This is a genomic window from Nitrospira sp., from assembly GCA_030653545.1.
In the GTDB taxonomy this organism is placed as follows: domain Bacteria; phylum Nitrospirota; class Nitrospiria; order Nitrospirales; family Nitrospiraceae; genus Nitrospira_D.
The window spans coordinates 1-113,544 of record JAURZE010000038.1 but is presented as its reverse complement, the minus strand read 5'-3'; the positions used below and the strand labels follow the sequence as shown (position 1 = coordinate 113,544).

The following is a 113,544-nucleotide window of genomic DNA, read 5'->3' as shown; positions in this document are numbered from 1 at the left end:
GGCTGATGACGTGGATTTTGAATCTGCCTCACTGAATGCCGGTGCCCGGTTTCATCCGGCTCATTCCTAGATCTCCCTTTGAAACATCGAACGAAAAGCGCAGTTGCACGGCCAGGTATTTCTGGACCAGGCCGGGTTTGTCAAGCGGCTGGTCCTGCTCCCGATAGACCGCCAATTCCATATCCCTCCATCGAAGGGCCAGCCCGACGATCCAATCCATTTCCGTCGGCCTGGCCTGATTGCTCCCTTCGCGATCGGTAAAGAAGTTCACGTCCCCATAGAGCACGACTTTGTTCTTGTAGAGGTCGAGGTCGGCGTGGGCTACGTAGCGGAAGAGGGCGCGCCCGGTATTGTCGGGCCGCGCGAAGTAGTTGCTGTTGTGAAACAGCCAGCCGGCGCCCCCGTACATCGTCAGGCTCTGATTGGGAAAGAGTTTCCGCCACCAGGCCATGTCCTGGGCCGACTGGAGTTTGGCCGTGATCATGCCGTCGGCATAGGCCTGCTTGATGCCCCGGCGATCGAGCGGCGCGTCCCGTTCATACTGGAGGCGCCAGCTGAAGTGATCGACCACGCCGGTGAAGGCATAGGTGCTGTCCCACTCGCTGAGTTCAATCCAGCCGTTCGTTCGATCTGAAAAGAAGTTCTGGTCCGTATAGAAGGTCAGGTACTGTTTATAGAGGTCGGTTTCAAGATGGACCATATGGCGCAGGCCGACCAGCCCGCTGTTGTCCGGCCTGGCGGCGAATGAAGGATTTCTGACAAAGGCTCCGGTCAGGAGATAACCGGCGAAAAGACTTTCTTCGGACCCGCGGTCCGTGTCGTCGGGATCGTCCATCGAGGGCAGGGGCCGGCCATATTTTTCCAGTGCCCAGGCGCCGGCGGGCAGACCGCACGCGAGAAGCGTCAGGATGAGCACGCAGGAAATATATTTTTGCAGCGCCATGATGGGGTAGGAGTACCATTATTTTTGGCGTGCGGCTAGGCGGAAACTGAAATGTTGAGGAGCGGGTAAAGGACTTATTGCACGCAGGGGTCGAAGATGGCTTCGCAGTCGTTGGAGGCGTCCATGCTCGGGGGCGCGAACCGATAGCGTATGTCGGTGACTCGATCCTCCGTCAGCACCACCGTGGCCCAACAGCCATGCCGGATTGTCGACATGCTGCCTTTCCCCACCGGTTGGGATTCTTCGAGGACCGGCGCCTCCCGGTAATATTGGAGGAGGACCACATCGTTGCGGGTCTGTTCCTTCACCGGTTTTCCCGCGCAGGCGAGGACGTCCGCTTTTGACTTGCCGATGACTTTCTGTTGATTCGGGTATTCGCCGACGGTGGCCGCGGTTGCGCAACCGGCGATGGACAGTAGTCCCAGCAGGCTCGAGGCAATCGCCAGCAGATGGAACGTGCTGCGCTCGGTCTGGGGTGATTTCCGTTCAGGCGCCGGCGTGTGGTCAGATAGTTTTTGTGACATGGGTCTGGACCGGTAAGGATTTTTGTGCGTGAGGTCGATCAATTATCCGACGAGGTCGGGATTCAAGCGGTTAAGCGGCTTCACTGACAGCGCTTTGATTTCATTGTAGACGATCGAACGGCCGACTTGGCGCAGACGACTGAAGACGCCTTCGACGATGACTTGGTCGCCTTCATGGATTTCTGCTTGTCCGAGGCTGATCACCTTGAGCGTCCCGGCCTGGTCTTTCAGGAGAAACCCATACGCCGGTTGTCCTTGGCGGTTAGTGGCGAGCTGCACGTTGGTCACAGCCCCGCTCACCACGACGTCTTGATGATCGTATTGCTCGGGATGGGCCAGCAATTCGGCGATTTCTAGGAGACCCGCCGCCGATGTCACCGAAAGTGTGCTGACGGTGACGACAGAGAAGACTGCCGGCAGCAGGACTGCAAGCAGCACGAAGAAACCGCGACGTCTAATTGGTTGTGTTGCCATGGTTGAACCTGATTATACCTGAGCGAATGCAATTCGCAAGGTCGCCTGTCTCTACCACTTGTCTGAGGCTTTGCCGCTGACGTCTTCTCCGATAAAGTTGTGCAAGATCTGTTTCTGAAGATCGGTGATCTCGATCTTTTGTTCAGACGAATCACCCAATGCGGCGTTTTCCGCTTTCGGGCGCGGAGCCGTCCGTTTCAGCAGTTCTTCATTGAGCGCTTCAGGGCTGGTGTCGGTGTCCTGTTGAATGGACACAAGCCGCTGCAACCCGAATAACGTCCGGGTGTTTTCGCTGTGCATCGCATTGGAGCTCGCTCCGTAGACCAGCGAATTCCAAAACTTGACTTCAATCGGCTCAGGCACCGCACCGACGACATAGGCTGAAAGCTTTTCGATCAAGGCGGACTCGGTTTGTTCCAGGCCATCGTAGGCGGCGATGGAGCGTTCGATCGGAGTGCGGGAGAGGGTCGCCAATGTGTCTTTCCAGAGATCCAGGGGGGGGATGCTGTTCGGGTTGGCCGGTGTGCCGGTCAAGGCGGCCTGGAGCGCCATCAGATATTGCGACAGGAATTTTACTTTCCTGGCGGCCAAGGTGCCGGCGGGAATTCCCCAGATATGGCCGATCTCATGGTCCTGCAACGTGGTCTGATCGGAGGTCTGTCGCTCGCGCTCCGCCAGGGCGAGTCTGGTCTTAAAACGTTCGGCCATACGAATGTGCAGTTGCATTTCAATGGCCAGCTGATAGGTCTGATATTCCTCCGCCGAGATGTCGTTCTTGTCCCATCGTTCTTCCAGCACGCGCAGCGCAGGGCGCGGAACGGCCACACGCGCTTGCGCTTTGAGATTCGCGATGGCCTCAGCGGACACGCCACGGGTGGCCAGGAGTGCCGAGGTTCGGTCAACCAATTTCTCGGCGGTCGCGGCCAGCGTCGTCAGGGCGGTGCATTGCAGCCCGGTGCGTTCGCGACGGAGCCGGGCGCGGCGGCGATACTCATCCCGCCGGCTGAGCATGGCCGAGATCGATTCTTCCGTCATCGTCGTAATCGGCTTCTTTCCGGAGACGCAACGGGGATCGGGACGGTCCGAGACCATGAACAGGATTTCTTCGTGCGTCACGTCCAGGTGCTGGATCAGAAGCAGCTTGAGCATGATGCGTCCCTGGATCGGCAGATTGGCGATGACGTCTTGGATCAGCTCAGCGGTGAGGGGAGAGGCCATAGTTGAAGGCATAGCGATGGTGTGTCCTGTGTGCGTAGGTTAGGCGTTCCCGGCTGGCTGCTGGTGTGTCTCCAAATAGAGCGCAACGTATTCGCGAACCTCCTGCACGCTGCCGTTAATGAACATCTCCCGAGGAATCTCGATGCGGACCAGTTTGGACGGATCGATTCCGCGGTCTTGGGCGTAGTGCTCGTCAATATACAGGCTCACGGATCCGTCAGGGAATCTGAGTGCATAGAGGGCAGTGGTATCAGCCATGGTCCTACCTGATTGGATGATGAAAGAAGACCTAGTACAGGTACCATATGCGTGAATTGGCTGTCAAAGTTGAATCCCTGCGCCGGAGGCCGGGTTTCTTGTCCTGGCGCCACTTTGCCGGGGAATCAGGGGGGCAAAAAAAGAACGGCTCTCGATCAAAGGACCGAGAGCCGTTTGGAGTCACATGAGCGGATTGTCAGCCGCCGAGTGTATCGAGCGTCTCTTTCACGGTTTTACGGATGCAGGTGAAGATCGGCGTATCGCGTAACGTGTAGCGGGACCCTTCGGTTTCGCGCAACGCCATCACAAGGTCGAGGAAGTCTTCCGGTTTATCGCTTTCAAACGCCACCACCCATTCCTGGTCGTCGAGACCGAATGAGTAGGTCGTGTTCAGCTTGACTGAGGGGAAGCGATGGCCGACTTCAATGTGTTCGTCCATCATGCCCTGGCGGGCCGCCTTCGTCAGCAGGAACCACTCGCGGGTCTTGAGGAAGGGATACACGAAAATGTACTTGCCCTTGCCGGGGACCACGGTCAGGCGCTTGCTCTCCTGTCCTTCATGGGTATGATGATCCACGTAGATCGAACGCTTGGTCATGGCCAGGTAGGAGTAGGGGGTCATGATGTACTGGCCCAATCCCGACGCGAGAATCTTCGTGGTCATTTCCTGAAACAGTTCCAGCTCGTAGCTGATGCGCCAGAGCATGATATCGCAATCGCCGCGGATGCCCACCGCAGAGTAGGCGACGACGAGCACGCGACCGGCATATTCTTCCACGGCGCGGAGAAACTCTTGTTTCCCCTTGGTGCGTTCGGCTTCGGGAAGACGGCGCCAGGCCGGATCGACTTTATAGAATGTGAAATTGACGAATTGTCGCTTGGGTGGCTGTGCGGGTGCGGTTTGTTCGGGACTCGACATCGGAACTCCTCCGTATAACGTCTTGAAAAGGCAGGTATGTAAAGAGCGGTTTCTTTAGCACTTCGTCTTTTGATTTGTCAACGGGCGAGAACCGGCCGCGGGGTTCGTTGACAGTGAAAAACCGATCTGTTAGGGCTTCTTGTTACGGAGAGAATTCATATGAAATGCCCGGCAATCGGCTTCATGCTGTGCTCGCTCCTCTCTGCGGTTCCGGCCGGCGCCATTGAGAGCCTGCCAGGTCCCGAACAGATCGCCGCCGCCCTCGACGCAGGCCGGGCTGCGGCCAAGGAGGGGCGGGCGCCGGATTCGTTTTATGTGCGGTTCGGCGCCGAAGATGAGCTGCATCCGAGTGGATTTCTCATCACCAAGCTCGGGGCGCTTTCCGTGATGGCGACGCATATGACGCTGCGGGGGCTGCAGCCCACCGAGGCCGATGTCGCACAAGTCGTCTCGACGAAGACGATGCTGGTGAGCACCGTGATCTTCGGGGATGTGCCGGCCTTTGCTCAGGAGAGTTACATCGTGTTCGATCAAGCCGGGCGCACCATCAAGCCGGTGACGGTGCGATTCGACGGGCAGGCGAACCGGAGCGCCGCCTGGCCGGAACGGCCGCGCTTTAAAGCGAAAGTCGTGGCGTCGTTCGACTACAACGATTTTGATCTCCGGGCGAAGACGACGATCACCGTGTTCCCCGCCTCCGGCGGCGCGGACAGTTTCGTCATCGATTTTGCCGGGATTCAATAACAGGAAATGACATCATATGCATGCTACCCGGTCCGCCCATCGCTCGGTCATTGCTGAAACCATTGCCATCGGGTCTGAACTGTTGGTCGGCGGACGGTCCGATAGCAATTCGATTTTTATTACGGAGGTGCTGGGGCGACTGGGGATCGAGGTCCGTTTCAAGTCGATTGTGGGAGACGATCAGGCCGATATGGTGCGGGTGCTCAAGACCGCCGTGAGCCGGGCGGGGGTGGTCATCATGACCGGTGGGCTTGGGCCGACGGTGGACGATTGTACGAGAGAAGCCGTGGCGAAGACGACCGGGCGGCGACTGGCGCGCCGGAAAGCGGCGCTCGACGGAATGACGGCGCGGCTGGCTCAGTGGGGTCGGACGCCGAACAAAGGGCAGTTGCGGCAGGCGATGATCCCGACCAGCGCGACAGTGGTGGCGAATCCGGTCGGGTCCGCGCCGGGGTTTCTGCTCACGTGGAAGGGGGCGACGATCATCTCGCTCCCCGGTGTGCCGCGCGAGATGGAAGCGATGATGACGGAATCGGTCATTCCGTTCCTGGCGGATCAACTCGCTCGGTCCACAACAATCCCTCCGCAGCCGATCATGCGACTCATTTTTCACACCTGGGGTGTGCCGGAAGCGGATGTCGATGCCCAGTTGTTGGGGGTGATTCCCCAAGGCCTTCCGGTCGACTTGGGGTTGCTGGCTTCGCCGATGGGAGTGCTGGTATCGCTGACGACGAAGTCCGGCGGGGCCAGGCCGGTCTCGGATGCAGTGCTGTCGTCTCTGGCGCAGAACGTCCGTACCAGGTTGAGCGACTGTCTCTTTGCCGAAGGGCGCGAGACGATGGAGGAGGTTGTCGGGCGTTTGCTCCATGAGCAGCGGTTGACGGTGGCGCTGGCGGAATCCTGCACCGGCGGGTTGATCGGTCATCGCCTGACCCAGGTGCCGGGATCGTCCGCCTACGTTGACCGCGGGGCGATCTGCTATAGCAATCAGTCGAAGATCGACATGCTGGCGGTGCCGGAAGACCTGATTGCCACCCATGGCGCAGTCAGTAAAGAAGTTGCCGCCGCCATGGCGAAGGGGATTCGTGAACGGGCCGGAGTATCGGTCGGACTGAGTGTCACTGGCATTGCAGGTCCCGGCGGCGCGACCGCAACCAAGCCGGTTGGATTGGTCTATGTCGGACTCGATGGCGGGGCAAGGGGAGCCATCACAAAAGAGTTTCGCTTTCACGGTGATCGATCGGTCATCAAGCAGCGGTCGTCGCAGGCCGCGCTCAATCTTCTGCGTCTCTGGCTGATCGACCGTGGTCGGACATGATTCGCGCCTTTCTGGCCGTCGAATTGTCCGAGGACGTTCGAGCCCAGATCGAGCGAGTGCAACAGGATCTCAAGTCATCTCTCGCCCGTGAGATGCCGAGGGCCGTGCGCCTCTCGTGGGTGCAGCCAGCCTCGATCCATCTCACGATCAAATTTCTTGGCGATATCGACGAGCAGGGTATTGAGCCATTGCGCGAAGCGCTTGCTGCGGCCGTGCACGCTCAGCGAGTGCTGGCCGTTCCGCTCGAGCGGCTGGGAGCCTTTCCCGTTTTGCACGCTCCCCGCGTCCTGTGGGTCGGGGCTGCGGAACGGTGGGAGCGAGGCGATGAGGCTCAGCGGCTGGCTGAGTTGCATGCGGCAGTCGAAGCCCGGTGCGACTCATTCGGTTTCGCGCCGGACAGCCGACCCCTGAGCCCGCATCTGACGTTGGCCCGGATCAAGGCCGGGGCGCATGAGTTCGGCGACACCCTCGCGTCGAGCAAGCTGTTGGATCGCCCGCTGTCATTGGGTGCCCTGGCGGTGGAGTCGGTTGCGCTGATCAAGAGCGACTTGAGGCCGACCGGTTCGGTCTATACGAAGTTGTGGGACGTGCGGTTGAATGGTTAATGGTTCGGGGCGGTGGCTGACGATGGACGACGGATCGCATCGGAAATCTGTCGAAGGGCTACGGTCATGTTGCGAAAAGTACGATCGAGGTTGGCCATGACCTCAGGCTCATTCTCTCCCCAGGCCCAAAACGACAACATGAGTTGCTGCCCCCGTTGCCGTTCAGGCGGCCCGGGCAGGGTGGTGAATCTGACTGACGTGATCGTGGCACCGACGGCCCCCCATTCAAATCCCGGATCGATTTCTCCCACGGCGTGAGCGGTGGCGTTGGTCAGCCAGTCGATCTGCTCGGTCGATGTGTTCCACGCCAGGTTCCGGTAGAGAATCATCAGGCGTCCGGAGCACTGCAGGCGTTTGGAGCGCTCTGTACTGAAAGTGGCGGTTGCCCCGTTGAAGGCGCAGTCATTGGACTCCATGGCGGATTCTGGTCCATTGAGCCATTCAAGGAGCCGGTAAAAGGTTTCGGTCGCCGCATAGGCGCTCCACTCCTGCAGATCCTCAATCGACGACCGGATGAGTTCAGGCCTTGTGCAAAAATCATAGTACTTGTGAGCAGGATCGGACTCACCGTCGGTCCAAGGGTGGGACCGGGGGCGTAAGGAGTTTGGATCGTTGTGTTCATATATCTTCATCATCTCTCCGGGCCGTGCCTGCTCAGCGGTGGGTATGTACAGCATAGCAAGTAAACCCGCTATCATCTGGGGAATAATTCGTGAGTCGAAGTCGTGAGGATTGAGGGCAGTCGAATGGACGGATTTGCGTATGAGACCGGTCGCCGGACCGCTATTCCGCTCTAGGTTTCCTTTTCTCGCTTGGGTATAATCCCTCTTCCTGATTCCTTCTAATTCTGTAGGAGATGCTCATGTCAGAGAAAGACGACAAAAAGCGCGCGTTAGAGTTGGCCCTTTCCCAGATCGAGAAGCAATATGGGAAGGGCGCCATCATGAAACTGGGGGCAGACGAACGTCCTGCCGATGTCCCGGCCATCTCGACCGGGTCATTGGGACTCGATATCGCCCTCGGGGTCGGGGGCCTGCCTCGCGGACGGGTCATTGAAATTTTCGGCCCGGAATCGTCGGGCAAGACCACGATGACGCTTCATTGTATCGCCGAGGTCCAGAAGACCGGCGGCGTAGCGGCGTTCATCGATGCGGAACATGCCCTGGATTTGACCTATGCTAAAAAACTCGGGGTGCAGGATGACGAATTGCTCGTGTCCCAGCCGGATACCGGCGAACAGGCCCTGGAAATCGCCGAAACGCTGGTCCGGAGCGGAGCCATCGACCTGATCGTGGTGGACTCGGTGGCCGCGCTCACGCCGCGGGCTGAAATCGAAGGCGAAATGGGTGACTCCCATATGGGCTTGCAGGCCCGGCTCATGTCGCAAGCCTTGCGCAAGCTGACTGCGGCTATCTCCAAGTCTCAGACGACGCTGATTTTCATCAACCAGATCCGCATGAAGATCGGGGTGATGTTCGGCAATCCGGAAACCACGACAGGCGGTAATGCGTTGAAGTTCTATTCCTCGGTTCGCCTCGATATTCGTCGCATCGAGTCCGTGAAAGAAGGCCAGGATGTGATGGGGAACCGGGTGCGCGTGAAGGTCGTCAAGAACAAGATGGCGCCGCCGTTCCGCCAGGCGGAGTTCGACATCATGTTTGCCGAAGGTATCTCGAAGACTGGTGAATTGGTCGACATCGGTGTGGAAAAGAAAATCATCGATAAGTCCGGAGCCTGGTATTCCTATAAAGGTGAGCGGGTCGGCCAGGGCCGTGACGCAGCGCGAGATTTTCTCAAGAATAATCCCGCTGTAGCATTGGAAGTTGAAGCCAAGCTTCGCGAACTGGCCGGGGTGCCTGCCCGCAATGCGAAGCGGCCGGAGCCCAAAGAAGAGAAGCCTGCGGCAAAGACGGAGAAGAGTGAGGAGAAGCGGGCGCACAAGTAGGCGGCAGACCTGTGGGTGGGAAGAATCGGACGTCGCCATCGTCTCCCGAAGAGTGGATGCATCTTGCCGTGCGGTATCTGGCTCGCTGGGATCGGACTGCGGCTCAGGTGGAGCAGTTCTTGTTGAGTAAAGGGGCGGCGGCGGCCCAGGCGAAACAGGCGATCAGCCGGTTGTCCGATCTCCGGTATCTCGACGATCGGGCCTACGCCGAGCGGTGGCTTGAGAGCCGGTTGGCTCGACAGCCGATGGGGCGTGAGCGCCTGTTAGCCGAGTTGCAGGCCAAGGGGATTCAGGACGCCGTTGCTGAAAGGGCTGTCAAGAAGGCCCTTCCCGATGTGGATGACGATATCCTCGCTACACGGGCGCTGAAATCCTGGCAGCGTAAGGGGCGGCCAGTGACGTCCGTACAGGCCGTCCGCCTCCTACGTCAGTGGGGTTTCGAAGAAGAGACGATCGAGCGTACTATACGAGCTCGCTTTGGACATGAGGGACTTGAGTCATGAAGAATAGTGCGCGCGAGCTTCGCCAGGCATTTATCCGGTATTTCGAGCAGCAGGGGCACCAGTCGGTGCCGAGCTCGGCCTTGATTCCCCAGGCCGATCCGACCCTGCTCTTTACGAATGCCGGGATGAATCAATTCAAGCGCGTGTTTCTGGGCGAGGAGACGCGCGCCTACAAGCGCGCCGTGACGGTGCAAAAGTGTCTGCGGGCCGGCGGAAAGCACAACGATCTGGAAAATGTCGGCTACACCCGGCGGCATCATACGTTTTTCGAGATGCTGGGGAACTTTTCGTTCGGGGACTATTTCAAAGAAGACGCCATCCTCTTCGGCTGGGAGTTTCTGACCAAGACGGTCGGTCTCGACCAGAGCCGGATGTGGGTCACCATCTTCCGCGAGGATGATGAAGCGGACCAGCTCTGGAAGAAAATCGGCGTGTCTCCTTCCCGCATCGTCCGGTGCGGTGAGAAAGACAATTTCTGGCAGATGGCCGATACGGGTCCTTGCGGACCCTGTTCGGAACTTCATTTCGACCAAGGACCATCCGTGCCGGGCGACGATACGCCGAACGGCGAGGGCGACCGGGTCATCGAGATCTGGAACCTCGTCTTCATGCAGTACAACCGTGATGCCTCGGGGAAGCTCAATCCCTTGCCGAAGCCCAGCATCGATACCGGCATGGGGCTGGAGCGGCTGACGGCGGTTGCGCAGGGAGTCTTGAGCAACTACGACAGCGATCTGTTCGCACCGTTGCTGGGGGCCATCGGTACGCGGGCCGGCATGCAGTACGGCAAGAAGGAGCAAAACGATCGTTCGATGCGTGTGATCGCCGACCATTTGCGCGCGGTGAGTTTCTTGATGACCGACGGCGTGCTGCCGTCCAACGAAGGACGCGGCTATGTGCTTCGGCGGATTCTTCGTCGCGCGGCCCGCCATGGACGATTGTTGGGGATCGTGGAGCCGTTTCTGCATGAACTGACCGCGACGGTGGTCGAGCAGATGGCTGAGGCCTATTCCGAGGTGAAGGCCGCGGCCGGGACGATCGCGGAAGCCACCCGGGGTGAAGAGGAACGATTCATCGCCACTCTCGACCAGGGCTTGCCGATTCTCAACGACCTGATCGAAAAGGCCCGTTTATCCAGCAAGACGCAGTTGGCCGGAACCGATATCTTCAAGCTCTATGATACGTACGGATTCCCGATGGACCTCATTCAGGAGGCCTGCCGCGAACAGGACATGACGGTCGATGAGAAGGGGTTCGATCAGGCGATCGAGGAACAGCGGAACCGCGCGCGGAAGACCGGCGGGTTCGAGCAGGAAACGGCCAGGCCGGCGGTATCGGAGTTGGCCGGGCGTCTGGGCGCGACAAAGTTCGTCGGTTACGACCGGCTGGACACCGATGCAGTGTTGCAGGCGATTCTCAAGTCCGACCGGATGGTGAAGGAAGCGGCCGAGGGCGATGAAGTGGAAGTCGCGCTCGATGTCACGCCGTTCTATGCTGAAGGCGGCGGTCAGATGGGCGATCAGGGTCTGTTGGTCGGTCCGGAAGGCCGGTTAGAAATCAAGGAAACCACGAGACCTGCGCCGACTCTGATTCTGCATAAAGGAATCGTGAAGAAGGGACGGATCCGGGAAGGCGAGCAGCTGCGGATGTCGGTCAATGCAACGACCCGCCAGGACGCGGCCAGGAATCACACAGCCACGCACTTGGTGCATGCGGCGTTGCGTGACATGTTAGGCCCCCATGTGAAGCAGTACGGATCGTTGGTCGGGCCGAACCGGCTGCGCTTCGACTTCGCGCATTTCCGCCCGCTCTCGACCCGCGATATCGATGAAATAGAGACGGTGGTGAACAACGAGATTCGCAAGAATGAAACGGTCTCGACCGAGGTGATGAGCATCCAGGATGCAGTCGCCAAAGGCGCGCTGGCGTTCTTCGGCGATAAATACGGCGAGCAGGTGCGGGTGGTCACGGTCGAATCCTTCAGCAAGGAACTCTGCGGCGGCACGCACTGCCGGCACACCGGCGAGATCGGGCTGTTCCGCATCGTGTCGGAGACGGGCGTCGCGGCGGGCGTGCGGCGCATCGAAGCCCAGACCGGCAGCGGAGCCTTTGCATTGTTGAAGAAGGCGGAAGGCGAAATGCGGGAATTATCCGATCTCCTCAAGGTCGGGCCGTCTGAACTGGTGAGTAAGACTCGCAAGGTGCTCTCACAGCTCAAGGATAAAGAACGGGAGCTGGAAGAGCTGAAACTCAAGATGGCCAGCGGGTCGGCGGTGGCGTCGAGCGCGAAGACCGTGGCCGGCGTGCCGGTCCATGTGCAACGGACCGACGGGTTGGACGTAAACGGGATGCGGGCGTTGGCCGATCAATTGCGGGATAAGATGAAGAGCGGCGTCGTGGCGCTTGGCGCCGCGACCGATGACGGAAAAGTCGCCCTCCTCGTCGTGGTCACGAAAGATCTGATCGGCAAGCTCAAAGCCGGAGATTTGATTAAGGTCCTGGCCGCGGAGGTCGGGGGCACGGGTGGCGGTCGCCCCGAGATGGCCCAGGCCGGCGGCAAGGATGTATCCCGTCTCGATGCCGCGCTGGAAAAGGTCTTTGGTCTGGTCGAATCTGCCCTTCAGCGGTAAACTCATGCCTAGCCGTATTCTTGCACTGGATCACGGCACCAAGCGGATCGGCGTCGCCTTGAGTGATGAGCTGGGCTGGACCGCTCAGCCGTTAGAGACCTACGAGCGGCAGACGCTGGATCTGGATATTTCCCACATTCTGGATCTGGTCAAGACCCACGAAGTCGGGAAAGTATTGTTGGGCCTCCCGCTGCGGCTGAACGGCGAAGAGGGCCTGGCGGTGCAGGCAGTGCATCAGTTTCTGGAGCGGCTCGCCGACGCGTTACCGGTTCCGGTGGTGACCTGGGACGAGCGGCTGACCACGAAGGATGCGGAACAGCTGCTCATCGCGGCCGATGTCGGCTGGAAGAAACGCAAAGGGATGGTCGACCGGATTGCCGCCGCCATCCTCTTACAGAGTTATCTGGAGGCTCAGTCACCTTCTCCGGTTCAAGGTCATCCGACGGAGACCGAAGAAGGGGGAGAGCCGGACCACAGGCACCACGAAGTAGCCGGACGCCCTTATGAAGCTGCGCGTGATCCTCATCGTGCTCGTCCTCGCCGCCGGACTCGCCGGGGTGGCCGCGTATCAGATGATGAAATGGGCTGAAGCACCGGTCGTCACGGAAGCCGAGCATCCTCCCTCCAAAGTCGTCGTCATTGCCGAAGGCTCCACGTTTCAGCATGTCGCGGGTCTGCTTGAGCGCGAACGGCTCATTAAGAGCCGCTCGGCGTTTGTCTTGCTCGGCAAGGCCCTTGAAGCGGAACGCAAGATCCGTCCCGGCGAATATGAACTGAATCCGGCGATGCCTCCGGTCGACATTCTCTCCAAGCTGATGGCCGGGCGGGTGGTCCTGCATGCGGTCACGATTCCCGAGGGTTATACGATGGTGCAGATCGCCGACGTCCTGGCGCAGCATCAGATCGCGGATCGCACAGAGTTTCTGCGTCTGGTCAAAGATAAGAGCTTCATCAAGACGCTCGGGATTTCCGCCGAGACGCTGGAAGGCTATCTCTATCCCGATACCTATCGCTTTCCCAAGCCGGTGTCGGCCAAGGAGGTTATCCGGACGATGGTGGAGCAGCTCAATCAAGTGGTCACTCCGGAATGGCAGGCTCGGGCAAAGGATATTCATCTCACGCTCCATCAGGTGCTGACGCTGGCATCGGTCATAGAAAAGGAAACGGGATCGGGGGAGGAACGGCCGCAAATCTCGTCGGTGTTCCACAACCGGTTGCACAGGAAGATTCCCCTCCAGAGCGACCCCACCGTGATTTACGGATTGCCGGATTTCGACGGCAATCTCCATAAGAAGGATCTCTCGCACCCCAGCCCCTACAACACCTATCGGTGGGCCGGTCTGCCGCCGGGGCCGATCGCCAGCCCGGGAGCGCAGGCGATCAGGGCTACGCTGTTTCCAGCGGTTTCGCCGTACCTGTACTTTGTGTCGAAGAATGACGGGACGCATCAGTTTTCCGCCACGCTGACGGAACATAATAAGGCCGTCGACAAATATCAAAAGCAGTTTTTCTCCCGCGCCCATCGCGGCCGAATGTAGAAGGAGTGTCCGCTGTCATGACTCAATGGAATCTGCCCGCGTTACTCGATCATACGGTTTTGCGTCCTGAAGCAACCAAGGCCGATGTGTTGCGGCTTTGTCAGGAGGCCAAGGACCTGGGCTTCGTCGTCATCTTTGTGCCGCCTTGTTACGTCGATGAAGCAGTGGCTGCCACGGCAGGATCAGCCGTGCGGGTCGGCATTCCGATCGGCTTTCCGCTCGGGGGCCATACCACGAAGTCGAAGGTGGCGGAGGCGACGGAAGCCGTCGCTCGGGGTGCGCGGATTTTGGATATGGTGATCAACGTCAGCCGCCTGAAGTCCGGCGATCACGCCTATGTCCGGCAGGATATTGCGGAAGTGGTGAAGGCCACCCCGCCGGCCGAACATAAAGTGATTCTGGAGACCTGCCTGCTGACACAGCAGGAGAAGATTACCGCCTGTCATCTGGTGGTCGAAGCCGGGGCCGATTATGTGAAGACCTCGACGGGATTTTCGACTGCCGGGGCTACGGTAGAAGATGTCCGGTTGATGAAGCAGACGGTGGCCGGAAAGGCGAAGGTCAAAGCCTCCGGCGGGATCAGAGACTGGAAGACGACGCTGGCGATGCTCGAAGCCGGGGCCGATCGAATCGGCACGAGTGCGAGTTTGAAGATTCTAGAGGAGTGGAAGGTGCAGGGGAATCGATAGGAGGAGTACCATGCCGGAATTGCGCCGTCAGCCGAGATTCCAAGTGAATTGCCCAGTCTCCTTTGTCGTCGAGGATGAGGCTGGGGTTGGTGTCATCTACAATCTTTCTGAAGAAGGCTGTGCCATTGAAAGTGACGTGAGTGTGCCACAGGAAGGATATGCTTCGGCTTCTCTGACCATTCCGGGAGCATCTGATTCGGTCGTGGTCGATCTGGCCAGGGTCCGGTGGGTGACACGCCACGAATTCGGACTGGAGTTCCGGATCATCAGCCAGGCCGCGCGCAAACATATCCGGCGCTATCTGCTTCTCGATCAGGCTGCGTAGCGGGGCCCTCCTCACTCGTCTCCATAGCGACACATGGAATGAGCTTTGTCCTTCCGGTCCTTTTTGCTATAGTGCGCACATGATAAATCGAGTCATCCTCCTGGTCATCGACGGGTTTGGAGTCGGGGCATTGCCCGATGCGGCGGACTATGGCGATGCTGACGCCAATACGGTCGTTCATGTGGCGGAGGCGGTCGGCGGGCTGAGTCTCCCGAATCTGGAAACACTGGGGTTCGGTCATCTTGCGAAGATCCCCGGTGTGCGAGCCATGGCGCAACCGAATGGCTCGTTCGGGAAGATGGGCTTCGTTTCGCAGGGGGCCGATTCGGTTGTCGGTTACTGGGAAACCGGCGGGGTGATCCAAGCGCGCTCAGCCTCTCCCTTCCGCTCGGCCTTTCCGTTCGATGTCATTCAACAACTCGAGCAAAGCTTTGGACGGAAAGTTATCGGCAATCGTCTCGGCTATGCCCAATCGCTTATCGATGAATATGGCGCGGAGCATCTCTCCAGCGGCGCGCCCATCGTCTGGACCGACGGGGGGTGGACCTGCCATGTGGCGATGCATACCTCGGCCATGCCGGCCGCGGACTTCTACCTGTGCTGTCGGGATATTCGTAAAGCCTTCAAAGGGGTGTTGGGACCGCAGCGAATCGTTGCCCATTCCTTCTCGGGTGAAGCCGGCGCGTTTCAACTCAGTGGCGGCCGCAAAGATTATGTCGCTGAGCCGCCGGCCGTGAGCATGCTGGATGTGCTGAACCGCTCGGGCCAGATTGTCATGGGCATCGGCAAGGTGCACGACCTCTTTGCAGGACGCGGATTGACGCGGGCATTTCCCGCCGTCACCGCGATGGCGGCTCTCGAAGAAACCACTAAACTGATCGCCAAGATGCCGCGCGGGCTGCTTTACGCGAGCCTCGATTTGCTGACGGATGAGCCGGCGACGGCGGCAACGGCGCTGGAAGATTTCGACCGCCGGTTGCCGGATTTGTTTGAGAAGTTGCGCGTGGGCGATGTCGTGGTGATCACCGGCGATCATGGGCGGGATCTCACCAGGCCGGCCAAGGTGCCCACAAGGGAATATGTGCCTCTGTTGGTGACCGGCCCGAAGTTGTCTCAAGGCGTGAGTCTGGGTGTGCGAGCCTCAGCCGCCGATCTTGGCCAAACCATCGTCGAAGCGTTGCAGGCAGAGCGGTTACCTGACGGAGAGAGTTTCTTTGAAGCCCTTCGCGCAGGATAAGCAAGAGAAGGATGTCGATCATGTCATTTGATGCCAAGCTGAAAGCGCTCCATATTGAGTTGCCCATGGCTCCCAAACCCGTGGCGAACTATGTGCCGGTCGTGCGTGCCGGCGATCTCCTGTTTCTCTCCGGTGTGTTGCCGTCGCGCGATGGGCAACTCATCTGTACTGGCAAGCTCGGGCAGGGCATCACGATCGAGCAGGGGATGGAAGCGGCGAAGGTCGCGGCATTGAATGCATTGGCGATCGTGCGCAGTGAAGTAGGCTCTCTCGATAAGGTGAAACGCATCGTGAAGATGGTCGGGCACATCGCCTCAGCTCCAGGCTTTACCGATCAACCCCAGGTCCTCAACGGGGCCTCCGATCTCCTTGTGCAAATCTTCGGCGAAGCCGGCAAGCACGCCCGCGTGGCTGTCGGCGCCGCCGAACTCCCCCGCCAAGCCCCAATCGAAATCGAATTGATCGTGCAGGTGACGGCGTAGCCCATCCCTGCCTTGACACTCGAAAAAATCGCTTGCTATAGTCCTCTCGTCCCTCGCTTCACGTTGTACCCCGGTGGCTCCCTCCTGACTCCGGTGCGTGGGGTTCTCGTGCCACGTGCAGGGAGGTTCCTTCGAAACATGCCGAGTCGGCGATGACCTGATGCGCGGGCAATTATTGCGTAGGCCATGAGGAGAGCTGTCATGACATTTCGACGAGTTTGTTTTGCACTGACCATTCTTGCGGTGTCGCTTCCTATGTCTTCTTTTGCCGGGCAGGCCCCGATTGAGATTTCCCCGCGAACTGCAACCCCCGGCGCGACCGTGGTCGTGAGCGGCAAGGGGCTGGGCGCGTTCAAATCCGTCCAGTTCAATAAAGTCACGTTTGCCGGAGTGCCGGCGCTGATTCAGCGCTGGGAGTCCGACCTAGTCGAGGTGAAGGTGCCGTTCAAGGCGACGACCGGTCCGGTCGAGATGATGATCGGGAAGAAGAAACTCTCCGCCGGGACCTTCACCGTCGTAACGCCGCGCATTGCGTCCATCACCCCCACCGAGGCAGAGCGCGGGACTATGGTGACCATTACCGGTGAGCATTTCGGGGTGACTGCCGGCGGGCGTGATCCGAATACAATGTTCGGTGTGAACGAAGTGGTGATCGGTGGCGTGGTGGTGCGTCCCCGACGATGGAAGGACGATAAGATTGAAGTCGAGATTCCGGCGAATGCCGCATCCGGAGACGTCGTGGTGCGGCTGGCGTCGTCCGATCCTCAGGTGGACGGGTCTTGCTGCGCTCCGGTGGAGTATCTCACGAGCAACGCATTGCCGCTCGCTCTGGTGCCCAGTGTGAATGTTGATCCACTGGAAGGTCCGGTCGGAACTAAAGTGGTACTGTTCAGCCAAGGGTTCGGAGCCAAGGGCGCGGATGATGTGCTTATGATCGGGAACCATCCTGCGACGATCGCTCAATGGAAGGACGATGTCATTGTGGCCCATGTCCCGATCGATGCGGAGTCGGGACCAATGGTGTTGAAGCAGAAGGGCCGCCAGCGGACCCTGGGAAATTTTACGGTGCATACCCCAAAGGCAGTCGCGATTTCTCCGGCCAGTGCTCCGATCGGGACTTTGCTGAGGATCAACGGAGAGCATTTCGGCTTTTATTCGGAAAGTGGCGAGACGCCTTACAACTTTAGGGACTTCAATAAGGGCGACAACCGAGTTGAAATCGGCGGAGTGCCGGCGGTGATTTACCGGTGGAATAATGACCGGATCGACGTCTGGGTTCCGTTCAGCGCAAAGAGCGGTCTCGTGCGGATTTACCGCAGTGCCAACAAGCCGAAAGCGGACGGCACATGCTGTCTGGAACGAGGGGAACTGGTCACGGACGCGGGTATGTTTACACTGGTGACGCCGGTGGTCGAATCCTATACTCCGAAGTCAGCCGGCCTTGATGCGCTGGTGACGATCAAGGGGAGAGGGTTTGGCAACTTTCTCAAGACCGCGGAGCATACGGATCTGCGTTTGAGTCAGAAGGCCTACAAGCGCCGATTGGACATAGAAATCAATGAGGTGGAATCCGGGGACACGGTCGTGTCCAATGTGTCGCGGACGGAAGTGCTGTTCAATGGCGCGGCAGCCCTGGTCCAATCCTGGACGGATACGGAGATTGTCGTCATGGTGCCCCATCGAAATTTGTATGGAATTGGCAAACGCGGCGCCTTTTACGATGACCTTTCGACTGGACCCTTGGTCGTACGGAGAGGGTCCTGGGATCTCTTGCCTGACGGCACGTGCTGCGCTCCAAAACAATGGGTGACTGCTGAGGCAGGGCCGTTTACGATCGAGGCGAAGGGGCTGCCCGACAAAGGCTATTGGGAGAATAACCGCCCCGATGCCAGCACGAACCAATAAATGGAGAACAGGGGAATGGTTGTGGGAAGTTACCGAGGTGTGATGAGGACCGTCCTTTGTGTCTGCATGTCGGTTGTTCTGTTCATGCCGGGATTAGCCCTGAGTGCGGAGCCTTCCGTGCTTGCGACTCTCCAGAAGACCAACACGCCAATGACGCTGATGGCTGTGCAGTTCAAGGATGCCAAGCTCGGTTGGGCGGTCGGGTCCGGCGGCGCGCTGTTCAGCACGACTGACGGCGGGAAGAAATGGAAGAAGCAGGTAAGCGGGACGTCGGTGTTGCTGACGAGTCTCTACTTTATCGATCAGAAAACCGGATGGGTCACCGGAGCGGTTGGAACGCTCAGGCAGTCGGTTAACGGGGGAGAGACCTGGACTGGGCGTCCGCTGGAAACACAGCAACCGCTGTACGGGGTTCATTTTCCTACGGCGACCCACGGATGGGTGGTTGGCGGCGGGGGCACGATTCTCCATACGACCGATGGCGGCGCCCACTGGGTTGAACAGGCGAGTGGGACGAGTGCGGCGCTGTACGCCGTGCAGTTTCTCGATGCCCAACGAGGGACGGCGGTGGGTGCGCTCGGTACCGTCTTAGCGACCCGCGACGGTGGCCGTACCTGGGTGCCGCAGGTCTCGCAGGGGGCGGTGACACTCTTCGATGTCTTCTTTACCGACGAATCGACCGGGTGGGCGGTCGGCAATGCCGGCGCGCTTTTTCAAACGAACGACGGCGGCGCCAAGTGGGTGGATCGCACGTTGCCTTGCGGGAAGACCTGCACCAAGGTGATTGATCTGCTAAAGGTCCGCTTCACCAGTCCTCAAGACGGATGGATTGTCGGCGAGCGGGGCATGATGTATCGCACAACGGACGCGGGTTATTCGTGGAGTGACGGCACGCCCATTGCGCCGGTCTCGTTGTTTGGTCTGACCTTTTCCGATGCTTCCCACGGTTGGGCGAGCGGGGAGAACGGGACGGTGGTGCATCTGCAGGCCGGGTCAGTAAGGCCCGCTGCTAACCCAGGGCTCCCACGCGGCTCTGTAGAATCCCTACGGTAACAATGGCAGCGGTCTCGGCCCGCAGAATGTGTGGTCCGAGCGTCATCAGTGTGGAGCCGGCCTGTTCAGCCTGCGTCACCTCATCTTTCGACCATCCCCCTTCCGGTCCGATCAGTATCAAGACAGACTCGTTGTCGCCTTCTGGAAGGTCGACACTGTGTAAGCTCTGTCCTTCCCGCCGCTCGGTCAGGATGAGCGAGAGTGCCGGAGCAGAGTGGCTAGCCAGGCATGCCGTCAGAGTCTGGGGTTGGGCGATGACAGGCAGGTGCCACTGTTCAGATTGTTGGGCGGCTTCCAGCGCGATGCGTTGCCAGCGGGCAAGCTGCGCGTCGAGGCGCTCGGGCCTGAGTAGCACGATGGTGTGCCGGCTCTGGAGCGGGATGATTTCACTCACACCCAGCTCCGTGGCTTTCTGAATCACCCAATCCATCTTTTCACCCTTGAGCAGCGCTTGGGCAAGGCGCAGGCGGGGAGCGGTACGTACCGGTTCCTGGCTGGTGCTGAGAATGTGTCCGGTCAGCTCTTGCTTGGTGACGCGCGTGAGTTCCATCAGGTAGCGAGTGCCCTGTCCGTCGCAGACCCAGATCTGTTCGCCGAGCTCCAGCCGAAGGCTGTCCCGCAAATGCGTCTGGAGCGACGGGGGCACGGTAATAGTGGGCGTCGTGATGGCGTCGGGGGGAAGAAAAAACACAGGCATGGAGAGCTCAATCGGTCGAACGAACCGAGTGCGTCGGCGCTATTCGAAGAAGGTCTTCATCTTATCGAAGAAGCCGTCGCCGTCGGCTTCCATGACCATGCCGCTCTCTTTGGCAAACTCGGTCAGCAGTTCTTTCTGTCGAGCCGTGAGCTTCGTGGGAATTTGGACTTTGATGGCGTAGAGCTGGTCCCCGGTTTGCCCACCCTTGAGGCTGGGGATTCCGAGTCCTTTGAGGCGCATCACTTTGTCGTATTGTGTGCCGGCTGGAATCTTGATGACGGTATTGCCCTTCAGTGTCGGGACTTCGATCTTTCCACCGAGCGTGGCCGTGATGAAGTTGATCGGTACATCACAGAGAATATCGACGCCTTTGCGCTGGAAGACCGGATGGGGCTTGACGGTGACGGCGACATAGAGATCGCCAGGGGGGCCGCTGTTTGCGCCATGCTCGCCCTCATTGGTGAGGCGTAAACGCATGCCGGTTTCAATCCCGGCGGGAATGTGAACGGCGATTGTGCGTTCCCGATAGACTCGCTGGCGGCCTTGGCAGGTCCCGCAAGGCTCTGTGATAATTTGTCCGGCTCCCTCGCACTGGCCGCAGGGGCGGCTGACGCTGAAGAATCCCTGCTGGAAGCGGAGCTGGCCGGCCCCTTTGCAGCTGGGGCAGGTCTTGATGGAGGCCGCCGATTTTGCGCCGGTCCCTTTGCACTCGCCGCAGGTCTCCCAACGCGGAATCTTGAGCTTGGCTTCTTTTCCGTAGACGGCTTCCTCGAAGGTGAGCTCGAGGTTGTATTGCAGGTCGTTCCCGCGCTCAGCGCGACCGCCGCCGCGTTGGCCGCCGAAGAAGTCTTCGAAAATGTCGTTGAAGACGTCGCCGAATCCGCCGCCTGCGTTGAACCCGTCGAAGCCCTGTCCCTGCTGGCCGCCGGCATGTCCGAACATGTCGTAGCGTTTGCGCTTTTCCTGGTCGCTCAGCGTTTCGTAGGCTTCGTTGATTTCTTTAAATTTGGCTTCGGCGTCTTTCTTCTGGGCGTCGCCCGGGTGCAGGTCGGGGTGGTGCTGACGAGCCATCTTGCGATAGGCCTTCTTCAGCTCTTCGTCGGAAGAGGTTTTCTCAACACCGAGAATGTCGTAATAGTCGCGTTTTGACACAGGAGTTCGTACCGGGTGAAAAGCAGAGAAAGACCGAGTTCCCTCCGTGAGGAAACTCGGTCACTTCTGACGTTATTGTAAACTACTTCTTCTCTTTGTCTACTTCTTCGAATTCCGCATCCACGACTTTTTCATCGGTCTTGGTCTCAGCCGAGGCTGACGCATCGGCTCCCGATCCCGGTGCGGCGGTCGCTGCGGCTTTCTTATACATCTCTTCCGCCAGCTTATGCGAGGCGGTCATGAGGGTCTGGGTGGCTGATTCGATGGCGTCCGGTTCGGTCCCTTCGAGGGCCGTCTTCAGCGCCGCCACGGCATCCTGAATCTTGGTCTTTTCTTCCGCATCGACCTTGTCGCCGTACTCTGTCAGATTTTTCTCGGTCTGATAGATCAGGTTATCGGCCTGGTTCTTGGCTTCGGCCAGCTTGCGCCGCTTCTTGTCGTCTTCGGTATGGGAGGCAGCGTCCTTGACGAGCTTTTCGACTTCTTCCTTGCTGAGGCCGCTGGAAGCCGTGATCTTGATCGACTGCTCTTTCTGCGTCGCCAGATCCTTCGCCGAGACGTGCACGATGCCGTTCGCATCGATATCGAAGGTCACCTCGACTTGCGGCATTCCGCGTGGTGCGGGCGGAATACCGACCAGGTCGAACTGGCCGAGCAGTTTGTTATCGTTCGCCATTTCCCGTTCGCCTTGGAAGACGCGAATGGTGACGGCGGTCTGGTTGTCGGCCGCGGTCGAGAAGACCTGGCTCTTCTTGGTCGGGACAGTGGTGTTGCGTTCAATGAGCTTCGTGAAGACGCCGCCCAATGTTTCAATGCCCAGGGAGAGTGGGGTGACGTCCAGCAACAGGACATCCTTCACTTCACCCTTGAGCACGCCACCCTGGACGCCGGCGCCGATGGCGACGACTTCGTCAGGATTCACGCCGCGATGGGGTTCCTTTCCGAAGAACTCCTTCACAACTTGTATGACCTTCGGCATGCGGGTCATCCCGCCGACCAGCACGACTTCCTGAATATCCTTGGCGGAGACGCCGGCATCGGATAAAGCCTTGCGGCAGGGTTCGATGGTGCGCTGGATCAGGTCGTCGACCAGCTGCTCCAGTTTCGCCCGGGTCAACTTGATGACCATGTGCTTGGGGCCGCTGGCATCGGCCGTGATGAACGGCAGATTGATTTCCGTCTCCGGTGAAGACGATAGCTCGATCTTGGCGCGCTCGGCGGCTTCCTTCAGCCGCTGCAAGGCCATCCGGTCTTTCTTGAGGTCGATGCCCTGATCTTTCTTGAATTCGTCGACGAGCCAATCCATGACGCGCTGATCGAAGTCGTCGCCGCCGAGATAGGTATCGCCGTTGGTGGACTTGACTTCGAAGACGCCTTCGCCAATTTCGAGGACGGAGACGTCGAAGGTTCCGCCGCCGAGATCGTAGACGGCGATCCGCTCGTCTTTCTTTTTATCGAGGCCATAGGCCAACGATGCGGCCGTCGGTTCGTTGATGATACGCAAGACGTTCAGCCCCGCGATCTGACCCGCATCCTTGGTCGCCTGGCGCTGGCTGTCGTCGAAATAGGCCGGGACGGTTACGACCGCTTCCGTGACCTTTTCTCCAAGATAGTCTTCCGCCGTCTGCCGCATCTTCTGCAAAATCATCGCGGAGACTTCCGGCGGGCTGTAGGATTTGCCGCGGATGACGACATGCGCGTCGCCGTTATCGGCTTCCACGACTTTGTAGGGGAGCCGCTTCATCGCTTCCTGGACTTCGCGGCTCTTGAACTTGCGGCCCATGAGGCGCTTGACGGAGAAAATCGTATTTTCCGGGTTGGTGATGGCCTGGCGCTTGGCGATCTGGCCGACGAGCCGCTCCGCCTTCTCGGTGATGCCGACGATGGACGGGGTGGTACGTGCGCCTTCTGCGTTGGCGATGACGACTGGATCGCCGCCGCTCATAATCGCGACGCATGAGTTGGTGGTGCCGAGGTCGATGCCGATAACTTTGCCCATGAGTAAACTCCTTCCTTCCCGATATCTGCGTCTAAATAAACCCGATGGTTTGTTCGTTCCCGGAGGCTAACTATCGGCCTCTGCCGGACCAGATGACACACTGACCATCGCTGCGCGGAGAATTCTGTCGTGCAGACGATAGCCTTTTTGAAATTCGTCGAGGACGTGATCGCTGGGAACCTGGTCCGATGGCACTTGAGAGACGGCCTGATGGGATCCCGGGTCAAACGGCTTCCCCACGCTCTCAACGGCTTGTACGCCGAATTTGCCAAGGGCGCCGGTCAACTGTTTTAAGGTGAGATCCACACCCTGGACTAAGGCCGCACTGCTTCCCTTGTCATGGGCCGCCTTAATGGCTCGTTCCATGTTGTCGACGACCGGGAGGAGTTCTTTCAAGAGCTGTTCGTTTCCGAACTTGATCTGCTCACGCTGGTCTCGTTGGGCCAGGCGCTTATAGTTCTCGAACTCGGCCGCGAGGCGCAGGTACTTTTCGTTCAGCGCTTTACACTCGTCTTCTTTGGCGGCAAGGACGGCCTGCATCCCGCCGTCCTGACCTGGATCGGTGGTGCTTCCGTTCTCTAAGTTGTCAATTGTATTGGTGTTGTCTTGATCGTCGCTCATTATTCTTCCTCTACAGGGGTGCAGATATCCATAAGGAAGTGGAAGTCAACAGGGGAGGAAAGAAATTTCTGAGAAAAATGATGGGGATACCGTGACGGCTAGGCCCACGTTGAGGATGAGGTTCCGCGAGCCCGGCGGTAGAGGAGTTCCAGGCCTTCAAGGGTCAGCAACGGCTCGATGCGTTTAATGGAGGTCGTCTCCGGAGCGATGACCGAGGCCAGACCTCCCGTTGCGATGACCAGGCATGTCCGCCCGAGTTCCTGTTCCATACGCCGGACGAGCGCATCGACGAGTCCGGCATATCCGAAGAGCAGACCGGCCTGAATGCTGCTGGCGGTATCGGTGCCGATGACGGCTTTGGGACGGGCGAGTTCGACCTTGCTGAGCTTGGCGGCCCGGGCAAAGAGTGCCTCAGCCGAGATGCCGACACCCGGGGCGATGACCCCGCCGAGATATTCCCCGGTCTGAGTGACGGCGCAGAAGGTCGTGGCTGTGCCGAAATCTACGATGATGAGGTCGGTTTTGTACTTATGATAGGCCGCGGCGGCATTCACGATGCGGTCGCTGCCGATTTCTTTGGGGTTGGCATACTTGAGCGTGAGGCCGACATCCATCTCCGACGACACCACCAGAGGCGTGCGGTGAAAGTAGGTTTCGACCATGGCGTCAAAGGTGCCGGTGAGGGCCGGCACGACACTGGAGATGATGGCGTCTGTGACCTGTTGAGGAGTGCGTCCGCTTCGGGCCAGGAGGTTTAGGCAGAGCACCCCATACTCATCAGCCGTGGTCTTCGGATCCGTCGCCAACCGCCAATGGGCCACCAGCGTCGAGCCTTCAAAGATGCCCCACACGACGTTGGTATTGCCGATATCGATGACGAGTAACATGCTGCCTATTGTACTTCGTGTCTTGGCGGTTTCGCTAGCTTCGGACGTGAATCACATCGCCCGCCCGGACCTCGACGAGAGCCTTGTCCATACCAGCAGCGGTTGCGGAGGGTTTAACTTGCAATGTCCCGTCGGCGGTGATGGCGACGGCGGTTCCGAGGAGTTCTTCATTGGCCCCAAGGACCACACGAACCTGTCGGCCGAGGGTCGCGCAACGACGTGTGTAGGCCTGCAGTAACCGGGATGGGCCATGGTCACGCAACTCATCGAGGCTCTGTTCCAAGTCCAGGAGGAGCTGCGCAAGCAGCCTGTTCCGGTCAATGAGCCGGTGTGAGGATTCGAGCAGTGACGTCGCGATCGGGCGCAATTCGTCGGGAAACATCTCGCCCGGGACATTCACGTTCAGTCCGATTCCGATGACCACGATGGGGTTGTCTGGGATAGCCAGCGAGCTTTCACAGAGAATACCGCCGACTTTCCGTTCGTCCAAGAGGAGGTCGTTCGGCCATTTCAGCGCGACTGATGTGGCGGCGACGGTTTGCACGGCCTCGGCCACCGCCAGTGCCGTCGTCAAGGGAACCCATGAGAGCCAGTCCGCCAGGGAAAGTCCTCGGCCCAGACCGCGGACGATGATCGAACAGGAGAGGTTCAATCCCGGCGGGGAGAACCATGTTCGCGCATGACGGCCCCGTCCGGCCGATTGAGCCTCTGCAATCACGACGGTGCCGTCCTTCGCGCCATCCTGTGCGAGCGACATGGCCTCTGAATTTGTCGAGGCTAGGGTTTGGTGAATGTGCAGCTGCTGGCCCAATCGTTTGGTCGCAAGAGTGCTGCGAATGTCGTCGAGTGTGAGAGGAGAAGAGGAGGCGGACACGGCTTATTTCCGCCGCCGCCGTGGACGGCGGACCGGCGTCAGTTCCAGACTCATGTTGGCGGCAGGGGCCGAATGTGTGAGGGCGCCGATCGAAATGCGATCCGCGCCGGCCTGCGCCATGGCCCGCACGTTCTTGAGCGTAATGCCGCCGGACACTTCCACGATGGCCCGCCGCCGGATCAGGGCAACAGCTTGTTTGACCATCGCCGGGGTCATATTGTCGAGGAGAATGATGTCGGCTTTTCCGGCGACGGCTTGGCGAACCTCCGCCAACGATTCCACCTCTACGATCAGCGGGACCGTGCGGGCGGCGTCCCGTTGGGCCAGTCGGCAGGCTGTACGGACACCTTGTGTGCCTTTCTGGAGCAATGCGAGATGGTTGTCTTTAATCAGCAGGCCATCGCCGAGCGAGAAACGATGGTTGGTGCCGCCCCCTAATGCGACCGCCCATTTCTGTAATGATCTCCAGCCTGGCAGAGTTTTCCGGGTATCGAGAATTCGAGCGGGGGTGTGGCGGACGGCGTGGCAGAACGTGTTTGTGAGCGTCGCGATTCCAGACAGATGTTGGAGAAAGTTCAACGCGACCCGTTCCGCCTGGAGAATCGAACGGCCGTCCCCTTCAATGTCGAGGAGCGCCGCGCCGGTGGGGATGCGGTCGCCGTCATGGGAATGCGTCGTGAGCCGGAGCGAAGGGTCGACCATCAGGAAGGTCTGTACGGCCGCCGCGAGTCCGGCCACCACCATCGGTTGCTGGGCGATGATCGAGGCCTGAGCCGGGACCGGTTTGGAGAACAGGGCCGTGGTGGTGAGGTCGCCTTCTCCGAGGTCTTCTTCGAGTCCGGCGCGCACGGACCGGCGGATATCGGCGGCGGGAAGTTGGATCATCGATCAGGCTCCCAGCATGGCACGGAGTTGTTGTTCGCTGCTCATCAGCATGGCGCGATCACGGGTGAGGCTGCGCACCCGCTCTTGATGCTCCGTAATGACCGCGGGCGGGGCATTGGCCACGAAGTCCGCGCTCTTCAGCTTGCCCTCGATTCGCTGCCCTTCTTTCTCGGCTTCGGCGATCTGCTTGAGGAGTCGATCGAGCGCTTTCTTGAGATCGACGTCGCCCTCGACGGTAATCCCTACGGTCAGCCCTTCGGTCACGAGCCGAAGAATCTGGGTCGTCGGCCATTCGGTGTTGGGTGTCAGTGTCAACGATCCTTTTCCGAGATGGGCGAGGTCGGTCTTCAGTGTCTGCAGCTTGGAGACGGTCTCCCGGTCATCATGCATCACAAAGAAATTGATTGGCTTGCCGGGCGGATAGTTGAGCAAGACGCGTGCGGTCCGCAGCAAGCCGATGCTGCGTTCGAGGAGATGGAAGGCCTCATCGGCTGCGTCATCATGCCACTCATCCCGCGGCGTCGGGTAGGCCTGCAGCACAATCGTCTCGCCCTGGTGTGGCAATGTTTGCCAGATCTCCTCCGAGAGGAACGGCATAAAGGGATGCAAGAGTCGCAGCCAGACTTCCAGCGTTTCCGACAACGTGTGACGGGTGGAAGGGCCTTCAGGGTGCGTGGGGTCCTGGAGGACCGGCTTGATCAGCTCGAGATACCAGTCACAGTATTCGTGCCAGAAGAATTGATAGAGCGCACTGGCGGCTCGATCGAATCGATAGGCCTCCAGTTCCTGGTCAACGACACGGATGGTGTCGTTCAAACGGGTGAGAATCCATCGGTCGGGAAAGGAGCGATTTTTCGGCGGTCGGGCCTCCTTCGCTCCGTCGAGATACATGTGGGCAAAACGAGCGGCATTCCAAATCTTGTTGGCGAAGTTGCGATAGCCTTCGATGCGTTCTTCCGCCAGCTTGATGTCGCGACCGGGAGAGGCCATGGAGGCGAGGGTGAAGCGCAAGGCGTCCGTACCGAACTGCTCCATGACGTGCAATGGATCGATCACATTGCCTTTGGACTTGCTCATCTTCTGTCCTTCGGCGTCGCGGACGAGGGCATGGATGTAGACGTCGCGGAACGGGACATCGCCCATGAACTTCAAGCCCAGCATGATCATGCGCGCAACCCAAAAGAACAGAATATCCAGACCGGTCACCAGGGTGGCCGTCGGATAGTAGGCCTTGAGATCCGGAGTCTGTTCCGGCCATCCAAGCGTGGAGAACGGCCAGAGGCCGGAGGAGAACCAGGTGTCAAGAACATCGGGGTCGCGTAGAAACTCCTGTCCTGTGCATGTGGGGCAGGTGCTTGGGGCAGATTTCCCGACGATCGGTGTCGCGCCCTGCAGAATAGTCGTCCTGGTGACAGGGGTTCCGGAAGGCGAGGTATGAGTCGTCGTGACGATGTGCTTGGAGTTACAGGCCAGACAGTACCAGGCGGGGATTTGATGGCCCCACCAGATTTGCCGGGAGATACACCAATCTTTAATGTCACGCATCCAACCGAGATAGTTGTTGGTCCAGCCTTCGGGGATGATACGGATGCGTCCGTCTTCCACGGCTTTGATGGCCGGCTCTGCAAGCGGCTTAATGTCGACGAACCACTGGGGCGACAGGTAGGGCTCGACGACGGTTTTGCAGCGATAGCATTTTCCCACGGCCATCTTGTGGTCGTCGACTTTAGCAAGGATGCCGCGCTCGCGGAGGACCGCTTCCACTTTCGGCCGGGCTTTGATCACGGGAAGCCCCTGCAGCATTTCGATCACGGCAGGTTCGGCTCCGGCTTTCCGCATGCCGGCGGGATCGAGCAGCGCTTGATGATCCAGAATAGCGAGCCGTGGCAGCTGATGGCGCTCTCCGGCTTCGTAGTCGTTAAAGTCATGCGCCGGGGTAATCTTGACCGCGCCGGTTCCGAACTCGCGATCGACGAGGATCGGATCGCCGACAATAGGGATGGTGCGCGTGGTGAGCGGCAGCCGGATCTGTTTGCCGATTAAGTGGTTATAGCGCGGATCTTCCGGATGGACGGCCACGGCCGTATCGCCGAGCAACGTTTCCGGTCGCGTGGTGGCAACCGTCAGACGGATGTCGGGATTTTCAGCCAACGCATATTCGATGGAGTAGAGCTTGCCCTTGATATCCTCGTGTTCTACTTCAATGTCGGAGAGTGCCGTCAGGCAGCGGGGACACCAGTTGATCAACCGCTCGCCCCGATAGATCAGCTTGTCTTCGTACAGCCGGACGAAGACCTCCAGAACCGCCTTCGACAATCCTTCGTCCATGGTGAACCGCAGACGATCCCAGTCGCAGGATTCGCCGAGCTGCTTTTGCTGGCTGACGATCTGATTCCCGGACGTGGCTTTCCATTGCCAGACGCGTTCGACAAACCGCTCGCGACCCAGCGACTCTCGCGAGGCTCCTTCGGCCATCAGCTGTTTTTCGACGACGTTCTGTGTGGCGATACCGGCGTGATCGGTGCCGGGCAGCCAAAGGGTGTTCCGACCTTGCATCCGCCGCCAACGAATTAAGATGTCTTGTAAGGAATGGTTGAGCGCATGGCCGACGTGCAGTGAACCGGTCACGTTCGGCGGAGGAATAACAATGCAATAGGGTGCCCCGGGGTTTTGCGGCGAGGCCTGGAAGTAGCCGCGACGGATCCATTCCTGGTGCCAGCGGTCTTCGACGGCTTTGGGTTCATAGGTCTTATCGAGTTGTGAGGCCATGGCCCGTCCTTCGTGAAAAAATGAGCGCGCATCTTAGCATGTCTGCCGATGGCGGGGAACGGTCGGTCGCTTAGCTTGTGGCTGCGCCTGGCTTGTGTTATACAATCGCCCGCAGCCAACGATTCATTTTCAGCATTAGAGGGAGTCATCATGCCGCGAGGACGCGAGAAAGATCGGAAGACCCGCAAGAAGCACCGCAAGAATGTCACGCGTGTGAAAGCGCTCGTGAAAGCACGCCAAAAGGGGAAGCGGACCGGAAAGAAGAGCTAAGGCGGGGTAGGCCTGGGGCCTACTCCGCTGCCGTAAGGCGGGTGAGTTCGGCCTTAATGTGTTGTTCTGCGAGTTCAGGAACGATTCGTTGCACTGCCTGTTCGACGGTCTGCTCCGCGGTCGCTCGGACAATATCGTCGGCGATGAGCGGGGCATGTTTGAGAGTCGCCTGCCTGATTTCTTCTTTGACCAGCAGATCGATTGATCCCAGGTGTTCCCGTACTACCTCAGGGAGTTGTTTGCGTACGCTGGCTTCGGCCAGTTCGCGGACTGATTGGTCCAGCACGTCTTTGATCACGGGAGTGGCGATATCGGACACGGCCTGACGGATCAGGACTTCGCTGGCAGCCATTTCCTGCTTGATGAACGAAGGAAGCTCCTGCATCAACAGGGGGTGGACGATCGTCGTCAGCTGCTCCTGTGAGAGAATTTCCCCCAGTTGTCCGTCCAGTTCCTTTTTCACGGCCGAGTGAATACGGGCCGTGAGTTCTTTTTCAATCGCTTGCGGGAGCAAATCGGCGATCCGCTTTTCCGTCCGTTCGGTCATGGACTCCAACAGCTGTCCGAAAAGACCTTTCATGGCCTCTTCAGGGCCGGCGGCGGCTGGCGCGGCTTTCGTGGCGGTCGTAGATTCCGGCGGCTGGTCCATGGTGAGATCCTCCTGCTCATCGGTGACGTCCAATTGGTCCATCACCGCGTTGTCATCGTCTGTATCGGTTGATGTGGAGTCCGGCGGCCAGACGCGACGCTTGAGGCGATTGCCATTCTGCTGCGGTTGCGCTTTCTGCTGCAGGGTCTTGATGACGTCGAGAAGGTCTTCTGATTGAAACGGCTTATTCAAGAAGGCTTTCACGCCGAGTGTGCGAAGGAGACTTTCATCCGGGCGATCGGCTGGATTGACCAGCGAGATCAGGTAGGTCTCGCTCAAGTTGTCGAGTTTGTTCACTTCTTTGCAGAAACCGGAGAAGGTGATGTTGTCGAGGTGGTAGTCGGCAATAATCAACGCGGGACTGATGCGCCGGGCCGCTTCGAGGGCTGCGGGACCATCTTGAAATCCGACGACGTCAAATCCTTCAGGGGTCGAGATTTGCTCAACCATACGCCTGACGGCCGGACTGCTATCGACGATGAAAATAGAAGATGACACCTAACTCTCCAATTGTATTGAAGTATTACGAAGCTAGCAGGGGGGGTATTCTTTGTCAAGAAAACGGGGGATCCTGTCTCGTTTTGACTCTACGTTATCAGCGCCTTACAATCCGGCACGTTTTCTGACACATGGTGGGACTGAGAGGGGACGGTTGTGATGGCCTCGTACCAAGTCATTTTTTTCGACGCAGCCCAGACCTTATTTCGCATCAACGGATCGGTCGCCGAGATCTATTTGGAGTACGCCGTACGTCACGGGTTTCGGCAGACACCGACATCGCTCGTGTCTATCACCCAAGCCTTTAGCCGGGCGTTCAAGGACGCGTCGCCTCCTGTGTTTGCGCTGACAGAGCCGGCAGCCCTCAAGCAAAGCGAGCGGCTCTGGTGGTTTGATATCGTCCATAATGTGTTCTATCGGGTGGGGATGTTTGAGGGATTCGACGAATTCTTCGAAGAAGTCTTTCAGGTCTTCGAGGATCCGAAAACGTGGAAGCTCTACCCTGAGACGGAAGCGGTGCTGCGTCAGCTCAAGGCACAGGGATTGGAGCTGGGGATTATCTCAAACTTCGATTCGCGACTCTTTCCCGTGTTGCGGGGGCTGGGCATTGCGCAGTATTTCGACACCATCACGATTTCCAGTTTGTCCCAGGCGGCGAAGCCCGCTCCTAAAATATTCCACCTGGCGCTGGAGAAGCACGCCGTCGATCCCGAAGATGCAGTCCATGTCGGGGACAGTCTGAAGGAAGACGTGGAAGGCGCGACGAAAGCCGGGCTCACGAGCGTACTGATCGACCGGTCAGAGGCCGAAATCGCACCGGGGATTAATCGCATTCGGTCTCTTGAGCAACTTCAACCGCTACTTGCCCGCCTGTAGTAAAAGCGGGACGAGCTCCTTCGCGCGGCCGCGCAAGGAAATATCTACCAGGTCTGATTGGGGAGTCTGGTCGAGATTCACTTCAATGACCGTGGCTCCGGCGTCCTTTGCAATCGAGGCAAACCCGGCTGCCGGATAGACCACGCCGGAAGTGCCGATTACGAGCAGCACATCACAGGCCTGTAGGTGTTGTGCGCAGCGGGCAAGATCGTCCTCATGTAAGGATTCACCAAACCAGACGATGTGAGGACGCAAGAGCCCTCCGCACGGTCCACAATGGGGCAGGAGCGGTAGCGGTACCTGGTGGTTCTCTGTCGCCGCACCACATCCCGTGCAACGGACCATCCAGATGTTGCCGTGAATTTCCGAGAGCTGGGTGGATCCGGCCTGCCTGTGGAGGCCATCTACATTTTGAGTGATGAGCCAGAAATCGAGGCGGCGCGATTCCAATGATGCGATGGCGACGTGAGCGTCGTTGGGTCGTTTCGTGGCAATTAATTCCCGCCGCCAGTTGTACCATTCCCATACCAGCCTGGGGTCTCGCTCAAACGCGTCCGGTGTCGCTAGTTCTTCCGCTCGAAAATTGCGCCATAGTCCGTCGATTCCGCGAAATGTCGGCACGCCGCTGTCGGCGGAGACACCGGCCCCGGTCAAGATCGTGATGGCTTGTGCGGATGCGAGGCGGGATTGCGCCTCATGCAGCGGGGTGGAACTCATGCGCACTATTTTATCCTAGTTCGGTCGCCTGCTATAGTACGCTGTCCGTAAATAAGGGAGTGAACATGAAGAACATTCTAGTCGTCGGTGCCGGGTCAGTGGGCGGATTTTTCGGCGCGCATCTCGCCAAGAACAATCCTCACGTGTCGTTTCTCCTCAGGCCGAAGACCTTGGCAGCGGTGAAGCAGAGCGGGTTGACGATCCGCAGTGCGAGCGGGACGTTCACGGTCCATCCGCAGGCCGCGGCGGATCCCAGGGAATTGCCCCAGCCTGACTTGGTTATTCTCGGTGTGAAGGCGTTCGACCTTGATGAGGTCATGGCGCAGATCGAACCGGTGTTGACGGAGAAGACCGTCATCCTGACCTTGCAGAACGGCATCGATACCGAAGACCGGATCATCGCACGCACCTCGCGTGACTGCGTCGTCGGCGGCGTGGCCTTCATCTATTCGAAAATTGCCGAGCCCGGGGTGATCGATCACTATAAAAAGGGTGCGGTGGCGATCGGCGAATTGATGGGGCATGAGAGCGAGCGCGTGCTCAAGATCAAGGAGCTTTTCACGGCTGCCGGTATTCCCTGTCATCTCTCGAAAGATATCCGCCGGAGCAAGTGGGAGAAGATGTGCTGGAACTGCGTCTTCAATCCGATCACGGTGCTGATCGACGACAAGGTGGCCAAGGCTTTGGATCATCCGGAAATGCTGCGGGTGATCCATCAGATCGTCGATGAAGTCGCCGCGGTCTCAGCGGCGGTCAAGGTGCCGTTGCCGGCGGATATGGCGGAGCGGGTCGTCAAAGCCACGCAGGAGATCCGGGATATTCACACGTCGATGTACGACGATTGGAAAGCGGGACGGCAGACCGAGATCGCCTATTTGAACGGGTACATTGTGCAGAAAGGGCGAGAATTGGGCATTCCGACTCCCGTGAACGAGGCGATGACGGCGATGATCAAGACGATCACTGAGCAGGGCAAGAAGGGTTCTGGAGTCGTGCGAATCGACGGGGCGGTGGTGCAGCCGGTCTCACTTGATTATGCGGCCCTCCGGCAACTTCCGGCGGAGCATCATGTGGCAGACGTCAGCGCCGTCATGCCGGGTATGACGGGGAAGGCGATCAAGGTGAAGGGCTTGCTCGATGTGCCGGCACTGGCGATCGAGGCCGATCATGTGACGTTTCATTCAATTGACGGAAAGTATGCGGCTACGCTCACGCTCCAACAGGCCAAAGATTTTGGCGTCCTGCTTTACGAGCTCAACGGCGAGCCATTGCCCGATGGAAAGGGCGGGCCCTATCGTCTGATTACACCGGGGCTCGGCGATCTCTGCGCCAATGTGAAAGGCGTGGGTCGGATCGAAGTGCGAGTGGGCAGCGGAAAGGATACGAGACCTCCGGCTGAAGAGCGAACGAATTGCTAGAGCGGGGAATCTGAGAGTGTGTCAGCTCATGCTATGCGCGCTGTCTTGATGACCCGAATCGCTTTCCACCGCTCCGATCGGTAACGCCAGAGCAGTAACGCCATTCTCACGGTCCAGTCCGCGATCATCGCCAGCCAGACATAGAACACCGAGAGATGGAGCCAGAGGGCGATGATCAATGCCATCGGGACACGCACGCCCCACATGCCCACCATTGTTGCGCCCATGATGAATCGGGTGTCTCCGGCGCCGCGCAGCGACCCGGCGATGACCATCGTGAGCGCGAGGGGGATCTGTAGAAGGGCGACGATCTTCAGGAACACCGTACCGAGTTCGATGACTGCTTCGTCGGTGGTGAAGGCGCGCAGGAGCAGATAGGGAAAGAAGAAGAATACGACGCCCATGCTGGCCATGATGACGATGGCCAGGCGATTGGCTTCCCAGTTTTCCAGTTTCGCTCTGGTGTATTTCCCGGCTCCGATGCTCTGGCCGACCATGGTGGCGGCGGCGATGGCAAATCCATAGCCCGGCAAAAACGACAGCGACTCGATCGAGAGGCCCACCTGATGGGCGGCATAGGACACGGTGCCGTACAGCAGCACCAGTTTCGTATAGATGAGGATGCCCGCTTGCTGCACGATCCGTTCGCCAGAAACCGGTGCGCCGACATGCCACATGGTTCGGATGAGATCGAGTCGGAGGTGTGCGGACGATTTCAAAACAGGGCGACTGCGCCACCAGAGGAAGGCAACGCCGATGGCTTCGGCGATTCCCACGGCAATCGCGGCTCCTTTGACGCCGAGTGCGGGCAGGCCCCAGTATCCGTAGACGAGAGGGTAGGCGATACCGATGTGCAGCAGATTGACCAGGATCATGGCATACATTGGCGTGCGAGTGTCGCCGGTGCCCTGTAGGATTGAGGACAATACCTGAAGCAGCACGGTGAAGGGGATCACCAGAAAGATGATCGTGGAGTAGGGAATCGCCAGCGCAATGACGCCGGATTCAGCTCCCAGCCCCTCCATCGCGAACCGGTTCAGCGTCATCCCCAGTGCCGCCAGCGCGAGTGAGACTGCAATGGAAATCCCGAGAAAGTGGCGGGCGGCTTCTCCGGCGTCCCGATGTCGTCTGGCTCCCCACAGCTGGGCAATGATCACGTTGGAGCCTACCGAGAGGCCTGAGACCAGCGTCGTGGCGATGAACGCCAGGAGTTGCCCCAATCCGACGGCGGCAATGGGCGTCGCACCGAGTCCCCCTACCAGAAAGACCGCGACGATTCCTTCGGTTCGTTGAAGGAGACTACTGACAGTGACCGGCAGGGCCAGGGTGAGCACAGATTTGCGGATGTCGGCGATGCGGGAACCCATGGGCGCCTATCCTACAGAACTGAGGCGATGTCCAGCTAGACAAATACGTCATCGTTCGTTAGGGTCACACGATGACTGAACAAGCCACAGATCTTCCGCAAGACGGCGTGCAGAAAACGCCGCGCTTATCGAAATCCAAATATATCTCCGGCCTCCAATGTCATAAGCGCCTGTATCTCGATATCCATCGGCCCTATCTTGCAACTCCGCCTGACGCGGGGACGCAGGCGATCCTGGATATGGGGACGGAAGTCGGTGAGCTGGCGCGCCGCCGGTTCCCCGGCGGCCGTCTCGTAACAGCCGGGTATCGACAGACCGAGGCGGCGCTCACCCAAACCTCCGCGCTGATGGCGGATGAGTCTGTCCCGGCGATTTATGAAGCAGCGATCATGGCCGATGGCGTACTCGTTCGCGTGGATATTCTGGAGCGGGTACGAGGCGAAGACGAAGCTTTGGCGGGGTGGCGATTGATCGAGGTCAAGTCATCCACCAAGGTGAAGGATGTGCACCTGGACGATCTGGCGCTGCAGCGCCACGTGCTCGTGGGGGCAGGCCTCAACATCGTCAGCTGTCATCTTATGCGCATCAATACCGCCTATACCTATGCCGGCGGCGAGGTCGAGTTGAACGAGCTGTTCGCGATCGATGAACTCTCCTCAATTGTCTTGGAGCGGCAAGTGACTGTGCCGGAGCGGATAGCCGCGATGAAGACCATGTTACTGTCACCGGCCATCCCTGTGATTGAACCGGATCGCCATTGTTTTGCCCCGTATGAATGTCCCTTCTGGGCTCATTGCACGAGTCAGAAGCCTGCACGGTGGATCTTTCACCTGCCTGGCGCCAAGCAGATCACCAGTCAACTCGCCGAGCAGGGCATCGTGACCATCGATGAGATTCCGGATGGCACGAAGCTTTCGGCCGTTCAGCGCAAGGTCAAAGACAACGTGGAGTGGGTGTCCGAGAAGCTGGAAGCCGCGCTCAAGACCGTGCGGTTTCCCGTCCATCACCTGGATTTTGAGACCGTCATGCTGGCCGTGCCTCGCTTTGCCGGCACGCGCCCCTATCAAGCGCTGCCGGTGCAATGGTCGAATCATATCGAGCAGGCTTCCGGCGAACTCGTGCATCACGAATTCCTCCACGCAGAAGGGACTGATCCCCGGAAGTCATTGGCCGAATCCCTTCTGGATTCCCTGGGAGGCACGGGGAGTATTTGTGTCTATTCCCCGTATGAGAAATCTGTGATCGAGCACCTGGCGGAGTTTCTCCCTGAACTACGAACAGCGCTCAAGGCGTTGGTGAAACGGATTTGGGATCTGCACCCGATTGTCAAAGAGCATTACTACCATCCGGAGTTCGGCGGATCGTACTCGCTGAAGGAGGTGCTGCCGACACTGGTGCCTTCGTTGCGCTATGACGATCTCAACATTCGTGAAGGCGGGCAGGCGGCATCGGAGTACTACAAGATGGTGTTTGTCGAGAGCGACTGGATCGAGCGGGCCAGGATTCAGGAAGCACTGTTAGCCTACTGCAAGCGCGACACGCTCGCGATGGTCGAATTGCGGAGGGTCTTGGGAGAGAAGGTGAAGAAAATATGAAGGTGTTTATCCGCCCGCGTCAATAGCGCTAAGACGATATCGAGCGGGCGGGTCGCACGAAGTGCGGTTTGGCGGAGAGGGTGGGATTTGAACCCACGGTCCCCTTGCGAGGACGCCCGCTTTCGAGGCGAGTCCATTCGGCCACTCTGGCACCTCTCCTGGCAACGTGCTGAATTGGGAGGCACCGAAAGACGCGCGCCCCTGACCGATCAAGCTATGGGGGGAGCTTACAGTGAGAGGCATGATATTTCAATGAGTTTTCTCTCATCGTGGACGATCTAACCACGAAATCATTGGGGTAAGAATCACGGTGCCTTGGGAATCTCCAAGTAGGATGAATTGTTCCACTGAATCATGACGTTGCGTGAAGTCTCCTGGGCCTGTTTTGTGCGCAGAACAGGAAATCTCTTCTGGAATGCAGCGGTCCGTATTATCCTTCCGTAGCGGTAGAAAATTCTTCTGATCCGGCATAGGATCTGTCCATTATTGAGTCATTCGGATTCATTGTTTCCTGCTGTTCTATTTGCCTGCATGAGCGAATCAGTACCTAGTTCAATCCGCACCCTGGTCGAATTATTTGCCTACCGCTGTGAGCAGGCCGGCGGCGGGTTGGCCTATGCCTATCTCAAAGATACTGTTGCGATAGACCGTCAACTTACCTGGGCTGAACTTGCAGGTGAAGTGAACGTGCTTGCAATGGCTCTGGGGGCGCGCGCTGAGCCGGGTACTCGCGCGCTCCTCATTTATCCCCCTGGGCTCGAAGTGGTCGTGGCCTTCTGGGCTTGTATCCAAGCCGGCCTCGTTCCCGTTCCAGCTCCCGCGCCGGATCCCATCAGGCGCAAGCACAGCCTCTCGCGCCTACAGGCCATCCTGGATGATGCGCAAGCCGCGCTCGTTCTGACGACGGCTGGCATCCAGACCCTGTGTGCGGAGCAATCCCTCGTGGCACCGGATCGCCAGGTCCAATGGCTCGCCACTGATCAACCGACGGGTGAGGGGTGGCCGAGCCTGGAACACCGTTCGCCGATCTCGGATCTCGCCTATTTGCAATATACGTCAGGTTCAACGGCGACACCACGTGGTGTGATGGTCAGTCACCGCAACGTCCTGGCTCAATGTGAAGCTATTCATCAGACAGCAGGAGTCAATGCGGAGAGCCGCTCGTTGTGCTGGCTCCCGTATTTTCACGACTATGGATTGGTGCACGGGATTCTTGCACCCTTATATGGGGGCATTCCGGCGTTCCTCTTATCACCGCTTACATTTCTTCGGCGGCCACTCCGCTGGCTTGAAGCCATCGACCGGTGGGATATCACGCATAGCGGCGCTCCGAGCTTTGCCTACGATGCTTGTGTGAAGGCTTTTCAAAAACAACCGGGCTGGTCCGGTGATCTTGCGCGCTGGGCGGTGGCCAGTTGTGGAGCCGAGCCTATTCATCACCGGACCATCAATACGTTCACCCAAGTGTTTGCCCCCCACGGATTCAAGGGGAATGCATTCATGCCGGCGTATGGGTTGGCTGAGGCCACCCTGGTGGTGTCCAGCACCGCGCGGGCTGAAGCACCCCATATGATCACGGTGGATTCGGCTGCGCTTGAATCACATCGGGTCGAAGTCCGAAGGCCGGATGATGTGGGTGTACGCGAGCTTGTGGGGTGTGGTCGTCCGCTTCCAGGTTCGCAGGTCATCATCGTCGAACCGGGTAGTGGCCTCGAATGTGCCGCCGGCCAAGTCGGAGAGATCTGGGTGTCCAGTCCTAGCGTGGCCTTAGGGTATTGGCGGAGGGCTGAGGCGACCATCGAGGTATTCAACGCTCAGGTTTCCGGTCGGCCCGAGGAACATTTTCTCCGTACGGGAGACTTGGGGTTCTTCAGTGAAGGACAGGTCGTCATTACCGGTCGTCTCAAAGATCTGATCATTCTGAACGGGAGGAATATCTATCCTCAAGACTTGGAAGCAGCCGTTGAAGTCTGCCACCCCATGGCACGGAGCGGTGGATGCGTGGCTTTCTCAGTCGAAGTGGACGAGGTCGAGCGTTTGATTATTGTGCTTGAAGTCGATCGCCAACAGGAGCTGCGGGCTGAAGAGGTGGCGACGGCCGTTCGCGTCACTCTGGCAGAACGGTTTGAAGTGCCGGTGTGGGGGGTTGTCCTGGCGCGGCATGGGGTGATTCCCAAGACTTCAAGCGGAAAAGTGCAACGACAAGCCTGTCGAAAAGCATATCTGGAACAGTCGCTGGCCGTGCTTTCCACACTGATGCTCCCGGCTGAAGCGGCCGTGACTAGTTCGGGGTCGATCGCTGAAGGCTCTCGAAAGGTTCACGACCTGTTGAAGCGCGGCGAAGGGCTTGAAAGTTATGTGCAGCGTGTATTCGCAGAACAGTCAGGGCTCCCCGTCTCCAAAATTGAAGCGGGAATGCCCTTGGTCAATATTGGGTTAGACTCCCTCGGTACCAGCCTGGTCAAGAATCGACTTGAACAGGAGTGCGGGGTTGAACTTTCATTCGGCCAGTTATTTGGCCAGGGGACGGTGCGGGATCTCGCGGCCTATCTTCAGACGGCGCTCTCGGAGCCAGCTTTCGGACCAGAGCGGAGCTTGCGTGGCCAGGCCGGCGGGCCGGAATCTGAGGGGAGAGGCCTGCAGGCAGAGGACGGGGAAGTGGGTCGGTCTCCGCTTTCCTGCAGTCAAGAGCGGTTATGGTTTTTGGAGCAAGTACAGCCTGGCAGCGCGTTGAATCATATTTCCATCGGGATGAGGCTGTCCGGACCGTTAGATCTTCCGGCCTTCGATGCCAGCATCCAGGAGCTTGTACAGCGGCATGACATATTGAGGATGGGGTTTGCCTCAGTTGGGGAGCTTCCCTATCAGGCGACTTCGACCAAAGCCGCCGCGAAGGTCACCCGGGCCTCCTTGCGCGATCTCTCTCCTTCAAACCGTGACGCAGAAATCCGCCGGAGGATTCGGGAAGAAGTCCTTGTTCCATTTGATTTGGGGTGCCCACCCTTGCTCAGGACATTTCTTCTTGAGATAGAAGATGGGGAGCACCTCTGCATCCTAACCGTTCATCGCCTTGTCTCGGATGGGTGGTCCTTGCGGTTGCTGTGCCGGGAACTTACGCAACAGTACAGGTCGCGACCGAAAGATCCGGCGATGATTCCCGCGCGTTCGCCGCGATCGTATCTTGAATTCAGCCAATGGCAGAGGAACCAGTTGGAGAGTGAACGATACGTCGCTCAGCTGGGATACTGGCAGCGCCAGTTGGACCGCATGCCATCGGTACTGGACCTGCCTGCTGACCGCCCGCGCCCGCGTGTGCCGTTGTTCCAGGGAGGATCAAGAATCCGCGCGCTTCCCGAATCGATGGTGGCTGACCTGGGAGCGTTCTGCAGCCGGCAGGGCACGACCAAATTCATGGCGGTCTATTCCGCGTTGTGCGCCTGGCTCCAACGCGCCACCCGGACAACCGATATCGTCGTTGGGACGGTATTGGCGAATCGTCGTCAATCGCACTGGCAGGATGTGGTGGGGTATTTCGCCAATACCGTGGCCTTGCGCATGGACCTCTCCGATGTCGAGACCGGCGAGCAGCTCCTCCGTCGCGCTCGCCAGACCGTAGGCGATGCCTATGACCATCAAGATGTTCCGTTCGAACGAGTGATCGGTGCGCTCAAGGGACGAAGAGCCGCAGACTCGCCGCATGTGTTCAATGTCATGATCGTATGGGAGGACGATCCTCTCAGCGAGTTGCATCTCGAGGGATTGTCGGTCAGACATGTCCCGCTTGATGATGTGGCCGTCGAGCTTGATCTCACGCTATTGGTCGTCAATGGGATCGAGGGGCTTGAGCTGGTGATGCTCTATGACCGAGCATTGTTCGACGGTGGAACGGTCGACCGCATGCTTGCCCAAATCGAAATGATTCTCTCCGGCCTGATTGCAAACCCCGCTTCGCGGCTGCTCGATCTCCCGCTGCTGACGCAAGACGAACGACGGCAGCTCTTGGTCGAGTGGAACCGGACTACGGTCGACGTGCAGCAGGCCACTTCCATCCTGCCGATGATCGAGGCTCGCATCAAGCAAGATCCCGAAAGGACGGCGGTGGTGTGCGGAGAAGACCGGCTGTCCTATCGCGAGCTCGTTGTGCGTGTAGATCAGCTTGCCAGTGCGGTGTATGCAGTCACGGGAGGAAGAAACGTCCGGGTAGGGTTGTGCGTCGATCGATCGGTCTCAAGTCTCATCGGGATTCTTGGCATTCTGAAGGCCGGCGCTGCGTATGTGCCCTTGGATGCCAGTGCGCCGGAGCAACGGCAGAGATTGATTCTCGAGGATGCCGGTGTCGCGCTCCTGGTGACGCAGCAGCATCTGCGGGCGACGCTTCCATACGGTGGTGGGCCGGTTATTGAATTGGAGTCGCTCGCAGGAGAAGCTCAGCGTCACGAGGCACACGTGGCATGGCCGCAATTGGGGATCGACCATGCCGCCTATGTGATCTACACCTCCGGGTCGACGGGGCGACCCAAGGGCGTCGAGATTACGCACGGGGCGCTCCTGCATTCCCTTCTGGCACGCCTACAGTATTATAAAGATCCGGTCGAGTGTTGCCTCCTGACCTTTCCGATTGCGTTTGACGGGTCCGTGACGAGCATGTTCTGGACGCTGCTCCACGCTGGGACTCTCGTCATTCCAACGGAAGACAATTATCGGGATCCGGTTCAAATCGGTGCGCTGATCTCCCGGCATCAGGTGTCTCACATTGTACTCGTGCCGTCGTTATACGAGGCGATGCTGCGTGACGTGGCAGCAGCCGCACTGCAGTCACTTCGGGTGGTGGTGTCCGCCGGAGAAAGTCTCCCGGTATTGCTGGTGCGGCGGCACTATGAACGGCTTCAGGAGGCGGCGCTGTATAACGAGTATGGGCCGACGGAAGCGACGGTGTGGTCGACTGTGTATAAGACGACTGGAACTGAGTTGGGAGGGCGCATTCCAATAGGAACGCCCATCGCCGGGGCCGCCATCTATTTGCTTGATGAAGGGTTGTCCCCGATTCCTGTCGGGGTGGTGGGAGAGATTGTGATCGGCGGGGCTAGTTTGGCACGAGGGTATCTGAATCTTCCGGAACTGACGAGTGCCAAGTTTCTTTCGAATCCGTTTGTGCCGGGAACCCGTTTCTACAAGACGGGTGATCTTGGGCTGATGCGTCAAGACGGGAATCTCGAATATGTCGGGCGTGCGGACAGCCAGGTGAAAGTGCGGGGGTATCGGATTGAGCTTGGGGACATCGAATCTGCCTTGAGCGGGTTACCGGGTGTCCGCGCCGCTGCCGTGGTGGTACGAGAGGACATGACGACAGGGCCAAGCCTCATTGCCTTTGTAATGTCCGATCAGGTGCCGGGATCAACGAGTCCCTATTTGCATGAGCTTCTCAAGCGGACACTTCCCTCCTACATGGTTCCTGCCGCCGTGTGTGTGGTCGATGCCATTCCGTACCTACCCAATGGCAAAGTTGATCGTCTGGCTCTTCAACAACATACGCTGGGCGAGAACCGGAGCGACACAGCCTCCGTTCGGGCCCGCGATCCGATTGAACAGGGCCTGCTTGAGATTTGGCGGGAGGTGCTGGGAGAGCAGACGATCGACATCCATCGAAACTTCTTTGCCATGGGCGGCCATTCTCTCTTGGCCACACAGGTCATCTCGCGCATTCGCGAAGTGTTCCGCGTGGAGCTTCCGTTGCGCTCGATGTTCGAGTCACCAACGATTGCCGGTGTCGCTGAGTTGATTCGAGTGGAACAGCATCGAGGGAATGCTCCGTCACCATTGCCGCCGATCGTGCCGGTCTCGCGTGACGGGTCGTTGCCGCTGTCATTCTCCCAGCAGCGCATGTGGTTTGTTCAACAATTGGCGCCGGAGGCGACTGCGTATAATCTCCTCTTCGTCTCTCGACATAAGGGAGGAATGAGCGTACCGGTGATCCGGCAGGTCGTGAATTTGCTCTCCCAACGCCACGAAGCGTTTCGAACAACCTTTGCGATGACCGGGGCCGGGTTGGAGCAACGAATTGCGTCCTGGGAGTCTCCTCACCTGGTTGAAATCGACCTCCGCAGAATTCCAGCGGATCAACGCGAGGGAGAAGCCCGACGAATTGCCGAACAGGAAGGGGCTCGTCCGTTTGATCTCGAGAAAGGGCCGCTCGCGAGAATCTCGCTGATCACTCTCGATCAAGAAGACCATCTGATTGTCCTCAATCTTCATCATATTGTCGGGGATCAATGGTCCTTTGGAATCCTCGGACGCGATTTCGCCGCATACTATAATGCGTTATGTCAGGGGCAACCGTTGCCCGAAATGACCTTGCCCATCCAATACGCGGACTACGCGGTGTGGCAGCGTCGGTGTATGACGGAAGCAGTGTTAGCGGCTCAAGAACAGTACTGGACAAAAACGCTGGAGCATCTACCTATCCTGCACCTTCCGACAGATTTTCCTCGTCCGGCCGTCCAAACCTTCGAGGGAGGGTTGTGCGCGGTAGATATTCCGGATTCCGTGATCCAGCGACTCAAACAGTTCAGTGCCGAACAACACGTGACCCCTTTTATGACGATGTTAGCCTGCTTCCAGCTGCTCTTGAGCCGCTATACGGGGCAGGTGGATCTGGCCGTCGGCTGTCCGATTGCGAACCGGACGCATATGCTGATGGAGCAGTTGATTGGAACGTTCGTCAATACCTTGGCGTTACGAGTCGATGTCAGCGGCAATCCTTCGTTTGAAGGTTTTCTGGAGCGTGTCAAGAATGCTGCGTTGGGTGCCTTTGCCAACCAGGACTATCCCTTCGACAAACTGGTGGAAAGTCTTCAGATCGAACGTGATGCGAGTATGGCCCCGTTGGTCCAGGTGTTATTCAACATGGCCAATGCTCCGATTGGAGATATCCAACTCTATGGGTTGGAGTGGGAGCCATTCGAGGTCGAGCCTGGCTCTGCCCAGTTCGATCTGAGTCTGTCCATCGAATTGGAAGTCGCGAAGAAGGCGTACTTCACCTTCAATTCAGCGCTATTCGTGCGCGAGACTATTGAGCGCTTTGCCGGACATTATCTGGCGTTGATCGAGAGTGCGATGTCGAACCCGCAGGCTCGAGTGTCCGAGCTGAAAATGCTTGGGGAAACAGAGCGGTCACGCATCCTGTATGAGTGGAATCGGACGACGGCTGAGTATCCACACACGGACTGTCTGCCGGAGCATATTGAAATACAGGCTGAGGACCATCCTGAAGCCGTAGCTGTTTCGATGGATAAGCGCGTTCTCACGTATCGTCAGCTCAACGGGAAGGCGAACCAGTTGGCGCGAGCCTTGCGGGCAATCGGCGTCTCTTCGGGGGTGGCTGTCGGCGTGTGTCTGGAGCGGTCAGTGGATATGGTTCCGGTGTTGCTTGCGGTGATGAAGGCGGGAGGGTGTTATGTCCCGCTGGATCCGGATTATCCGCGCGATCGCGTCAGGTTTATGGTGGAAGACTCCGGAGCCCCGCTCGTCATCACGACTAGCCCGTTAGCCGATCGTTTCAGTGGTCAATCGTGTCGTACCTGGTGCCTTGATCGCGAGGGGCACGTCTTTTCTCCAGACGACGAGCATAACCTCCCGTCCTCGGCCTCAGCCGATGATCTTGCGTACATACTCTATACCTCAGGATCGACCGGGCAACCGAAGGGTGTGGAAATCCGGCATCGTTCCCTGATGAATTTCCTGTGGTCCATGAAGCGCCAGCCGGGCTGTACTCGGGGAGACATCATTCTCTCCGTCACGACTCTGTCGTTCGACATCGCGGGGTTGGAACTCTATCTGCCACTCCTTGTCGGAGGGCGGGTTGAGATTGTCAGTCGAGCGGTTGCAACTGACGGACATAAGCTTCGTGACACCCTCGAACGAGTGCAGCCGACCATCATGCAGGCGACTCCCGCAACCTGGCGGCTTCTCCTTGAGGCGGGATGGACCGGGAGTCCGTCGTTGACCGCTCTCTGTGGAGGCGAGGCGCTCCCGCAGGATCTTGCGATCGCGTTGCGTGATCGAACCAAAGCGCTCTGGAACATGTATGGTCCGACGGAAACGACGATCTGGTCGACCGTCGAGCGAATCAGCTCGGATATTCCGGAAATCACGATTGGTCGTCCGATCGCGAATACGGATGTGTATGTGCTCGATCCCTATTTACAGCCGGTCCCGGTCGGTGTAGCCGGAGAGATCTATATCGGAGGGGATGGGGTGGCGCGGGGATATCATGGCCGCACGGACCTCACGGCAGACAGATTTATCCCTCATCCGTTCTCACTTCATCCCGCTGCCAGGCTCTATCGGACCGGTGATCTCGGACGCTATCGAACCGATGGGAAAATTGTCCATCTGGGCCGGATTGATCATCAGGTGAAAATCCGGGGATTCCGTATCGAGCTTGGCGAAATCGAGGCCATCCTCAGTCGCCACACCAAGATCAAACAAGCGGTTGTAACGGCACGGGACGATCAGCACGGCCTGAAGCAGCTGGCGGCATATCTGGTTTTGCAGGACGGACAGGATGCGGGAGCGGAAGAACTGCGTTCCTTTCTACGAGCGGTGCTGCCGGAGTATATGGTGCCTTCCTTCTTTGTGTTCCTTGACGCATTCCCCTTAACGGCCAATAAGAAAATTGATGTGCGTGCCTTGCCTCCGCCGGAGATGACGAGCCATACGGCCGGCCAGCCCTATGTCGGGCCTCGAAATGGAATGGAGGTCCAGCTGACGGCGTTGTGGCAACAGGTACTTGGGATGCAGGACATCGGAATTCACGACAATTTCTTTGATCTCGGCGGACATTCACTTAAGGCCGCGCAGCTGTTTTATCAGCTGGAACTCGTGTTTGGGAAACAGCTTCCCTTGGCCACGTTGTTTCAAGCTCCCACGATAGCCGAGCTTGCGTCTGTGTTGACCAAAGCGAGTTGGGTTCCCCCGTGGCAGTCTCTGGTCGCGATACAGCCCAGCGGAACCGGAGTGCCGTTGTTTATGGTGCCGGGTGTCGGAGGAAACGTGCTGGTCTTTGCCAAGCTGGCACGTCTTCTCGGGACGGACCAGCCGCTCTACGGACTGCAGGCGAGAGGGCTCGATGGTAAGGAAACGCCGTTCATCTCCGTGTCGGAGATGGCCGCTCACTATGTGCAGGAAGTGCGGCGCATGCATCCTGATGGACCATATCTGATCGGGGGAGTCTGTACCGGAGGGCTGATTGGCTATGAAATGGCCAGGCAGCTCACAGCGCTGGGTTGCCAGGTCACTCTCTTCATGATGGACACGTGGCATCCTGATTCTTACAGCAGGTATAAGCATCGTCTGGTCGCGAAAGCCTTCATGTCCATGATCGTGCTGGGCAAGGTTGTCGGAGATATCCGAGGCATCTCGCGGTTACCGATGAACGAGTGGTGGGTGACTCTTACACGCAAGACTCAGGTCGCACTGTCTTTATTTTCACAGTCCCTCACGGATCATATCCAGGACAGGGATTTCCAAGTGCAGCGCTTGACGGAAGCCACGCTCCTTGCAGTGGCCCGGTATCATGTGGTGCCGACTTCTGCAGAGGTCGTGAATGTGGTGGCTTCTAATCGGCATGTCGAGGATGTCATTCCGGACACTCGGCATCGCTGGCAGGAGCTAGGAGCGGGGTCGAGTTGCACCGTGCATATTCCAGCCGAGGATTCGGGACGTCTATTCGTGTCGCCGTTTGTTGAAGAACTGGCCGGCCATTTGCAGAATTACCTCCAGACGAGTCCGGAGCGTGCCGCAGGAATTGGAACTCCGGCTCGCAACAATCAGTCCGCATGAACATCCGCCTCCCAGGGTTCGTCTCGTTTCTGTTCCAGCGCTCACGTTCCGTGATGGCCGCCATGGTCAGTGTGGGTGTGGTGTCCGGACTCTGTAGCGCGGGCGTGCTGGCCTTGATCAATCGAGTCCTGCAACAGCGGCATGATCAGGAAGCTCTCCTGGCGTTCGGGTTTGTCGCAGTCGTTGCAGGGAAGCTCGCCACTCAGATTGTGTCGCAATTGACCCTGGCGCGCTTTGCTCAAGACACGACCCTCGACCTCTCCCTGACGCTCTGTGAGAAGATTCTCAAATCTCCGTATCGACGCACTGAGGCGTACGGTCATGCGAATATTCTGGTCACCCTGACTGACGACGTGAGCATGCTTGCGTGGTCGATCCAATGTTTGCCGCAATTGGCGATGAATGTGGCTATTGTCCTCGGGTGCGGGGTCTATCTTCTCTGGTTGTCTTGGCCGACGTTTCTGCTCGTCGTGACGGCCACATTGCTGGGGGCGTGGGGATATCATTGGTTGCATACCAGGGCCTTTTCGACCATCTACTCATCCCGTGAGGCCAGAGCTCAGCTATTCAGACATTTCCGGTCTTTGACGGAAGGGATCAAGGAGTTGACCCTTCACAGGCAAAGGCGCAAAGAGTTTATTGATCAGGAGCTCCACGGAGCGGCCGATCTGTACCGGCGAACCAGTATCGATGCCTCCAGACAATATGCGATTGCCGAGGCCTGGTCCCATTTCGCCTTTTATTCCATGATTGGCATTATCCTGTTTGTATTTCCCTTGATGTTTCCGCTTTCGACGGAGTCATTGATCGGGTATGTCGTGGTATTGCTGTATATGATGTCTCCCATTTGGGGGATTATCGGCACCCTGCCGACGGTTGAACGCGGACAGGTCGCGTTTGAGAATATTCAAAGATTGGGCGTGTCCTTGGACACACCCGCTGAGAGCCGCCACAACGTCGTTCCACTGGTGACGGCAGGAAAGATGGAGTCCCTGACATTAGAGTCAGTCACGTTTCAATATGCGACAGACAGTCGGGGCAACGACCCATTTTCACTCGGTCCCATCAGCCTGAAGCTGTGTCCCGGGGAATTGTCGTTTGTGATCGGGGGAAATGGCAGCGGGAAGTCGACGTTCGTCAAACTGCTTGCCGGCTTGTATGTTCCGCACTCGGGCGAGGTGTCCTTAAATAGGATCTTGATCTCGGATGCCAACCGCGACTGGTACCGCGAGCATTTCTCGGTGGTGTTTTCTGATTTTCACTTATTTGAGAAACTGTTAGGCATTGAAGAAGAGCGAATTCGGACATCGGCGGCCGCGTATCTCTCCAGCTTGCAGCTTGACCACAAGGTGGAGGTGAGAGAGCGCAAATTCTCGACAATCGATTTATCCCAGGGCCAGCGAAAACGCCTGGCTCTGCTGACGGCCTATCTGGAAGACCGGCCGGTGTATGTGTTCGATGAGTGGGCGGCCGATCAGGATCCGCAGTACAAGGACGTCTTTTATATGAAGCTATTGCCGGAACTTCGTGCGAGAGGGAAGAGTGTGGTGGTCATTACGCATGATGACCGGTATTTCCATCTCGGCGATCGGGTCATTAAGCTGGAGAACGGGAAAGTCGTCTCCTCCTGATAGCTGCGGATAGGGTAGGACTCTGGAACGCACGATGAACCCACGATCGGTCAGGATGCAGGCGAGTGTCAGTGTGGAATTCTCCCCGATTCGAGACCTGTTTACGGCGCCTGTCGCACGCTGTCGGTCGCTTCCTGCCGCGACGATCGATCTCTGGCCACTGACTCTAGCCGGTGAGGGTATCGAGTACGATCGGTGTCTGGATTGGCTTGACCAACAGGAACGTGCAAGGGCTGCCAGATTTCTTCGACGGCAGGACCGCGAGCGGTATGTGCTGTCTCACGGAGGGTTGCGGTTCATCTTAGGGCTCTATCTCAGCCTCGACCCGGCCCGCATCGAGTTCGGTTCGACTCCCACTGGAAAGCCGACATTAGGAGGTCTCCGGCGGGAGAGTGCGATATTGAACTTCAATCTCTCGCATGCGCATGGGAACGCCATGGTCGCGGTCGCGCAGGGTCGAGATGTTGGGGTAGATCTGGAAATGATCAGGGAGGACGTAGAAGTGCTCAAGCTGGCTGAGCGATTCTTCTCCGACCGCGAGCACCTGCTCTTGCAATCCACTGTATCCGAATCACGCAATTCGGAGTTCTTTCACTACTGGGTTGCGAAAGAAGCAGTTCTGAAAGCCGAAGGGGTAGGATTAGCCTCGCTGCAGGCTTGTGAAATCGACTGGTCAAACGGATCGGATCGCGACGGAGTGCCCGTGCGACTCGCAGGACAGTCACAAGTACCCTGGGTCGTGAAGACCCTGGATTGCGGACCCGGATGGGTCGGTGCGGTTGCAGCGCAAGGATTCGATTGGGCGATCAATCCCTGCGCAACACGCAACGGATGAACCTCAGGAAACAGCCGGGCAGCCGGACAAAATGAGTTAGGGCGTCTCGCGGCGTCGTTGCCGAAAAAACTCTCGCAGTAAGGCCTGACTTTCAATTTCGCACAGCCCTCCCGTCACAGTGACCCGGTGGTTCAGCCGGGGTTCCGCCGGAATATCCATCAGCGAGCCGCAGGCGCCGGCCTTGGGGTCCCAGGCGCCGAACACAGTCCTGGCGATGCGTGACTGGACAATGGCGCCCGCGCACATCGGACAGGGTTCCAGGGTGACATAGAGTGTGCAGTCGATCAGCCGCCAGGTCCCCAGTTTTTCCGCCGCTTCTTGAATGACCAGGATCTCCGCATGCGCCGTCGGGTCCTGCCTTGTTTCACGGAGATTATGGGCCAACGCCAGCACCTGTCCGGCATGGACCAGCAGCGCGGCAATTGGCACTTCTCCTAGTGCAGGAGCCTGCGCCGCCTGATCCAGCGCCATGCGCATGAATGTTTCGTCCTGTGTGGGGTCGATCGTCATGAGTGTATGGCTTCCATCTGCGCAGTCGTTTGTCGACGCTCAAGGCCTGGGTGGTGCAGTTGGTCGGGCGGTGTGACGGGCGTCTTTACGACTGGCTGACCAGATAGATCGGACCGGTCGGCGTGGGACGGCCCCCTGAAGGCTCAAGGCTGACGGCAAACTTTTTGGTCTTGGAGAATTCCGGGACCCGGCTGACCAGGAGATGCGCAGTTTCACCGCTGTCCATATGGAAGGTTCCCACGCTGACCGGCTTGTCATTGATGGCCCAGAGTTGATACGTGGTGCCGTTGGGGCATTCCGGAAGATTCATGGCGTAGAGCCAGGCCTTCTTGGTCCGGGCATCGTAGACGAGCATGCCGGACGCTTGCTTGGCCATGTCTGATCCATTGAGTGAGACGGCTTTTGCGTTCGGAACGCGGAGTAGGGCGGCGAGCTCATCTTCCGGTTCACGGTTGGCAGGCGGCACTCCCCCGCGCGCAGCAAATTGGAACTTCAGATCTTCGAGCTCCGCCTCGCGTTGAATGAGCTGATCCTTCAGTTCTGTTGAGTCGGTTGTGCGTTGCTGCAACTCTTCCTTCATTTGAACGATCGTGCGTTCCCGCTCGTCCAGTTGCTGCTGGAGCGCGGCGACCTTCTTCGTCTGGTCATCCGAAGCCGCTTGGAGCTGCTGGACAACGGCGGTGCCGGTGACGTTTTGCGTGTAGGAGGTCCACGCGAGGTAGCCTCCGATGGAGAGAATGGCCAATGCGGCGAAGCTTAAGGCCCACCCAAACGATCTCGGCGCGGTTGCGGATTCCGGAGGGAAGAGATGGTTCATCCATTCGCCCGGTTCCAGGCTTGGCTTCACGTCGACTTTGTCTTGAGCATCTTCGGCGATAGCGGTCGGCGTCCGCGCGGCCATGATTTTCGCTTTCAGGGCCCGCGGAGCCGGCGCCGAACTCAATCCGAACGGCAGAATGGCCGCTACCGACTGGAACTCCTTGAGCGCCGTATGGCACGAGACGCAACCCGAGAGCAGATGGGCTTCGAGCGCCTGCCGCTCGGAGCGTTCGAGCGCGCCGGCAGCATACAGCGGGACGGCTTCTTCGAGTTCTTCGTGGGTCATACGTGTTCACCCTGTTCCCAACAGCGCCGGAGCGACTCCCGAAGCTTGGACATGCCCAGCTTGATTCTGGTCTTCACGGTTCCGAGCGGCTGATTCAGCCGGGCTGCGATTTCTGCGTGGGACAGCCCTTCGTAGTAGGCCAATTCCAGCGCATGTTGTTGGGCTTGCGGGAGCGCCGCCAGCGCGCCTCCCACCAAAGTTCGAATTTCCTGATCGGCTTGGGCGTCAAAAGGGTTGGGACCTCGATCGGCGATCTGGGAGGCCGATGAGCTGTCCAGGGATTCCGTCGACTTATTCAGGCCCCGGGAGGCCCGGGCCCGGAGTCGATCGATGGCCCGGCTCCGCGTCAGCGTGACCAGCCAGGCTACAGGGGTTCCCCGTCCGACATCGTAGCGTGAGACTTTGCGCCAGACCTCCAGGTAGACATCCTGGAGGAGTTCAGCCGCTTCATCGCGATTGCCGAGAATGCGCAGTGCCATCGTATACAAGAGCGTACTGGATTGATCGTAGAGCTGACTGAATGCCTGGTGGTCTCCCTTGACCACCCGGGCCAGCAGCTTTGGGTCAATGTTTGAGGCGGCGTGTTGCGACGAGGGGTCCATAGTGGATCAGTTGGCTAACAACATTCTGACGTCGGTCTGAAACACGCCCCAACTATAACACTCTACGGAGCGATCGGGCAAAAGGATGTGTGATTCAACTCTGCAAAATTGAAAGTGATTACCGGGAGGATGGTTGCCGTCAGGAGCCTGACTGATGCCGCAGCGCCTCTCGGAGGGTGAACTCCAGCCTGGTGCCGGCCAGGATGGCCCGAATGTCCAGTCTTTCAGCGGTTTGGTGAAAGGTTCCCAGCCGGATCGGGCCAAGGCGAATTCTGAGAATCATCCTTGGATCGGGCCGACCGTCCTGAAGTGATGGGGGTTCCGTTGGATCGGGTCCAAGGGCCTCGTGGAGCGACTGTACCGGGCTTGCCGTCATGCGTTCAACGGAGGCCCATCGGACCGTCTGGCTGGCCAAGAACTCTCCGAGCCAGGAGTGCTGTAACCCCAGCCGCATCAGGCGGTGGGCTCCTCGTCGACTGCGATCCAGAATGGTTACGCCCAGGTGGTCGATGATGCGGCGCCACGGTGGCGGAGGGGGCAGTGTTGCCAGATCTGCCGTGACGACGTGGGTCGACCCACGCACCACCGCGACGACGATGCCGAGCACATCTCTGAGCATCACCGGTTCCGGAGCCCCGGAATTGGCATCGCCTTTTGTGAGCAGGATCTGCTCTTGCCGTGCAATGAGTCTGTGGCAGACCAGTCCGAACGGTGTCCGGAAGACCACTAAGTCACCCACATGGAGTGGCTCAGCCGGAGCCAGTTCAAGGCGATCGCCTTTGCAGAGTGTGGGATACATGCTCCAAGACGCCACACGAGGGATCAGTAGATGTTGCAACGCCGGTCCCTGGCAGCTCTCAGGGAGTGCGCTGCCGGCAAAGCGGGTTGCAGTGAGCGGCGTGAGGGTGACGATCATACGGGGCTCCGCATGGGCGATTGGAGTAGACGCCGAACAATTGTGGTTGCCAGGGTGAGTAGGGCCCAGGTCAGGCTGATCAGGCGGCGGCAGCGGGTGATGAGGGGGCTGCGCATCGCGGCGGCTCCATAGCGGTATCCGAGAAACGTCTTGGGCGGAAAGAAGGTCTGGCGCAGGTCGTGCCATTTGCTTCCCGCCGGCCTGGTCAGCCAGATCAGGAAATGACCGAGTTCGGGGATGGGCTGTGTGGTAACCAGACGCTGGAGTAGCCAATAGAGGACTCTGTCAGAGCCTCCGCCTGGGGCCAGGGATTGGAGAAAAGAATCCAGAATGGGAAGCGTCGGCATGCGGTGACGAAGGTACGTGAGCCCATAGAGCAAAGGGATCGAGAGCGAGTACTGTCTGGCCTTACGGGTGACGGCCGCCCAATCGATTGATTCGCGTGAGAGCAGCAAGCGCATGTCCTGGTCCCATGCCGGGGTGAACGCACCGCGATGAATGACCGCATAGGCGATCAGATGAATCAGGAGATCATCGGCGGCGAGGAGAGAGACTCTTCGCCGGTGGAGGGTATGCGGTCTGGCGGTGGCCCACAACTCGCCCAAGCTCTGGTCGTCGAGGTACCAGAGCGTGGTGACGATATCGAAGGCGAGTCCATTCCCTGGAGACGCATAGCAGGGATTTCCATCGATCTGTTTGCTATAGCCTGCCGCTGTCAGGATCTTATCAATCGACGCAAGATCCGTCTCATGGACGAGCAGATCGACGTCTGACAGTGGCCGCGTCCCACGGATTCCGTAACACCTGACCAGGACATCCAGCCCTTTGAGGACCAGAAAGGGAATGTGGGCTTGTTCCAGGAGCGTGGCGAAGGCATGGAACTGTTCGAGCAGAGCGGCATTGCCGGCGCTCACGCGGGAGTAGGCGTCAGCGAGATCGTCGAGGGTCGAGGAGGGCATGGGTATGATGCTCCAGTGTGGCCCACTCCTTGAAGTGCGGAAGACAGGCACTCATATCGCCGGTCTCCAGCCAGGCATCGCTGCGGCCTTGGCGGCAGAATCGGTTGACGTCGCACGTCGGACATGCGTACCGGGTATTGGGCTGCGCCCGGTCGACGGTCTCTTTGAGGATGGCCCATCCTTCGCGCAGGGTGCCGGTTCGCAAATTATATTGGGGTGTCGGAAAGGCCACGCAGAGATTCATCTCGCCGTAGGGCGTCACGGCAAAGCGACTGCGGCCGCAGGCGCAGGAAATGAAGGGTTCATTGGCGGCGCAGGCGTCAGGAACTACATCCGGAGACGCTTTCCCCAGTTTCCGAAGGTCGAGTTCAGTTTTCCGATCAGGAGACAGCCGATAGGACAGCGGCGCGGCGTCGCCATCGGTTCGGGGGTGGATGTCGAGGCTGTATTGAAACTTGAATCCTCGGGATTCCACGAGAGCCTGGCAGGCATCGACTTCCGTCCAATTGACCGTGGTCACGGGCATCCGGACGGTTACCGGGAACGGACAGGCTTTCAGCGTATCGAGCCCGTGAAGAAAATGGGCGAAAGAGCCGCCCACTCCGGTCATTGATTCATAGGTGGTCATCGTTGCGCCGTAGATGGATACGAACGCATGGGCGATGGGCACCTCTGTGAGGAGCGACGCAAACGCCGGAGTCATGCGGGTGGCGTTCGTCAACAACCAGATCAGCAGACCGGCCTGGCGCGCGTGGCGAAGGATCGGTTCGATGTCGGGCCGTAGCGACGGTTCGCCTCCGCTAAGGCTGACGGTGAGCACGCCAAGCTCGGCCATCTGAGTGAGGATGGTGCAGACCTCGGCGGTCGTCAGTTCCTGAGGCAAGGCGCGATGGGTGGGATTGTAACAATGGACACAGCGAAGATTGCAGCCATAGGTCAGCTCGAAAGTGGCGCTGTCCGGACGGCGGTCTTGCCCGGAGCGGGCTGAGATGGAGTCGAGAAACATCTGGGCGTCGAGGTGTCGCATTATACGGTCGTGAGCGGGGTCGTCCGCTGATGATCCATGATCGCATCGACGACGTCCGGGTTCTTTAAACATGCGAGGCCGATGCAGGGAATCTGTCGTGTCAGAGCGATCAGGCTGTCGACGGTTGCGTCCATGGCGGTGCGATCCCAAGAGGGGAGAAACGTTTGTTGCAGGAGAAAGGCCACGATGCGCGAAGCCGCGAGTGGCTCGAAGCGATGCCGGCCCTGTCCATGGCGGATACAGAAGAGCCGGGATAGCGGGGCTGAGGCATTGGCGGCAAACTCTCCCGAGCCGATCCAGGGTGTGCCATACAGCATGACCGAGGAATGGGTCCGGCGCACAATCATGCGCTCATCGCTGAGGATATGGGCGCCCTGTTCGGCGAACCATCCGGCTAAGGTGGACTTCCCGGTTCCTGATGCGCCGGTAAAGACGAAGCCCGTCTTCTGGTAGGTCAGTCCTGAGGCGTGGAGCAGGATTCCTCCATTCCTCGCCAGGAGAGACAGCAGGCAGACCTCGAGAATCGGATTGAAGAGATGCACGGGGGACCAGCCCACTTGCCCGTTCTGGAAATCCGGCAGCACCCAGGCCTCCACATGCCGGTAATCCGGCGACAACCGCGCGCGCGCCCGTGAGGCGCCGGTTTTCGGACTGAGGCTATCGAGGACGAGATGGTCGCCAGACTCAAAGAGTTTCCAGTGTCCGTGATCTGAATCGAATCGCAAGCGGTCCGTCGGAAGGTCAGGGAGAGTTGAGGCTACCGCGACCTCAACCGTGATATCGGCTGGACTGTGCTCGTCCACCAGAAATGCATCGAAGGGGCGAAGCGGCCACAGGAGAACGGGGTGGTCTTGGGGTTCATTAACCGCGATGCGATATCCGCCGATCTCAAGGGTAAAGCGCATGCTGGTTCCTACGAAGCGCGGGGGCCGCTGTCATGACAGGTTCGTCCCATGTAGGTCAGCGGAATGACCGAACGTTTGCAACCAACCAGACTGGCGTTGGGATAATTGCTACATCCGGTAGGTGGACGGCAGCCGTTAGTGCCGCCCGCTGATGTGGCGATGGTGGCGGTACTGCAGGAGGTCAAGATGGCTTGCTCCTGATCGAGCGGGACTTCAAACAGCTGCGGCGTTGTATAAGGCTTCTTCTGGTTCATGACGAGACTCCTGTTGTGGCTGTCGCAGGACGGGGGTGCCCATGCAGGGGATGAATCAATGGCTGTTGGTGGGTCGACTCGGCGCGGGCGAAGGCGACGTCACAGTCATAGGGAATCGGGGATTCCGGATGGCCGGTTTCCCATCGGGCTTGCGTCGGCTGCTTGTCGCAGAACGTATGCAGGGTACAGGTCCGGCAGGCGGAATCCGTCTGGTAGGTCAGACCGGGTATTGCCGCAAAGGTCTGTTCGATCGCTTCGCGCACGGTGTGAGTGCGCAACGACAGGCGTGTTTCATATTGGAACGTGCAGGTGCTGAGCTCGCCCCAGGCGTTGATGTGAATTGTGTCGGTGCCGCAACCGCAGCGAAACAGGCGCTCGTGTGCGGGAGGAGAGAGGGGATCGTGTGTAGGGCAATTCTCAGTCTCGTGGGTCACATCCCGATTCGAGCGGAGTCGGTGGATGGCATCGGGAGCGATGCGATAGTCGAGAGATGAGCCGTCTCCGTTCAGGCGGGGGGAGAGGGACGTGGTATAGCCGAAGGTCTGACCATTCGATTCGGTGAACCGGCGCAGTTGGTCCATCTCGCCTGCATTCCAGTTCATCAATTTGGTTTTGAGGGAAAAGGGCAGGCCGCTGGCCTGCAGTAGAGCGATTCCACGGAGAAAGGCGCGATACGAGCCCGGCACCTGTGTGAACCAGTCGAACTGCGATTCGTCGACCGAGTGGCAGGAAATGTCGATGGAAAAGGGCGGGTGCGCCTGCAAGCGTTCGATGATCGCGCGGGTGAAGAGCGTGCCGTTCGTGTAGAGCTGCAGTAGGAAGCCGTGACCGATTGCAGCTTCGTAAATGTCGAAAAAGTCCGGCCGCATGAAAATATCGCCGCCGGTCAGGTTCAGCCAGATGATTCCGGTGTTTCGCATCTCACCGAGGAGCCGTTGAATCTCGGTCAACGTGAGCTCGCGCGGAAAGTAGGCACTGTCGTTATACGGATCGGTGTAGCAATGCCGGCAGTGGAGATTGCAGCGATAGGTGAGTTCGAGTTGCGCTTTGATGACCCGGTGACGGGTGGCGGCTTGGTCGTGAACATGCTGGCTAAACGTCCCGTAGGGGATTATGGGCAACGGGCGGGTATCAGACATGATGCGCTTCCGGTTGAATGAGGCGCGTCGAGGCCGGCGTCTTCCATTCGCAGGCAAACGTCGGAAGCACCTCATAAAACCCTTCTCGGAATGAACCTTGTCGTAGATCGTAGGACTGCCGCCGGTTGCCCGAACAGAGATGCAAGCCGCCGTAGGCATCAATGTGAAAGCGCTGCATGCCGCTGTTGCAAGGCGGGAGATCGGTTCGGGATTTCCGGCAGGCTTCGCTCCAGAGATCCGGGTCCTGCCTGTTCAATGTCTCCAGCTCATGCGCCGAGAGGGCATAGCGAAACGGTCCGGCCCCGCCGTCAAGTTCTGGGCGCAGGTCCTCCCCTAGGCGGAAGGCCCCCGGTCCCAGCGAGGCAGCCCATGATTTGACGGCAAGTACTTCGTCACGGTTGATGGTCATCGCGGTGGTCTTGACGACAAGCGGAAGTCGTCGGGCGGCCAACATGCGAATCGCCTCCAGGCAACGCGCATGGGAGCCGGTTCCTTGCGTGACGCGCTCGAAGGTTTCGGTCGTCGTGCCATGAAGGCTGATTTCAACACGATGGGGCGGGAGAGCCGCGAGCCGATCGGCGACGGATTCAGTGATGAGTGTGCCGTTGGTAAAGAGGGTCACCAGGAGTCCGCGCGAGACGGCATAATCGTAGATCTGAAAGAAGTCGGGCCGCGAGAGCGGCTCGCCGCCGGTCAGGCAGAGCTCAAGGAGCCCGGCCTCCAGCAGCTGATCCATGATGCGGAAGATCTCGTCGGTAGAGAGTTCGCGGCGAACGGATTCCGGTGTGTTCCGACAATCCGTATAACACATGACGCATCGGAGATTGCAGCGGCAGGTGATCTCCCACTGGCAGGCGAGGGGGTAACGATCCGGCAGATGGCTGAGTTTAACCTGTGGGACCATGGGCGACCGCCACCTCTTGGATTGCCTGGATCGAGAGAAGGTCTGCCAGTAATGTGTCGAAGTCTTGATTCAATTGGTCCGGAGCGACATCGTAGTCCTCGATAAATGCGGCGCAGATGTCCTGCACGGTACAGGTGCCGTCGAGGCGCTGCCACAGGGCTGCACCGGTTTCATTTAAGACGTAGATGCTGTTGGAGTCTTTGAGCGAGCGCCGCACCGGGACGAGGATACATTCTCCGGCCACGTCGCGCTGGACATAGTCCGGATGTTTCGAAAAGACGGCCGTAGGATTCATGGGTGGGAGGATAGCAAATCCTCTAAGGGGCTTCCAGCGGTATTTCTTGGAAAAGGGCGCGGGCGGCGGCGGAGCGCTGGCTCAGGAGAGGACGGCATAGCCATCGGGCCAGTTCAGCTCGACCAGGGTCGCGCCGGCCTCAGCGATCTCTGTCCGCAGTTCTTCTTTATCGCGGAACACGTGCATGAAATGGCCGTTGGTACAGGTATCGCCGTCTTGATAGGTCTGGTTGGTTCCCGGCCAGGAGAGGATCGTGGCGGCGCATCGCCGAATCATGCGAGTGAGCGCCGTGTCCGGTTCTCTGGCGATCACGAAGTTCAGGACCAGCTTCCCACCAGGCTTGAGGCATTGCATGAGACGTCGCAGCCACTCCTGTCGTCGTGTACGCCCTGGGACGGCGCTGTACATGACGCCGGAGAGGATGATGTATGCGACGGACGCGGCTCGAACCGGGGGGGTGAGAAAGTCCGCTTGTACGAATGTGACGGGAAGATTTAGCGACGCGGCCCGTCGGGCGCCGATGAGTAATCCTCCGCGAGCAATGTCCAGCGCCAATGCGTCATAGCCCCGTTGGGCCAGCACGAGCGACTCACGCCCGAGCCCAGCCCCGAGGATGAGGATGGTATCGGGCCGCGACAGATGTTGCGCCAGCATCTGCTCCTCCCAGGCCTCCAACGACCAGGAATAGCCGGTGAGGGGAATACGGGTACCGGCCTCCGCGTAGCTGCGGTCATAGTAACGACGGATCAGTGCGCTGAGTTGATCGGGTGGCAAGAGCGCCGGGAGGATGCCATACAGAAACATGTGGATCTGTGCGAGCCATCCGACGAGCGTGCCCACGAGCTTCGCGCATCCCGTGACGATGATGGCCAGAAAACGCATGGCTATCTTCCTGATGGCTGCAGAAACGGCAGGAGCTGCATGGCCGCATCAGCCGCGCCGGTACAGGCCGGCGGCGGGAACGCTGGTGGCGGCAATGTCAGCGCTTGTCGAATGGCCGGTTCCCAGCGGGCTTCCAGGAAGTCCTTACGGGAGAGCTCCACGCCGCGACCATAGCGATGCAGATAGGCGACGAGGGAGTCCTCGTCGGCAAAATTGTAACGGCGGACGTAGACAATGGGAGTCTGGACCTCTACGGCTTCAATCGTGGTCCCATAGCCTGGTTTCGTCATGATGACATCGACGGAAGACAGGAGGGTGCTGAACCGCTCTGAGATTGTCGCGAGGGAATGGACCCGACGATGATGGGGAGGAACTGGACCGTCGATTAAGAATTGAAGGCCCTGCATCGATTCCATGCGATCAAATGGGAGCGCTTCGAAACGGATCCCGCCAAAGGCCACGAGCACGAGCGAATCCTCATTCGGGATATTCAATTGTGCACGTAGCTGAGCTCGTGCTGGAGGCAACGGATGGGCTATCGGGCCGATGTCGATGGCGCGGCGAAAAGCCGGCATCGGCAGGCCCGGTGTGAGGCGCAGCAGCAGATTGGCTTGCCCATACGCGCGGCGGATGTCCGCAAGAATGGCCGCGTGCCAAGGCTGCGCCGGATCGACATGGTCTCGCAGGATCTCATCCCAGCTTAGACTGGCGATCGCCACTGTTGGTATGCCGGCGTCGGCCCCGGCCGCCATGGTCAGGTAGGGCGTATTGCCGATGACGAGATCCGGGCGAGCCTCCTGGATGGCGAGGGTTTCTTCCTTGAGTCGGGCTTCCCAGTGTGCGTGAAAGGTCCGATGGGCCTGCCAGGTCGCGTCCCAATCCATGGTGAGGGGACCATGCTGCAGGCACCCGATATCCATCTGGGCCGGGCGCAGTTCCCAGGGCACGGTCATGCGCGATTCGAAAAAGTGCCGGGGGACGTTCGTGCGGAGAATGACGCGGAGCGAGGGAATACGCGTACCCAGTTCGTTCAGCACGGGGACGGCCTGGGCGGCGTGTCCGTAGCCGTGGGCGGAAATGGCGGACCAGATCAGTGGCACAGAAGGGTCGCTCGTGACGGGTTAGCTGTTGGAGTAATCGGACTCCAGCGGCGCAATGTTGTATTCCAACTCCAGATCAAACTCGTCGACCAGTTCGTTGAAGGCTGTCGCGCCCATATCGGAACGGACTTCATTCATCACCAGATCGATCATCGGTGCCGCGCGCGGTCCGAACTGTGCGATGGCCGATTCGATGCGCTGTTTGGCTGTATCCAACGTCATAGGAGGTCTCCGTGGTTAGCGTAGCCCTTGGAGGATCATCTGCATTTCAGGGACGAGGTCGCGCCCGCCATTGGCTCGTCCGGAGGCGGAGGCGTCGATACCGGCTTGCAGCACAGGTTTGGCTTCTTCCGGCCGTCCCACACCGATCAGGGCGCGTCCGAGAGCCAGGTGGGACGCCACATGCACCGGGTCCAGTTGGACGGCGACGCGCAGGTGTTCAACGGCTTCTTCCAGATTGCCGCCTTCCTGCAGAATTTTATTGCCCAGGCCGTAGCGCCCGAGGAACCCCTTGGGGTTTTTGACGACCATTTGACGAAAGGCTTCAATGTCCATGTGTGCTCCCGCTGTGAGGGGCGCATCATAGCATTAGGAGCCGGCGGGAGACCAGACCATCGTGTGGAACGGACTCGCCTGACAGGGTCGGGCGAGGGGGAGCGTGCCCGTCAGGCGTTAGCGCGATTTGACCGGGGGAGAGGTGGAGACGGAGACGGCGGCAGTCCCCCGACGTTTCGACTTGACGCTGACGCTATGGATGGTCTGTGTGTGACAGGGCTTGCCTGGTAGGTTTGGGTGAGAGGGAACGTGCTCCCCTGGCGCTAGCGCAATTTGGCTGGGGCAGAGGTGGAGACGGAGACGGCGGCAGTCCCCCGACGCTTCGCCTTGACACTGACGCTATGGATAGTCCGTTCGGTCACGGGGGCGCTGCTGGCATTGTAGAAGGTGGCATCTTTGACGAGTTGGTGCATGAGGTCGGTGATGCCGGCTTCCATCACGTGGCCCTTCAGTTCCGCAATCATCGACGGACTGGCGCTGAAGAGATTGTACCGCGCCGTGCCGGATGACTCGGCCTGATACGTCTTGACGGTCCCGTCCCAGCGCTCGAGTTCTAAGGTGAGGTGGGTTCCGTAGTCGTAGTGGAAGTCCATCACAGGCGCCAGGAGAAACATGGAAGTGCCGATCGCAAACCCTTTCCAGGCGGCTTCGCCGGGATGGGAGTCGATGGCGTCGTCGATGGTCAGATGAGCGGTGATCGCTTTCTCGTTATCAGCCAGCGATCCCTGCTCGGCAAGGGAGAGATGGGAGAACAGCTTGAGGCTTTGTAAGGAGCCGAGCAGGCGGCGATCCAGTTCAGTGGATGGATTTTGAGGCGCTCCATTCTGACTGACTTTCACCTGGTCGAGAATGAGCGGTACGCGCTCAGTGCTCGCAATGGAGGTCGGGGCGGTGTCGTTACTCATGGCGGCGGATGGCATGACCTCGATCGACCTGGTACAGCCGCCGGAGAGGATACTGCCGAGCACGAGAGCTGCCATGATGCGTGAGGATGTTGTCTGCTTCATGATGTCCATCCCTTCCCCTTCGTCAGAAGTAAAACGAGAATCCGCCGAACGGCAAGCTGGAGTTGAGTCCCAAGTTGGGATATCGCGTGCCGGCGTTGGAAATATGGTGGAACCGATAACCGAGGTTGAATGACGTCTGAGGCGTCAGAAAGAACGAACAGCCGAATCCCGCGGTCAGAATGAAATTGAACCGCGAGGATTCTTCGGGAATCTTGCCGGCGAGGTCGGTCCAGAACGGGCCGCCCGCAAATTCGGCGTAGGGGCGAATGCGATCGTGCGCGACCATGGAGTATTTGATCTTGGGCGTAAAGCCCATGCCGTGCGTGAGAAAGGGTTCTTGAAACTGGATGTAGACCACCTCGGCGCCCAGTGAAATCTGTCCGCGGTACCAGCTGTCGCCCATGGGATCGGTCACGGTCATCATCCAGGACGGCATCAAGGCAACGCCCTGCTGCTTGGTCGTGTGATCTTGCGTGAGGCGGTGCGGGAGGAGGTAGCCCGCGGAGAGGCCGACTTCCTGGGTGCCGACCGTGATCTGAGGAGCCACGGATTCCGTCGCCTGTGCCGGAGTGGCGATGGCGCCGACTATGAGGAGCAACCAAAGGGCACGCAGCAGCACGATCTCACCTTCTTCTACATGTGTACGTCAGTATCTTGTCGGTTGTGCGAGGGGGAAACTTGATGCAATCGCTGTGACCATCCTACGGTAGCAGAGGATTTGTATCTGTCCAGAAAGATGTGAGAAATGTCAGTGCAGGCGGGGCGGAGGGCGTGGCTACGGATGGGAAATAGATTGACGAAGCTCGGTGAGCAACGTGCGGTCCCTGACGAGTTCCGGGAGCTGGTAGTGCTGATCGAGGGACAGGACGCGTTCGAGGCAGCGAATCGCCGAGGTGGAATTGCGTTCGCGTACATAGAGTGCGGCCAGCAGCCGGAGGACGGCTGCTTCCTCAGGTGGGTTGCCCAGTTTGATGAAATGCTCCGAGGCATTGTTCAGGCATTTCTCTGCCTGACGCAAGGCGCCGGAATCGAGGAAGGTGTTGCCGAGTTGGCTGTAGGTCAGCGCCAGGCCCTCTTCGTTGCCGATGCGGCGATGGCATTCCAGCGCTTCAGTGAAGTGGGCGATGGCTTGATCCCAGTGGGTTTGCCGCGCCTCTTCCATGCCGAGGTTGTGATACAGAATCCCGAGCGCACGGTCATCGCGAAGCGGTTTCAGTAGATCGAGGGCTTCAAGGTAGTAGGGGCGGGCTTTCTCAGGGCGGCCGGCGCCGATGTGGAGATTGCCCAGATTCACCAGCGTGTGAGCGATGGCCTGTTGGTCGCGCTCAGTCCGTTGGATCGTCAATACTTCGCGGTAGCAGGCCTCGGCCTTTTCAAAATCTCCCGACAGGGCGCAGACATTCCCGAGATTCCCGAGCGAAGCCGAGAGCTCACGCGGATTGTCGCCGAGGCGATCGTCCGTGACGGCTTGCTCGTAGGCCGCTTTGGCTTGCGCCAGCTGCCCGCGGTGGAGAAAAATCCTGGCCCGGTGTTTATCGTCGTCTGACATGATTGCCCGGTGAGGTGTTAGCGGTAAGGCGTGGGCTGAGGTTAGTCGCCGCCTTTCGGCGTGTCTTTTCTGAACTCGACGACAATGTCGTCTTCCTCATCCAGGCCCAGTCCTGCGCGAAACGATTCCAGGAGTTCGGTGACGTAACCGAGGTGTTGCTGATCTTTCCCGTCGCGCGAAGCCAGGTAGGATTCGGAGAGCCGCATGCCTATCTCGAAATGGTGCGCGATCGTTTGTTCCGTCACCTGTTGCCAGGTGATGTAGATGCAGAAGGCTTGAAAGGCATGGGCCTGCGGATAGCGGGTCGCCAGCGAGAGCAATCCCTCATAAGCTTCGCGCGCGGTCGATCCGGCGTTGGATGAAAAGGTTTCTTCGAGTTCAGTGGCCGTCTCCCAGTCGGACCCGAGTTCAGGTTCTGCTTCTTCAAACGCCGCCTGCGCGGCAAGAGCTGCATCGAATTGCATGGGTAGACCTCACATTGTATTGGGCCAGGATACGTGGGGAGAGAACGGGAGGTCAACGATCACCGGCGAGGGAGGTGGTCCTGGCCGGACAGCCGGTCGATCCCAATCAGAAGCCCGGCATCGGGTGCAGTATCAAATAGAAGCCCGGTCGCGCATCATCGTAGGAGCTGTGGTGGGAAGTCGTCAAGAGAGCGGGAACCCCGTTGTGATTATCCGCAATGGGCTATGCCGCCTTTCTTGCAGCGATTTGTTCGTAGAGAGGGTAGAGGAGTTCTTCTTCCCGGCGGATCCGGCTGAGGAGTTTGGCCTGCAGCAGGCCGAACTCCTTCGAGAGATCATGGTCTGTTCCGCCCTGGTCCCATTTCTTGAAGAAGCCGATTGCCACTTTCGACGTTTCAGCCATGTCTCTGGCAAACGTGTCCAGAGTTTCTTGGATGGCGGGATTCTTCTTTGCGGCCGTGTGCAAGACGGGATAGAGTTCAACGTCTTCCTTACGCAGGTGATCCAGCAGCGTCGTTCGTGCGGAGCGCAAGAGCTCCCGCGTTTCGAGCGTGGAAACCCCGTTGATTTTCGCCAACTGTAAAATCGAGAGCAGGTGGATGTGATGTTCTTTCAATTCCTGAATGAGTCCGGCCATGATAAGGCTCCCATGCAATGAGAATAGACGAGAATAGAATGAGACAGGTCCTTATCGGAAGGGGAAGACGAAGTCTTTAGGGGTTTCGACTTGATAGACCGGAGATGTCGGGTGCGTTTACTTTCTTCCCCGCCGCTCTGTAGACTGCTCGTACTTTTGCAATGAGTACTGATAAGCCAGCTTTCTCTCCAGCGGCAGAACCTCTCTCAACTGATCCGGTCGATCAGGTCATCCGCTATCACATCCAGACGAAGCATCACTTCAATCGCTATGCCCGATCGACGGGGTATCTGGATTGGGCGAATCAGCCTGATCCCTTTCGGCGCTTCGCCGGGGCGGAGCTGATTCCGTTACCCTTATTGAAGCCGGATGAGGAGCCCATCTCGCCGGCCTATGACGCGGTCTATCAGCAGGGGGCGGTTCCCTCTCAGCTGGTCACCCTGCGTTCGCTTTCCCGGTTTTTTGAATTTGCCCTGGCCCTGTCTGCCTGGAAGAAAGGCGGAGAGACGGAATGGGCGCTGCGGAGTAATCCCTCATCCGGCAATCTCCATCCGACGGAAGGCTATGTAATCCTGCCGCAGATCGGCGGACTCGACATACAGCCGGGGCTTTACCACTATGCGCCGAAAGAACATGGGCTGGAGCGGCGGGCAGCATTTCCGGCTGAGCTGATCGCGCAGTTGCTCGCTCCGTTCCCGCCGGGAGCGTTTCTCTTCGGTCTCTCGTCGGTACATTGGCGGGAAGCCTGGAAGTACGGGGAGCGCGCGTTTCGCTACTGCAATCATGATATTGGACATGCCCTTGGTTCTGCGCGGGTCGCAGCGGCGACGTTGGGGTGGAACATGGCGCTGCTGGACGGGGTGGAGCAGAACTCTGTGGCCTTGTTGTTAGGCACGAATCGCCCGGATGATTTCGCCGATGTCGAACCGGAGCATCCGGATTGTCTCTGTGTGCTGTGGCCACGCGAGACCGAGGAGCCCTGGTCTTCAGACATCCCCCTCTCTCTCGATGCGGCCCTGGTCAAGGATTTCTCAAATGTGTCCTGGCAGGGGAAAGCAAATCGACTGAGCGGGGAGCACGGAGTTCATTGGGAGGCGATCGACGCGGTCGCCGATGCTTCGTGGAAGTTGTCGCAGGAGCAGCCGGTGTTGTCGCGTCCTCTTCCTGGGACGATCGACGCTTCAGGAGTGACGGGCGCCGCCGGGCCTCCGGCGGGCCAAATCATCCGTCAGCGTCGAAGCGCCGTGTCGTTTGATGGACGGACATCGATTTCGTCGGCGGTCTTCTTTCGCATGCTGCAACGGGTAATGCCGCGCGCCGAACGTCCTCAGTTGGAGCGGCCGATGCCCTGGGATCTGTGGCCTCATGATCCGGCGATTCATTTGATGATCTTTGTGCATCGCGTCGAGGGGCTGGCGCCCGGTCTCTATGTCCTGGTGCGGGATCGGGCGAAGCTGCCGCTGGTCCAGCAGTCGCTCAATCCGGAGCTGGTCTGGACGCAGCCGCCGGGATGCCCTGATGACTTAGCGCTCTATTGGTTGCTCGAGGGTGATGCAAAGCGTGCGGCGGCGCAGGTGAGTTGCCATCAAGAGATTGCCGCGGACAGCGCCTTCTCGCTGGGCATGTTGGCTGAGTTTGAAGGACGCTTGCGTCAGGCGGGGGCCTGGTTTTATCCTCGGTTGTTCTGGGAGGCCGGATTGCTTGGCCAGGTATTGTATTTGGAGGCGGAGGCGGCCGGGGTGCGAGGGACGGGGATCGGCTGTTTCTTCGATGACCCGGTTCATGAGATGCTGGGCGTGCAGGGTTTGTCCTTTCAATCGCTGTATCACTTTACGATTGGCGGACCGGTGGAGGATCGCAGAATGATGACATTGGCTGCCTACCACCATCTGAGTCGATAGCGGCACGCATTCAGTAAAACCAATAGCTTGAATGGACGTCTTGGATGTTTAAGATTAAGAAGAAAAGCGAGAAGCCGAAACTGCCGGTCCTCTATAACGTCATCGAGGACTATTCGGAATTCGATGCCCCTGGAAACGTTACGGCTTGTGCGACGACGCTTCCTGAAGATCTTCCCGGCCATGCCAAGATTCTGTCCGAAAGCTATGGAGTGCCGCTGGCGACGATGACGGAGTTGCTGACTCAGGGCGGGGTCTATGTCTATCCTGCGGAGGGTGGACTCTTGACGCGCGGGCTCTTTGCCTGCGTGATCGATCCGACGGGTCTGTTGCCGAAGCGAACGTTTGTCCTGGATTTGATGCAGTTTGCCGAGACGGAGCATTTGGCTCGTGCCCGGTCGCTCCCGATGGCCGAGGCGGCCTATGAGATCTTCCATCGCACGTTGCCGGATGAGCTGAAGGAAAAGCTGGAGCAGAAGAATCTGGGGTTAGACTACCGCATGATCGATCGGGCTGTGGCGAAGGGCGGCGATATCAAGTACATCGATTTCCGCAAGGACTGGTCGCCGCACTTCAAACGGCTCTGCATCATGCCGGACGGACGGCTGGTCGAGACGGGCGGACTGGAGGAGTTTGCGCAGTTGCACGGGATTGCGGTGGCGCAAGCCAAGCAGCTGATCGAAGAGGGCGGCACGTTGGAAGTCGGTGCGGATGTGCTGGCCTGCCAGATAGTGAACGGCCAGTCGTCGGTGGCGCGGTTCGGTGCGAAGAATTACCTGAAGGCGAAGGACCTGGCCGCATCCAAGGGGATTCACATCCTGGATGCGCTGAGCGAGGTTGCCTACAACGATCCCGTCATGATGCGGGGGCTTGTACGGAAAGAACTATCGGGCGGACGTTAGCAGGCTGTTCGTTGAAGCTCCTGAGATGAAATCACCGTCCCACCAGTTGTTATTGCTGTTCTCCTGCCTCTTTCTGATTTCCGGATGCGCGGCGCCTAAGCCGATTCTCTACCCCAATGCCCACTTTCGCCAGGTCGGGGAGTCTACTGCGGAGCAGGATATCGAGGACTGTTCAGCCATGGCCAAAGAGGCTGGAGCGACCCCGGGCCAGGGAAAGAGCGGCCAAGTGGCCGGGAGTACGACGGCGGGTGGTGCGATTGGATCAGCGGCCGGCGCTGTAGGCGGGGCGGTCGTCGGACATCCCGGGCGCGGGGCGATGGTCGGGGCGGCGAGCGGAGCAACCGGTGGACTGCTCCGCGGCCTGTTTCGGAAGTCGCAGCCCAGTCAGGCGTTCAAGCAGTTTGTGAATCGTTGTCTGCAGGAGCGCGGCTATGAGCCTATGGGATGGGAATAGCCGGCGCTTTGGGTTGAGCGGGTTGCCCGAGAGATTTTCGCCAAACCTGCCAGAGTAGTGCGCCGAGGATGGTGCCGCTGAGGTTGCAGACAATATCCAAGGGCGAAGGGCGACGATTGTGGGAGTAGACCTGATAGAGTTCGACCGTGCAGGAAAGGAGTAAGCCCACAATCACGGCCGTGAGGAGGGCTGAGCGGTTGTTCGAATTCCGATGTTGGAGGAACAGGACGGCCAAGGGGGCGTAGAGGGCGACGTTCACAATAATGTCCAGCCAGAATTGGAGGGATTGCATCTCGTCGAACGGTGGAAGCCAAATGACATATTCCCAATGGGAATGGCCGACGAAGACGGACCCATAGACACCACTGGCGAGGATGAGGAGGCTGTACAGAATCCAGAACGTCAGCCACATAAGCGTCGAGCATTTCCCTAAAAGGTCGCGCGTCACATCACCGCCGGCTTCCGTGATCCTCTCAGATCCTCTAGAAAGACTTCCAGTAAATACTGCTTCTGCCGTGGCATGTCCTGGGGGGAGTTGTTCGCTATCAGCCAGACCAGAGGCCTCAATGTCTCCGGGAAACCGACCAGGCGTCACGCGAAAAGGGCTATGTCGATGTAGAGAATGTGGCGGTTGGCGGAACAGGGCTTGGAGCTGGAGTGGAGAGAAGGGCGTTGATGGTGTCGACGAAGGTGGTCTTCTCGAAGGGTTTTTTAAGGAACCCGGCCGCTCCTTTAGCTTTTGATTTTTCTTCGAGGCCGATCTTAGCTTGTCCCGTCACGACGACGACGGGAATGTGTTTGGTTAAGGTATTGGCTTTGATGCGATCGAGTAGCATCCAGCCGTCTCCGCCCGGCAGCCCGATATCGACAACAATGAGTGCGGGTTTTTCGCGGAGGGCCGATCCGGTGGCTTGGAGAGTATCGCCTGCGGAGAGGACGAGATAGCTTTCCTCAGAGAGGAACGCTTTCACAAGCAATTGGAAGTCCGGGCTATCGTCGACAATCAGTATTTTGGTCCTGGTTCGCATGTCAATGTGCGGGACGTTGCATGACCACCAGCGGCCCCTGATCGAGGTCAAAAAGCAGCTGCTGAAGCCGGGCGGCGTCCGGATCCGAGAGTGTTTGAAACTCCAGACCAAAGGTATTGCCTCGCACCCACCGGACAACCGCCTGATCAATCTCCAGTGGCCACTGGGAGTCCGGGAGTTGGATCTGCAGTCCGACCATGCTCTGGGCCGGTAGCGGTATCTTCGATTCGATACTGCAGCCGCCTACGGACAGATTGGTAATAGTGCCCTGGCCTGCGAGCGTTTCGCCGGCGAAAGTGCTCCCGAAGTTGACGTCGAATCGCGGGCTTTTTCGATGATATGCCATGCTGACAAACCTACCGGAGTTGAGTTCAATGTGCTACGCATACCGATTCGCGAGAAGGGGCTTCTGTCCTTCTTCATCGGCACAACAGACTGTCAACTTGAGGTGGAATGGATCGGGTGCGATCGGGAAACGATGTCGGCGGAGGCAGGGCCGGGATTGTTCGTGGGTGGGGAAGGAGGGCTACTTGGCTGCCAGTTCTTCCTGTACGGCCTGAAGGAGTTTGTTGAGATCGAAGGGTTTCTGGAACGTTCGTCTGGCACCAAAAAGATTGGCCACGTCTAAGAAGTTGCGATCGCCTTGTGCGCCGGTGATCGCGATGACCTTGGCGTCCACATATTCACGAGTCAGCTGGAGCGTGGTTTCCAAGCCGTCGGTATCCGGCATCAGCAGATCCATGATGACCAGGTCGGCTGGATGCTTCTGATAGATCTCAATTCCTTCGCGTCCATTGGACGCTTCAAGCACCTGATGTCCGGCTTTTTCCAACACTTCGCGGAGGAGATGGCGGATGGACTCTTCGTCGTCGATGATCAAAATCGTAGCCATGGTTTTTCCTTAATCTATGAGTGCGATCTTACCCGTCTGTCGGCTGTGTGTCTAGGAAGAAAATGGTTGGCGATCGGCCTGAATGGGGACGGTCTCGCCTGGGCCTATCACGCGAAGCAGCGTATCGGATTGGAACGGAGATGAGCGAAGAACTCATCGAACGAATATTCATTGACCGATCCGATCCTTTTTGATAAAACTCGATTCATCTGCTGCCGGTTCTCTGCAACGCACCTTCTTCGGAGAGTATTTCGTGACAACTGGATCGCATTGGGCCTGGACCCGACGTACGTTTCTGCAAACTTCCGTGATGGCTTTGGCCCTCGCCCTGTTGCCGGGGTTAAGGCCCCAGCGTGTGGCGGCGCAGGCGCTTCCAGAAGGCCGGTTGACCTTCTTGAATGTCTGGACCGATGAGCGGCTGGATGTGACGTATCGGAATGAAGCCGGTGAGTATGATTTGGACGCATTGGATGACGTCAATCATATCCTGCGTTGCCATGCGACCGGCGAAGTCTCAGCGATTGATGTGCGAGTGTTGGAACATGTCAATTTAGTGCAAAAGAAATTGGGTGGCGATCGGGAGATTCATATCGTCTCCGGCTATCGTTCTCCGGAGTATAACGCGCGACTCGTTCGTGCCGGCCGACGAGCGGCGAAGAATAGCCTGCATATGCAGGGTCAGGCGATCGATATACAGATTCCTGGCATTCATCCCAAAGTCATTCGACAGGCCGCCCTTGAATTGGGCTATGGCGGCATCGGCTATTATCCCCGTTCGAAATTCGTGCATCTGGATTCCGGGGCGTTCCGGTCCTGGTAAGAGCCAGTAGTTTTTGGTACCTCCAACGCGGTATCCTCGTGTCCTGTTCCCACCTGTCGCGACTCTTTATTCTTGAGGAGGATTGTATGATCGTTCGTCTCTCTACGCTGAGATGTGTGTGCCTGGTGGCACTCCTGGGTACGATGGTCGATGCGCCGGTGATCCAGGCTGAGACGACGAACGGGGCTGCGAAGGTCGTGGTCTCGAAGGGGAAGCATGTGTCGCTGGAATATACGCTGAAGCTGAACGAGAAAGATGTCGTGGAATCGAATGTCGGCGGTGAACCGATGACCTATCTGCACGGCGCGGAAGAAATTGTTCCTGGACTGGAGAAAGCGCTGGAGGGGATGGCGGTCGGGGAGAAGAAGCACATCGCCGTCAAACCCACGGATGCCTACGGAGAGGTGGATCAGAAAGCTATTCAGGAAGTGAAGAAGAGCCTGGTGCCGGAGCATGCGTGGAAGGTCGGAGCCGAATTGGAAGCGCGGGGGCCCGAAGGGCAATCGCTGTTTCCCCATGTAACGGAAGTGAAAGAAGATTCGGTGGTGTTGGACTTCAACCACCCGCTGGCCGGGAAGACCCTGTACTTCGACGTCAAAATTCTGGAGATCCGCGCAGAGGCCAAGACCAAGTAGGCGAGAGCCGCTACTCCGGCTGCAGTTTGAAGAAAAGCATGGAGAGGGGCGGAAGCGTCAGGTTGAGCGAATAGGGGAGGCCGTGGCAGGGGCTGGCCTCGGCGCGCACGCCGCCGGAGTTCCCCATGTTGCTGCCCCCGTACAGTTCGGCGTCGCTGTTGAGCAGCTCTCGATAGTGCCCCGCTGTCGGGACGCCGACGCGGTAGTGATGCCGCGGAACCGGGGTAAAGTTTCCTATGCAGAGAATGGATTCCGAGCCATCCTCGCCCTTTCGCAGAAAGACGATGACCGAATTCTCCGCGTCGTTGAAGTCGATCCACTGAAATCCATTCCACTCGTAGTCGACCCTGTGCAGCGCCGGTTCCTGCCGGTAGAGATGATTCAGATCCCGTACAAAACGCTGTAACCCGTGATGGGGCGGGTATTCACAGAGATGCCAGTCCAGACTGGTGTCATGGTTCCATTCCCTCCACTGTCCGAACTCATTCCCCATGAACAGCATTTTTTTCCCCGGATGGCCGTACATATAGCCATAGAGGGCGCGGAGATTGGCGAATTGTTGCCAGGGATCGCCGGGCATTTTCCCGATCAATGATCGCTTGCCGTGAACGACTTCGTCGTGGGAGAGAACCAGGACGAAGTTTTCCGTGAAGGCGTAGAGCAAGCCGAACGTCATTTGGTTTTGATGGAACTTCCGATGCACCGGTTCGTGGGCGAAATAGTTGAGCGTGTCGTGCATCCAGCCCATGTTCCACTTGAAGGTAAAGCCCAGGCCGCCGGTATAGGTGGGGCGTGAGACACCCGGCCAGGAAGTGGATTCTTCTGCGATGGTCATGGCACCGGGGAAGTCCCGATGAACGAGGACGTTCAGTTCCTTGAGCAGCGTCACCGCGCCGAGGTTTTCATTGCCGCCGAACTGATTGGGAATCCATTCGCCGGCTTTGCGTCCGTAGTCGAGGTAGAGCATCGAGGCGACGGCGTCCACGCGTATGCCGTCGATGTGATACTTGTCGAGCCAGAACAGCGCACTGTTCAGGAGAAAATTGCGCACTTCCGGACGGTCATAATTGAAGATCCGGCTGTGCCAATCCGGGTGATAGCCGAGGCGAGGATCGGCATGGTCATAGAGATGAGTGCCGTCGAAAAACGCGAGGCCATGCGGATCGTCAGGGAAATGCGCGGGGGCCCAATCCATGATCACCCCGATTCCGGCTGCATGGGCGGCATCGACGAACGCCATGAAGTCTTCCGGCGTCCCGTAGCGGCTGGTCGCAGAAAAATAGCCGGTAGCTTGATAGCCCCAGGATCCGTCGAAGGGATGCTCGGTGACGGGGAGGAGTTCGAGATGGGTGTAGCCGAGGTCCTTCACATAGGGGATGAGTCGAGAGGCCAGCTCATGATAGGTGAGCCAACGATTTCCTTCCTCCGGTACCCGCATCCATGATCCGAGATGAACTTCATAAATGGCGATGGGGGCGCGCAAGGGATTGAGCTGCGCGCGCGCGTTCATCCAGGCTTCATCGTGCCAGGTGAAATCAGAGAGATCACGTACGATCGAGGCGGTGCGAGGACGAAGTTCACTGGCGCACGCGTAGGGGTCCGCCTTCACCAAGACGGCATCCTGGCCGCGCGGCCGAATCTCATATTTGTAGAGGCTTCCATCGGGCAGGTCGGGGAGGAAGAGTTCCCAAAGTCCCGTCGATCCTCGATTAGTCATCGGGTGGCAACGGCCATCCCAGCGATTGAATTCACCGACCACACTGACGCGAGCGGCATTCGGCGCCCAGACGACGAAATGCACGCCGGTGATGCCTTCTGTCGTGCGAACGTGTGCGCCCAGCGATTCGTAGGCTCGATAAAACGTGCCTTCTGAAAAGAGATGCAGCTCGAAATCGGTCAGCAGCGGCGGTAACGCGTAGGGATCATGGCTTTCCGTGATGGTGCCGTCGGCAGCCTGCGCGCGGATCGTATAGTCGTGTGCATGTTTCTGTTGGGGGAGAATGGCTTCAAAGAGGCCGGCCTCGTGGATGCGCTTGGCCTGGATCGGAGCGGTTTGACCGGTAGGCACAATCCCGACGGATTCGGCGAACGGAAGCCATATGCGGATGGCCATACCCTGAGGAGTCGGATGCGGGCCAAGGATCGCACGCGGATTCCAATGGGTGCCGGTAATAAGTCGTTCGAGATCGTCCAGCTTGAGTGCGGTAGGGGTTGCCATAGGTCTATCCTAAGGCATCACTCGATCAGAAGAAAGCATGAAGCGTGAATAGGGAATGAGGAAGATCACCGCCGTGGTCGGCTATTGGGATGGTTTTGGGGAAGGGGCCGCGAAGAGTGAGTGGTGCGCCCGACAGGACTTGAACCTGTAACCTTCTGATCCGTAGTCAGATGCTCTATCCATTGAGCTACGGGCGCATGGTCTCTTGGGTAAGAAGGGACGAGGCCCCCAGACAGCAAGAGGTAGGGCGTGGTTATACATGGCCAAGCTCACATGGGTCAAGTCGGCGCGGGGCGATGACGCTGAAGGAGATCCTGGATCGACCACATCGGGTGCTCTATCGGCTGATCGCGACCTCAACCGAACGAGCGCTTTCATTACCGCTTGTGTCAACGGCTGTCAGGGTAAAGTAGTAGATCGTGCCGGATGTTAGATTGCTGATCGTGGTAGATGTCGTATTGCCTACTCCGACCGAATTCGAATAGTTTCTCGAACTGGTGCCATAGTACACGCGGTAATACGACAGGTCCGATTCGGTATTCCGGTTCCACGAGAGTGTGACTGCCGCGGTTCCTGTCGTGGGCGGTGGAGTGGTGGTGGACGTTGTTGTGGTGGAGGAGAAGGTGATGGTGGGATCGAAGGCGGTCGAGTCGTACGAGTTATTGCCGTCGGCGCCCCGGTTGATTACAAAGTCCAGCGCCTCACCGGCGGCGAGCGTGGCGGTCAGATTGAAGGTGATGCCGGTGGTGTTGCCGTTGGCGAGGGCCTGTTGCCAGAGGACGGTGGTGCCTTTGCGAATCGAGACGGTGACGCCGCCTCCGCCCCCTACATTAAGGTCCCGTGCGGTGCCGGTGATCTGCGCGGTGCCGGTTCCCGGGGCGACCCAACGGCGCACCGCGTCGCTGCTGTTTCCTGGATGTCCCTCGTTGGCTGCCAGAAAGAGATAGGTTTCTGCGCCCTGCCAATAGTTGGCCGCGGTATTAAAGGTCAAGCGGGTGCCCGCAGAGTTGAGATAAAACCAGCTCCGGTGCCCCTGCACGGCGGAAAAATCCGTTGAGGCCCGGTAGGTGCCGGTTGCAGTGGGTGCAGGGGTGGTGGTCGAGGTTGCAGTCGGGGAGAACGTGATCAATGGATCGAAGGCGGTCGCGTCGTACGAGTTATTGCCGTCGCTGCCGCGGTTGATTACAAAGTCCAGGGCCTCACCGGCCGCCAACTGGGTGGTCACGTTGAAGGTAATGCCGGTGGTATTGCCGTTGGCGAGGGCCTGTTGCCAGAGGACGGTGGTGCCTTTGCGAATCGAGACGGTGACGCCGCCTCCACCCCTGGTATCCAGGTCCCGGACCGTTCCAGTGATCTGCGCGGCGCCGGATCCCGGGGCGACCCAGCGGCGCACCGTGTCACGCGTGGCGCCCGGATGCCCGTTAGCGGCGGTAAGCTGGAGGTAGGGCTCCGTTCCTTGCCAGAGGTTGGCGGTGGTATTAAAGGTCAAGCGGGTGCCTGCGGAATCGAGATAGAACCAGCCCCGCTGCCCCTGCACGGCGGAAAAATCCGTTGATGCTCGGTAGGTGATACCAGCCGCCGAAGAGGGAGTGGTTGCTAATGATGCAGTAGCTATGGGCGTAGTGGCAGGAGACAAGGTACTCGAGGTAAGACTGGATGCTGCTGTCAGAAGAGCTGCGCTTGTGGGTGTTGCTGGCGAATTTCCGTTCACTATTCCTGTAATCTCGGCGGGGCTTAGGGCCTGACTGAGGATCTCCACATCGTCGAGTACGCCATTGAAGTGGTGACCGGAGTCTCCCCGCCTCCCCAAAATCAGTGGTGCCTGGTTGGTGGTCCGAATTCGATTGATCGGCAGCTGTCCGGCCGGGATTCCGTCGACATATAGCCGTAAGGTCGAATTGTCGTACGTCATGGCGAGATGGTGCCATTGGCCGAGACTGATCGAAGGTCCCTCGAGATAAAACATGTTCTCGGATCCATTGCCAATGTTGAGGCAGCCGAGAAGCTTTCCTGTGGTGCTGAGGGCCAACGCGTAGTATCCATCTACCCAATCATGGAGCCCTACGTTTGCCAGCGTGGAGTTCCAATAGCTGTTTGCAAATGTTGAGGGCTTCACCCACAGAGCAACGGTTAGTTTCTGTGGAGAAAGCATTCCGAGATTGGGAATTTGTACATAGTCGTCGGCTCCGTCAAAGCTCAGTCCGCCACCTATCTTTCCAGTGGTCCATCCGGGACCATTCATCAGCGTGCCACGGAGTCCATTCCCCGATATATCGGCTGTCGTCGATCCAGTTCCTTCTTCGAAGGTCCAGCGGCCGGCTGTGGTGGCATGAGCAGCTGATGTGGGGGGGAAGGAGGGGTTCGAATTGAGATACAGGACGGCCGGGCCGCTGAACGGCGGGGTGAAGGTTTGCGGGCCTCCGGGGGCGCCGACGGTGCCCGTGGCGGCGACCGCACCGGTTGTCGGGTTGAACCATTCGTAGGTGTAGGTGCCTGACGTGAGATCGACGGAGAAGCTTCCGGATCCCGGTTGGTAGGCCAAATACTCGCGGCCCTGATTTGCCAAGCAGTAGCCGGTTGTCGAGAGCGCGCTTCGAGGCGCCATGGAGGCTAGGTCCATTCGTGTGGCGTAGGAACGTGTGTGACCCATGGCGGATCGTCCCGCTACGAATCCTGCAGAGCTGAGCAAGTCCTCCATCAAGATCGGGTTATGTCCACGCAGGAAGCTTTTCCACACCCACATGGTTGTCGCCGACGGATTGTTTTGAAAGAGCGCGTAGCCGAGATGCTCTGTGTCGAGGATGCTGATTTTGGTTCCGTCGGTGGCCGGGGGGCTGCTGATGAATGGATCGCTGGGGTTATCGAGCGATCCCGCTACGAAGGACAGCCAATCTGCCGGACTATTGAGGAGGGCGGTGTTGCCGGTGCCTTGTGCCCCGGTCATTCCGACCGCATGTTGGGAGGCCTTCCCTGCCTCGTAGGTTCTAATCAGTGTCGTCACATGTGATTGCCACGCCGGGTCACCGGGCGTATCGGCATTGGAGATTTCGAATATGACGTTATTCAGATCGTTGACCGTGTCGACGACCTTTCTGACGTAGGCGTCTTGCAGCTGTGTGACGGCGGTAAGCTGCAGGGTATGCGTTTCTTCGCCGTTGCCGTTTCCGTTTGGATCTCCGTTGATACCGTTGACGTTGTTGCTCGGATTGTAGGGGTGGTAGCGCCACACGTTCCGGCCGGGAGTGAGCGCATTTGCATTCCAGGCATCCCGGAAATTAAACAACATGATGCTGACATAGATGCCCCGGTCGCGGGCCGCAATGACCCGTGTGCGTAATCGATCGAAGTACGCTTGATCGAATTGCGCCAGGTTGAATTTGGGGGATCCGTCTGCGGCGGTGCCAGGACCCGTTCGTGCGTAGGGCAGGGGGGTGGCTTTCTGGTACCAGGGGGCGGCTCCCGTGAATCCCGGGGCCGGCATGAGGGCGACGTCGGCCTGGGGAGACTCGGCAGTCCACAGGCGGATGAAGTTATGGTTGTTGGCTCGTAGCTGGTCGAGGTAAGCGGAATAGTTGAATGCCGTCGCATTTCCGTCTTGAAGACTGTGCCAGATGTGCGATCCGGTCAAGTAGACGGGGTGTCCCGTCGCGTCGGCGAAGTATCGCGGGTTTGTCGGATGGATGCGCAGAGGACCGGACGTCGGGCCGGTTTGAGCGTGGAGGGTCGTCGCGAAACATGTTGCGAAGAGGACGGCACCCAGCACACGAAGAATATTTCCAGGCATTCGTTACACCATGATCCAGAGTGAGTTGTTACAACGACGATGTCGATTAAATGGGCAGTCCGCGATGTGGAGTCAGCAGGTCCAGTGATCAGAGGGCAGGTGATCCACTTTTCAAAGCCGACAAGCAACCGATAGAGAACCCTTGGTGGGGAAGCCTGAGCAATGACCGTGCCGTCGTCTCTATGGAGGAATGTTCTTCGAAAAACCCTTTAAATGCCTGAAAAACGGTTCGTGACAATGTGGTGCGACTCGCGGCGGCACGGAGAGCCGATTGGCCGGCTGTAGGATTGTACTCGGTGGCCTTCACCGGCGAATTGAGAGGTGAAAATCATGGAGAGCCTTTGCGACAGGCCTAGGATTGCAGTCAGTCTGGGTATTTGATCGAAGACTGGCGAGAGCAGCGTTGGCCATCTGTAAGCGCTGGGCATGATCTCGGGAACCGATTGTCAGCGTATGGGGCACTGGCGCGGATGAGCAAAAGGCTATTCAGCGGCAAGGTGCTCGGGTATGATTCGAAAGATTCTCCGTTGTGAAGAAATCGGACGGAGAAAGGCCAACTATGCAAATACATCAAACTGAACCACACGGCCATGGTGACGGAAGCATCTGCTTGTCTCGCGGGAATTCCTGGAGACTGTGGGGCGTGTTCCTTGTCGGCACGATCCTGGTTGCGGCCATCGGTACCTGGCTGGTGTGGTTTTCTTTCGTGATCCAACGGCAGCACAATGAGGCGGATATCCGGGCGGCTTGTCAGCGGGTTATGCCGGAAACGGTCGAGCGGTGCGTCGATACGGTGGTCATTCAGCGGGGAGGGATGAGACGGTGAGTCAATCTACGATGCGCAAGGGTGCCATCTTGGGAATTGTGATTGGGATGAGCCTCCTGTCTGTTCCGGTATTGTCCTCGGCTGAAGAGGTTGAGCCAGCGTCCCGGCAGCGGGTCGAGCTGTCGCTCAGATCTTGGATGTTCACGAATGGCGAAACGAAGTGGAGTCACGATGCTTCGGGGCTCGATTCGCGATTGGGCAATCCCACCTCGAAGCTGACCTACAAAGATAACAATACGCAGATCATGGAGCTGGGGGCCAAGATTAATTTGTCGAGGCGCTGGTTTATGCGCGGTGAAGTGGGGTTTTCGGTCGATTTCGATCGCGGGAAGATGACCGATGATGACTATCTTTCGACGGGCGGTCAGCGTCTATTTTCGCGAACCACCAGTGACACGACCGGCCACGGGACCTGGTATCTCAATCTTGATGGAGGCCAGCGGGTCGTAGAGTTTTCGGGTAACCGAGGATCTGTGGATGTGTTTGGTGGATTCCAATACTGGAGAACGAAGTACGAGGCGCGAAGCGTTCGCCAGGAAGTCTGCAATCCGTCGGGCGTCTTTACTTGCAGTGCTGCCGGGACGGTGAGCAATCAAGGGGCCCTGGCGATCGTCAATACCACACATTGGATTACCCCCTTCCGTGTGGGCGCTCAATCGGAGTATCGACTTACCCGGTGGTTTAGCCTTGAGGGAAAACTCGCGGCGAGCCCGATCAGCATTGTCTATAACGAAGATCGACATGAACTGCGTTCTGACCTACAACGTCCTAGTTTTACGATGTGGGGACTAGGGATGAGCGCCAATGCTGATGCGGGGATGAAATTCATGCTGGCGAGAAATGTCGCGCTGACCATGGGCTATCGCCTCTGGTGGAACCGGACTTTTACGGGGACATGGGAAAATCATCCGGTGGGATCGACGTCAGAAACAGCCCCGCTTCGGGAGTTTCAGACGATCCGCCACGGGGCCACGATTGGACTCACTGCAGCCTTCTAGCCGTATACAAAACAGAAAGCACTGTCGTCAACGTCGCGGGCGTCCGGACGGCAGCGTGTCCTCTTCATATTGCAGGAACAGCCGTTTCGCCTCCGGGTGGAGTTGTCCCGGCTGGCCGTACGGAATCCCGGCGGTGCGGAAGAGCGGGGTGAGCTTGCCGTTGGGGTGGAGAAAGCCCGCCCGCAGCGGCACGGTGCGTTTGCTATGGCGGACCAGGCGGCAGGGAGAGGGCCGGATGGATGTGAGCCAGTCGGCGATATCCTGGGGATTGCCGATCGAGGCGGAGAGTAACAGCAGCTTCGCTTGCGAGGGACAGAAGATGATGGTCTCTTCCCACACGACACCCCGTTCCGGATCTGCCAGATATTGCGATTCGTCTAAGATCACCAGCCCGAGCGTATCCAACCGCACATCGATTTCGCCGCTGGCTGCGTCGTAGAGCAGGTTGCGGAGAATTTCCGTGGTCATGATGAGGATGGGGGCCTGACTGTTGTCCTGCCGGTCCCCTGTCAGAATGCCGACGCGGTCGCTGCCGAAGATCTTGGAGAATTCGGTGAACTTCGTATTCGAGAGCGCTTTCAGCGGGGATGTGTAGATGACCGTCCGGTTCTCGTCCATCGCGCGCCGCGCGGCTTCCACAGCCACAAAGGTTTTTCCGCTCCCGGTCGGTACACTCACCACCACGTCTGTCTCTGCTAGTCCTGCCAGCGCGTCTTCCTGCCAGGGATCCGGGACAAAGGGTTGCGGACTCGGCACGCCGAGCCCTTCCAGCCAGGCTGCCAGTGAAACCCCCGGATCGGTGGATTCCGGTTCATGCGCGCGATGCGGCCTTCTGCTTGGAGGAGGAGCGGTGTGTCGCGGCGCCGTCGGTCGGGTCGGCGCCGGGGCGACTTGTGCGTGTGTTTGCCGTTCGCCGATGAGCGCTTGTAAGTCGGACTCGAGGCCAGCGAGGTTTTGTGACGAGTGTTGCAGCAGCAGTTCGATAAGACGGCGTTTGCCTGCCCGAAAGTGTCGGTGTACGCGTCCGCGCGATAGTTTATGGAGGACGGCGATCGGTTGCTGGACTAAGAGTTGTGTCAGTTCGTCAGTGGTCATTGCAACAATATCCTTGTGCGGGACTTGCGAGAAAGGCGTGAAGGGTATGTCTCGCTGATCGTCATGGCAATTCCTCCAGCACGCCGCGGCGTATCAGTGTGATGGCCTGGGACGCTGAGTCTGCCAGCCCGGGATGGGTAGAACGCAGGGTGTGCAACTGCGAGAGGAATTCGAGTGTTCGGGCAAGCAGGCGATAGATGTCACCCTCCGCCATGGTGGTCGAGCGGCAGAGGCCGATCCAGGTCAGACTCGGGTCAGACACCCAGCGCTCGGCGACTGCGGCGATGTCCGCGCGCAGCAACGGGGGATCTTCGTAGGGCGAGAGGCTTTCTGCCAGTTTGCGGACTTGCCCAAGCAGCGAGCTGAGTCCGGTGCTGACCCGCGGGAAGGCTCCGGGCCGGTCGTCGTCGTGGGCGATGCTGGCCATCACGCCGGTGAGCACGGCCGGGTCCGCGCCGGCAAAGGCCTCGGCCCGGATCAATTCAGTGATGAGCAGGGAATGATCGATGCGGATGAGTCGCGCCCATTCGCCGTCGTCCGTCAAGTGCGAGGTGGGGCTCAGGTAGCCGAATTTCTGCAGCACTTCGATCCGCTCTTGGAACCGGTGCCACAAACTGGTGCGCAGCGCCTGGATCGATTTGATGTGGCGCTGTTGTTCCTGCCGCAGGCGGGAGGCCACCAGGTAGTCTTTTTGGCATGCCGGGCGCGAGGAACAAGTCGGGCAGGGGAAGTCGCCCAGGGTTTGCACGATCGCGTCGGGAATCAGTTCCGATTCTTTTGAGACCAGAATCGGCAGCAGCGGCAGCCTGGTCGGCAATTCCGTCAACTGGTAGAGCAATTCATCGAACGATTCGGGGGTGCACCAGGGATAGCCTTGCTGCTCCGTGCATTCGAAGAGGCGATCGAACACATCGGTGACGATGCCGGCAGGGGATTCGGTGACGGCTCCACCGGCCCGCAACACGGTGACCATCGGGCTTTTTTGTCCCTTGCTCCGGTATTGGCGCAAGACGATGCCCCGTCCTTTATTGAGCCCGACCACACGGCCTGTCGTCATGAAGTGAAATCGAGCCGTGACTTCGGGAGATTCGTGGCGAGCGATCTGGTGTCGATGGGGTTTTTGCCGCCGGGCTTGATCGAACGTGTGCCACTGGGTAATCCAGTCCGTGCAGACACGCGGGCCGAAGGGCTCCATTTGCGTGTGCAGGACGTCCAGTTTTCCTTCGAGCACATTCGCACGCTGGTTGAGCTGGAACTGGGCAAAGCTCTTGGCCAGAATCGCCTGAATCTGCTCGTGGGGGTGCGCTTTCAAGAGATTGAGGACCATCGGATAACTGATGGTGAATTGGCTGTCGATGGCTTCCGGATTTCCGGTAAACCCCTTGGTCAGCACTTCCAGATCGATATAGGGAGACGGGGTCACGACGGCGAATCCGACGTAATCTTTGCCGCGGCGGCCGGCCCGTCCGGCAATCTGCTGCACTTCCCCGATGGTCAGATCCATGAAGTCCCGGGCCTTCCGGATGCTGGATTGCGTGATCACGACAGTGCGCGCCGGAAAGTCGACACCGGCGGCCAATGTCGTGGTCGCAAAGACCGCGTCGAGGCAGCCCTGCCGCATCAACTCTTCGATCGCAATCTTCCAGGACGGGAGATGGCCGGCGTGATGGGCCGCCACGCCGATCCGCTGGACGGTCGGAATCAAGGGGTGTTCAGCGATGCTGGGATATTGGGCGATGACCCGCTCAAGCGCGGCGGCGATGGCTTGCTGGCGCACCGGCGGGAGCACGGTGTGGGCGTGATCGAACGCCTCCATGGCTTCGTCGCAGGCACGGCGTGAGGTGAGAAAGACGATCGCCGGCGTCAGCGATTTCTCGCGAAGCGCGGCGATGAGATCAACCGGATGAATCGAGGGAGGCATGCAACTTCATTCCCTTTGAGATGACGACCAGGCCTGATTCCGTGACGGTGAATCGCCGGGCGTCGGCCTCCCGATCGTACCCGATTTCCGTATGGGGCGGGATGATCACGTCTTTGTCGATAATCGCCCGGCGGATGCGGCTGTGTTCACCGATCACCACATTCTCCATCACGATCGATTCGCGCACCTCGGCGTGATCCAGGACTCGCACGTTCGGGGAGAGCACGGAATTCTGGACGCGCCCGCCGGAGACGATACAGCCTCCGCAGACCACGGAGTCCAGGGCAACGCCCATGCGGCCGCCCTGATAATCCTGCGCGAACACAAACTTCGCCGGAGGGAACTGGCCTTGATAGGTGCGGATTGGCCATTTGGGATCGTAGAGATTAAACAGGGGGTCGACGGCGACCAGATCCATGTTCGCTTCCCAGTAGGCGTCGAGGGTTCCGATGTCCCGCCAGTACTTCACGGCCTTCTTGTTCTCGTCCTGAAACTTGAAGGCATAGACCCGGCCTTCCTGAATCATGCGCGGGATGATGTTCTTGCCGAAGTCGTGGGCCGTGCCTTCCTGGGAATCGGCGATCAAATGCTTTTTGAGCGCCTCGGTCTTGAAGAGGTAGATGCCCATGGAGGCAAAGGCGTGTGTCGGATCTCCGGGGATCGGTGTAGGGTGCTTCGGCTTTTCATCGAAGCGATTGATGCGCAGATCAGGATCCACGCTGATGACGCCGAAGCGCGTGGCGTCCTCAACGGGAATATCGAGGGCGCCCACGACGACGTCGGCCCCTTTGGCCAGCAGCCAGTGGAACATCTCGGCATAGTTCATCTTGTAAATGTGGTCGCCCGCCAGAATCAGAAGATAGTCGGCCTGCTCGGTATCGAGAAGGAACAGGTTCTGGTATACGGCATCGGCAGTGCCCCGGTACCACTCTTCGCTGATGCGCTGCTGCGGAGGGACCGACGCGATGTACTCGCCGAGCTCCGCGTTCAAAATATTCCATCCGCTCCGGATGTGCTTGTCCAGCGAGTGTGATTTGTATTGAATCAGAACGGCGATCCGACGCAGGCCGGAGTTCAGGCAGTTGCTCAGCGCAAAGTCGATGATACGGTACTTCCCGCCGAAGGGGACCGCTGGCTTGGCGCGTTGTTCCGTGAGCGGAGAGAGCCGCTCGCCCTTGCCCCCGGCGAGGATCATCGTGAAGATATTATTCATGGCGCCGGATTGTAGCAGGACGGCACTAAAATGGAAAGAAAGGGGAATGATTGACTTCGGGAACCGCAGAGACAATACTACCCCCGATACGCGGTGGGTCTGAGGACTAAAGGAGTTCCTATGAAACGTGATTTGATTGTTGCCGCGCTTCCCCGCAAGAACGGCAAGGCCGTGAGCAAACAGGTCGTGGAAACCGAAAGCGTTTCCTGGCGGGTGGAGCGGTTGGAAGCCCAGCTGCAAAAGCTCACCGAATTGGTCCGCGACCATGCCGAAGATGTGGACCGGTTGGTGCGGATTGTCGCGGAAGACCGGAATGTCATCCGGCAGCAGCTCTTGCGAAAGCATCACGAAAAAGTGCGCGTCCGGAAGCATCTCCGTGACGGGAGTGCCAAGGTCGGACTGGATAGTTGAGCCTGCGGGGCGTTCCTCGCCCCTGTGTCCCTCGGTGCTGTTCCCCGACATAGGATTCCGGAGCCGTGGCTGACCTGAGCATCGACATTCGAGCCCTGGTCAAGCGTCACGGGGCGACGCTTGCCGTCGACCATGTGTCCCTGCAGATCAGCCGCGGGGAATTCTTTTCACTCCTCGGCCCCAGCGGGGCCGGGAAGACGTCACTCCTCAGAACGCTGGCCGGCTTTGAAACGCCCGATGCCGGTGACATTCTCATCGACGGCCGATCGATGGCGGGGGTTCCGCCGAATCGCCGGCCGGTGAATCTTGTCTTTCAATCCTACGCACTCTTTCCCCATATGTCGGTTGCAGAGAATGTGGCCTTCGGCCTCGAGATGAAGCGCGTGCCGCACGGCGAGATCGTCGAGCGGGTTGGAGCCACGCTGGAACTGGTCCGGTTGAGCGAGAAGCGGGACCGTCTGCCGGGTCAGCTCTCAGGGGGCGAACAGCAACGGGTGGCGCTCGCTCGGGCACTCGTCAATCGGCCTGCGGTCGTTCTGCTGGATGAGCCCCTGGCCGCGCTGGATCAGCAGCTCCGACAGCAAATGCAAACCGAGCTCAAAACCATCCAGGCGCACGTGGGGCTGACCTTTGTGTGTGTCACGCATCACCAGGAGGAGGCGTTGGCGTTGTCCGACCGGCTGGCGGTCATGCAGCAGGGACGGGTGATGCAAGTCGGGCGGCCGGAGGACCTCTATGAGCGCCCCGAGAATCTGTTCGTGGCGCGATTCGTCGGAGTGAGCAATGAGGTGTCCGGTACGTTGTCCGATGTTCAAGCCGGGGAAGGGACCCTCATGCCGGGTGACATCCCCCCGCCGCGGGGGATTCGCGTGTCGGTTCCTACAGGCCTCAAGCCGGGCATACAGGTCGTGCTGACGGTCAGGCCTGAGCGCATTCGCATCATGCCGGGTCATGTTGCGGTTGCCGGGGCGAATTGTCTCTATGGCGTGGTCGAAACGATGCGTTACATCGGCAGTGAATGGCAGGGGGTTGTGCGGATCGGACCGTCAGTGCGCTGGACCATTCAGGCCTTGAATGCCGGGTCAGGGAGTCGCCCGTTTGCGGTCGGGGCGCCTGTCTCGCTGCAGTGGAATTCAACTGATGGAGTGGTGATCCCCCTGACATGAATCCAAGGTCATCTTCAACAGAGACTGCGGCCGGTCTTGGTTCCCGCTTTCGGGCTTGGCGACTGCTCGGTCCCGGCCTGCTGTGGACCATCGTCTTCTGTCTGCTCCCGATGGTCGTCGTTCTGGCGGTGAGTCTTGCCACGCGCGGCACCTACGGGGGAGTCCTGTGGGAGTTCAGTCTGGACAACTATCGCGACCTGCTGCATCCCCTCTATGGGCGGATCTTCGGACAGTCGCTGTTCCTCGCCGGGGTGACCACGGGGCTATGCCTCGCGCTTGGATTTCCCCTGGCGTACTACATCGCCCGGCTGCCGCCGCGGCGACAGGCCTTGTGGCTGGTGCTCATCATGATTCCTTTTTGGACCAACTTCCTGGTGCGGACGTATGCCTGGATCTTTATTCTGCGGACCGAAGGGCTGCTGAATACCGTGCTCATGCAATGGCATCTGATCTCGACGCCGCTCGACCTGCTCTATTCCAATCAGGCGGTCCTTCTTGGCCTGGTCTATGGGTATCTGCCGTTTATGGTCTTGCCGCTCTACGCGGCCATTGAACGGATTGACCCGGCCTTGATCGAAGCGGCCTGGGATCTCTATGCGGACCGGTGGTCGCTGTTTCGTCGGGTGCTGATTCCGCTGGCGAAGCCCGGAATCATTGCCGGCTGTGTGCTGGTGTTTATCCCCTCGCTGGGCGCGTACTTGACGCCGGATCTGCTCGGGGGCGCGCGCAGCATGATGGTGGGGAATCTGATTCAGCATGAGTATTTGGTGGCGCGGGACTGGCCGCTGGGCTCGGCGTTGTCCATCGTGCTCATGCTCATTGTGATGGGCAACCTGCTGTGGTACTTCAACGCACAATTGCCGCAGGCCGGCCGGCGAGGCGAGCAATGAGAGGGCAGGGGTTCTGGCTGCGTGGCATCAGCGGACTCGGCATGGCGTTCCTCTATCTGCCGATCATCGTGCTGGTGGTGTTCTCATTTAATGCGTCACGTTTGTCGGCGGTGTGGCAGGGGTTCTCGTGGCACTGGTACGGGGTGCTGTGGCATGACGAAGCCTTATTGGACGCTGCGGTGAATTCGCTCTGGGTTGCGGTGCTGTCTACAAGTCTTGTGGTGCTCCTTGGCGTGCCGGCCGCGATGGGATTAGAGCGCCTGAGGGGGCGTGGCAGGCAGGCGTTGGACACGATCTTTTTGCTGCCACTCGTGCTTCCTGAAGTGATGATGGGTGTGGCGCTGTTACTATTCTTTGTGATGATTCGATGGCCGCTGGGTCTGGCTACGGTCGTCATGGGGCATGCCGCATTCAATCTGCCGGTGGTTATTGTAATGGTGCGGGCCAGGTTGCAGAAGCTCGATCCGCGATTGGAAGAGGCGGCGAGCGATCTCGGCGCGTCGGCATGGCAGACGTTTTACCGGGTGACCTGGCCGTTGGTGCGTCCGGCTGTGCTGGGGGCTGCGCTCCTGGCGTTTACGATTTCGCTCGACGACTTCATTGTGACGTTCTTCGTCGCCGGCCCCGGCGCCACCACCTTGCCGCTCAAGGTGTATTCGATGATTAAGTCGGGCCTCTCTCCGGAGATCAATGCTCTGTCTTCCGTGTTGGTCTTGTCGTCTATGGGACTGGTCGGTTTGTCCCTTCTCTACCAACGGCGGTAGCGTGGCCATGTCTGTCTCCAGGCATCTCGTCAAACTTCTAGGGTGGGCAGCAATTTGTCTCTTCATATGCAGCGGGTGCGACCGGGGGCGGGAGACCAATCAGCAGGGCGGCACCGGTGCGATGGCGACGCTGCACTATTTCACCTGGTCGGACTACGTCAGCCCTGAGTTGATTCATGAGTTTGAGCAGGCGCATGGCGTCAAGGTCGTTGTGGATACGTTCAGCAGCAATGAGGAGTTGCTGGCCAAGCTCCAGGGCGGGGCTTCCGGATACGATGTGACCGTTCCCTCGGACTTCATGGTCTCGATCATGGCTGCGCAAGGGATGCTGGCCGAGCTGGACTTACCCGCCCTGCCGAATCTGAAGGCGCTTGAGCCGCATCTCCAGCATCCGGCCTTCGACCCGACGCATCGCTATGCCGTGCCGTATCTCTGGGGTACGGTGGGAATCGGCTACGATTCGGCCGTGGTGACACCCCCGCCGGACAGCTGGGACATTCTGTGGGATAGCCGCTATCGAGGTCGGATTAGCATGTTGAACGATCAGCGGGAGGTCTTCGGAGCCGTCCTGCGTTCGATGGGACAATCGATGAATACCACCGATTCCACGCTGATCGAAGCGGCCAAGCAAAAGCTGATCGCTCAGAAACCGCTGGTGAAAACCTATGCGAGTGAACACTACGATCAGCTCTTAGCATCCGGCGACGTGGTGCTGGCGCAAGGATGGGGCGGCCCGGTCGCGCGGGCGATGCGCGATCGGCCGTCGATTCGCTATGTGGTCCCCAAGGAGGGTGGGACCATTTGGGCCGATTGCCTCGTGGTTCTTCGTGCGTCACCGAACAAGGCGTTGGCCATGCAGTTCATCAATTTTCTGATCGATGCGCGCGCGGCGGCACGGACAGCTGAACGATTGCTCTTTGCCGCATCGAACCGTGAGGCCCGGGCATGGATCAACAAAGATATTCTTGAAAATCCAGCCGTGTATCCTCCGGCCGAGCTGATTCCGAGGATGGAATGGATGGGGGATGTGGGGAAGGCGATGCGCACGTATGATCGGGCTTGGACAGAGCTCAAAATGCGGTAGCCGGGTAGCAGGATCACGTTGCAAGTGCTGAAGAAATCAGTATAATGTGGTTGTCTTTCTTCAGAATTCATCCTCTCGCTGCAACTCACCGGACATGTGTGGGGACGTGGGCAGATACGAATCGATGCAATTGAATAAGCGTGGGTTGATGGGGGCGCCGCTTGGCAGAATCCTCCTCATGTGTTTCTGTGCGTTCGTACTTCCTGTATCGGCAGATTCGCTTGTGGATGCTGCCGATAGCCCGACAAAGTCTCTGAGTTCAATCCCGCCGGTGCCGGCTCTTCGTCTGAGTCTTGATGAAACGGTGGCGCTTTTCCTCCGCCAGAATCTCGATCTGCTCATGGCCAAATTCGGGATCGAATCAGCGAAGGGCCAGCAGATCACCGCCAGGCTGTTTCCAAACCCAGTCGCGTCGATCGGGACGTTGAGCGCCTTTACCCAAGGGAGAACAATCGGCAACAGCGGAGCCATTATCAGCCAGATTCAGCAGTTGTTCGAGCTGGCCGGCAAGCGCGGGTATCGGATTGAAAGCGCGGCATTCGGCACCCAGTCTGTTGAGGCCGCTTTCGAAGATGCCGTGCGTCAGCTCACGTTTACGGTGAAAGATGTCTATAACCGTACGCAGTTGGCACAGCGGCGCTTGGCGTTGGCTGAGGAAAATCGAGACCGGTTTTCGCGCATTCTTGATGTGAATACGATCCGTTTCAAAAAAGGCTACATCGCGGAAGTCGACTTGATCAGGATTCGCCTGCAATTCATCGATTTTCAATCGCAAGTCATTCAATCGGTTCAGGAAGGGGAGACAGCGCGGGCAGATCTTCGCCAGTTGCTTCGGGTTTCGCCGGCGACTGTCCTTGAGCTGACCTCGGAGTTCGACTACAAGCGCGTTGATCCGGACATCGGTCGACTCCGGACCGTGGCGCTGGATGCGCGACCGGATGTGCGTTCTAAACGGTTCATTATGTCCCAGCGCGAAGCGGATCTTCGTCTGGCCAAGGCCTACCGGATTCCGGACGTCACGGTCGGCGCTGGCTATTCCTTTCAGGGGCCGAAGGGGCCAGACAATCCCGGACAGGTGGCGCTCAGCCTGGGGGTTCCGCTGCCATTGTTCAATCGCAATCAGGGCGGTATCATTCAAGCAGAGGTGGCGGTGCAGACGGCCGAGGCCGACCTGAGTAAGACGCTGAACCAGGTTGAAAATGAGGTGGATGTGGCCTACAAGAATCTCCTCCAAAGCCGGCGACTGGTGGAGGCCTTTCTTGGAGGTGTCTTGGAGGATGCCCGCTCAACCTTCACGATTGTGGAGCGGGCTTATGAGCGGGGCGGGGCGACGATCCTGGATCTGCTCGATGCGGCTCGGACATCCAGAACGATTCAACAGAACTATTTCGAGGCTCTCTTCAATTATCAGCGCAACGTGATTCAACTGGAGAGTGCGGTGGGGCAGGAGATATCGTTATGAGTGCTCAATTGGCGCCGCTGGCCATCGCGCTGGCGCTCCTTATCCTCTCGGGCTGTGGGAAATCCGACCAACCCTCGCCATCTGATTCGGTCACGGCCCCGCTCGCGAAGACCGCTCCGGCTCCTGCAGCATCGCAACCGCGGGTCGAAACGGCGGTAGTGGAATTCAGTCCGTCGCACCAGGCGCTGACACTGTCGGGGAAGGTAGCCTACGGAGAAGATCGATATTCCAAGATTTCCTCCCCGTTACAGGGCCGCGTCGTTGAAGTGCGGGCGCATCTTGGGGATCGGGTGAAGGCGGGTGATGTGTTGCTCATCGTCGATAGCCCGGATATCGCACAGGCCTATTCGGAGTATGTGAAGGAAGATTCCGAACTCCAGTACGCCACGCGCGCGCAAGATCTGGCCAAGGATCTGTACGAGAACAAGGCGATGCCCCTCAAAGATTTGAAGCAGGCCGAGAATGAACTGGTCAAAGCCCGGGCGGAATTCCGCCGGGCGAAAGAGCGGCTGCTCTCTCTGCGTGTCCCGGCCGATGAGCTGACGAAGCCGCTGGATAAACAGAAAATTACCTCCCGCTTCGAGATGAAGAGCCCGTTGACTGGAATTGTGGTCGAGCGAGCGGTGACGCCGGGCCAGTCGGTCGGGGGCGATCCGTCGCAAGTGCTGTTTACCGTGGCGGACCTAGACATGCTTCAAGTACTCGCCGACTTATATGAGCGCGATCTGGCGCTTGTGAAGGAAGGGCAGTTTGCCAAGGTGACGGTGGAAGCCTATCCCGGTGTCGACTTCCCTGCCACTCTGGCCGCTATCGGTGACGTGGTCGATCCGGCCACACGCACAATTAAAGTCCGGGCCTGGGTGAATAACGATCCGCACAAGCTGAAACCGGAGATGTTTGCCCGGCTCCATCTCGATGTCGGCGATGCCACGCCGTTTATTGTGGTTCCCCGCGAGGCCGTGCTCGAAGCTGACGGGAAGCAATTCGTCTATGTGGTGGAAGAGCCGAATCGTTATGTGAAACGCGAAGTCAAGATCTCGAATATTTCCATGGATCAGGTTCGTGTGTTGGAAGGGCTGACCCGGGGCCAACGAATCGTGATTAAGGGGGCCGTCCTGATCAAGGGGCAAGAAGTCAAAGGGACATAACCGCGTGAGCGCGCACCTTTCCGCATCGCATCAGAGTTCCATTGCTCCATGATTGCACGGCTGGTTGAAATTTCGCTGGTGCAGCGATTCCTGTTGTGCGCGCTGGGGTTCATGCTGCTGTTCGGCGGGCTCTACGCCTTCCACCTCCTCGACATCGTCGCCTATCCCGATCCGTCCCCGCCCATGGTGGAACTGATCACCCAGAATCCTGGTTGGTCGGCGGAGGAAATGGAGCGACAAATCACCATCCCAATTGAAGTGGCACTGACCGGCATGCCTGGTCTGACCGATATTCGCTCGCTGTCGATCTTCGGCCTCAGTGATATCAAGATCTACTTCGACTTCAATACCGACTTCTTTAGAGATCGGCAGGAAGTGCTCAACCGGCTTGGATCGGTAGACTTGCCGCAAAATGTGAAGCCGGAACTATCGCCTTGGTGGGCGATCGCCGAAATCTACCGATATGAACTGACCAGCGACAAGGGCACAAGTCTCACCGATCTCAAAACGATTCAAGACTGGCAGGTCCGGCGCGAGTTCAAGCGGGTGCCTGGCGTCATTGATGTGACGACCTTCGGCGGGACGACGAAGGAATATCACGTCGACATCGATCCGGGAAAATTAATTAGTTACGGGGTCAGCCTCTCTCAGGTCATGACGGCCTTGACCAACAGCAATGCCAACGTCGGCGGGAACTATCTGACGATCGGAGCGCAGAGCTACAACATCCGTGGCTTGGGCCTGATCAATGATATTCAGGATATCGAGAACGTGATGGTGGCGGAGAAGGATGGCACTCCGATTTTTGTGAATACGCTTGGCAAGGTCTCGGTGGGCCATCAAGTGCGCCTGGGGAAAGTCGGGATCGATGATCGGGACGATGTTGTCGAGGGTGTTGTCCTCCTCCAACGCGGGTATAAAGCACTTTCCGTGCTGGATCAGGTTCGTGCAAAGGTGGACGACCTCAATGGCTGGAAACTGCCGGAAGGGATCAAGATCAAGACCTTCTATGACCGGACGAACCTGATCCATACGACCGTGGAAACGGTGTTGGACATTCTGATCAGCGGGATGGTGCTCGTTTTTGTCATTCTCGTGGTCTTTCTCGGACACTTCCGCGCCGCGCTGATCGTCGCGCTCACGATCCCGATGTCTCTGCTGTTCACGTTCACGATGATGATTCTGATCGGCCAGTCAGCGAACCTCATCTCCCTCGGTTCCATTGATTTCGGCATTATTGTCGATGCGACATTGATTATGGTCGAGAGCATCTTCTTCCACTTAGCCCACTCGAAGACGCCGGGGCTGACGGTGCATCAGCAGATCGTGCGGGCCGCCCGGCAGGTCGGACAGCCTATTTTCTATTCCACGACGATTATCGTGGTGGCGTTTATTCCGCTCTTCACGATGACGGGGGTGCCGGGGAAGATCTTCGCGCCCATGTCGATCACCTATGGGTTTGCCCTTGTCGGCGCCCTGTTGATGGCCTTCACGCTCGCGCCTGTGCTGTGTTCGTTCCTGCTGAAAGGGAAGATCAGCGAAGACGATACGATCGTGGTGCGCGGCATTCGGCGCACCTATTCCGCGACGCTGGAGTGGGCGTTGAATCATCGCGCCACAGTCCTCGGGTTTGCTGGCGGATCATTGCTGGTCACGATGGTGGCATTGCGGTTTCTGGGTGGAGAATTCATGCCGGCGCTGGAGGAAGGGAATCTCTGGGTGCGGGCGACCATGCCGGTCGATATCTCGTTCGATCAGGCGGCGCGGTTGACCAGCGACATACGCCGCATGTTCCGGGATTCTCCGGAAGTGTCGACGATTGTGTCTCAACTCGGGCGCCCGGACGACGGAACCGATCCAACGAGTTTCTTCAACGCGGAGTTTCTGGCGAATCTGAAGCCCCAGGAAGAGTGGCGGCAGGGGCTCAGCAAGGATCAGCTGATTGAGGAAATTGAAGGACGATTGAAAGATATTCCCGGCGTGATTTTCAATTTCTCGCAGGTCATTCAGGATAACGTCGAAGAGGCGATGTCCGGTGTCAAAGGCGAAAACTCCATCAAACTGTTCGGGACGGATCTCAAAACAATGGAGGCCAAGGCCGGGGAGATCGAGCGGGTGATGCAAGGGGTGCAAGGTGTCAAAGACCTTGGCATCTTTCGTCTGGTGGGCCAGCCGAATCTGCTGATTCAAGTGGATCGTGAAGCCAGTGCCCGCTACGGTTTGCAGGTGGCGGATGTAAACGCGGTGGTGCAGGCAGCCGTCGGGGGACAGGCTGTCACGCAGGTGTATGAAGGAGAGCGGCTGTTCGACCTTGTTGTTCGATTCCTGCCTGAGTTCCGCCAGGATATCGAGGCCATCGGAAACATTCTGGTAAGTACGCCGGGCGGTGCCAGAGTGCCGCTGAAGCAAGTGGCGAGCATCACGACGCAAACCGGAGCCTTTATTATTTATCGGGAGAACAATGAGCGCTATATCCCGATCAAGTTCAGTGTGCGGGATCGGGATCTCCAAAGCACGGTGGAAGAGGCGCAGGCGTTGATGACCAAGCAGATCGTCCTGCCTGAGCGCTATCGCATGGAGTGGGCCGGCCAATACGATCAATTAAAGGATGAGCAGCATCGTCTCGCGAAGGTGGTGCCGATCAGCTTGGTGATTATATTGTTCCTCCTCTACACCACGTTCGATTCACTCAAGAACGCATTGTTGGTTCTGGCGACGGTTCCGTTTGCCTTGGTCGGAGGGGTCCTGTCACTGGTGTTGACCGATACGCATTTTAGTATTTCGGCGGCCGTCGGCGTGATCTCGACATTGGGTGTCGCGATTCTTGGCGGGGTTCTGCTGATATCGCGAATCGAAGAATTCCGCCAAGCGGGGCTGAGTCTTCGTGAGGCTGTCCGGAAGGGCGCTGACGTGCAGATGCGGCCGATCCTGATGGCGACGTTGGGGGCGGCCATTGGATTGTTGCCCGCGGCGCTGGCGACCGGGATTGGGTCGCAAGCGCAAAAGCCGCTGGCTCGTGTGGTGGTCGGCGGCATGTTGACGGCGGCCTTTTTGATTTTGGTCGTGTTGCCGGTATTATATGAGCTCGCCCATCGCCGTGAGGGCATCATCGAGCAAGAACCACAGTAACGACTCGGGGAGGAGACTTGTGACAATGAGCAGACGTCTTGTGATCGTAGTTGGTGTGTGTGCGCTGGCCATTGGCGCCGGGTTGCCGGTAGACCTCTGGGCAGGCGCCAAGAATCCTATCGTGCTTGTCCAAATTCCCTATGAGGCGCCGCCGAAGCAACAGGATGTGCCTGATGTGTCTGTGCCGCCGAATACGAATCCTCTGACCCCCGAGGAAATGACCCGGGCTGAAGCGTTGCTTCCCTTGTTGGAAGGAAAGCAGGAGTTTTGGGCCATGGGGGAGTTCGTGCATTTAGGAGAGCCGTCGGTTCCGGCGTTGGTCAAAGGGCTGACGATGCCGAGCCCGAGAATTCGCTACAACACGATCGAGACGCTGTCGATGATGAAAGGGGTGTCCGGCGTGCCGGCATTGCTTCAGGCAGCCAAAGATCCGAACGAACTCCCGCGCGTCCGCGAGCATGCCCTGCGTGTGGCGATTCGACTCGATGCGGCGAAAACGCCTGAGGCGATCGAGGTGATGTCGAAGGATCAGAATCCCTCAGTGCGGAAGGCGGCGGCGTTTGAATCGCGTTACGTCAGGCTTAAAGCGGTGATTCCCACGCTGATCCCCATGATCACCGACGATGAACGTTTCGTGGCGATGTCGGCGTTGCATTCCCTCTGGATTGTGACCCGTCATGAAACCGAGTTTCATGATTGGGATACGTCGACGAAGCAGGATCGGCAGGCCTGGGTGAGTGAGTGGGTGGAGTGGTGGGCTTCGAATAAGGATGCGTTTGAGATTCCTGAGCCACGTCGAGCCGGGAAAAGTTCCTGATCGCGACGTGCCGAGGCCGGTGGGTTGCAGGCCAAAACCGGCCTGTGGTACCTATACGCGATGTAAATTTGTAGACAGTGAGTGTCATTCGTATGGCGATTTTGAAAATAGCGAAGCTTGGCAATCCCATTCTGCGTCGGCAGGCTGATCCCATCGGTCCGCGTCAGATCAAGTCGCTCGATATTCAACGCTTGATCGACGACATGCTGGAGACGATGTACGACGAGCCGGGCATTGGGCTGGCCGCTCCGCAAGTGTCCCGATCTGTGCAGTTAGTGGTAATGGCCTGCGAGGGCGACTTTCCCGAAACCGTGCTGGTCAATCCGTCGATCGCGTTCTACGGACCCCAGCAAGTGGAAAATTGGGAAGGCTGCCTGAGCGTGGATGGCTTGCGGGGAAAGGTCACTCGTCCTTCCTTGATTCGCGTCAAGGCTCTTGATCGACAGGGCAAGGCGCTGGATTTCGAGGCCACCGGCCTGTTTGCCGTGTGTATTCAGCATGAGATGGATCATTTGATCGGGAAGTTGTTCATCGATCGGATGACGGACATGTCGACGCTGACGCAACTGGCCGAATTCGACCAGTATTGGAAGAAAGATCCCGCCGCCGTCATCTGACGAGTCGGGATGTAACCTGCCCCTGTGAAAACCCTGCTTCGCGTGCTTCAATATCTCCGGCCCTATCGCCTTATGGTGCTGGGGACCTTCCTGTTTGCCGGCCTGACGACGGCATTTGAACTCGTTCCCCCGTGGCTCATCAAGATTCTGATCGACGATGTCATTCAGGCGAACCGGGTCGAGCTCCTGACATGGGTCTTCGTGGGTTTGGCCGGATCCTACCTCATGCGCAACCTCTGCAGCTCGATGCGCATCCGCCTCAATAATTCCTTGGAACAGCAGGTCGTGCACGATCTGCACGTGCAGGTCTTTGCCGCCTTGCAGCGCCTCTCCATCAGCTTTTTTGAAAATCGTCCAACCGGCGAGATCATGTCGCGGGTGTTGAATGATACTGAGCATATGCAGCGGATCTTCGTCGACGGACTGGAAGAAATCATTACCGCCGGGCTGACCCTGATCGGAATCATGGTGGTCTTGTTCTGGCTGAACTGGAAGTTAGCCCTGTTGGCGCTGTTGCCCATCCCGATTTTGATCGTCGGGGCGGCACTCTTCACGAAGCGCGTCCACGGGTATTACCGTGAGATTCGGAAGGGCGCGGCAGAGTTGAATGCGCTGTTGCAAGATTCGCTGGCCGGTATTCGGGAGACCATGGGATTCAACCGCCAACCCTTTGAGCAGGATCGATTCGGCCGCAAGAGCGATCAATGCCGGAAGGACACCTTGAAGGCCATGTATCTCTGGTCCTATTACTCACCCGGGATGATGTTGATCGGGAGCCTTGGCGGCGCACTGGTCTTGTGGTTCGGGACGGCCGAGGTGTTGGCCAAGCATCTGTCGGTCGGTGAGCTCGTCATGTTCACGTCGTATCTGGCCCTGTTTTATGTGCCGATCAACCAGATTCATTCCGTCAACCACATGCTGCAGCACGCGCTGGCGGCGAGCGAACGGGTGTTCGATGTCCTCGATATCGTGCCGGATGTGCGTGACGAGCCAGGCGTTCAAGCGCCGGTGGCCCGCTGTACCGGGGCCGTGATCTTCGATCATGTGCAATTTCACTATCGCAGCGACGCGCCTATTCTGAAGGATGTCAGCATTGCCGTGCGAGCCGGCGAACGGGTGGCGCTGGTGGGGCCCAGCGGAGCAGGAAAGAGCACCACGCTGAAGTTGCTGAATCGATTCTACGATGTTACCGGCGGGTCGATTACGATCGATGATGTGGATATCCGGCGTATGCCGCTGGCGTTTCTACGGAATCAGATCGGTCTCGTGCAGCAAGAGCCGTTCCTCTTCAACGGAACGGTCAAGGAAAATATTCTCTATGGCGATCTCTCGGCAGGACAGGAAGCCATTGAAGCGGCTGCCAAAGCAGCCCGCGCCCATGAGTTCATCGTGAAGCTTCCTGAAGGGTACGACACCTGGATCGGGGAGCGTGGTGTGAAACTATCGGTCGGGCAGCGGCAGCGGGTGTCGATTGCGCGTGTCCTGCTTAAAGATCCTCCGATCGTGATGTTCGATGAGGCGACCTCCAATATCGACACGGAGACCGAAGTCAAGATCCGTGAGGCCTTGAATGAACTTACCAAAGGCCGGACCACGATCATCATTGCGCACCGGCTATCGACCATCAATGAGGTCGATCGTATTATTGTGGTCGAGCACGGGCGGGTGGTCGAAGAAGGTACGCATGAGGTCTTGATCACTCGCGGAGGCGTCTACTCACGCCTGTACGAGGCGCAATTTCAGGTGTAATAGGGATGGGCTTCTGAATGGTTGCGGCCATCGATCGCAGGTCAGTATACTTCCCCTCACGAATCACAAGGACGTCATACAACTATGGTGCTGATATACGAAAGTGATCCGCTGGATGATGAGGACGCCAGAGGGCGTTTCTATCATGTGTGTCGAGGCCGCATTATTCGCACGGAAATCCAACTGCCGGAAGGGCAGTCGGTGTATGAGTGCGCGACCTGCGGCATCGACCTGGAACCGGAAGACTTTTGGATCGCACGACAGAAGGGATCGGTGTAGTTATGGCGGGAAGCGCAGGCCGGAAAACCGTCTCCGTCTCGCGGGGGCTCATGATGCTCTGTGAGACCTGTTACGATCAGGTGTATGCCGAGAAGCTGCCGGACGCGAGGAATTTTGTCGCAGATCACGAGTCCCTGTTCGATACCATCTGCCTGGGCTGCACCGACATCAATCGCCCCCTGATTGACGATATGCTGGGCAGTTCGGAGTAGGCAGAACGTAAGCGGGTACTCGTTACTTGCACTCTTTCCCGTTGAAGAACATGCAGGTGGATTCGCCTGATTTCACCTTCCAGGTTTTGATCACGGGCATCTCTCCTTCGCCGCGCATTTCCACGACGAAATCGACCAGGCCGGAAACCGGCAGCTTCTCCATATGGGGCCGCGCAACCTCCGGGACGTCGATATAGAATACCCCACCAAGCTTTGAAATCAGCACACGATGGTTTTCAGTATCGATAGTAATGACGGGGCTGTAGTAGCTCTTGTCTTCAGCCAGGCTCTGACCGGTCACGATGATGAGGAGGGCGGCAGCGAGAAGTATCGTACGGATGAATGCCATGACGATTGCTCCTTCTAATGAGGTCGATGATGGCGACATTATCGCATTGAAAATGGAAGAAGGGAAATATGAAATTCAGAGTGGGATTGAGCGGCGAGTGAACTACTCTACGGCGATCTGAGCCGGAGACACCACGCCGCCCTTGATCCAGTAGGCGCGGATGTCGGGCGTCTGGTGCATTAGGGAGACGAGAAGATAGGCAGGGACGGGGAGATTGATCTTGCCCCAGTAATCTTCGTAGTCGGTGGCGATCTTGATGTCGGTGACCGAAGGGCGAGCCGGATCGTGCGGATGCGAATGGTAGACGACTTGGAGGGTGTGGCCGCTGCGTCGCATATCTTTTTGCGCGAGGGCCAGGTCCTGAGCATCCATCACAAAGGCGATCTCGGCCCGTTCAGCTGGGCTGAGGCGTGCCAGATGTGCGACTTTTGCCGGATCGAATGAGGCAAGTTGTTGGGCACCCTCCAGGGCGACGACATTCTTGATGCGATAGATCTTGGTGACGGTGTTTCCTGTCCCTGCGAGCAATCCGCAGCACTCGTAGGGCGCGAGCTCCTTCGCATGGGCGACCATGTCATCGAGAATGGGCTGGGGAATGATCAGATCAGCCACGATAGTTACTAGATGGTGCAGCTGACAGCATAATCCATCCCGAGATCCTTGATCTTCGGATTGGGTCCACAGAGAGGGCAGGCCGGATCTTTCGGACGGCTGACCTTACGGAACTTCATGTCGAGCGCATCGTAGATCACGAGTTTGTCGGCGATAGTGTCGCCGATACCCAGGACTTCCTTGATGGCTTCGGATGCCTGCAGAATCCCCATTGTGCCGGCGAGCACACCGAGTACTCCGGCTTCCTGGCAGTTGGGAACCAGCCCGGCCGGGGGTGGCTCAGGATAGAGGCAGCGATAGCAGGGGTAGCCTGCGTGCGGCTTGATGGTCGTAAGTTGGCCTTCAAATCGGAACATGCTGGCCGAGATCAACGTCTTCTTGGCGAAGAAGCAGGCGTCGTTCACCAGGAACCGGGTCGAGAAATTATCCGAGCCATCCAGGACGATATCGTATTGCGAGATGAGCGGAAGAATATTGTCGGCGTCGACCAACTGGTGATAGGCGTTGACCGTGATCTCAGGGTTGATCGCCGTCAGCGTCTTTTTGCCGGACTCGACCTTGGGCATCCCGACCGTGGCAGTCGAGTGCATAATCTGTCGCTGGAGATTGGAGAGGTCGACGACATCGCCATCGACCAATCCGATCGTCCCGATGCCCGCAGCAGCCAGGTACAGTCCGGCTGGTGAGCCGAGGCCTCCTGCCCCGATCAGCAAGACTTTCGCTTGTGAGAGCTTCTTTTGCCCTTTGCCACCCACTTCATTCAAGATGATGTGGCGGCTATAACGTTGGATCTGAAGTTCTGTAAGTTCCATGATGTAATGCCGATTGCCGGAAGCTGCTTTCCTTATTCCACCACGTTTAGTTCGATGGGATCGACGACACAGCCTTTTTTTCGAAGGCCGTCGAGCGCCCGTTCGATCTCGGCAATTTCGCCTGAGAGCTCGACATCGACCCAGCCGGTGGTTTCACGCACATCGGCGCGGCGCACGTTGGTGACGATATTGTACTCGCGGCCGATCTGATAAATGATCGGCTCTTTGACCTTGTCTTCGGGAAATCGCACGTGAAAGCGTAAATGTGACATGGTTAGCCTCCCGCGATCGCCGGAACGATGGAGACTTCGTCGCCATCCTTCAGCATGGTCTCTTTGCCCTTGAGGAATCGAATGTCTTCCTCGTTCACATAGATATTCACGAAGCGGCGCAATTCACCAGACTCATCGCAGAGGCGATCCTTAATGCCGGGGTGCGCGCTGTTCAGCGACTCGATCATGTTCGTGATGCTGCCGGCTGTCGTTTCAACTTCCCCCTGGTTCTTCGTCAGCGGCCGGAGGGGAGTAGGGATGCGGACTTTAATCATGCGTCACCACCACCGTTCTTTCCCAACTTAAAGGTTTTTTCAAAGGCCACCAGGCTCGGCTGAATGCGGGTCGGCCGTCCGACGGCATCGATGACCGCTTCCTGCGTCTTCAATCCGTTCCCCGTGATGTAGGCGACCGTCACTTCGTTCTTCTTGATCACGCCCTGCTTGACCAGTTTCTTTAGCACGCCGATGGTCACTCCGCCGGCGGTCTCGGCGAAAATGCCTTCGGTCTGCGCCAGCAGCTTGATGCCGTCGACGACTTCTTCGTCGGTCACCATGTCCATGGCGCCTTGGCTCTCGGCCGTCGCCTTTAACGCGTAATAGCCGTCGGCCGGATTGCCGATGGCCAGCGATTTGGCGATCGTCTTCGGCTTGACTGGCTTGAAGAAGTCGCGTCCCGCTTTGAAGGCGGTGGAGATCGGGGAGCAGCCTTCCGCTTGGGCGCCGTTGAGCTTTGTGTGGACGTCGTCGATGAGCCCCACGTACTTCATTTCGTGCAACCCCTTCCAGATCTTGGTCAGGAGCGAGCCAGAGGCCATGGGAATGACGACCTGGTCCGGCGTCTTCCATCCCAATTGCTCGACTGTTTCGTACGCGAGCGTTTTCGAGCCCTCGGCATAGTAGGGGCGGATGTTGATGTTCACGAAACCCCAGCCGTGTTCGCCGGCGATTTCGCTGCAGAGCCGGTTCACATCGTCGTAGTTGCCTTCGACCTCGACCACATGCGGTTTATAGATGAGATTGCCTAATACCTTCGCGGCTTCCAAATCTCCCGGGATGAAGACGTAGCAATGGAGGTTGGCGGCTGCCGCATGGGCGGACACGGAATTTGCCAGGTTGCCGGTCGAAGCGCAGGCCACCGTCTCAAATCCAAGTTCCCGGGCGCGTGTCAGCGCGACAGCGACGACACGATCCTTGAAGGAGAGTGTCGGGTGATTGACCGTATCGTTCTTAATGTAGAGCTCATCGAGGCCGAGATAGGCGCCGAGATTTTTGGCGCGGACCAGCGGCGTCAATCCGGCATGCGGGCCGACGAAGTTCGTGCCCTCGACCGGAAGCAGATCGATATAGCGCCACATGCTGTGGGGACCCTCTTGGATCTTCTTGCGCGAAATCGATTTCTTGATTTCCTCGTAGTTGTATTTCACTTCGAGGGGGCCGAAACACATCTCGCAGACGTGGATCGCTTTTGTGGGATATTCTTTCCCGCATTCCCGGCACACGAGGGCTTTCATCTTGGTCATTGCGACACCATCATACGTAAAAAGTTAAACGCTAGGGACGAACGGCACAGCCGGCAAACGGATCTCCATCGTCAAACAGCTCGGTGATCGTCGGATGGTCACCGCAGAGTGCGCAGTGAGGGTTGCGCTTCACCTTGATCTCACGGAAGAGTGTCTTTTTGGCATCGAAGTCCAACAGTCGATCCGTCAATGGCCGTCCGATGCCGAGAATGAGTTTCAACGCTTCGGTTGCCTGGATCGTTCCGATGATCCCTGCCAATACGCCGATCACACCCGCTTCTTGGCAGGACGCGACCAGACCGGCCGGTGGTGGGGTCTTGAACACACAACGGTAGCAGGCCGACTTCTTCGGCACAATCGTCGTCACACGGCCATCGAAGCGAAGGATTCCGCCATGGATCAGTGGCTTGTCGGCAAAGAAGCAGGCATCGTTGATGAGGAACTTGGCCGTAAAGTTATCGACGCCATCGATGATGACATCGTATTCGCTGAAAATCTTGAGCGCATTCCCCGCAGTCAGGCGCTCTTCGTAGGTCTTTACGATGACGTCGGGATTCAGCGCCGCGATCTTTTCCTTCCCGGAGACGACTTTGGGGCGCCCGATGTCGGATGTGTGGTGAAGGATCTGTCGTTGCAAGTTCGTCAGGTCCACCACGTCGCTGTCGATGAGACCGATGGTGCCGACGCCGGCCGCGGCCAGATAGAGTGCAGCCGGTGAGCCCAGACCTCCGGCGCCGACGAGAAGAATCTTCGCCTTGGCGATCTTCTTCTGGCCTTTGCCGCCGACTTCAGGCAGGAGAATGTGCCGGCTGTATCGGTTTATTTGCTCTTCAGTGAATTCCATATTCCACGGGATGCTGAAAATAGCCCCCAACTTCGTTCTCGGCTCGAAAAATCCTCAACGTACCCCAGAGGGTACGCGTCCGGTTTTTCTCGTCTGCGGCCTTGTTGGATGTCTATTTTGGGCATCCCTCCTTGATCAACCGTCAGATATTAAAATACTTCTCGATGCTGATGTAGCGCTCGCCGGTGTCGCACAGGATGGTCACGACATTCTTCCCTGGGCCGAGTTCTTCGGCGATTTTCTGAGCGGCGAAGACATTGGCACCGGCTGAAATGCCGACCAGCAAGCCTTCTTTTTTTGACAGCTGTTTGGCTGTTTGATAGGCCTCATCGTCCGTGACGGTAATCACGCGGTCGATAATCTTCCGGTTCAAGACTTTGGGAATGAACCCGGCTCCGATGCCTTGAATCTTGTGGGGTCCCGGATCACCGCCGGACAAGACCGGTGAGCCCGCCGGTTCCACTGCGATCACTTGCACGTTCGGGTTCTTTTCCTTGAACAGCTCTCCGCAGCCCGTAATGGTTCCGCCGGTGCCGACCGCCGCCACAAACGCGTCGATCTTCCCGTCCAGGGCATCCAGAATCTCTGGAGCCGTGGTCATTCGGTGCATCGCCGGATTCGCCGGGTTCGAAAACTGATCCGGCATGAAATAGCTGGGGTTCTGAGCCAGGATGCTCTCCGCTTCCTTAATGGACCCTTTCATCCCTTCCCACGCGGGAGTGAGGACTAGCTGTGCCCCATAAGAGGACAGTAGGCTCGCCCGCTCCATGCTCATGCTCTCCGGCATGACCAGGATCAGCTTGTAACCGCGTACGGCTGAAACCAGGGCCAGGCCGATACCGGTATTACCACTGGTCGGCTCGACGATGGTGCCGCCCGGCTTCAGTTTGCCCTGCCGTTCCGCCTCATTGATCATGTTGAGGCAGATGCGATCTTTGACGCTGCCACCCGGATTAAAAAACTCTACTTTGCCATAGATTGTCGCGGAGCCTGGTTTGGACAGCCGGTTCAACCGGACGAGCGGAGTCTTGCCGATCAATTCGGTAATTTCTTTGTGCATAATCATCGTCACCGGCCTCCTCCCATGTAAAAGAGGAATTCGACCAGATCGCCCTCCTTGAGGGTAGTGGTGGCGAGATGTTCCCGATCGATCATTTTGTCATTGACCTCGACCGCAACCATCTGAGGATCGATCTTCTTGAGCGTGAGCAAATCGAGGACGCTGCCGCTTTGGATGTCCTCGGATTTCCCGTTGACCTTGACCTGCATGGATTCTCCCAAGTTGGCCTAGAGATTAAGGAATTTCAGGACGTTAACAAAGAGTCTCCGCCCTTGTCAAGGCAACGCGGGCCTGGCACATTGCTTGACTTTCATTTGGCTCCCCATACACTATGCGACCCTCTCGGAGGAGTCGTCGATGTGGAAACAAAATTTTATGTTTCGGGCTCTTGAGGCAACCCCTCTCAAGGAGTCCGAGCAAGAGCTGTTTCATGAAACTGACCCGGCCATGGATAGTGCTGGACTACAGTTAGAGAAGTTTTTATCCGTTTGGATTCAAGGCGAGGGGGAGGATGACAAGCCGTCGATGTATACCGGCGTCTATGTTCGCACCGCCACGCTGGATTTTCAGAAACGGGTGGGATTTCTTCAGCCTCTTCAAGGGCGATCGCACCAGATCAAGCAACAGCTGACGCCTGGCCAGAAAGCATTCCTGCGCGGCTGGCTCGGTACCCATTCCACTCAGGCGTGGGACGCGTCCGACGATCACTTTCGAGATCTCTTCGAAGTCGAATGACGAGGCGGTGCTGGCCAGCCTTCAGCCAATCTCTTCTTCGATGTGGGCTTGCAATTGTCTGTCTCGTGGGAGGCGTGAGTAATGCGGCCCAGGCTACCAGTATTGAAGTATATTACGCCCCCGAGGACGAGCCGCTCACGAAACTGTCGAAGATCTACGATCATGCTTCACGATATATTTACGTAGCTGTGTATGGGCTGACTTCGCCGTTGGCCGTGAAAGGCCTAGTCGAGGCGAAGAAGCGCGGTCTGGATGTGCGCGTCATTACCGATCGGGAGAGACTCGACGATCACAAGCAAAAGACCGCCGTCGAGACCTTGCACCTGGCCGGTATTCCCATCCTCGTTAATCAGCACGACGGGCTAATGCATCTCAAGCAAGTGGTGATCGATGACGAGATCAACGCGTCCGGATCGATGAACCATACCGGCAGCGGGAATCGGTACAATGATGAGCGGCTTGATGTGATTCACGATCACGCCATTACGGCTCAGGCGAAACAGAAGTTCTTGACGATGTGGAACGATCCGCAGCGCTACCATCTCTGGAAACCATAAACGGGACGCACGTGGCAGGGACCATCGTCGAAACAGATATTGCTGTCGTCGGGGCCGGAGGCGGAGGGGCCGTATTGGCGCTTGCGTTGGCTCAGCAGGGGATCAAGACGATCGTGCTCGAGCAGGCCTCAGGTCCGCCGCAGGGGCTACGTGGAGAAATTCTTCAGCCGAATGGTCAACGAGTATTAGATCGGTTGGGATTGCTCAAGAAGTTGCCGGTGGATTCGACCAGGCCGATCCGCAAGTTTCATTTCTGCCGGGTGGGTGGAGAGCGGTTGTGCACCGTCGACTACGGGGAGTTGCCCGCGCCATACAATCACGCCGTCGTGACGTTGCCGAATGTGGCGCACCACGCCATTCTCGATGCGATCCAGGCTGAACCGTCGGTCGCGCTTTGGTATGGCGCCAGCTTTGTCAGTCTGGTGAAGGAGGGGACGCAGGTGAGCGGTCTGACCGCAACGCGCGGCGGGGAAGAGGTGACGATTCGTGCGAAGGTGGTTGTCGGGGCCGATGGCGCGTTTTCCAAGGTTCGGCAGGCCCTGCAGATTCCGGCGGAGGTGCATCTCTATCCGCAGGGGTATCTGATCGCGATTCTCGATTCTCCGTTGCCGATCACTGAAGCCAAGTATTACGTTGGAAAGAAAACGATTCTCGGACTCTTTCCTGCCGCGGGCGGCAAGGTTTATTGTTTCTATATGATCCCAACCGGCACCTATGATCGTATTAAGGCGCAGGGCCTTCCGGCCGTGCAGGAGGCTTGGACGGCCATTGATCCCGCGCTCAAGCCGTTGTTTCAGCAATTGACGGATTGGAGTCAGACCGCGTTCATGCCGACCGGGCGTGTGCGGACGCCGACCTGGGTGGCGGACGGCGCAGTGCTGATCGGCGACGCGGCTCATGCCATGAATCCGCACGCGTCGCAAGGCCGTATGCAAGCGATGGTCGATGCGATGACGCTCGCGGACTTGTTGCCGGACTGTCTGGCGGAGCGAAATTTCTCCGCGGCAAAACTGAAAACCTACGAGGATGCCCGGCGTCCCCAGGTCACCATGTTGCAACGATTGGCGGATGAGCAGGTCTTGTTCTGGAACACGGCGAATCCTGTGATTGGCTTTCTCCGTAACCGGGTGTTTCGCACGCTGGATCGGAATCCCCGGCTGCGGTATCGCGTCTTGTCTACGACTGCGGGGCTGCGGCAATCGCCGCCGTTTTCATTGATCGATCGAGTCATGGCAGCAGGATTCCTGCCGGATCCGTTTGCCCGGAGTACGGCAGCAGGAATGGCGAGGTTACACGATGGCAGGTAACGAATGGGTGATCGACGGATTGCCGGATGAGTATCAGCAGCACTTGCGGGCCTATGTAAAAGATGTGCAACGAGTGTATGGCGACTCGCTCGATGGGGTGTTGCTCTATGGCAGCGCCGTGCGCGGCGAGTTTCTGCCGGGCCGTTCGAATCTGAATATTGTCCTGGTGGTGACATCCACCAAGGCGGACCAACTTAAGAAGTATGGTCCGCTCCATCGCCGGTGGGCCAAGGAACAGATTGTCGTGCCGTTGTTTGTGACGCAAGCCGACTTGCCGGCGATGGCGCGGGTGTTTCCTCTCGAGTATCTGGAAATGCAGGAACAGCATCGGCTCCTCGCCGGTCAGGACCCATTCGTCGGGTTCAAGGTCGATCAGCGCCACCTCCGTGCCGAAGTGCTGCAAAGCTTGCGGGGGAATTTGTTGCGCGTGCGTCAGCGCTTCATTGAAGGAGGGGGAACGGAAGAAGCCATTACGATTCTCCTGCCTCTGTCGTTGACGGCGATGCTGCCTTGTTTACGTGGGGTGCAGCGATTGCTGGAGCGGCCGGTGCTGTCCCAGGGTGAGCCGCTCCTGAAGGATTTCGAAACATTCCTGTCCGTCGATCTGTCGGGTCTGCGCGACGCCTGGTTGCTCAAGCGCGGGCAGATCTCGCCGGGGCAGAAGGAAGTGCCCCGTCTCATGGAACGGTATCTTGAGAGTTTTGAACGGCTGGTGCAATCCGTGGAAGCTCGATTGATGGAGGAGCCGGCATGATCGGCCTACCGAGGCAATTCATTTCCGCGATGGCGTCGGTGAGCCTGCTGTGGCTCGTTGTGATCGGAGCTGCGCACGGGGCTCTCTATGATCGTCCGAAGGAACGCGCGCCGTTGCCCGGTCCGATGGGGTATGTCAGCGATCACGCCGGCGTGCTGGATGCGGAGTGGAAAGAACGGATTCGTTCCGTCTGTCAGGATCTCGAACGAAAAACCGGGGTGGAGATGGTCGTGGTCACCGTGCCATCGATCAAGCCGTTTCTCTCGGCCAACGAATATGCAGCGGCCCTCTATGGGAAATGGGGGATCGGATCGGCGCAGCAAGAACATGGAGTGATGGTGCTGGTCTCCGTCGAAGAGCGGCAGGCGGCGATGACGTTGGGGCGCCAGATGCTCCCCATTATCACCCCGACCATCATGACCGACGTCGGCGGCGGCACGTTGCTTCCCGCGATTCAGCTCGGGCATTTCGGTGAAGGCCTGTACCGGACAGTGGTGGCGCTCGCGACTCCGGCTCAAGAGGTGCGGGTCGGGACGTTACCGAAGCATCATTTCAAAGGCGTCGGCTTCTGGATCACTCTCTTCACGAGTCTTGGTGCGATGTCTTTCTTTTGGTGGATCAGCCGCCCGGACCTGCGACATCCGTATCGCCGCATTCAACGTGGCGAGTATTGGGGCACGGGGCAGGGTGGATTCGGCGGCAACTGGGGCGGATTTGGCGGCGGGACGAGCGGGGAAGGTTACAAGTAGGCAGGGCATTTAAACCAAGAAGGAGCAGCATCATGGGCAAAGGGCAGGACAAGAAAAAAGAGACGAAGAAGAAGCCGGCTAAGTCGATGGCAGAGAAAAAGGCGGCGAAACGAGAGAAGGGCAAGTAACGCAGAGGGCGGGCGTTCCGATCGAGCCGCTCTTGAAATTGCCGGGCATTCGAGGCTCTGAAGAATGCCACGAGACCAACCGTTTCGAGGGAGTCCTACGGCGTGGTCGAGGCCGACAACGATTCTTTCCCTGCCCAATTGGTTGCGGTGACGCACAAGCCTATCTCGGATGCGGTCACGGGAATATCGCTGATGGTCACCTGCGCTCCGCCGTGTGGGTCGTTGGTCCACACGCGAATGGCAGTTGTTGGAACGCCCTTGGCGTTCAGGTAGATCGTGGTGTAGGCGAGATCCGTGAGCAGGACGCCATTCTGACTCTTCGTTGGCTCGATGTAGGAGACCGTCAGGCTGGTTTGGGTGGCGGGAAGAGATTTAATGAGCGTCGGGCAACCAGCGGGCAGCGATACACCTCTGGTGGTTTCCTTTCGCAGCTCAGTGGTCAAGGCGCTCTTTTTGAGCAAGAGCTGCTCGGTTTCGCAGCCGGCGCTGGTCAATCCGAGCAACAGGCAGGCACAGGTTGCGGTCGTCATGTTCATGTCGCGGTGTCCTCTGGCTCGGCGTCGGTTAGGCAATCACTATTCGTCGCGGTACGTCTCGCCCTTCTTCCAAATCTTGCAGATCGGACCAGGCGGTCAGATCGGTCCGTGAAGGATCCACGGCGTCCCGGTATTTCTTGAACTTCTCCAGGCTCTCCGGAGAGCTGGGGCCGCGCGCCAACAGCTTCATATTCCATTCATCTAACTCAGCTGTCGGATGCGATGTGGCAGTCTGCTGGAACCAGGCCGCTACGCCTGCATCGGTTGGATTCGTGTTCACTGCCGAGGTGAATTGATCGCTGGTGATTCCGACGAACTCCAAAAGCCGTTCATCCATCGGGCAGGGATAGAGGTACTCACCTTGCGTTCCGGCGAGGACCGCGCGGCATTTGTCGATCATGCGTGCGAGATGAACGTAGCCCGCGAGTGTAACTCGCATGCTTCGTGGGAATGAGGTTCTCAGATCCATAGTAGTATGCCCGTCGATTTCCCGCCCGTTCCCCAAGCGGGGAGCGGGCGGGAATAGGGGGCTAGAGCAACTTGTGGTTCGTGAAGGTCAAGTTCTTGACGATGACCTGGCCGTTTTCAAATGCAATGATGCGGCGGGTGGCGGGAAGATCCGCCGCTCCTACCCGCACATGCGTGTCGGTGAAGCTCTCGACGTTGTTTAACTTCCCGTCAGTGGGGGAGTAGTAATAGACGGTATATTTGGTGGTCAGGTTCTTCTGATCCTGCGTGACGGAACTTTCTTCGACGTTGATTGAGAAGGCAAAGGGAGTCATGCCCGGGTGGGCCATCTTCCGGTTAATTTGGGTGATGCGGTTATCTTTGATCCGGTAGAAGGAGTTCGATCCGTGGATATCGAGCTTGGTGCCGAAGGGGTGGCCATCCTCTTCCATCGTGAGAGAGTACTTGCCGTCTGATTCTTCGAAGCTTCGGGGGCCGCGGTGGACGGCGATCATTCCGAGCTGCTCCTGAGCCCATTTTTGTACGTCGGCATCTCCAAGTTGCACCGACACCTCACGGGGGCCCTTCACCATGACGGGACCGGTGGTCACCTTCCCGTTGATATTCACGGTCAGATCAGCAGTGAAGCCGTTAAAATCTTTCGGCCAGCGGGCAGTCTTTTCGAATGCTTGCCGCATGACCTCGCGGGCTTTGGGGTCATCGGCGACAGTCGATTGAGGGGGTGTATGCATGGACATGGTGGATTCTCCTGTGAATGTAGTGGAGCGATTATACCTACCGGGTTTGACGGGGCTCAATGGGGAAGAGTCTCTTCCTGTCCCGAGGGAGACAAGGGCGTCTGGCGTGCCTCTGGAGCCTGAATTGTATGGTGCGTGCAGCCTGTTTCAACATTCATGTGATTTCTGATATAGTTCCGCGAGTTTTTAGCTGTTCGGCAGGCCTGTTGTCTGTTTGAAGGGATGCTAGAAGAGGATGGAGTAGAATGGAACGACGCGCTGCCTCCCATACTGAAGAAGAAGAAATGAACCAACGCCGCAAGCTGTTAAATGCGGCGAAACGGGGCGATCAGAAAGCCATCGGGAAACTGTTTGAGCTGTATCAAGTAAGGGTGATGAACCCGGATCAGCTGACGAAGATCAATAAAGTGTATGCCGCCATGCCGATACCGGTGAAATCAGGATCATCGAGATCCAGCCGGCAGTCAGCCAAGTCGGGCAAGCAGCCTCCCACAAAACCCGGTGCACCGGCGAAACCCGCTTTGGCGGCGAAGCCGGTGAAAGCAGCCAAGCCGGAAAAGCCCGCGAAGGCAGCCAAACCCACCAAGCCGGTGAAAGCAGCAAAGGCTGCGATATCTGTTGCCAAGAAAGTCGCGAAGCAACCGGCGAAACGGAAAGCCAAGTAGCGCAGCTCCGTCCCGCACGGGTACGTGACCTACTGCACCGCCACTCGAAGTCCTCCGCTTGCGAGCCCTGACGCAATCTGTTCGGCTTGCTGTGTCTCCCCCTCAAAGACCATCGCTTCTCCTTCATGATCGATTTGATACGCGAGTTCAAAGGCGTGTGAAGAGGTCATGCCCGGCACATACTTGCACAGGAGGCTAATCACCTGCTGGTAGGTATGGCAGTCGCAATTGTAGACGATCACCCGGGATTCGAGGTCGTCGCCGGTGCCTGTCCCGGTCTCTTCGGTGACGTCAGGGGTCGTCAACGGAAAGGATGGTTTCGCCATGGCCGAAAAGTGTAGCAGAGTCGTGGGAGGAGGTTAATACCCGGTCCTGATTATCAAATGGTTCGGAAGCTGCTTGTGTTCTCGTTCGAGCGTCCGGCTGAACAGCTGAAAATGTGCGGGCGAATCGGTCGCCGTTGTCACCTGGAGGGTCTGGGCGAGGTGCATCGTATAGCCCTGGGCCGCGGCGGTCTTGACCAATGCCAGACCATACTCGAAACGAAAGGCGTCATCTCCGCTCAGCCGTTCGCAGCTTAACTGTTGTACGGCCTTGACGGTGAACGGTTGGTGGGAAAAGTGCTTATCCATGAGCCGGAGCAGCGCGGCAGGGCCTGGCCAGACATCCCGGCCGATCGTAACGGCATGGGTGGGATCAAAGAGGCCCCGCTGAAAGCGCCGGTTCTCCCGAATCGCTTCATGGAAAATAGTTCGCCACCGAGTATCGGCCAAGTCATGGTCAATGGAGATCCGGCTGGCCTCGCTCAGAGGGCCGCTGACATTATGACCTTGAACCAGCCTTCCGGTGGTTACCAATTCTGGAAATGTTCCTCCCATGCGATCGGCATAGGCGGTGGTCCCTGAGAAGGGACTGAGCTGGATCGCCATATAATCGCGAAAGTGGACCCGGTGAAACCGCGCGAGGAGGCATCGCAACGTCTGCTCATGGCAGAGATGAAAGGGGTAGAACAAGGCATCGGTTAATGGGGTGCCGTTCATCGACATTCACAGAGACTCATGTTAGGTTTCGCCCATGAAAAAAATCTTTACGTCGTGGCTCGATATATTGCTTGTGTTCATTCCGACGGCGATTGCCCTTGAGGTCGTCAAGGCTGATCCGCTCTATGTCTTTGCCGCGTCCGCTTTCGCGATTGTTCCGCTCGCCGGGATGTTGGGCCGCGCGACCGAGCATCTCACGTCGCATGTCGGTGCCGGGATCGGCAGCCTGTTAAATGCCTCACTGGGAAACGCCGCGGAGCTGATCATAGCACTTGCCGCACTTCGTGAGGGGCTCCATGATGTGGTCAAAGCGTCACTCACTGGTTCCATTCTCGGTAACGTTCTGCTGGTTCTCGGGGCGTCTATGGTTGCTGGCGGATTGAAGTTTGAACGGCAGAAGTTCAACCAAACGGCGGCAGGGATGGGCTCCAGCCTGCTCTTGTTGGCGGCGGTCGGTTTGATCATACCCGCGCTGTTCCATTTCACCGCCGCGGATCGGGGCGTGACGATCGAACGGGAGTTGAGTCTGGAGATCGCCATCGTGCTCTTCGTGATGTATGGGCTCAGCCTCATGTTCTCCCTGAAGACCCATCGCCATCTGTATGCAGGGGAATCACATGACGCGGAAGATCTGGGCGAGAAGCCTTGGAGCTTCCGTATGTCGGTGGCGGTCTTGACTGTGGTGACGACCTTGATCGCCGTGATGAGCGAACTATTGGTCGGTGCCATTGAGCCGACTGCGCACAAACTGGGTCTGACGCAGGTCTTCGTCGGCGTGATTCTGGTGGCGCTGGTCGGCAATGCGGCGGAACATTCGACGGCGGTGCTCATGGCGATGAAGAATAAAATGGATTTGGCCTATGGGATTGCCGTGGGGTCAAGTCTGCAAATTGCTCTCTTGGTCGCGCCGGTGCTGGTCTTTGCGAGCTATCTCTTCGGTACCCCGCTGGACTTGATCTTTACGCCGTTCGAAGTCGCGGCGGTGACGATCTCGGTGTTTGTTGTGGGTTTCGTCGCGATCGACGGGGAGTCGAACTGGATGGAAGGCGCCATGCTGGTCGGGGTCTACGCGATGCTGGCCATTGCCTTCTATTTTCTTCCGGCTTGATCGGCGCCGGTCACACCTTATCCATATCGATCACTTCAGTGGCATCCCACAAATTCTTCCACTCGGCATCGGCCAGATCCTTCTCTCGATCAGCATGGGTTTCGGTTCCAAACGCGAGCGGTGCTGCCTCTGTGGGTTCGAGGACCGGCTGTGAGGTTACGGTCGGTTCCGCTTGGCCGGACTTGCGCTTCTTTGTTGGATCCATGTTGACGGGCATTGGTCACCTCGCGTGTAGACCGATAGTGTCTCTTTCCGTCTGGTTCCTTGTCAATGGCTGGGTGCGGGGGAGTAGGTCAGAACAGGTCTGATGCCACGCTGTCGGCAAAGCGGCGGCCCAACGGGGTCAGCCTGGTTCGGCTGCCCTCTTCGACGATCAGGCCCTTCGCCCTGAGTTGGGCGAAGAGTTCCCGGTCGGCTTGCCCATCAGCAAGAAGTGAGCTGGGGACCCCGTTCAAGAGACGTAGGCCGAAGATCAGGGCATCGCGTTGTTGGTCCTCGACGCTGAGCTGTTGGCGATCTGTTACTGGAAGTTGATTCCGCTCCAGCTGGCTTGTGTAGGTGTCGAGATGTGCAATGTTGCCAAATCGGCATCCGGCCACGTAGGACTGCGCGCTGGGACCGAGGCCAAGGTAGTCGCCGTCGGTCCAATAGAGCAAATTGTGGCGGCAGGCATAACCGGGCTTGGCGTAGTTGGAAATTTCGTAGCGAGTAAAGCCGGCTTGTGTCAGCACCGTTTCGGCTGCCGCTTCCATCTCAACTTGAAGTAGTTCATCAGGTGCAGGGACCAGTCCCTTGGCGATATCGTGCGCCAGCTTGGTGTTGTCTTCAATGGTGAGGGCATAACAAGAGATATGAGTTGGATTGAGTTGAAGAAGAGATTGTACGGTGGTTGTCCAGGACACAAGACTTTGTCCAGGCAGGCCATACATGAGGTCGAGATTGATATTGGAAAATCCTGCAGTTCGAGCATGTTCAACTGCCTGCTCGGTTTCGGATACCGTGCCAGGGCGGCCAATCGGAATGAAGTCTTGGGGAGCCATGGATTCAGCTCCCAGACTGATCCGATTGAAGCCGGCTGTGGCAAGGGCCCTCAAATCAGCAAGTGTGACTGTTGAGGGATGAGCTTCAACGGTCACTTCGGCATCCGGCGTGACGGAAGAGGTGTTTCGAATATGGTTTAGAAGGGCAGCCAGCCGAAGCGATGGAAGCACCGTGGGCGTCCCCCCTCCGAAGTAGATGCTCTGAAATGCTCGTCCAGCAAGGAGATTCTGCTGGCGATAGAGGATCAGTTCACGTTCGAGCGCTGAAAGGTAGGCGTCGATGCGAGCCGGCGTGGCAATCTCCAAGTAGAAGGCGCAGAAGTGGCAGCGCTGGCGGCAGAGCGGAACGTGGAGATAGAGCCCGATGTCTCTTTCTTGCTGCATGCGCTAGATCTTGAATGGTTGAGGTTTGCCGAAGTCTTTTTCAACGACAACTTCAATCTCGTCCTGGGCGGATTTCCCCCGATTGCGAATGTGCGCTGCCCAGCCAGGTTGACGGCGTAGTGATTCGAAGACCATCTTGAGAATGTCCGGTTTGATCCGCGCTTCCCATTCGCCGGTCCAAGCGCGCTGATCCTCGTCCCCTTCGTAATCATCAGGGAAGCTGGCCTCCACGCTGAACCGGAGGTTAAAGGACTGTTCCTCACGATGCATAGGTGCCTCTCATTGCGATCTGGACGGGGGAATTTTATAATGGCCCCTAACAAGGAGCGTGTAACATGCCTATCTTCGAATATGTCTGCAGCGAATGTAAACATCGGTTTGAACTGTTGGTCCGCCGGTCGGATGAAGCTGCGTGCCCGAAATGTCAGGCAACGAGGCTGGAACAGCAGATCTCTTCGTTCGGGGTTGGCGCGACTGGAGGATGGGCATCTCCCGGTGCCGGATCCGGTGGGTCCTGCGGGAGCTGCGGCGATCCTCGTGGACCTGGCTCCTGTTCATCGAACTAGGCAACCGTCATGGATGTGGAAGAACTGTTTCAGCGAGCGATGAATACCATCGCGCAATCTGATCCGATCATCAAGCTGCTTCAGCAAGTGAGGATGGGCAAGATGAAGCCGGGGGATGCCGGATTGCGCGTGGTAGTTGAGGCGTGGTTCGGGACCTATGAGAAGGCGTTGAAGACGGAGGGGCTGACCCAAGCGGCCCTTCGTCGACTCGACCCGGCTCCACGTGTGGCAGTGCTACTGGACGCCGGAGTCTTACAGGCCGATCACCCTTCCGTGCAAGGACTTGAAAGGGCATTTTCGCAGGCCTTTTCCCAGGCCCCTGTCGGATAGCAGTAGTGGCCATGCCCACGTTGTTCGTTCTGCTCATCCTCTCCATCCTCTATCCAGCTTCCTCGGCGGGCGCACAGGAGGATCTGGGGATCAGCCCCATTCAATTCGTGGCGTTTTCTGAATTCGCTGCCGCTCTCCCCGGTGATATTCAGCTACTTGACGATGCGATCGCTATCGAAGGGTTTCTTGAAGCCTTGGAGGGCTATCCACCTGACTGGCCCGCGATTTATGGAGAAGGGCACCACGATCCTGGACATGACGACCGCCTCTTTCAGGTGAATCGAGCGCGCGATGACCGTCGTGCGGGGAACCGTGCGCTCGGTCGGCGAATCGCGTTTCGGTGGTCGGGGGAGTTATCTCATTTTGATCCGGAGCGGAAGGGGTTTTCTGTGGCCCTCGGCCCTGTATTGACCTCTACTCGATGGGGGCAGGTTCGCTTCAAGTCTGAGGATTTCCCTGGAGAGCTCAAAGCCGTCCCATCGGCGGACTCTTTGGATCGATTGCTGCGCGAGATTGCCGCTGGGAAGACTGTAGAACTTGCCGTCATCATCATCGGCCGACTTATTCCGGATGAATCGATTGTGTATGACTTCTCTCACGATCAAAAAGGGCTCGGTCTCATCATGCCTGTAGTCAGGGTTGAGGCGGTGCACTACGTACTTTCTCCTTAGTTGCAAGCCATTCTTTCCTCATCCTTCCCTCGCCCCATCGAATGCTGGACTTCCCAGGCTTTAACGGACACCTTAGGGTGGTCGTTAGAACAGGGGGAGGATTCATGGGGAATCGATGGAGATCGCAGCACGTCCGATTGAAGTACACCTTCATCAAAGCCCATCGCCGAGAGTTTGATACGGCGG

General features: G+C 58.4%; 114 protein-coding genes, 2 tRNA genes and 1 pseudogene (1 of these 117 only partly in view). 50 read left to right on the top strand and 67 right to left on the bottom strand.

What is annotated here, in order from left to right; all coding sequences use genetic code 11:
• Positions 1-35, top strand: partial view of an SDR family oxidoreductase gene (locus Q7U39_18675; protein ID MDO9119986.1) — the final stretch only. The gene continues 829 nt to the left of window position 1, outside the view; 35 of the gene's 864 nt are visible here — the last part of the coding sequence; its start codon lies off the left edge, out of view; it ends in the stop codon at positions 33-35.
• Here Q7U39_18675 and Q7U39_18670 read toward each other — a convergent pair.
• From Q7U39_18670 to Q7U39_18645, 6 genes are all read right to left on the bottom strand, one after another.
• Positions 29-943 (bottom strand): hypothetical protein, encoded by a 915-nt coding sequence (locus Q7U39_18670; protein ID MDO9119985.1) that lies wholly within the window; start codon positions 941-943, stop codon positions 29-31. The two genes, Q7U39_18675 and Q7U39_18670, sit on opposite strands and share 7 nt — an antisense overlap.
• Before the next feature lie 74 nt (positions 944-1,017).
• A complete protein-coding gene (locus Q7U39_18665; GenBank protein ID MDO9119984.1) occupies positions 1,018-1,467 on the bottom strand; it encodes a hypothetical protein in 450 nt (149 codons plus the stop codon).
• A 42-nt stretch (positions 1,468-1,509) separates the two neighbouring features.
• On the bottom strand, positions 1,510-1,941 hold the full coding sequence (locus tag Q7U39_18660; GenBank protein ID MDO9119983.1) for a cytochrome c maturation protein CcmE: 432 nt from the start codon (positions 1,939-1,941) through the stop codon (positions 1,510-1,512).
• Positions 1,942-1,992: 51 nt separating this feature from the next.
• Positions 1,993-3,171, bottom strand: coding sequence for a hypothetical protein (locus Q7U39_18655; GenBank protein MDO9119982.1), 1,179 nt, complete (start codon positions 3,169-3,171; stop codon positions 1,993-1,995).
• 27 nt (positions 3,172-3,198) lie between these two features.
• Positions 3,199-3,417, bottom strand: a complete 219-nt coding sequence (locus Q7U39_18650) for a hypothetical protein (GenBank protein MDO9119981.1) — start codon at positions 3,415-3,417, stop codon at positions 3,199-3,201.
• Positions 3,418-3,613: 196 nt separating this feature from the next.
• A complete protein-coding gene (locus Q7U39_18645) occupies positions 3,614-4,336 on the bottom strand; it encodes a chlorite dismutase family protein (GenBank protein ID MDO9119980.1) in 723 nt (240 codons plus the stop codon).
• Positions 4,337-4,495: 159 nt separating this feature from the next.
• On the opposite strand from Q7U39_18645, the gene Q7U39_18640 reads away from it, so the two are divergent.
• From Q7U39_18640 to thpR, 3 genes are read left to right on the top strand one after another with little or no spacing between them, the layout of a single operon-like run.
• Complete coding sequence (locus tag Q7U39_18640) at positions 4,496-5,080, top strand: hypothetical protein (GenBank protein MDO9119979.1); 585 nt, start codon at positions 4,496-4,498, stop codon at positions 5,078-5,080.
• A gap of 16 nt (positions 5,081-5,096) precedes the next feature.
• A complete protein-coding gene (locus tag Q7U39_18635) occupies positions 5,097-6,398 on the top strand; it encodes a competence/damage-inducible protein A (GenBank protein ID MDO9119978.1) in 1,302 nt (433 codons plus the stop codon).
• A complete protein-coding gene (gene thpR / locus Q7U39_18630) occupies positions 6,395-7,003 on the top strand; it encodes an RNA 2',3'-cyclic phosphodiesterase (GenBank protein MDO9119977.1) in 609 nt (202 codons plus the stop codon). The genes Q7U39_18635 and thpR overlap by 4 nt, the downstream gene beginning before the upstream one ends.
• Here thpR and Q7U39_18625 read toward each other — a convergent pair.
• Positions 7,000-7,638, bottom strand: coding sequence for a hypothetical protein (locus Q7U39_18625; GenBank protein ID MDO9119976.1), 639 nt, complete (start codon positions 7,636-7,638; stop codon positions 7,000-7,002). The genes thpR and Q7U39_18625 overlap by 4 nt on opposite strands.
• 227 nt (positions 7,639-7,865) lie before the next feature.
• On the opposite strand from Q7U39_18625, the gene recA reads away from it, so the two are divergent.
• The 11 genes from recA (at position 7,866) to Q7U39_18570 (ending at position 19,310) form a co-directional block, all read left to right on the top strand.
• The gene (gene recA / locus Q7U39_18620) at positions 7,866-8,948 is read left to right on the top strand and encodes a recombinase RecA (protein MDO9119975.1); all 1,083 of its coding nucleotides are present in this window, start codon (positions 7,866-7,868) and stop codon (positions 8,946-8,948) included.
• 11 nt (positions 8,949-8,959) lie between these two features.
• Positions 8,960-9,451, top strand: a complete 492-nt coding sequence (locus Q7U39_18615; GenBank protein MDO9119974.1) for a regulatory protein RecX — start codon at positions 8,960-8,962, stop codon at positions 9,449-9,451.
• A complete protein-coding gene (gene alaS, locus Q7U39_18610; protein ID MDO9119973.1) occupies positions 9,448-12,081 on the top strand; it encodes an alanine--tRNA ligase in 2,634 nt (877 codons plus the stop codon). Before Q7U39_18615 ends, alaS begins: the two co-directional genes overlap by 4 nt.
• A complete protein-coding gene (gene ruvX, locus Q7U39_18605) occupies positions 12,029-12,670 on the top strand; it encodes a Holliday junction resolvase RuvX (GenBank protein ID MDO9119972.1) in 642 nt (213 codons plus the stop codon). The genes alaS and ruvX overlap by 53 nt, the downstream gene beginning before the upstream one ends.
• Positions 12,585-13,619, top strand: coding sequence for an endolytic transglycosylase MltG (gene mltG / locus Q7U39_18600; GenBank protein MDO9119971.1), 1,035 nt, complete (start codon positions 12,585-12,587; stop codon positions 13,617-13,619). The genes ruvX and mltG overlap by 86 nt, the downstream gene beginning before the upstream one ends.
• 17 nt (positions 13,620-13,636) lie before the next feature.
• The gene (gene deoC, locus Q7U39_18595; GenBank protein MDO9119970.1) at positions 13,637-14,308 is read left to right on the top strand and encodes a deoxyribose-phosphate aldolase; all 672 of its coding nucleotides are present in this window, start codon (positions 13,637-13,639) and stop codon (positions 14,306-14,308) included.
• 10 nt (positions 14,309-14,318) lie between these two features.
• Positions 14,319-14,633, top strand: coding sequence for a PilZ domain-containing protein (locus Q7U39_18590; protein MDO9119969.1), 315 nt, complete (start codon positions 14,319-14,321; stop codon positions 14,631-14,633).
• A 79-nt stretch (positions 14,634-14,712) separates the two neighbouring features.
• Positions 14,713-15,870, top strand: coding sequence for a phosphopentomutase (locus Q7U39_18585; protein MDO9119968.1), 1,158 nt, complete (start codon positions 14,713-14,715; stop codon positions 15,868-15,870).
• A gap of 20 nt (positions 15,871-15,890) precedes the next feature.
• Positions 15,891-16,352, top strand: a complete 462-nt coding sequence (locus tag Q7U39_18580; GenBank protein ID MDO9119967.1) for a RidA family protein — start codon at positions 15,891-15,893, stop codon at positions 16,350-16,352.
• A 201-nt stretch (positions 16,353-16,553) separates the two neighbouring features.
• Positions 16,554-18,257 carry an IPT/TIG domain-containing protein gene (locus Q7U39_18575; GenBank protein ID MDO9119966.1) on the top strand — a complete coding sequence of 568 codons (1,704 nt, stop codon included), beginning with the start codon at positions 16,554-16,556 and terminating at the stop codon, positions 18,255-18,257.
• A gap of 66 nt (positions 18,258-18,323) precedes the next feature.
• Positions 18,324-19,310 (top strand): YCF48-related protein, encoded by a 987-nt coding sequence (locus Q7U39_18570; protein ID MDO9119965.1) that lies wholly within the window; start codon positions 18,324-18,326, stop codon positions 19,308-19,310.
• Here the strand turns inward: Q7U39_18570 and Q7U39_18565 are convergent.
• The 9 genes from Q7U39_18565 to Q7U39_18525 all read right to left on the bottom strand — a co-directional run bounded on the left by Q7U39_18565 (position 19,267) and on the right by Q7U39_18525 (position 30,611).
• Entirely contained in the window at positions 19,267-20,007 is a 741-nt protein-coding gene (locus Q7U39_18565; protein MDO9119964.1) for a 16S rRNA (uracil(1498)-N(3))-methyltransferase, read from the bottom strand. The genes Q7U39_18570 and Q7U39_18565 overlap by 44 nt on opposite strands.
• 39 nt (positions 20,008-20,046) lie before the next feature.
• Entirely contained in the window at positions 20,047-21,159 is a 1,113-nt protein-coding gene (gene dnaJ, locus Q7U39_18560) for a molecular chaperone DnaJ (protein MDO9119963.1), read from the bottom strand.
• An 82-nt stretch (positions 21,160-21,241) separates the two neighbouring features.
• Complete coding sequence (dnaK, locus tag Q7U39_18555) at positions 21,242-23,158, bottom strand: molecular chaperone DnaK (protein MDO9119962.1); 1,917 nt, start codon at positions 23,156-23,158, stop codon at positions 21,242-21,244.
• Between the two features lie 66 nt (positions 23,159-23,224).
• The gene (gene grpE, locus Q7U39_18550) at positions 23,225-23,779 is read right to left on the bottom strand and encodes a nucleotide exchange factor GrpE (GenBank protein MDO9119961.1); all 555 of its coding nucleotides are present in this window, start codon (positions 23,777-23,779) and stop codon (positions 23,225-23,227) included.
• Between the two features lie 98 nt (positions 23,780-23,877).
• The gene (locus tag Q7U39_18545) at positions 23,878-24,666 is read right to left on the bottom strand and encodes a type III pantothenate kinase (protein MDO9119960.1); all 789 of its coding nucleotides are present in this window, start codon (positions 24,664-24,666) and stop codon (positions 23,878-23,880) included.
• A 34-nt stretch (positions 24,667-24,700) separates the two neighbouring features.
• Positions 24,701-25,540, bottom strand: coding sequence for a biotin--[acetyl-CoA-carboxylase] ligase (locus Q7U39_18540; GenBank protein ID MDO9119959.1), 840 nt, complete (start codon positions 25,538-25,540; stop codon positions 24,701-24,703).
• A 3-nt stretch (positions 25,541-25,543) separates the two neighbouring features.
• Positions 25,544-26,425: a carboxylating nicotinate-nucleotide diphosphorylase gene (nadC, locus tag Q7U39_18535; protein ID MDO9119958.1), complete on the bottom strand. Its 882-nt coding sequence runs from the start codon at positions 26,423-26,425 to the stop codon at positions 25,544-25,546.
• A 3-nt stretch (positions 26,426-26,428) separates the two neighbouring features.
• Positions 26,429-29,194 carry a valine--tRNA ligase gene (locus tag Q7U39_18530; protein ID MDO9119957.1) on the bottom strand — a complete coding sequence of 922 codons (2,766 nt, stop codon included), beginning with the start codon at positions 29,192-29,194 and terminating at the stop codon, positions 26,429-26,431.
• 289 nt (positions 29,195-29,483) lie between these two features.
• Positions 29,484-30,611, bottom strand: coding sequence for a response regulator (locus Q7U39_18525; GenBank protein MDO9119956.1), 1,128 nt, complete (start codon positions 30,609-30,611; stop codon positions 29,484-29,486).
• Between the two features lie 159 nt (positions 30,612-30,770).
• Between Q7U39_18525 and Q7U39_18520 the strand changes: the two genes are divergently transcribed.
• Positions 30,771-31,487, top strand: coding sequence for an HAD-IA family hydrolase (locus Q7U39_18520; GenBank protein MDO9119955.1), 717 nt, complete (start codon positions 30,771-30,773; stop codon positions 31,485-31,487).
• On the opposite strand, the gene Q7U39_18515 is transcribed toward Q7U39_18520, so the two are convergent.
• On the bottom strand, positions 31,470-32,204 hold the full coding sequence (locus Q7U39_18515; protein ID MDO9119954.1) for an NAD-dependent deacylase: 735 nt from the start codon (positions 32,202-32,204) through the stop codon (positions 31,470-31,472). The two genes, Q7U39_18520 and Q7U39_18515, sit on opposite strands and share 18 nt — an antisense overlap.
• A gap of 65 nt (positions 32,205-32,269) precedes the next feature.
• Here Q7U39_18515 and Q7U39_18510 point away from each other — a divergent pair, with 65 nt between their 5' ends.
• Positions 32,270-33,622, top strand: a complete 1,353-nt coding sequence (locus Q7U39_18510; GenBank protein ID MDO9119953.1) for a 2-dehydropantoate 2-reductase — start codon at positions 32,270-32,272, stop codon at positions 33,620-33,622.
• 26 nt (positions 33,623-33,648) lie between these two features.
• On the opposite strand, the gene Q7U39_18505 is transcribed toward Q7U39_18510, so the two are convergent.
• The gene (locus Q7U39_18505; GenBank protein ID MDO9119952.1) at positions 33,649-34,989 is read right to left on the bottom strand and encodes an MATE family efflux transporter; all 1,341 of its coding nucleotides are present in this window, start codon (positions 34,987-34,989) and stop codon (positions 33,649-33,651) included.
• 71 nt (positions 34,990-35,060) lie between these two features.
• Here Q7U39_18505 and Q7U39_18500 point away from each other — a divergent pair, with 71 nt between their 5' ends.
• On the top strand, positions 35,061-36,584 hold the full coding sequence (locus tag Q7U39_18500; GenBank protein MDO9119951.1) for a DUF2779 domain-containing protein: 1,524 nt from the start codon (positions 35,061-35,063) through the stop codon (positions 36,582-36,584).
• 69 nt (positions 36,585-36,653) lie between these two features.
• Here the strand turns inward: Q7U39_18500 and Q7U39_18495 are convergent.
• A tRNA-Ser gene (locus Q7U39_18495) sits at positions 36,654-36,743 on the bottom strand.
• A gap of 372 nt (positions 36,744-37,115) precedes the next feature.
• Between Q7U39_18495 and Q7U39_18490 the strand changes: the two genes are divergently transcribed.
• The 3 genes from Q7U39_18490 to Q7U39_18480 are packed head-to-tail and all read left to right on the top strand — an operon-like array spanning position 37,116 to position 48,890.
• Positions 37,116-46,424 carry an amino acid adenylation domain-containing protein gene (locus tag Q7U39_18490; protein MDO9119950.1) on the top strand — a complete coding sequence of 3,103 codons (9,309 nt, stop codon included), beginning with the start codon at positions 37,116-37,118 and terminating at the stop codon, positions 46,422-46,424.
• Positions 46,421-48,055, top strand: coding sequence for a cyclic peptide export ABC transporter (locus tag Q7U39_18485; protein ID MDO9119949.1), 1,635 nt, complete (start codon positions 46,421-46,423; stop codon positions 48,053-48,055). The genes Q7U39_18490 and Q7U39_18485 overlap by 4 nt, the downstream gene beginning before the upstream one ends.
• A 34-nt stretch (positions 48,056-48,089) precedes the next feature.
• Positions 48,090-48,890: a 4'-phosphopantetheinyl transferase superfamily protein gene (locus Q7U39_18480; GenBank protein MDO9119948.1), complete on the top strand. Its 801-nt coding sequence runs from the start codon at positions 48,090-48,092 to the stop codon at positions 48,888-48,890.
• 36 nt (positions 48,891-48,926) lie between these two features.
• Here Q7U39_18480 and tadA read toward each other — a convergent pair whose 3' ends face one another.
• The 20 genes and pseudogenes from tadA to Q7U39_18380 form a co-directional block, all read right to left on the bottom strand.
• Entirely contained in the window at positions 48,927-49,400 is a 474-nt protein-coding gene (tadA, locus tag Q7U39_18475) for a tRNA adenosine(34) deaminase TadA (protein ID MDO9119947.1), read from the bottom strand.
• A gap of 85 nt (positions 49,401-49,485) precedes the next feature.
• Positions 49,486-50,505, bottom strand: a complete 1,020-nt coding sequence (locus tag Q7U39_18470; protein MDO9119946.1) for an anti-sigma factor — start codon at positions 50,503-50,505, stop codon at positions 49,486-49,488.
• Entirely contained in the window at positions 50,502-51,107 is a 606-nt protein-coding gene (locus tag Q7U39_18465) for a sigma-70 family RNA polymerase sigma factor (GenBank protein MDO9119945.1), read from the bottom strand. The genes Q7U39_18470 and Q7U39_18465 overlap by 4 nt, the downstream gene beginning before the upstream one ends.
• A gap of 139 nt (positions 51,108-51,246) precedes the next feature.
• A complete protein-coding gene (locus Q7U39_18460; protein ID MDO9119944.1) occupies positions 51,247-52,023 on the bottom strand; it encodes a S26 family signal peptidase in 777 nt (258 codons plus the stop codon).
• Positions 52,020-52,982 (bottom strand): nucleotidyltransferase family protein, encoded by a 963-nt coding sequence (locus Q7U39_18455; protein ID MDO9119943.1) that lies wholly within the window; start codon positions 52,980-52,982, stop codon positions 52,020-52,022. The genes Q7U39_18460 and Q7U39_18455 overlap by 4 nt, the downstream gene beginning before the upstream one ends.
• Entirely contained in the window at positions 52,951-54,009 is a 1,059-nt protein-coding gene (locus Q7U39_18450) for a radical SAM protein (protein MDO9119942.1), read from the bottom strand. Before Q7U39_18450 ends, Q7U39_18455 begins: the two co-directional genes overlap by 32 nt.
• Complete coding sequence (locus tag Q7U39_18445; protein MDO9119941.1) at positions 54,009-54,914, bottom strand: hypothetical protein; 906 nt, start codon at positions 54,912-54,914, stop codon at positions 54,009-54,011. The genes Q7U39_18450 and Q7U39_18445 overlap by 1 nt, the downstream gene beginning before the upstream one ends.
• Positions 54,915-54,922: 8 nt before the next feature.
• Positions 54,923-55,168: a hypothetical protein gene (locus tag Q7U39_18440; protein ID MDO9119940.1), complete on the bottom strand. Its 246-nt coding sequence runs from the start codon at positions 55,166-55,168 to the stop codon at positions 54,923-54,925.
• On the bottom strand, positions 55,165-56,307 hold the full coding sequence (locus Q7U39_18435; protein ID MDO9119939.1) for a radical SAM protein: 1,143 nt from the start codon (positions 56,305-56,307) through the stop codon (positions 55,165-55,167). Before Q7U39_18435 ends, Q7U39_18440 begins: the two co-directional genes overlap by 4 nt.
• Positions 56,300-57,211 carry a radical SAM protein gene (locus Q7U39_18430; GenBank protein ID MDO9119938.1) on the bottom strand — a complete coding sequence of 304 codons (912 nt, stop codon included), beginning with the start codon at positions 57,209-57,211 and terminating at the stop codon, positions 56,300-56,302. Before Q7U39_18430 ends, Q7U39_18435 begins: the two co-directional genes overlap by 8 nt.
• Complete coding sequence (locus Q7U39_18425; protein MDO9119937.1) at positions 57,195-57,506, bottom strand: PqqD family protein; 312 nt, start codon at positions 57,504-57,506, stop codon at positions 57,195-57,197. Before Q7U39_18425 ends, Q7U39_18430 begins: the two co-directional genes overlap by 17 nt.
• An 81-nt stretch (positions 57,507-57,587) precedes the next feature.
• Complete coding sequence (locus Q7U39_18420; protein ID MDO9119936.1) at positions 57,588-58,388, bottom strand: class I SAM-dependent methyltransferase; 801 nt, start codon at positions 58,386-58,388, stop codon at positions 57,588-57,590.
• 2 nt (positions 58,389-58,390) lie between these two features.
• On the bottom strand, positions 58,391-59,488 hold the full coding sequence (locus Q7U39_18415; GenBank protein ID MDO9119935.1) for a hypothetical protein: 1,098 nt from the start codon (positions 59,486-59,488) through the stop codon (positions 58,391-58,393).
• Between the two features lie 21 nt (positions 59,489-59,509).
• Positions 59,510-59,710 carry a hypothetical protein gene (locus Q7U39_18410; protein MDO9119934.1) on the bottom strand — a complete coding sequence of 67 codons (201 nt, stop codon included), beginning with the start codon at positions 59,708-59,710 and terminating at the stop codon, positions 59,510-59,512.
• A 15-nt stretch (positions 59,711-59,725) separates the two neighbouring features.
• On the bottom strand, positions 59,726-60,043 hold the full coding sequence (locus tag Q7U39_18405) for a tetratricopeptide repeat protein (GenBank protein ID MDO9119933.1): 318 nt from the start codon (positions 60,041-60,043) through the stop codon (positions 59,726-59,728).
• A gap of 263 nt (positions 60,044-60,306) precedes the next feature.
• Positions 60,307-61,050 carry a hypothetical protein gene (locus tag Q7U39_18400; protein MDO9119932.1) on the bottom strand — a complete coding sequence of 248 codons (744 nt, stop codon included), beginning with the start codon at positions 61,048-61,050 and terminating at the stop codon, positions 60,307-60,309.
• 22 nt (positions 61,051-61,072) lie between these two features.
• Complete coding sequence (locus tag Q7U39_18395) at positions 61,073-61,669, bottom strand: acyloxyacyl hydrolase (protein MDO9119931.1); 597 nt, start codon at positions 61,667-61,669, stop codon at positions 61,073-61,075.
• Between the two features lie 156 nt (positions 61,670-61,825).
• Positions 61,826-62,611 (bottom strand): annotated as a pseudogene (locus Q7U39_18390) (tetratricopeptide repeat protein).
• A gap of 29 nt (positions 62,612-62,640) precedes the next feature.
• Complete coding sequence (locus Q7U39_18385; GenBank protein ID MDO9119930.1) at positions 62,641-63,063, bottom strand: hypothetical protein; 423 nt, start codon at positions 63,061-63,063, stop codon at positions 62,641-62,643.
• A gap of 223 nt (positions 63,064-63,286) precedes the next feature.
• Positions 63,287-63,700 carry a hemerythrin domain-containing protein gene (locus tag Q7U39_18380; protein ID MDO9119929.1) on the bottom strand — a complete coding sequence of 138 codons (414 nt, stop codon included), beginning with the start codon at positions 63,698-63,700 and terminating at the stop codon, positions 63,287-63,289.
• 161 nt (positions 63,701-63,861) lie between these two features.
• On the opposite strand from Q7U39_18380, the gene Q7U39_18375 reads away from it, so the two are divergent.
• Genes Q7U39_18375 through Q7U39_18365 form a run of 3 tightly spaced genes read left to right on the top strand, consistent with a single transcriptional unit; the run spans position 63,862 to position 66,954 of the window.
• The gene (locus tag Q7U39_18375; protein MDO9119928.1) at positions 63,862-65,601 is read left to right on the top strand and encodes a SagB/ThcOx family dehydrogenase; all 1,740 of its coding nucleotides are present in this window, start codon (positions 63,862-63,864) and stop codon (positions 65,599-65,601) included.
• Between the two features lie 44 nt (positions 65,602-65,645).
• Positions 65,646-66,500, top strand: coding sequence for a hypothetical protein (locus tag Q7U39_18370; protein ID MDO9119927.1), 855 nt, complete (start codon positions 65,646-65,648; stop codon positions 66,498-66,500).
• A gap of 25 nt (positions 66,501-66,525) precedes the next feature.
• A complete protein-coding gene (locus tag Q7U39_18365) occupies positions 66,526-66,954 on the top strand; it encodes a glycine zipper family protein (GenBank protein MDO9119926.1) in 429 nt (142 codons plus the stop codon).
• Here the strand turns inward: Q7U39_18365 and Q7U39_18360 are convergent.
• The 4 genes from Q7U39_18360 to Q7U39_18345 form a co-directional block, all read right to left on the bottom strand.
• Positions 66,938-67,366: a VanZ family protein gene (locus Q7U39_18360; protein MDO9119925.1), complete on the bottom strand. Its 429-nt coding sequence runs from the start codon at positions 67,364-67,366 to the stop codon at positions 66,938-66,940. The two genes, Q7U39_18365 and Q7U39_18360, sit on opposite strands and share 17 nt — an antisense overlap.
• A gap of 193 nt (positions 67,367-67,559) precedes the next feature.
• Positions 67,560-67,982, bottom strand: coding sequence for a response regulator (locus Q7U39_18355; protein ID MDO9119924.1), 423 nt, complete (start codon positions 67,980-67,982; stop codon positions 67,560-67,562).
• 1 nt (position 67,983) lies between these two features.
• Positions 67,984-68,328 (bottom strand): PilZ domain-containing protein, encoded by a 345-nt coding sequence (locus tag Q7U39_18350; protein ID MDO9119923.1) that lies wholly within the window; start codon positions 68,326-68,328, stop codon positions 67,984-67,986.
• Between the two features lie 180 nt (positions 68,329-68,508).
• Complete coding sequence (locus Q7U39_18345) at positions 68,509-68,874, bottom strand: response regulator (protein ID MDO9119922.1); 366 nt, start codon at positions 68,872-68,874, stop codon at positions 68,509-68,511.
• Positions 68,875-69,127: 253 nt separating this feature from the next.
• On the opposite strand from Q7U39_18345, the gene Q7U39_18340 reads away from it, so the two are divergent.
• Together Q7U39_18340 and Q7U39_18335 are read left to right on the top strand one after the other, a co-directional pair.
• On the top strand, positions 69,128-69,694 hold the full coding sequence (locus tag Q7U39_18340) for a DUF882 domain-containing protein (protein MDO9119921.1): 567 nt from the start codon (positions 69,128-69,130) through the stop codon (positions 69,692-69,694).
• Positions 69,695-69,780: 86 nt separating this feature from the next.
• A complete protein-coding gene (locus Q7U39_18335) occupies positions 69,781-70,329 on the top strand; it encodes a peptidylprolyl isomerase (protein MDO9119920.1) in 549 nt (182 codons plus the stop codon).
• Positions 70,330-70,339: 10 nt separating this feature from the next.
• Here Q7U39_18335 and glgB read toward each other — a convergent pair whose 3' ends face one another.
• The 3 genes from glgB to Q7U39_18320 all read right to left on the bottom strand — a co-directional run bounded on the left by glgB (position 70,340) and on the right by Q7U39_18320 (position 76,331).
• Entirely contained in the window at positions 70,340-72,547 is a 2,208-nt protein-coding gene (glgB, locus tag Q7U39_18330) for a 1,4-alpha-glucan branching protein GlgB (protein ID MDO9119919.1), read from the bottom strand.
• 121 nt (positions 72,548-72,668) lie between these two features.
• A tRNA-Arg gene (locus Q7U39_18325) sits at positions 72,669-72,744 on the bottom strand.
• Positions 72,745-72,884: 140 nt separating this feature from the next.
• Positions 72,885-76,331, bottom strand: a complete 3,447-nt coding sequence (locus tag Q7U39_18320) for a LamG-like jellyroll fold domain-containing protein (GenBank protein MDO9119918.1) — start codon at positions 76,329-76,331, stop codon at positions 72,885-72,887.
• 559 nt (positions 76,332-76,890) lie between these two features.
• On the opposite strand from Q7U39_18320, the gene Q7U39_18315 reads away from it, so the two are divergent.
• Positions 76,891-77,157, top strand: coding sequence for a hypothetical protein (locus tag Q7U39_18315; GenBank protein ID MDO9119917.1), 267 nt, complete (start codon positions 76,891-76,893; stop codon positions 77,155-77,157).
• Positions 77,154-78,155 carry a hypothetical protein gene (locus tag Q7U39_18310; protein ID MDO9119916.1) on the top strand — a complete coding sequence of 334 codons (1,002 nt, stop codon included), beginning with the start codon at positions 77,154-77,156 and terminating at the stop codon, positions 78,153-78,155. Before Q7U39_18315 ends, Q7U39_18310 begins: the two co-directional genes overlap by 4 nt.
• A 27-nt stretch (positions 78,156-78,182) precedes the next feature.
• On the opposite strand, the gene Q7U39_18305 is transcribed toward Q7U39_18310, so the two are convergent.
• The 3 genes from Q7U39_18305 to glgC form a co-directional block, all read right to left on the bottom strand.
• Positions 78,183-79,250, bottom strand: a complete 1,068-nt coding sequence (locus tag Q7U39_18305; protein ID MDO9119915.1) for a DEAD/DEAH box helicase — start codon at positions 79,248-79,250, stop codon at positions 78,183-78,185.
• A gap of 61 nt (positions 79,251-79,311) precedes the next feature.
• On the bottom strand, positions 79,312-81,171 hold the full coding sequence (locus Q7U39_18300; GenBank protein MDO9119914.1) for a helicase-related protein: 1,860 nt from the start codon (positions 81,169-81,171) through the stop codon (positions 79,312-79,314).
• Positions 81,146-82,384 carry a glucose-1-phosphate adenylyltransferase gene (gene glgC, locus Q7U39_18295; GenBank protein ID MDO9119913.1) on the bottom strand — a complete coding sequence of 413 codons (1,239 nt, stop codon included), beginning with the start codon at positions 82,382-82,384 and terminating at the stop codon, positions 81,146-81,148. Before glgC ends, Q7U39_18300 begins: the two co-directional genes overlap by 26 nt.
• A 120-nt stretch (positions 82,385-82,504) precedes the next feature.
• Between glgC and Q7U39_18290 the strand changes: the two genes are divergently transcribed.
• The 13 genes from Q7U39_18290 to Q7U39_18230 all read left to right on the top strand — a co-directional run bounded on the left by Q7U39_18290 (position 82,505) and on the right by Q7U39_18230 (position 96,112).
• A complete protein-coding gene (locus tag Q7U39_18290; protein ID MDO9119912.1) occupies positions 82,505-82,795 on the top strand; it encodes a hypothetical protein in 291 nt (96 codons plus the stop codon).
• A 65-nt stretch (positions 82,796-82,860) separates the two neighbouring features.
• Positions 82,861-83,961, top strand: a complete 1,101-nt coding sequence (locus Q7U39_18285) for an ABC transporter ATP-binding protein (protein MDO9119911.1) — start codon at positions 82,861-82,863, stop codon at positions 83,959-83,961.
• Positions 83,958-84,851 (top strand): ABC transporter permease, encoded by an 894-nt coding sequence (locus tag Q7U39_18280; protein MDO9119910.1) that lies wholly within the window; start codon positions 83,958-83,960, stop codon positions 84,849-84,851. The genes Q7U39_18285 and Q7U39_18280 overlap by 4 nt, the downstream gene beginning before the upstream one ends.
• Positions 84,848-85,615, top strand: coding sequence for an ABC transporter permease (locus Q7U39_18275; protein MDO9119909.1), 768 nt, complete (start codon positions 84,848-84,850; stop codon positions 85,613-85,615). The genes Q7U39_18280 and Q7U39_18275 overlap by 4 nt, the downstream gene beginning before the upstream one ends.
• Before the next feature lie 7 nt (positions 85,616-85,622).
• Entirely contained in the window at positions 85,623-86,699 is a 1,077-nt protein-coding gene (locus tag Q7U39_18270; GenBank protein ID MDO9119908.1) for a spermidine/putrescine ABC transporter substrate-binding protein, read from the top strand.
• Positions 86,700-86,970: 271 nt separating this feature from the next.
• On the top strand, positions 86,971-88,161 hold the full coding sequence (locus tag Q7U39_18265; protein MDO9119907.1) for a TolC family protein: 1,191 nt from the start codon (positions 86,971-86,973) through the stop codon (positions 88,159-88,161).
• Positions 88,158-89,309 (top strand): efflux RND transporter periplasmic adaptor subunit, encoded by a 1,152-nt coding sequence (locus tag Q7U39_18260; GenBank protein ID MDO9119906.1) that lies wholly within the window; start codon positions 88,158-88,160, stop codon positions 89,307-89,309. The genes Q7U39_18265 and Q7U39_18260 overlap by 4 nt, the downstream gene beginning before the upstream one ends.
• Positions 89,310-89,357: 48 nt before the next feature.
• Positions 89,358-92,438: a CusA/CzcA family heavy metal efflux RND transporter gene (locus Q7U39_18255; protein MDO9119905.1), complete on the top strand. Its 3,081-nt coding sequence runs from the start codon at positions 89,358-89,360 to the stop codon at positions 92,436-92,438.
• Positions 92,439-92,463: 25 nt separating this feature from the next.
• Positions 92,464-93,255 carry a HEAT repeat domain-containing protein gene (locus tag Q7U39_18250; protein ID MDO9119904.1) on the top strand — a complete coding sequence of 264 codons (792 nt, stop codon included), beginning with the start codon at positions 92,464-92,466 and terminating at the stop codon, positions 93,253-93,255.
• A gap of 92 nt (positions 93,256-93,347) precedes the next feature.
• Positions 93,348-93,872 (top strand): peptide deformylase, encoded by a 525-nt coding sequence (def, locus tag Q7U39_18245; GenBank protein ID MDO9119903.1) that lies wholly within the window; start codon positions 93,348-93,350, stop codon positions 93,870-93,872.
• 24 nt (positions 93,873-93,896) lie between these two features.
• Positions 93,897-95,621 (top strand): ABC transporter ATP-binding protein, encoded by a 1,725-nt coding sequence (locus tag Q7U39_18240; GenBank protein MDO9119902.1) that lies wholly within the window; start codon positions 93,897-93,899, stop codon positions 95,619-95,621.
• Positions 95,622-95,705: 84 nt separating this feature from the next.
• On the top strand, positions 95,706-95,900 hold the full coding sequence (locus Q7U39_18235) for a hypothetical protein (GenBank protein ID MDO9119901.1): 195 nt from the start codon (positions 95,706-95,708) through the stop codon (positions 95,898-95,900).
• A gap of 2 nt (positions 95,901-95,902) precedes the next feature.
• Positions 95,903-96,112, top strand: coding sequence for a hypothetical protein (locus Q7U39_18230; GenBank protein MDO9119900.1), 210 nt, complete (start codon positions 95,903-95,905; stop codon positions 96,110-96,112).
• Between the two features lie 22 nt (positions 96,113-96,134).
• On the opposite strand, the gene Q7U39_18225 is transcribed toward Q7U39_18230, so the two are convergent.
• The 9 genes from Q7U39_18225 to thiS form a co-directional block, all read right to left on the bottom strand.
• Positions 96,135-96,461, bottom strand: a complete 327-nt coding sequence (locus Q7U39_18225; protein MDO9119899.1) for a hypothetical protein — start codon at positions 96,459-96,461, stop codon at positions 96,135-96,137.
• Between the two features lie 102 nt (positions 96,462-96,563).
• Positions 96,564-97,073 carry a M67 family metallopeptidase gene (locus tag Q7U39_18220; GenBank protein MDO9119898.1) on the bottom strand — a complete coding sequence of 170 codons (510 nt, stop codon included), beginning with the start codon at positions 97,071-97,073 and terminating at the stop codon, positions 96,564-96,566.
• An 8-nt stretch (positions 97,074-97,081) separates the two neighbouring features.
• Positions 97,082-97,885 carry a molybdopterin-synthase adenylyltransferase MoeB gene (moeB, locus tag Q7U39_18215; protein ID MDO9119897.1) on the bottom strand — a complete coding sequence of 268 codons (804 nt, stop codon included), beginning with the start codon at positions 97,883-97,885 and terminating at the stop codon, positions 97,082-97,084.
• A 32-nt stretch (positions 97,886-97,917) separates the two neighbouring features.
• Positions 97,918-98,157, bottom strand: coding sequence for an NIL domain-containing protein (locus tag Q7U39_18210; GenBank protein MDO9119896.1), 240 nt, complete (start codon positions 98,155-98,157; stop codon positions 97,918-97,920).
• A 2-nt stretch (positions 98,158-98,159) separates the two neighbouring features.
• The gene (locus tag Q7U39_18205; GenBank protein ID MDO9119895.1) at positions 98,160-98,432 is read right to left on the bottom strand and encodes a MoaD/ThiS family protein; all 273 of its coding nucleotides are present in this window, start codon (positions 98,430-98,432) and stop codon (positions 98,160-98,162) included.
• Positions 98,429-99,679, bottom strand: coding sequence for a threonine synthase (thrC, locus tag Q7U39_18200; GenBank protein ID MDO9119894.1), 1,251 nt, complete (start codon positions 99,677-99,679; stop codon positions 98,429-98,431). Before thrC ends, Q7U39_18205 begins: the two co-directional genes overlap by 4 nt.
• A 31-nt stretch (positions 99,680-99,710) precedes the next feature.
• Positions 99,711-100,523: a molybdopterin-synthase adenylyltransferase MoeB gene (gene moeB, locus Q7U39_18195; GenBank protein ID MDO9119893.1), complete on the bottom strand. Its 813-nt coding sequence runs from the start codon at positions 100,521-100,523 to the stop codon at positions 99,711-99,713.
• A 142-nt stretch (positions 100,524-100,665) separates the two neighbouring features.
• On the bottom strand, positions 100,666-101,589 hold the full coding sequence (gene cysK / locus Q7U39_18190; protein ID MDO9119892.1) for a cysteine synthase A: 924 nt from the start codon (positions 101,587-101,589) through the stop codon (positions 100,666-100,668).
• A gap of 2 nt (positions 101,590-101,591) precedes the next feature.
• Entirely contained in the window at positions 101,592-101,792 is a 201-nt protein-coding gene (gene thiS / locus Q7U39_18185) for a sulfur carrier protein ThiS (protein ID MDO9119891.1), read from the bottom strand.
• A 148-nt stretch (positions 101,793-101,940) separates the two neighbouring features.
• Between thiS and Q7U39_18180 the strand changes: the two genes are divergently transcribed.
• From Q7U39_18180 to Q7U39_18160, 5 genes are all read left to right on the top strand, one after another.
• Complete coding sequence (locus tag Q7U39_18180) at positions 101,941-102,318, top strand: hypothetical protein (GenBank protein MDO9119890.1); 378 nt, start codon at positions 101,941-101,943, stop codon at positions 102,316-102,318.
• A gap of 74 nt (positions 102,319-102,392) precedes the next feature.
• On the top strand, positions 102,393-102,875 hold the full coding sequence (locus Q7U39_18175; protein MDO9119889.1) for a phospholipase D-like domain-containing protein: 483 nt from the start codon (positions 102,393-102,395) through the stop codon (positions 102,873-102,875).
• Positions 102,876-102,886: 11 nt separating this feature from the next.
• Positions 102,887-104,182 (top strand): FAD-dependent monooxygenase, encoded by a 1,296-nt coding sequence (locus Q7U39_18170; protein ID MDO9119888.1) that lies wholly within the window; start codon positions 102,887-102,889, stop codon positions 104,180-104,182.
• Positions 104,172-104,936 carry a hypothetical protein gene (locus tag Q7U39_18165; GenBank protein ID MDO9119887.1) on the top strand — a complete coding sequence of 255 codons (765 nt, stop codon included), beginning with the start codon at positions 104,172-104,174 and terminating at the stop codon, positions 104,934-104,936. The genes Q7U39_18170 and Q7U39_18165 overlap by 11 nt, the downstream gene beginning before the upstream one ends.
• Positions 104,933-105,685: a TPM domain-containing protein gene (locus Q7U39_18160; GenBank protein MDO9119886.1), complete on the top strand. Its 753-nt coding sequence runs from the start codon at positions 104,933-104,935 to the stop codon at positions 105,683-105,685. The genes Q7U39_18165 and Q7U39_18160 overlap by 4 nt, the downstream gene beginning before the upstream one ends.
• Before the next feature lie 223 nt (positions 105,686-105,908).
• Here Q7U39_18160 and Q7U39_18155 read toward each other — a convergent pair whose 3' ends face one another.
• The 3 genes from Q7U39_18155 to Q7U39_18145 form a co-directional block, all read right to left on the bottom strand.
• Entirely contained in the window at positions 105,909-106,349 is a 441-nt protein-coding gene (locus Q7U39_18155; protein ID MDO9119885.1) for a hypothetical protein, read from the bottom strand.
• Between the two features lie 28 nt (positions 106,350-106,377).
• Positions 106,378-106,818, bottom strand: coding sequence for a DUF5069 domain-containing protein (locus Q7U39_18150; GenBank protein MDO9119884.1), 441 nt, complete (start codon positions 106,816-106,818; stop codon positions 106,378-106,380).
• Between the two features lie 61 nt (positions 106,819-106,879).
• Complete coding sequence (locus Q7U39_18145; GenBank protein MDO9119883.1) at positions 106,880-107,554, bottom strand: DUF3386 family protein; 675 nt, start codon at positions 107,552-107,554, stop codon at positions 106,880-106,882.
• Between the two features lie 245 nt (positions 107,555-107,799).
• Between Q7U39_18145 and Q7U39_18140 the strand changes: the two genes are divergently transcribed.
• On the top strand, positions 107,800-108,219 hold the full coding sequence (locus tag Q7U39_18140; protein MDO9119882.1) for a hypothetical protein: 420 nt from the start codon (positions 107,800-107,802) through the stop codon (positions 108,217-108,219).
• Positions 108,220-108,248: 29 nt separating this feature from the next.
• Here the strand turns inward: Q7U39_18140 and Q7U39_18135 are convergent, their stop codons facing one another.
• Together Q7U39_18135 and Q7U39_18130 are read right to left on the bottom strand one after the other, a co-directional pair.
• Positions 108,249-108,545, bottom strand: a complete 297-nt coding sequence (locus tag Q7U39_18135; GenBank protein MDO9119881.1) for an ATP-dependent Clp protease adaptor ClpS — start codon at positions 108,543-108,545, stop codon at positions 108,249-108,251.
• Positions 108,546-108,578: 33 nt separating this feature from the next.
• Positions 108,579-109,265: a hypothetical protein gene (locus tag Q7U39_18130; GenBank protein MDO9119880.1), complete on the bottom strand. Its 687-nt coding sequence runs from the start codon at positions 109,263-109,265 to the stop codon at positions 108,579-108,581.
• Positions 109,266-109,293: 28 nt separating this feature from the next.
• Between Q7U39_18130 and cax the strand changes: the two genes are divergently transcribed.
• Positions 109,294-110,367: a calcium/proton exchanger gene (cax, locus tag Q7U39_18125; GenBank protein ID MDO9119879.1), complete on the top strand. Its 1,074-nt coding sequence runs from the start codon at positions 109,294-109,296 to the stop codon at positions 110,365-110,367.
• A gap of 10 nt (positions 110,368-110,377) precedes the next feature.
• Here cax and Q7U39_18120 read toward each other — a convergent pair whose 3' ends face one another.
• From Q7U39_18120 to Q7U39_18110, 3 genes are all read right to left on the bottom strand, one after another.
• A complete protein-coding gene (locus Q7U39_18120) occupies positions 110,378-110,584 on the bottom strand; it encodes a hypothetical protein (GenBank protein ID MDO9119878.1) in 207 nt (68 codons plus the stop codon).
• Between the two features lie 76 nt (positions 110,585-110,660).
• Positions 110,661-111,791 carry a radical SAM family heme chaperone HemW gene (gene hemW, locus Q7U39_18115; GenBank protein ID MDO9119877.1) on the bottom strand — a complete coding sequence of 377 codons (1,131 nt, stop codon included), beginning with the start codon at positions 111,789-111,791 and terminating at the stop codon, positions 110,661-110,663.
• Between the two features lie 3 nt (positions 111,792-111,794).
• Positions 111,795-112,061 (bottom strand): hypothetical protein, encoded by a 267-nt coding sequence (locus tag Q7U39_18110; GenBank protein MDO9119876.1) that lies wholly within the window; start codon positions 112,059-112,061, stop codon positions 111,795-111,797.
• Positions 112,062-112,366: 305 nt separating this feature from the next.
• Between Q7U39_18110 and Q7U39_18105 the strand changes: the two genes are divergently transcribed.
• Both Q7U39_18105 and Q7U39_18100 read left to right on the top strand, forming a co-directional pair.
• Positions 112,367-112,687, top strand: a complete 321-nt coding sequence (locus tag Q7U39_18105; GenBank protein ID MDO9119875.1) for a hypothetical protein — start codon at positions 112,367-112,369, stop codon at positions 112,685-112,687.
• 11 nt (positions 112,688-112,698) lie between these two features.
• Positions 112,699-113,358, top strand: a complete 660-nt coding sequence (locus Q7U39_18100) for a hypothetical protein (protein MDO9119874.1) — start codon at positions 112,699-112,701, stop codon at positions 113,356-113,358.
• Here Q7U39_18100 and Q7U39_18095 read toward each other — a convergent pair.
• Positions 113,355-113,544 (bottom strand): hypothetical protein (locus tag Q7U39_18095; GenBank protein MDO9119873.1); only part of this gene is annotated, 190 nt, incomplete at its 5' end. The genes Q7U39_18100 and Q7U39_18095 overlap by 4 nt on opposite strands.

Bases quoted from the DNA above. Each gene is read 5' to 3' on its own strand.
- Q7U39_18670 (MDO9119985.1), bottom strand. From the start codon at position 943: ATGGCGCTGCAAAAATATATTTCCTGCGTGCTCATCCTGACGCTTCTC.
- Q7U39_18665 (MDO9119984.1), bottom strand. From the start codon at position 1,467: ATGTCACAAAAACTATCTGACCACACGCCGGCGCCTGAACGGAAATCA.
- Q7U39_18660 (MDO9119983.1), bottom strand. From the start codon at position 1,941: ATGGCAACACAACCAATTAGACGTCGCGGTTTCTTCGTGCTGCTTGCA.
- Q7U39_18655 (MDO9119982.1), bottom strand. From the start codon at position 3,171: ATGCCTTCAACTATGGCCTCTCCCCTCACCGCTGAGCTGATCCAAGAC.
- Q7U39_18650 (MDO9119981.1), bottom strand. From the start codon at position 3,417: ATGGCTGATACCACTGCCCTCTATGCACTCAGATTCCCTGACGGATCC.
- Q7U39_18645 (MDO9119980.1), bottom strand. From the start codon at position 4,336: ATGTCGAGTCCCGAACAAACCGCACCCGCACAGCCACCCAAGCGACAA.
- Q7U39_18640 (MDO9119979.1), top strand. From the start codon at position 4,496: ATGAAATGCCCGGCAATCGGCTTCATGCTGTGCTCGCTCCTCTCTGCG.
- Q7U39_18635 (MDO9119978.1), top strand. From the start codon at position 5,097: ATGCATGCTACCCGGTCCGCCCATCGCTCGGTCATTGCTGAAACCATT.
- thpR (MDO9119977.1), top strand. From the start codon at position 6,395: ATGATTCGCGCCTTTCTGGCCGTCGAATTGTCCGAGGACGTTCGAGCC.
- Q7U39_18625 (MDO9119976.1), bottom strand. From the start codon at position 7,638: ATGATGAAGATATATGAACACAACGATCCAAACTCCTTACGCCCCCGG.
- recA (MDO9119975.1), top strand. From the start codon at position 7,866: ATGTCAGAGAAAGACGACAAAAAGCGCGCGTTAGAGTTGGCCCTTTCC.
- alaS (MDO9119973.1), top strand. From the start codon at position 9,448: ATGAAGAATAGTGCGCGCGAGCTTCGCCAGGCATTTATCCGGTATTTC.
- ruvX (MDO9119972.1), top strand. From the start codon at position 12,029: ATGCCGCGCTGGAAAAGGTCTTTGGTCTGGTCGAATCTGCCCTTCAGC.
- mltG (MDO9119971.1), top strand. From the start codon at position 12,585: ATGAAGCTGCGCGTGATCCTCATCGTGCTCGTCCTCGCCGCCGGACTC.
- deoC (MDO9119970.1), top strand. From the start codon at position 13,637: ATGACTCAATGGAATCTGCCCGCGTTACTCGATCATACGGTTTTGCGT.
- Q7U39_18590 (MDO9119969.1), top strand. From the start codon at position 14,319: ATGCCGGAATTGCGCCGTCAGCCGAGATTCCAAGTGAATTGCCCAGTC.
- Q7U39_18585 (MDO9119968.1), top strand. From the start codon at position 14,713: ATGATAAATCGAGTCATCCTCCTGGTCATCGACGGGTTTGGAGTCGGG.
- Q7U39_18580 (MDO9119967.1), top strand. From the start codon at position 15,891: ATGTCATTTGATGCCAAGCTGAAAGCGCTCCATATTGAGTTGCCCATG.
- Q7U39_18575 (MDO9119966.1), top strand. From the start codon at position 16,554: ATGACATTTCGACGAGTTTGTTTTGCACTGACCATTCTTGCGGTGTCG.
- Q7U39_18570 (MDO9119965.1), top strand. From the start codon at position 18,324: ATGTCGGTTGTTCTGTTCATGCCGGGATTAGCCCTGAGTGCGGAGCCT.
- Q7U39_18565 (MDO9119964.1), bottom strand. From the start codon at position 20,007: ATGCCTGTGTTTTTTCTTCCCCCCGACGCCATCACGACGCCCACTATT.
- dnaK (MDO9119962.1), bottom strand. From the start codon at position 23,158: ATGGGCAAAGTTATCGGCATCGACCTCGGCACCACCAACTCATGCGTC.
- grpE (MDO9119961.1), bottom strand. From the start codon at position 23,779: ATGAGCGACGATCAAGACAACACCAATACAATTGACAACTTAGAGAAC.
- Q7U39_18545 (MDO9119960.1), bottom strand. From the start codon at position 24,666: ATGTTACTCGTCATCGATATCGGCAATACCAACGTCGTGTGGGGCATC.
- nadC (MDO9119958.1), bottom strand. From the start codon at position 26,425: ATGATCCAACTTCCCGCCGCCGATATCCGCCGGTCCGTGCGCGCCGGA.
- Q7U39_18530 (MDO9119957.1), bottom strand. From the start codon at position 29,194: ATGGCCTCACAACTCGATAAGACCTATGAACCCAAAGCCGTCGAAGAC.
- Q7U39_18520 (MDO9119955.1), top strand. From the start codon at position 30,771: ATGGCCTCGTACCAAGTCATTTTTTTCGACGCAGCCCAGACCTTATTT.
- Q7U39_18515 (MDO9119954.1), bottom strand. From the start codon at position 32,204: ATGAGTTCCACCCCGCTGCATGAGGCGCAATCCCGCCTCGCATCCGCA.
- Q7U39_18510 (MDO9119953.1), top strand. From the start codon at position 32,270: ATGAAGAACATTCTAGTCGTCGGTGCCGGGTCAGTGGGCGGATTTTTC.
- Q7U39_18505 (MDO9119952.1), bottom strand. From the start codon at position 34,989: ATGGGTTCCCGCATCGCCGACATCCGCAAATCTGTGCTCACCCTGGCC.
- Q7U39_18500 (MDO9119951.1), top strand. From the start codon at position 35,061: ATGACTGAACAAGCCACAGATCTTCCGCAAGACGGCGTGCAGAAAACG.
- Q7U39_18490 (MDO9119950.1), top strand. From the start codon at position 37,116: ATGAGCGAATCAGTACCTAGTTCAATCCGCACCCTGGTCGAATTATTT.
- Q7U39_18485 (MDO9119949.1), top strand. From the start codon at position 46,421: ATGAACATCCGCCTCCCAGGGTTCGTCTCGTTTCTGTTCCAGCGCTCA.
- Q7U39_18480 (MDO9119948.1), top strand. From the start codon at position 48,090: ATGAACCCACGATCGGTCAGGATGCAGGCGAGTGTCAGTGTGGAATTC.
- tadA (MDO9119947.1), bottom strand. From the start codon at position 49,400: ATGACGATCGACCCCACACAGGACGAAACATTCATGCGCATGGCGCTG.
- Q7U39_18470 (MDO9119946.1), bottom strand. From the start codon at position 50,505: ATGACCCACGAAGAACTCGAAGAAGCCGTCCCGCTGTATGCTGCCGGC.
- Q7U39_18465 (MDO9119945.1), bottom strand. From the start codon at position 51,107: ATGGACCCCTCGTCGCAACACGCCGCCTCAAACATTGACCCAAAGCTG.
- Q7U39_18460 (MDO9119944.1), bottom strand. From the start codon at position 52,023: ATGATCGTCACCCTCACGCCGCTCACTGCAACCCGCTTTGCCGGCAGC.
- Q7U39_18455 (MDO9119943.1), bottom strand. From the start codon at position 52,982: ATGCCCTCCTCGACCCTCGACGATCTCGCTGACGCCTACTCCCGCGTG.
- Q7U39_18450 (MDO9119942.1), bottom strand. From the start codon at position 54,009: ATGCGACACCTCGACGCCCAGATGTTTCTCGACTCCATCTCAGCCCGC.
- Q7U39_18445 (MDO9119941.1), bottom strand. From the start codon at position 54,914: ATGCGCTTTACCCTTGAGATCGGCGGATATCGCATCGCGGTTAATGAA.
- Q7U39_18440 (MDO9119940.1), bottom strand. From the start codon at position 55,168: ATGAACCAGAAGAAGCCTTATACAACGCCGCAGCTGTTTGAAGTCCCG.
- Q7U39_18435 (MDO9119939.1), bottom strand. From the start codon at position 56,307: ATGTCTGATACCCGCCCGTTGCCCATAATCCCCTACGGGACGTTTAGC.
- Q7U39_18430 (MDO9119938.1), bottom strand. From the start codon at position 57,211: ATGGTCCCACAGGTTAAACTCAGCCATCTGCCGGATCGTTACCCCCTC.
- Q7U39_18425 (MDO9119937.1), bottom strand. From the start codon at position 57,506: ATGAATCCTACGGCCGTCTTTTCGAAACATCCGGACTATGTCCAGCGC.
- Q7U39_18420 (MDO9119936.1), bottom strand. From the start codon at position 58,388: ATGCGTTTTCTGGCCATCATCGTCACGGGATGCGCGAAGCTCGTGGGC.
- Q7U39_18410 (MDO9119934.1), bottom strand. From the start codon at position 59,710: ATGACGTTGGATACAGCCAAACAGCGCATCGAATCGGCCATCGCACAG.
- Q7U39_18405 (MDO9119933.1), bottom strand. From the start codon at position 60,043: ATGGACATTGAAGCCTTTCGTCAAATGGTCGTCAAAAACCCCAAGGGG.
- Q7U39_18400 (MDO9119932.1), bottom strand. From the start codon at position 61,050: ATGAAGCAGACAACATCCTCACGCATCATGGCAGCTCTCGTGCTCGGC.
- Q7U39_18385 (MDO9119930.1), bottom strand. From the start codon at position 63,063: ATGCAATTCGATGCAGCTCTTGCCGCGCAGGCGGCGTTTGAAGAAGCA.
- Q7U39_18380 (MDO9119929.1), bottom strand. From the start codon at position 63,700: ATGGCCGGACTCATTCAGGAATTGAAAGAACATCACATCCACCTGCTC.
- Q7U39_18375 (MDO9119928.1), top strand. From the start codon at position 63,862: ATGAGTACTGATAAGCCAGCTTTCTCTCCAGCGGCAGAACCTCTCTCA.
- Q7U39_18370 (MDO9119927.1), top strand. From the start codon at position 65,646: ATGTTTAAGATTAAGAAGAAAAGCGAGAAGCCGAAACTGCCGGTCCTC.
- Q7U39_18365 (MDO9119926.1), top strand. From the start codon at position 66,526: ATGAAATCACCGTCCCACCAGTTGTTATTGCTGTTCTCCTGCCTCTTT.
- Q7U39_18360 (MDO9119925.1), bottom strand. From the start codon at position 67,366: ATGTGGCTGACGTTCTGGATTCTGTACAGCCTCCTCATCCTCGCCAGT.
- Q7U39_18355 (MDO9119924.1), bottom strand. From the start codon at position 67,982: ATGCGAACCAGGACCAAAATACTGATTGTCGACGATAGCCCGGACTTC.
- Q7U39_18350 (MDO9119923.1), bottom strand. From the start codon at position 68,328: ATGGCATATCATCGAAAAAGCCCGCGATTCGACGTCAACTTCGGGAGC.
- Q7U39_18345 (MDO9119922.1), bottom strand. From the start codon at position 68,874: ATGGCTACGATTTTGATCATCGACGACGAAGAGTCCATCCGCCATCTC.
- Q7U39_18335 (MDO9119920.1), top strand. From the start codon at position 69,781: ATGATCGTTCGTCTCTCTACGCTGAGATGTGTGTGCCTGGTGGCACTC.
- glgB (MDO9119919.1), bottom strand. From the start codon at position 72,547: ATGGCAACCCCTACCGCACTCAAGCTGGACGATCTCGAACGACTTATT.
- Q7U39_18320 (MDO9119918.1), bottom strand. From the start codon at position 76,331: ATGCCTGGAAATATTCTTCGTGTGCTGGGTGCCGTCCTCTTCGCAACA.
- Q7U39_18315 (MDO9119917.1), top strand. From the start codon at position 76,891: ATGCAAATACATCAAACTGAACCACACGGCCATGGTGACGGAAGCATC.
- Q7U39_18305 (MDO9119915.1), bottom strand. From the start codon at position 79,250: ATGACCACTGACGAACTGACACAACTCTTAGTCCAGCAACCGATCGCC.
- Q7U39_18300 (MDO9119914.1), bottom strand. From the start codon at position 81,171: ATGCCTCCCTCGATTCATCCGGTTGATCTCATCGCCGCGCTTCGCGAG.
- glgC (MDO9119913.1), bottom strand. From the start codon at position 82,384: ATGAATAATATCTTCACGATGATCCTCGCCGGGGGCAAGGGCGAGCGG.
- Q7U39_18290 (MDO9119912.1), top strand. From the start codon at position 82,505: ATGAAACGTGATTTGATTGTTGCCGCGCTTCCCCGCAAGAACGGCAAG.
- Q7U39_18280 (MDO9119910.1), top strand. From the start codon at position 83,958: ATGAATCCAAGGTCATCTTCAACAGAGACTGCGGCCGGTCTTGGTTCC.
- Q7U39_18275 (MDO9119909.1), top strand. From the start codon at position 84,848: ATGAGAGGGCAGGGGTTCTGGCTGCGTGGCATCAGCGGACTCGGCATG.
- Q7U39_18270 (MDO9119908.1), top strand. From the start codon at position 85,623: ATGTCTGTCTCCAGGCATCTCGTCAAACTTCTAGGGTGGGCAGCAATT.
- Q7U39_18260 (MDO9119906.1), top strand. From the start codon at position 88,158: ATGAGTGCTCAATTGGCGCCGCTGGCCATCGCGCTGGCGCTCCTTATC.
- Q7U39_18255 (MDO9119905.1), top strand. From the start codon at position 89,358: ATGATTGCACGGCTGGTTGAAATTTCGCTGGTGCAGCGATTCCTGTTG.
- Q7U39_18250 (MDO9119904.1), top strand. From the start codon at position 92,464: ATGAGCAGACGTCTTGTGATCGTAGTTGGTGTGTGTGCGCTGGCCATT.
- def (MDO9119903.1), top strand. From the start codon at position 93,348: ATGGCGATTTTGAAAATAGCGAAGCTTGGCAATCCCATTCTGCGTCGG.
- Q7U39_18235 (MDO9119901.1), top strand. From the start codon at position 95,706: ATGGTGCTGATATACGAAAGTGATCCGCTGGATGATGAGGACGCCAGA.
- Q7U39_18230 (MDO9119900.1), top strand. From the start codon at position 95,903: ATGGCGGGAAGCGCAGGCCGGAAAACCGTCTCCGTCTCGCGGGGGCTC.
- Q7U39_18225 (MDO9119899.1), bottom strand. From the start codon at position 96,461: ATGGCATTCATCCGTACGATACTTCTCGCTGCCGCCCTCCTCATCATC.
- moeB (MDO9119897.1), bottom strand. From the start codon at position 97,885: ATGGAACTTACAGAACTTCAGATCCAACGTTATAGCCGCCACATCATC.
- Q7U39_18210 (MDO9119896.1), bottom strand. From the start codon at position 98,157: ATGTCACATTTACGCTTTCACGTGCGATTTCCCGAAGACAAGGTCAAA.
- Q7U39_18205 (MDO9119895.1), bottom strand. From the start codon at position 98,432: ATGATTAAAGTCCGCATCCCTACTCCCCTCCGGCCGCTGACGAAGAAC.
- thrC (MDO9119894.1), bottom strand. From the start codon at position 99,679: ATGACCAAGATGAAAGCCCTCGTGTGCCGGGAATGCGGGAAAGAATAT.
- moeB (MDO9119893.1), bottom strand. From the start codon at position 100,523: ATGGAATTCACTGAAGAGCAAATAAACCGATACAGCCGGCACATTCTC.
- cysK (MDO9119892.1), bottom strand. From the start codon at position 101,589: ATGATTATGCACAAAGAAATTACCGAATTGATCGGCAAGACTCCGCTC.
- thiS (MDO9119891.1), bottom strand. From the start codon at position 101,792: ATGCAGGTCAAGGTCAACGGGAAATCCGAGGACATCCAAAGCGGCAGC.
- Q7U39_18180 (MDO9119890.1), top strand. From the start codon at position 101,941: ATGTGGAAACAAAATTTTATGTTTCGGGCTCTTGAGGCAACCCCTCTC.
- Q7U39_18165 (MDO9119887.1), top strand. From the start codon at position 104,172: ATGGCAGGTAACGAATGGGTGATCGACGGATTGCCGGATGAGTATCAG.
- Q7U39_18160 (MDO9119886.1), top strand. From the start codon at position 104,933: ATGATCGGCCTACCGAGGCAATTCATTTCCGCGATGGCGTCGGTGAGC.
- Q7U39_18155 (MDO9119885.1), bottom strand. From the start codon at position 106,349: ATGAACATGACGACCGCAACCTGTGCCTGCCTGTTGCTCGGATTGACC.
- Q7U39_18150 (MDO9119884.1), bottom strand. From the start codon at position 106,818: ATGGATCTGAGAACCTCATTCCCACGAAGCATGCGAGTTACACTCGCG.
- Q7U39_18145 (MDO9119883.1), bottom strand. From the start codon at position 107,554: ATGTCCATGCATACACCCCCTCAATCGACTGTCGCCGATGACCCCAAA.
- Q7U39_18140 (MDO9119882.1), top strand. From the start codon at position 107,800: ATGGAACGACGCGCTGCCTCCCATACTGAAGAAGAAGAAATGAACCAA.
- Q7U39_18135 (MDO9119881.1), bottom strand. From the start codon at position 108,545: ATGGCGAAACCATCCTTTCCGTTGACGACCCCTGACGTCACCGAAGAG.
- Q7U39_18130 (MDO9119880.1), bottom strand. From the start codon at position 109,265: ATGTCGATGAACGGCACCCCATTAACCGATGCCTTGTTCTACCCCTTT.
- cax (MDO9119879.1), top strand. From the start codon at position 109,294: ATGAAAAAAATCTTTACGTCGTGGCTCGATATATTGCTTGTGTTCATT.
- Q7U39_18120 (MDO9119878.1), bottom strand. From the start codon at position 110,584: ATGCCCGTCAACATGGATCCAACAAAGAAGCGCAAGTCCGGCCAAGCG.
- hemW (MDO9119877.1), bottom strand. From the start codon at position 111,791: ATGCAGCAAGAAAGAGACATCGGGCTCTATCTCCACGTTCCGCTCTGC.
- Q7U39_18110 (MDO9119876.1), bottom strand. From the start codon at position 112,061: ATGCATCGTGAGGAACAGTCCTTTAACCTCCGGTTCAGCGTGGAGGCC.
- Q7U39_18105 (MDO9119875.1), top strand. From the start codon at position 112,367: ATGGATGTGGAAGAACTGTTTCAGCGAGCGATGAATACCATCGCGCAA.
- Q7U39_18100 (MDO9119874.1), top strand. From the start codon at position 112,699: ATGCCCACGTTGTTCGTTCTGCTCATCCTCTCCATCCTCTATCCAGCT.